Raw genomic sequence first — 115,343 nt, forward strand, 5'->3', positions numbered from 1 at the left:
GCCCCTTGAGCAGGTTGAAAAACAAGCTATCCTGGCCGCACTTGAGAAGACAGATGGCAATAAAACGGAAGCGGCGAAATGGTTGAAGATCACGCGGAAAACGTTATTAGCCAAATTGCAGAAAGGGTGACCTACACACCCGAAAATGGCGTTACAACGTGAGATAGATATGCCAGTGCTTCGCTGGCTATCGGTATTATCATTGCGTCTCGCCAGCGAAGCTATCTCACCTCGTTGGCTGAGCAATAGTGCAACTGTGTCATGGCCACGCCAAGATTGAATACTGAGGTTATCTTAGTGCAGCTAAAACTAAAGTTAATTACACATATGTAATTTCGAACACAGAATAAAAAAGGAAGATGAGCCCTTTATTTTTGTTCGTACTGGACTGGGGAGATCATTTCACTGGCCTTAGGGAAGACTGCCGGATGATCAATTCACCCTCAACTTTCATTTTCAACGACAGTAACGGTTGTCGCTGAGTTATTTTTAGCAGAGTGTGTAGAGCCATTTCTCCCATTTCACCATAAGGTAAATCTACTGAACTTAACTCTGGCGTGAGTTCAGAGGAAATACTTTGGTTATCATAACCAATCACAGCTATATCATCAGGAATATGCAATCCTTGTGACAAAATGGCTTGATAACATCCCAATGCAATATAATCACTACTACAAAAAATCGCCTCAGGTCGGGAAGGTAACGCCAGTAATTCCAGTGTCTTCTTATAAGCTTCTTTCAATGACCAGTTTGTTACCTGGATATAGCATTCATCTGGGCAAATATCATGGTTGATCAATGCCTGTCTGTAACCACTGATACGATCATTCGCAGCATCCATCCACAGCTCACCAGCCAGAATAGCAATCCGTTTATATCCCTGCTGCAATAAATGGCTAGTGGCCTTATAAGCACCGATTTTATCGGCCGGTAAAATACAGGGGATATCGGGTAACTCTGGGCAGTAACCATTTAGCATTACCATCGGAATAGACAGGTTCTGGAACATTGGAGCCAGTTGACTGGTCATGCAGGACGCATAAATCACCCCATGATAACTTCCCCCACGGATCTCTTCTTCGAGGGCGGCACAATGTTCTGGTTCATTTTCTTGATCAAAAATTGCCAATAATTTGTTATGTTGCCAGGCGGCCTGTTGAACAGCACTAATAGCTTCAATAAAGGGATCATGATTTATTAGCCCATTGATAATTAATGCTATTTTCTCTCTAACGATCAGGCGTTCCACCGCCTTATGCACATAACCCATCTCCTGAGCAATGCGGAGCACTTTTTCTCTGGTGTCATCGGCTAATTTGATGCTGTAAGACCCGTTTAGCACTAAGGAAACCGTCGATTGCGAAACACCAGCTTGGGCAGCTATGTGGCTCATAGTGACTTTAGTTTTTTTACTCATATTTTACTCATACTGGCTATGCTTCATCTCTTTTTATACTAACAGATTTTAGCCTAACAAAATTGGAGACCTAGCCGCCTACCAGACTAATACCTCAATGAGGTACTCCACGCTTAACATCTCAGTCGCCACGCATAGAATAAACACTAATAAATACAATTAGATATAACTATTTTTATTTTTTATCAAAAAATAATTTCGTGATGCACATCGCTTTTAATGATACGGTCGTTTGAGATTAACTCATTAGCTAATATATTAGCTAATGAGTTAATTAATTATTAGGTGAAAAGTAATGATGAACAAATGGTCTGAAGAAAAATCATGGGAATGGCACAAAGCGCAGGGATGGCTACGTGGCTTTAACTACTTACCGCGTACTGCGATCAATTGGACAGAAATGTGGCAACAAGACACTTTCGATCCCGCATGCATTGCTCAAGAGCTGCAATGGGCTACCGAGGTCGGGTACAACACGTTACGAACCAATTTACCCTTTGTTGTTTGGCAGCATGATCGTGATGGATTAATGGCTCGAATTGAAGATTTCCTCAATATTTGTCAACGTGCGGGTATCAAAGTGATGTTAACCCTAATGGATGACTGTGGATTTTCGGGTGACCATCCATTTATTGGGCAACAAAAACAACCTATTGCTGGTTTACATAATAGCCAGGCAGCGGCCAGTCCCGGTCGCAATATCGTTATGCAGCCTTATTTATGGGGGCAAGTTGAACATTATATCAAAGATATTATCGGTCATTTCGCCCACGATGAACGAATCGTTATCTGGGATCTTTACAACGAACCTACCAATCGTATGATTTTCACCTTAACCGGGGAATATGCTTTTGACTCGGCGCTGGAAGAATACAGCCACCAACTAATGGAAAAAGCATTTATATGGGCAAGGGAAATCAACCCGGTACAGCCATTAACGGTAGGGGCTTGGCATATCGCCAATATTTTGGATCTCAGCGCGCCTATTTATCAGCATCCGACCGATCAACGGGCATTGGAATTATCAGATATCATCTCATTTCATGCTTACGTGCCATTAGATTTAATGAAAAAAACGATCAGTATCCTAAAAGAATATAACCGCCCAATGCTGTGTACGGAATGGTTGGCACGTCATGCCGAATCGAAAATGCATGAGCAACTACCTTTATTTAAAGCTGAAGGAATCGGTTGTTACCAATGGGGATTAGTCAAAGGGAAAACCCAAACTTATATTCCGTGGCCTGAAATTAAACGCATCGATAATAACTATGCAGCCCGTTGGTTCCATGATGTTTTTAATGAGAATGGCATTGCTTACGACCCATCTGAAATGGAACTTATTAAAACATTAACGAACAAATAAATACGGCACATTAGGATATGGCACAACATATTATACATAGCCATAGCTTAAATTAAAAAATCTATATCCTACAAAATATAAAAGGCTAAGAATGGACATAAATCATTCAAGTACAAAAATCCCGATGAAAGAACTCGCTTCTTATTTCGGGTATGGCATGGGCCAGTGTTTTAGTTTCGGGCTAGTGGGTAGTTTTATTCTCTTTTTCTATACTGACATTATGGGAATCTCACCGGTAGCAGCAAGTATGATTTTCTTGATCGCCAGAGTGTGGGATGCGGTACATGACCCATTAATTGCTGGCATAATGGATACGATTAACATGCGGCGTGGAAAATTTCGCCCATACTTACTGTTTACACCCTTTTTGATTTTCATCGTCACCGTAGCAGCGTTTTATAATATTGAAGCCAGTCTGATGACCAAAACAATATATGCAGGTGTCACCTATATATTGTGGGGGACATTATATGCCCTTTCTGATATTCCGTTCTGGTCAATGAGTACAGTAATGACGGATGAACCACAAGAACGTGCCAAGACAGCGACCTGTGCGATGTTAGGTGTGAATGCAGGTATTGGTGCCACAATGGTTTTATTTCCTTATATTAGTGGATTATTTGCTGAAAACAGCGCAGATCGTGGCTATCTGGCAGGCGTTATCATTCTTATGGTTTTAGGGGTGATACTGATGCTGAATGGATTTTTTCATACCAAAGAACGTGTCAAAGTCACTATTGTTGAAAAAGTAACTTTAAAGCAGACATTTATTGTCGTTTGGCAAAATAAACCACTATTTTTTATACTTAGTGCCTTTTTTATGAACGTTTTTTCGAACATTATTAATGCATTTTATATTTTCTTTTTTACTTACAATATGAAAGATGCTGAACTTGTTTCTGTTATAGGTTTAATTACTTTCATCTGTGCTTTAGCTTGCCTGGGAACGCCATTTTTAACTCGTCATTTTAAAAAGAGAGACTTATTCATTGCACTCTGTGCATTGGAAATAATAGCGCGTATTGGTTTCTGGTTCACTGGGTATAATAACGTGATGGCAGTCATGGTGTGGTTAACCATAATCACTGCAATTTTCATGATGACCAACCCACTTATTTCCGCAATGATTGCTGATACTGTAGAGTATTCCTACTATCACACCGGTAAACGTTGTGCGGCCATCACCTTCTCTGGACAGACTTTTGTCGGTAAATTATCAGTTGCCGTTGCGGGTGGCGCCTCAGGTTTGATCCTGTCAATATTAGGCTACATACCTAATGTGACTCAGTCAGAATGGACATTAAACGGTTTATTCTTCTGTATTTCTCTGCTGCCCGCATTGGGTGCAGTAATCCGTATTCTTATTATGAGAAAATATAAATTCACCGAAGATAAGCACGCAATAATTAGAGATGAATTAAAGCAAGGAAGATTTCACCCTTCGCTGAATAAATAAAGAGAACCTAACTTAATAGATTAAGGGGGGACATTAAATTAATTAGAACTGTTTTCCCTACATTACACCAGATGAGCCAACTTTAGAAAAGCAGACGTCCACAGGCGCCTGCTTTTGGCATTTAAAACAATAGTATCTTACATTGTGCCAATGCATGTCTGTTAAAAATCAATCGAAGCCACACCGTTTTGTGAGTAACGATACGGCCAGTAGCCCTCTCAGATCCCCCTAACAGCGCTCTGGTTAAGCATTCACGTTAACATGGCAAATCATCACTATTTACGATTAAGGATACGAAGAAAATCTTGCTTATTTGAGATTAATGAAAGTGCATTGGCAATGATTTCATCACTAAAGATCGACGCTATGTCCTTTAGCACATCAATATGTTCTTTTTCTTTAGCAATAACTCCAATGGCAATAAACATTACATTGCTTCTATCCCAGATAACTCCATCTGGGAATTGAAAAATCTCAACACCCGTTTTGACAATAATATTTGTGGCCGACTTAGGCAAATGAGGCAAGGTAATACCATTTCCCAAGAACGTGGAGACTTGCTGCTCTCTTTCAGCAAGAAATGAGATACAGTCTTGGTTAATATAACCTTTCAATTTAAACTCTTTTCCTATCATGGCTAAAACTTCAGCCTTATTTTTTGCATGACATCCTAGATGTAGATTATCAGCAGTAATATTATCAATCATTGCCTGTCTCCTTTTAGATATGACTTATTTTTTCTCATATAAAACACTATATTACTAATTACCGACAGACAGTTCTTCTTCAAGTTGTTCTAATGATTTATTGGATGTTTCTGGTAAAGCGGTAACCACAAAGATAATCGCCAAATAGTTGATGAGAGCAAAAATCAAGAAGACCGGGCCCAAGCCAAGTTTCGCCTGAAGCACGGGGAACAAGTAACTCACAATAGCATTCATGATCCACATGAAAAACACTGAGATCCCCATAGATAAACCGCGAATCTTTAATGGGAACAGTTCGGCTAATACTACCCAAGTCAAAAAGCCCATCGTACCCTGCATAACCCCAACAAACAGTGCACCCAGCAGCCAAATAACGGTGGCCTTTATTTCACCGACTAGATAATAATCCGCCCCAGCGATAATCAGGTGTAGCGTTGCCATCAGGGCAAAACCATACACAATCAGCGTTTTTCGTTTAAAACGATCAACCAGGAACATAACCCCAATAACCATTCCCCCTACAGAAAAGACGCCATTTAACACGTTACAGATTAGCGACATTCTTTCTGAGAATCCGGCAGTTTTTAGTATTTCGGTACCGTAATACATAATGACATTGACCCCAGTGGTTTGCTGTAATGCTGCCCAGGCAATACCCACCAAGATTAATTTTAAGATCCACGGCGTTTGGAAAATAATGGCCAGATCGTTTTTCGCGTACAACCGCTTTTCATTTTCGATATCAATTAACGTTACGATATCGTTGAACTCTTTAATCGCCCGTGGCTCAGGACGAATCTGTTTTAAAATCGCTAATGCCTCTTCCCGCCGATTTTTACTGATCAACCAACGAGGGCTTTCTGGCGAACGCCACATTCCGACTAACAAGCAAATAGCGGGAATGGTTTGAACCAGTAACATATAGCGCCAGACCTCAGGCAGATGGCCCCAAACAATGCCAATGATCGCATTTACTGCAAATGCCGCCAATTGACCGATAACAATGGCGACTTCATTCAACCCCGTAAGTTTGCCCCGCATTTCTGTCGGTGCAACCTCGGATATAAATGTAGGTGCAGTAACCGATGCCCCACCCACTGCATAACCAAGTAAAAATCTGGCAATCAAAAGAGTGGTGATATTAGGCGATAATGCACACAATAACGCACCAAAGAAGAAAACAAAGGAGAGATAGAGTAGGTATTTTCTGCGGCCAAAGAAATCAGCCAGTTTTCCGCCAAAAACACTACCAATAGCGGCACCGACCAACAACACACTCATTACCAGACCTACGGTTGTCGGCGTCAGGGCCATATTTTCTTTCAATGAAGAAAAGGCACCATTAATAACACCCGTATCATAACCAAAGAGCAAGCCACCAAACGTAGCGACTAATGTTATTTGATGTAATCGTTTTCTCTGTTGTGCATTGAGATTCATCATTAACGACATATCGTTACCTTTTTATTTGATTATCCATTTAATGTCAAAAAGGGGTTTAAAAAACAAAAACGACTCCTTCTCCACCGTGAAAAATGGAGGTGATGAAGAACTTTTTGACACTCTGATTTATTAATTAGATAAATACAGTTATTGAAGCCAAATAAATTTCATTCCAGAGTGCGATATTATATGACTCTTGCCAGTTTTTTATTTTGCATGATCCTTTTATGCTCCCGATTTTTAAAAAGTACTGACTACCGTTGTCGTACTGGCAATACGTTATATTTCGCTACCCCCTCAGCCGAAGTATCCGTCATTTATCTTGCCGACAGCGGAAACGAGGGTTGCGGCCTGAACCCAGCCGATGGCTTGACTGTAATGAGTAACGCCAATCAATCCAAAACTGACTTCTTTCATCTATATCCTCCTGACGAGACAAAATAGAATATCAATGAATGCTCGCTAGCTGTTTCTGGCGATCCTGAACTAGCGTTATCACTGATAATTATGTTAACTCACTGTGACACAACATATCACTTCAATTGAAATTAAAATTCCATATTGATCACAATATGGTATTTAGATTTCATTGAAAGATAAAGGTGTTTTGGATGCTTGGTGTATTCAACCACCAAATTACAATATAACTCACTGATATATAATTAAATTAAATGTAAAGCAGGAGTGAGACAAACGAGTTATTCACGTTGTGATTACAAAAAAAATTTACACTTTTGTGACTTAGATAACTCTTTTATTTCAAAATAAATCATTAATAGAATAAAATATTTCATTGGGATTTTGACAGTTTCATGGATGACTTTCTGGTGAACTGTTTGTCTGAGTCTAGATTTGCGGCGGAGTACATGCGTTAAAAAATAAAAGTGAGCTGGGGTACCGCCCCCTCTTCGTTGGGAGCAGTGGCTGAACTCATTAAATTGCACCCCAGCCAGTATTTGATTAGAATTTCCAACTTGAAACATTATTACAAAAAGTGGATAGGCCCAACTTAGTAAGCAATAAATGTTTGAATATCACTGTCATTAACAGTGAAACATCCCGTAAAAATGCGGCCTGCGGGGAAGTCACTGCTCAGATCCCGCAATAACTGCAATTCAAAACGCCCAGACGCCATGGAATAACTCAGGAAACGGGCCTCCAGGAAGTCAAAATAACGCCCGAGCTGTGGATACACCGCTTTAAATAAACTCTCTTTGGCTGAAAAAGCCAATGTCAGTAAATGGTTGAATGCTAATGGGCCTTCCTGAAGATTGCGGTACTCCTCCTCACTAAGGATACCAGGCCATAAATCATTCGCCCTTTCAACTGCAATCAGGCTTTCTATATCTAGCCCGACGCCATGGACATAGCCGCTTTCATCAGAATGCTCTATAGCAGGCGTTATAATTTGCGCAGTGCACAGAGCACGTTGGTTGTTATGACTGATACTGCCAATCAAACCGGCGGGCCATAGAGGTGCGCGATCTAGCCCATTTGCCAACGGATAATCACGTACTTCTAGCATGTTCAGCACTTGTCGGGCGACAAAACGGCCCGCCAGGTATTCCGCACGCCGTTTTGCCACTGCTTTTTGTAAACTGCCAGGAAAGGCAATACCATAAACGGCAAACAACTCATCCCGATATTCATTGACATCAAAATCACATTTTGCCAACAGGCCGTGAAACAATGGCTGGGCATTTAAACCGCTGGCTGGCAGTGCGGCAAAGGTAAAGTTACGAATAAATACCGACGTCACGCGTTATCCTAATCATCTGGATTCATAGGCCTTTATAATAGTAGTTAACCCACACCACCACAATATCAGAACCTCTTCCTTCGTCTAAAACCCCCTTCGTGAAAGCACAGTTACAGCTAAAAGCCAAAACACCAATACCTTTGGCGGATAACGCAGGCTAGCGTAATTCATTATAAAATGTCACTTCACAATTATTGAAACGCAGTTCCTAATATTTCTTTTTCTGTGACAATGGTCAATTTAAAAGCAAAAGTAAAACGCTAGGTTAATTGTCAGGGGGATAAATGAATAACCTCTCTTTATATATTGATATATCCGTCACTTTCAGATTACAGGTGTGTACCTGCTTCCTGCATCTTGAAATCTTTTGAGCATATAACTATCCCATTATTAAGAATAATCCATTTTATCTTTTGTATAGCGACTTCTGGAGATCACTGAATGAAATTCCCAAAGCCTTTGCCAACACTGTGCCTGGCTATTTCTGCCATATTATTTAGTCAAATGGCCTCTGCTCAACAAATTAAAGCTGCCGATGTTCATCCCAAAGATTATCCCAATGTGGTTGCTGTTAAAAATATGGGCGAAAAACTAAAGATCGCAACGGATGGCCGCCTGGAAATTAAAACATTCCCAGGGGGCGTGTTAGGTGATGAAAAGCAAATGATAGAACAGGCACAAATGGGAGCAATTGATATTATCCGTGTTTCTATGACCCCTGTTGCCTCTATTTTGCCAGAGATAAGTGTCTTTACTCTGCCCTATATGTTCCGTGATGAAGATCATTTACATAAAGTTCTTGATGGTAAAATCGGCCAAGAAATCGGTGATAAAATCACTAACAATAAGAACTCAAAATTGGTATTTCTCGGTTGGATGGATGCCGGTACCCGTAACTTGATAACCAAAGAACCGGTGATTAAACCAGAAGATCTCAAAGGTATGAAAATCCGTGTTCAGGGCAGTCCAATTGCACTGGCAACCCTTAAAGCTATGGGTGCTAACTCACTCAGCATGGGGGTAAGCGAAGTATTCAGTGGTATGCAAACCGGGGTTATTGACGGTACCGAAAATAATGAACCGACCTTTGTTGCCCACAATTACCTGCCGGTTGTCAAAAACTATACCTTGAGTGGCCATTTTATTATTCCTGAGCTGTTCCTTTATTCAAAAGCCAAATGGGATAAATTATCTGCTGAAGATCAACAAACCATTCTGAAACTGGCAAAAGAAACACAAGCTGAGCAACGCGTATTATGGCAAGCCTATGTACAGCAGTCTCATGACAAAATGAAAGCCGGTGGCGTGCAATATCATGAAATGGATCATGACTATTATTATAAAGCCACTCAACCCGTTCGTGATGAATTCGGCAAGGATCATCAAGAACTGATCCAGCAGATTGCCGCCGTGCAATAACATCTTTCTGACAGTATTAAATATTTTAATACTACTGATATTTGCCCAAGGTCATGGGTGTTGCAACCAATGACCTTGGGTACACAGAGGTCTCCGCTATGGCTCGCTATTATCTATCAACGATGGATGCGTTATATCGCCTGTCAATCTGGGTAGCCGGTATTGCTTTAATCATCATGGTTGCCGTTATCCCTATGGGGATATTTGCCCGTTATGTCCAAAACGATGGTTTATCTTGGCCAGAACCCGTCGCCATATTATGTATGGTGACATTTACTTTTATTGGTGCCGCCGCCAGTTATCGGTCTGGTTCACATATTGCAGTCAGTATGGTCACAGATCGACTCTCTGGGGCCGGTAAAAAAGGATGCCTGTTACTGGTTGATTTGCTGATGGTACTGATAAGTCTTTTTATTTTGGTCTACAGCTACATTCTGTGTAGCGAGCTTTGGACGCAACCGGTGGCTGAGTTCCCATTACTGACAGCCGGGCAGACCTATATTCCGCTGCCAATAGGCTCCGCGATTACTCTGATGTTTATCATCGAGCGGCTATTTTTTGGCCCGCAGACCCACCGCCCGGTAGTGATGATCGGCAATTCATAATTTAGGGAACTTTGCCTTATGGACGCATTTATTTTAGTTTTTACTCTGGCAATTTTGCTGGCTATTGGTGTCCCGGTGGCTTATGCCGTCGGTTTAAGTGCCATCGCCGGTGCATTTTGGATTGATCTGCCGCTGGAAGCGGTAATGATTCAAATCACCAGTGGTGTCAACAAATTCTCCTTACTGGCCATTCCATTCTTTATTTTGGCGGGAGCCATTATGGCCGAAGGTGGCATTGCACGCCGCCTGGTGAGCTTCGCTTATATTTTCGTTGGTTTCATCCGTGGTGGTCTTTCGCTGGTTAACATTGTTGCTTCAACATTCTTCGGCGCTATTTCAGGATCATCAGTGGCAGATACCGCCTCTATCGGCTCGGTGATGATCCCGGAAATGGATAAAAAAGGCTATCCGCGTGACTTTGCTGCCGCAGTCACCGCCAGTGGTTCAGTGCAGGCGATATTGACCCCACCCAGCCATAATTCGGTGATTTATTCACTGGCAACTGGCGGCACCGTCTCCATCGCAGCACTGTTTATTGCCGGGATTTTGCCCGGTTTGCTGCTGAGCTTTACCTTGATGTTAATGTGTGTCGGTTTTGCCTATAAACGGGGTTACCCTAAAGGTGAACGGGTGCCATTCCGTCAGGCGTTCAAAATCTTTGTCGACACCCTTTGGGGGCTGATGACGGTTGTCATCATCATGGGGGGAATTCTTTCCGGGATATTTACCGCCACAGAATCTGCCGCGATAGCCTGTTTGTGGTCGTTCTTCGTCACTATGTTTATCTATCGCGACTATAAATGGTCCGAATTACCTAAGCTGATGTACCGCACAGTAAAAACCGTCACTATTGTGATGATTTTGATCGGTTTTGCTGCCAGTTTCGGTGCCATCATGACCTACATGCAGTTGCCAGAACGTATCACTGAATTTTTCACCTCGGTCTCTGATAACAAGTATGTGATTCTGATGTGTATCAACATCATGCTGCTGCTGATTGGCACGCTGATGGATATGGCACCGTTGATTCTGATCCTAACGCCGGTACTGATGCCAGTGACCAATTCATTAGGTATTGATCCAGTCCATTTCGGTATGATTATGTTGATTAATCTGGGAATTGGTCTGATCACGCCACCGGTAGGTTCGGTACTGTTTGTGGCCAGTGCGGTGAGTAAACAGAAGATTGAACAAGTGGTAAAAGCGATGTTGCCGTTCTATGGTGCATTGCTGCTAGTGCTGATGTTGGTCACTTATATTCCTGAGATATCACTGTGGCTACCAAGGGTATTTGGTGTTTACACCGGCTGATAAACCGATAATTATGAGTCGGGCCGCTGACCGGCCCTTCTCATGGTTAGCTCGTCATTAATACCACAGGCTCATGATTGGCCAACCCACCAGCAGTAACATCGTGATGTAGAACACCCCCATGATGCCACCCAGCCGCCAGTAATCTTTCGATTTCACATAACCGCAGCCATAGATAATCACACCAGGGCCAGTCGCATATGGCGTCAGAACCCCCATAATCCCAATGGATAACACCAACAGCATGGATAAGTGCTCCATCGGCACACCACTTAGGCCTTTACCGACCGCCAAAATAACCGGCAGCATAGTTGCCGTATGGGCAGACAAACTGGCAAACAGATAATGGGAGAAATAGAACACCAGTACCAGCGCCACCACTGTCATATTCGGCGAGTAACCATCCAGATGGGTACTCATGGTATTGGCGAACCAATCAATGAAGCCCGACCGCGTCAGGCCATTGGCCATCACTACCAGTGTGGCCAGATTCACCAGCGTGTTCCAGGCACTTGAGTATTTGGTAATGTCCCTCCATGACACCACATGCAGTGCCAACATCAGAGATACTGCCAGCAAGCCTACCGCCGTCGCATCAATAAATTTACCGCCAAACACCCATAAGCACAGGCTCAGCAGTACTAAACCAATCAGAATTGCTTCTTTGCGCGTCAACGCGCCCATCTCAGCCAGTGCTGTTTGCGCCCAAGCGGCTACTTCGTCACTCTTGGTCACGCCGGGTTTATACAACACATAAGAGAGCCAGGGAGCCACGATCAGTAAAATTAACCCGACAGGCAGAAACGCCAGGAACCACTGCATCCAACCGATATGAACACCGGCAATTTTATTCACAAACTCAATACCCAGCACGTTAGGCGCTGCACCAGTAACAAACATCGAAGAGCTGATGCTGGTACCGATCACCATCATCCACATCAGGTAACCACCGATACGCCGGGACGACGGATCATTGGGGAATGAGTCAAACAAGGGTGGCAGGTTTTTTACTACCGGGAATACCGTACCCCCGGTACGAGCCGTATTCGATGGCGTAAACGGTGCCAACAGAATATCTATAATAACAATGGCATAACCCAATGTCAGTGTGCGTTTGCCCATGAATTTCACCATGAACAAGGCGATACGGCGGCCAAGTCCGGTGGCTTCATAACCCAGCGCAAAGATAAATGCCCCGAAGACCAGCCAGACGGTGGTACTGGAGAATCCAGCCAGCCCCCATTTTAAAGACTCTTTGCCACCGTTAAAGCTGGGATCGGCCACTTCAGCCGCACTAAACAGCACCCAGTCTGAACTCAGTACACATATCGTCACGGCGATAAAACTTATCGCGGTAGCGGGAATCGGTTCTAAAATCATCCCAACAATCATGGCGACAAAAATCGCAAAATAGCGCCAGGCTTGAGGTGGCATACCTTCTGGGGTGGGAATCAACAGCAGAACAGCCAGCACCACAAAAGGCGCGAGTGCTTTCCATAATTTCTCTTGCGACTTCAACATAGAGCTACTCCTATAGCTGTTACTGGTTCAATAGCAACGCTATTATTTTTGTGAGGGAGATGATGAGGGAACTGCGCCAGAAACCAGGTTAGGATCAGCAGGTCAGCACTGCCGCCGGGGCTAAGGTTGCGGGCGATACATTGGGCATCAAACATTCGCACTCGCATCTGGCTGAGAGGAGAACCCATCCCTGCCGATGAGAGTGAAGCCAGAATCTCTGTCGCCTGTTGTTGCAGCCATTGCAGCCCGGCCATACCGCCACGGGATACCACATTGGTATCGCGATTGACGGACATCAAAATCAGCAAGGTGTGCAATAAGGCATGGTCGGGCTCCGCCCCGTCAGCTAATAAGCGTTGGTAAGCGGGTAAGGCATGATTCAACACCGTCGCGAAGCCAGATTCTGCCTCGCCGCGTGCGCCGGTCAGTCCATAGTGATAGAACAACCGTTGGCCAGCTGTTTGTTGTGAATTCGATTGGCGCAACTCACGCTCTGTCAACCCACAACACAAGCGTGCCGCCTCCTGGCAAATGGTGTCAGCACTAATCCATTCACCTCGCGCTTTCAGCCGGCCCAACGCACAGCAAATTAACCCCAGCGAAAAAACGCTACCTTTATGGGTATTCACCCCCCCGGTGGCGTGGAACATGCTGTTCTCACACGCCAATCCCAGCGGTCGCAGGCTATTCAGTGCAGCCTGCCCACCAAGCTGAGCGTGGTTGATACCCTGTTCGATAAAGCGCGGGAGCCACGGCGCAATGGCATCAGCACTGTGATAAAAATCGATCAGCGCCATATCCTTATGTGCCCCACAATTGAAACGGTCCACCAGGCCCGGTTTTGGTGTCAGATTCACCTCCGCCAGCATGGCGCGATACGCCAGTGCGCCATATTTTTTGGCAAAATCAGACGACACAGCGGGCGATTGAGCCGCCCTGTTGTCAGTGCGTTGCAGTTGTGGCATTGAGCATCAACTCCATCTGAACCAATAATTGGTCAATACTGTGGGTTTGCGCGCGGGCACAGACATTGGCTGGGCGGTGACATAGCAGGCAGCGGCGCGGCGCTAACCCCACATCACGGCGCGACAAGATCTGACCCGATGCATCAAGCACATCGATATCCCATAACCGGCCTTGTGGGTGCTTTAACTCCAGTAATAACGCCGCGTCCTTCACCTGTTCCGCAGGTAAATCCACCGCAATTAAACCTTCACAGCCGGTCGGCAGTGGAAAAATTTCTTGCTGCAACACGGGCCAGCACTGCTGTTGGCTTAGCGAAGTTATTGCCTGCCATGCCAGTGCAAATAATTTGCGCGTTAAGGGGTTATCTTTCACCGCACCGGGTGCCACCAGCGTAAGTGAAATCAGCGTCACCTGATGGCGTGCCAGCCACGCCTGTTGCCTGCTCTGGCGGGACTCACGGCTGGTAAGCAACTCCGGTAAGCTGATGGGCCGATTGGCCGCTAACGCAGGAGAGAGTGTGTTCATCGCCTACTCCTGTATCTGATGAACAACATCAATCACTGAGCCGTCGCGGTAGCGCACCACCGCTACGACGCGATCAGTAAATGCGATTGGTTGTGGCACGCCAGTCAGCAGCAACGCGCGCTGATGCAGCCATTCAATGGTGACGACAGGTAAACCGGCTTGTTGCAAGCGTTCCGCCAATTCGGGCCGGGCTGGATTAACCGCAATACCGTGATCGGTCACTAAAATATCGACACTGGAACCGGGGGTCACACAGGTGGTGACTTCATTGACCAACGTCGGGATCCGGCCACGAACCAAAGGAGCGACGATGATAGACAGCCGTGCGGCCACCGCCGTATCACAATGACCGCCAGAGGCACCGCGTAACACTCCATCGGAGCCGGTCAGTACATTGACGTTAAAACCGGTATCAATCTCCAGTGCACTGAGCACCACCACATCCAGTCGGTCGACTGACGCCCCTTTCGAACTAAAATTGGCGTATTGATTGGCACTGATTTCGATATGACGTGGGTTACGAGCCAGTGAGGCAGCGGCCTGCCGATCAAAGCTTTGCACATCCAACAACTTGGTAATCAGCCCTTTTTCGTGCAGTTCTACCATCGTTGACGTAATGCCACCGAGGGCAAAAGCGGCAGTAATGTTGCGCCGCAGCATTTTATCCTCAAGGAAACGTGTCACCGCCAGCGACGCCCCGCCAGTCCCGGTCTGCAAAGAAAATCCATCGACAAAATAGCCGGAACCGGCAATCACCTCGGCGGCTCGGCGGGCAATCAGTAATTCACGGGGATTAGAGGTCATTCGGGTGGTATCAGCACCGATCTTGTCGGCATCACCGACCTTTTCAACCTGCACAATCAGGTCAACTTGATCTTGGGTAATACTGGCCGGATGATGGGGATAGGTCTCCACCGCTTCTGTCAGCAACACCACACAGTGTGCATATTCTGCATCGACCCTGGCATAGCCCAACGAGCCACAACAGGCATTGCCACTAAAGCCATTAGCGTTGCCAAATTCATCACAGGCCGGTACGCCGATAAAGGCGATATCGATAGTCAGTTCGCCGGATTCAATCAGATTAACCCGACCACCGTGGGAGTGGATCTGTACGGGTTTAGCCAGTAACCCACGTGAAACCTCCTCTGCCAACGGCCCACGCAGGCCGGAGGTATATATCTCACTGACCACGCCATTGCGAATATGATCCACCAGCGGCGAATGGCAGTCGCTCAGCGAGCTGGAGGCCAGGCGCAGGTTTTTGAATCCCATGGCGGCAATGGTATCCATCACCAGATTCAGGGTTAAGTCACCGGCACGGAAAGCGTGGTGAAAGGAGATAGTCATGCCATCCTGCAACCCGGAACGGCGGATAACTGTCTCCAGCGAGTCACATATTTTAATATCGCGCGGCTTCTGTGCCTGTAAATTGGCTTTTGACGTGTTTTGATACAGGTGATACATCGGGCCGTTATCCTGACTGTGACTTAAACTTTCTACTCGTTGTTGCCTATTCATCTTTTATTCCTCACGCAGGCCACTGACTGCACGTTGCAAAACCAACCGCGCCCGTTCAATCACCGGGCTATCTACCATCTTGCCGTTCAGGGAGACCACGCCACGTCCTTCGGCTTCGGCAGCCGCCGCCGCATCCACCACTCGTTGCGCGTGGTGGACTTCTTTCTCGGTTGGGGCGTAAAGGTTGTGTAGCAGTTCAATTTGACGTGGGTTAATCAGCGATTTGCCATCAAAGCCCAGTTGTTTGATCAATGCAGCTTCCTGCAAGAAACCGGCTTCGTTATTGGCATCGGAATAGACGGTATCAAACGCCTGAATCCCAACAGCACGGGCCGCCTGCAAAATTGAACAGCGCGCAAATAGCAACTCAATACCTTCTGGAGAGCGCTCGGTACGCAAGTTACGAACATAATCCTCCGCACCTAATGCAATACCCATCAGGCGAGGAGATGCCTGTGCGATAGCCAGTGCCTGAGTAATACCCTGAGCCGATTCAATCGCGGCCAGCAGACCCGTACTGCCAACTTCGCGGCCGCATTCTGACTCGATCCGACTGATTTCCCGCGCCATATCGGTCACATCTTGCGCACTGTCAGTTTTAGGCAGGCGCACAATATCGGCCCCCCCTCGAACCACTGCTTCCAAATCGGCCAAGCCGTAGGCTGAGTCCAACGCATTGACTCGCACAATGGTTTCTACATCTTGATAAAGCGGGTGTTGCAAAGCGTGATAGACCAAACGTCGGGCGGCATCTTTTTCGCGCAGAATAACGGAGTCTTCCAGATCGAACATCAACGCATCAGCCTGATAAATAAAGGCATTGCTTACCATTGCCGCATTGGCACCGGGAACAAATAACATGCTGCGACGCATTCTGTGTTTCATTTCAGGTTTCATCACGATGCTCTCCATGGCAGAATTTTTTCGTCACTTGCCCTGAGCAGCGCGGTTTCCAACCGTGCCTGCAAAACGCAATCCAGTGCGCCTTTATCGTCAATAATCAGTTGCACTCCGCTTACCCGATACTGTTCCAACAACGCCAAAACGCTGTAACGAATAGCTTCACCAAACTGCTTATCCACACTGCTATGAATTTGCAGGTCTATTTCGGGTGGATTTAGTGGTGCAATGCGCACCATCACGTCGCTCGACTCCAGTGTTCCGGCGACGGCCTCTCTGATAATTTTCATTTTTCACCTGATTAACTTGTCATCAAATTCGAGGTTTCTGATCTACGTATCTGTACCTATCTTTGCGCCCTGCTTTATCAGCTAAAACAGAGCTGGATCCTTTGCTGAGGTTATGCTTTCGCTACCGACTACCTTTTTCGCACGCTGCGCCAGCAGGCGTTGTAGGTAGTGGCAGGTGGCGGGGGGGACCAATTTGCGAATGGTTTCGCCGTCCCCCTGAGCCAGTAATTTGCGTACCCAAGAAGCAGAAATGGCGGTGTTGTGATATTTAAGGCGCTCAATTTCTACCAGTGAGATGGGGGGATAGGCTAATAACGGGGTTTCCAACCAGTAGCCCATGTCATGGTTATATTTGGCGGTCACGGTACAAAACGGCTCGGTACCAACAAAGCGATGAGTAACGCCCAATGCTGGGGCCAAATATTGGCGGAATATTTTCAGATCGATTTCGGTATAACAGTCATCTGCCACACCTTGATCTTTAATGAAATAACACGGGAAGGTGGCACGAGAGATCATATATTCCGAGCCGGGATGCACGGTGAGATTGGCAATATCCTCAGTACCACTGAGCACTAATTGCAGTCGGTCTTCATAAGGGAAACGCGAGTTATCTTCTTTCACCAAAAACAGGTGCAACCAATCACACTGTGCCGCTGCCTGGCGGACTAGATATTGATGTCCACGGGTAAAAGGGTTGGCATTCATTACGATGCTGCCAATTTTTTGCCCCGGTTGGCGTAACTGGCTTAATTGTTTGGCATATCGCTGCAAGCGGCAGGCGCTATTTTCCATCAGCACCACAATCCCCGGAGCACTGGCTATCGGATAAAAGCCACAGGCTTTAAATAAGTCTTCATTCTTGGTCTTGGTATAAATAAACAGATGGCTGTGGTGACGTTCATAGGCCAAATTGACCAGTTCTGTCGCCAGGGTCAGCGCCAATCCCTCCCCCCTAACCTGCTCACTGATTGCCACACATTTGATAATATTGCCTGCAATCCCACCACAGGCCACGAGTTTTTCATTACGGCTTACGGTAATAAATACGTCAACAGTGGTATCTATATTCAGATCGTTAGCACGCAAGAAACGTGTTATTTCTGCAATTTGCTGATGCTCTGAACGATTAATTTGACTAAATACCGTATCCATAATTCACTCTCTAGCATAACGTTTACATAACAAATAAAGCACAAATTGAATTCCTGATGTTCAGGCAAGCCAAAGCGTGCGATTTAAATTAAAAATTCACATAAAAACAACAATATAAAATAAAGACTAAAAAACTAATTTTTAATTTTAATTAATTTACGACCACATGCTAAACATAAAAATAGCGTGGTTAATTGACCTATTTCACATATAAGAGAGTAAATATAAGTTATTTAATGGTTTTAATTTCTTTAATTATTAATATGGTTTTTTATTTCTCTTAGCTATTTAATTATTGCTTAAATTCACTTATGTTAATGCCTGTGCTAATGGTTCATATGTTAATTAAGGTGAGTAGCGTGCCCAGTTCCTCTTCAGGTTTTTCCCCATTACGCAAATTTAAATGGCGCGGCCTAAAATGGAATCGCTTGAAGAATATTGCCTTCCCGCTGCGCATCTTTTTGCTGCTATTAGCCGTCTCGATCATTTTAGTCGGTGCACTTGATCGTTTTCTGAGTCACAGTTTTGAACAATATTTACTGGATCAGGTTAGTAAAACCGCGATGAATCAGGCCAAAATTATCGCGGCGATGGATTCGGTGGTGGATGCAGTAAAACGCCGTGATAAAGCTCAGTTAGCAGAAATTGTGGGTCGGCTGGGTGATACCTCAGATCTTGATTACTTGGTGATTGGCGATACTAAATCAATTCGCCTGTATCACCCTAATCCGAAAATGATTGGTTATCCGATGCAATGGACTAAACCCGGCGCACTGGAACGAGGTGAAAGCTATATCATTTTCGGTAAAGGCTCGATGGGGGAAGCGATGCGGGCTAAAACCCCGATCCGCGACGAACACGGGCAAATCATCGGGATAGTTTCTCTGGGCTACCTGATAAGTAAGATAGACCATTGGCGGCTCGTTTATCTGCTACCCCTTACGCGCTCGTTTATCATAGTGCTGATCGTACTGCTGCTACTGTCATGGCTGTTTGCGCACCACATCCGCCGCCAAATGATGGGGATGGAGCCGAAAGAGATAGCGCGGGTTTTGCGCCAACAAGAGGCTTTGTTCGGTGCCGTATTTGAAGGGCTACTGGCCGTTGATCCTGAGGGAAGGATCACTGCAATCAATCAAAATGCGCGTAAAATGCTGCACATCTCAGCCACGCCACAACAGTTAATTGGTTGCAACGTCAGTGAAGTGGTCTCACCTGACCATTTCTTCCTCGATCAAACCGGCGATAACCGACAGGATGAGCTGTGTACCTTTAATGGCTTGAACACTATTGCCAATCGCGCGGGTATCTGGTCTGAGGAAGGGGTGTTTCAAGGTTGGGTGGTCAGCTTTCGTAGCCAGGACGATATCCATACTCTCAGTGCTCAACTGAGCCAGATTAAACAATATGTCGAGAATCTGCGCACCGTGCGCCACGAGCACCTGAACTGGATGTCAACCATGAGCGGGTTATTGCAGATGAAAGAGTTTGATCGGGCTCTTGAAATGGTCAAAACCGAGTCTTCATCCCATCAGGCGCTGATCGATATGTTACGCACTGCGTTCAGTAACCGGCAAATTGCCGCTTTACTCTTCGGTAAATACCACCGTGCCAAGGAGTTAGGGCTGAGCTTGAACTTTATTCCTGGTTGTCAGTTAGGCATACTGCCGCCCACCATCGGGGAGAACGAGTTAGCCGCCATCATGGGGAATTTACTTGATAACGCTTTTGAGGCTAGCTTGAAGAACCCAGAGTGCGATAAACAGATTGAGATTTATCTATCTGATGAAGGTAATAGCTTGATTTTGGAGGTTGCCGACCACGGTTGCGGTATCGATCCACAACTGCAAGATAACTTATTCGAACGCGGTATCAGTTCTAAAAACTCGGACGAACACGGGATTGGCCTGTATCTGGTTGCCACCTATGTTCAGCAAAGTGGTGGCACCATTACGATAGAAGAAAATCCGCCGCGCGGCACCTTATTTACGGTCTTTATTCCGAAGACGCGTTGATCTCAAAGACGAGGAGATCCCATGGAATGGCTTAATATTTTAGTGGTAGAAGACGAAACACCGCTGGCAGAGATGCATGCAGAATTTATCAAGCAAAGCAGCTATTGCCATGAAGTCTGGCTCGCAGGTAACTTGCAACAAGCCCGCAGCATGGTGACACGCTTCAAACCTGATTTGATTTTGCTGGATAACTATCTGCCTGATGGTAGTGGCCTGGAATTACTGCGTGAAATGACCTTACAGGGCTTCTCTGGCGGCATTATTTTTGTCACCGCTGCCAGCGACAGTGAGACGGTATCTGAAGCAATCCGTTATGGTGTTTTTGATTACCTGATTAAGCCGGTAGCCTATGAGCGGTTGGAGCAGTCATTAGCCCGTTACAGCCACCGCCATCAGGTATTACAAGATGGCACCAAGGTCAATCAGCGCCAGATCGATGAGATGTACAATACCTATGCCCGTGGCGAACAGAAAGTGACGCTACCCTTGGGCATAGACCAGATGACACTGGACAAAATACAAACCCTATTCAGTAATAACACGGCGGAATACACCGCAGAAAACGTCGCCCAGATTCTGGGATTAAGCCGTACCACAGCGCGCCGTTATCTAGAGTTCTGTGCCACTAATCAAACCTTACAGGCAGAAATTATTTATGGCAAGGTGGGCCGGCCACAGCGGATTTATCGCAGTAAAAAATCAATGTAGTCGGCGCGGTACTGCACTCGACAGCAAATGCGTTCCACAGTCAATCTCGTGGAACGCTTTATTGCTCAGATAAAAACTGTCTACTTAATCGTCAGTTCTTTCCTACATGTGTTAAGCCTCTAACATTTTTGATAACAATTATTGCTACAACAAAGATTGATGAGCATCATGCAGGTTAGGTTCCGTAATACAGAAAAATCATGATTAATGTTGCATTGATAGATGACCATGTCGTCGTCCGCTCTGGTTTTGCCCAACTGCTCTCGCTGGAAAAAGATATTCGCATTATTGGTGAATATGGCTCGGCGGCGCAGGCGTGGGCCGAGCTACCGACTATCGATGTACATGTTGCCGTTATGGATATTTCGATGCCGGATGAAAGTGGGCTAAGTCTGCTCAAACGCCTGCGTCAAACTATGCCGAATTTCCGCGCGATTATTCTAAGTATTTATGACACCACCGCCTTTGTGCAAAGTGCAATGGATGCCGGTGCCAGCGGCTATCTGACTAAGCGCTGTGGCCCGGATGAATTGGTTCAAGCGCTGCGGACGGTCAGTGGCGGCGGTTTATATCTGTGTGCTGACGCATTGCGAGCGCTGCGCTATATGCCACAACATCCGCCACAACTGGCGATATTAACACCGCGCGAAAAAGAGGTTTTCCAGTTATTGATCAACGGGGTAAGTGTTAAATCCATTGCCGATCAATTGTCACTCAGCCACAAAACCGTCCACGTCCATCGCGCCAATATTCTGGGCAAACTCCACTGTGAAACCACTGTCGAACTGGTGCATTTTGCCCTACAGCATCAGTTGTTGGTAGGTAACTAAGGATGTTGCAGCTACGGTCGGTGGGGCTGTCGTTGTTTCTGACTATCTTCTATTCTCTGAGTTGGCTCGCCCTGTGGACCATCAGTTTTTATCTCAGTAATGACGGCTTACACGCTGTTTTACTGCTGCCGCAAGGGCTACGGCTGGCCTTAATGATTCTGCTACCCCGCCGTTATTGGCCGGTACTGCTGCTGGCCGAGTGCGGGGTATTGTGGTGGCTGCATAGCGAAGAGTTGCAAGCTACTGCCTTAATTATACTTTCTCCAGCATTGAGTTTACTGCCCGCCTGGCTGACTCAACGCTTCTGGCATCACTACACGCTTTACTGGCAACGGCTATTACTGCTGTTAACCGCAGTGACGGGTAACAGCTTGCTGCACGGCATCCTTCTGGGCTTGTGGTTACCTTTGCCGCTAACGCAAACCCTGCTCGCCACCTTTACCGGCGGTATTTTGTTAGTCCCCTTTACCTATCTTATCTACGAATACCTCAAGCAGCAGCACATCCGCAATCTGTTTTCCCAACAGATGCCTGATCCGCCGCTGCGCACTTCGCTGCTGATTTGGTGCTCGCTGATTTTTGCCATTGGCGTGTGTATACAGGTCGCTATTACGCCAAATATGGAGCGACTGTTACTGATTTTTGTTTTTCTGCCCAATGTGTTTATGGCCTACAAATTCGGTTGGCAAGGAGGGGTATTGGCTGCGGTATTAGGCAGTCTGATGATAACCGTCACCCGCCAGGCCAGTGGTGCATTTCATGATCTGGCGGAACTGGAGCTGTTTCTCTCGACCCAAGCCTTACTGGGAATGACATTGGGTATCGCCATCAGCCGCCAACAGCAATTGACCCAACATCTGCACCGTTACCGCAATCAGTTAGAACAAGAACTGCAAACCCGCCGTAAGCTGATGGAGCGGTTGGTGCATACCGAGGAAGATGTTCGCAAAGAGATCGCGCGCGAATTGCATGATGAAATTGGCCAGAATATCACCGCAATTCAAATCCAGGCGATGTTAGTCAACCGCAGCGCCCCCTCTGCGGCAGCGCAATGCGCAGCGAATCAGATAAGCACCCTGTCACAGCGCATTCATCAAACCACGCGTCAACTGTTGCGGCAGTTACGCCCACCCGTATTGGATGAAATGCCGCTGGATCAGGCGCTGCACCATCTGGCTGAAGAGTTTGCCTTTGCCGAGCAAGGTATCAACTTCCAACTGGATTATGCACTGCCACCTGAGCCTGGTGAAGATGCGGTGGTATTTACCCTGTATCGGCTGGTGCAGGAATTACTGAACAATATTAATAAACATGCTAAGGCACGCAATATTCACGTCAGCTTGCGCATGGGTAACAACATTATCACCCTGGACGTGCGCGATGATGGCATGGGCATTCCGGTGCAACCCCCCGGCGGCGGATTTGGCTTGCGCGGTATTGAAGAACGGGTACGCGCACTGGGCGGTGACTGGTTACTGCAACGGCGATTAGGTACTCGGGTGGTGGTCAATCTGCCCACACATGTCCGCAACAATGACACTGTGAACCTGCCCACAAAATTGGATCAAACATCCTCATAAATAAGCATTATTCCTAGCCATCTACAACCTTGTCTCATTTCTTTCACTTGCGCCTTCCCTACACTCAACTCACTTACTGGAGGAATCCATGCCTGCATCACACATGTCATCAAAGACTTTACCCCCTGAGCCTTTGACGCCAGAACAGGTAAACGCGCGTTATCGCTATTGGCGACCGCGCCTGATGGCCGCCATGGTGATGGGCTACGCCGCCTTTTATTTAACGCGCAAAAGTGTCAATTACGCCATGCCAGTGATGCAACTGGAGCTGGGGTTGGATAAAGGGGATATCGGTTTACTGGGTACCCTGTTTTACCTGGCGTACGGCGGTTCTAAATTTGTCTCCGGTATCGTCAGCGACCGTACTCAAGCCCGTTGGATTATGGGTATCGGCCTGATGATGACAGGGGTGCTGAATGTAGTGTTCACCCTGTGCCATACCCTACCCGCACTGTTAATTGTGTGGACATTGAATGGCTTCTTTCAGGGGTGGGGCTGGCCGCCATGCGCCAAATTACTCAGCACATGGTATTCACGCAGTGAACGCGGTAGCTGGTGGGGATGCTGGAATACCTCGATCAGCATCGGTGGTGCGGCAGTGCCTCTGCTGTCTGCCTTTCTGGCCTCGCACTATGGCTGGCAAGCCGCACTACTGGTACCGGGTGCGATAGGCATCGTATTAGGGATTTGGCTGTGCTGGCAGTTGTGCGATAAGCCGCAACAGCAAGGTTTACCGACTATCGGCCAATGGCGGCGCGATCCACAGGATCAATGGCAGGAGCAACAAAGCCCGCCCATGCCGATGGGGCGTATTTTTCGTGATGCCATTTTACGTAACCGCACCATCTGGTTGCTGGGGGTCTCTTATGTGCTGGTCTATCTGATCCGCATTGCCCTCAACGACTGGGGCAATATCTGGCTGGCGGAGAGCCATGGGGTCAATTTGCTCAGTGCCAACGCCACGTTATCACTATTTGAGTTAGGTGGATTATTTGGCGCGTTGTTTGCTGGCTGGGGATCAGATTTGTTATTTCGCGGTCAGCGTGCGCCGATGATTTTGTTATTTGCACTGGGGTTATTTTTGACGATGACCGCTCTGTGGCTGGCACCGGTACATAACTATCCGCTGCTGTCAGTGACGTTTTTCAGTATCGGTTTTTTTGTTTTCGGACCGCAAATGCTTATTGGACTGGCGGCAACGGAATATACCCATAAAGACGCCGCCGGTACCGTCACTGGATTTCTCGGATTATTTGCCTATCTCGGTGCAGCGCTGGCGGGATGGCCACTGGCACAAGTGTTGCAACATTATGGCTGGCAAGGCTTTTTTGCCTTGTTGACACTGGCTTCAGCCTGCGTCGGGTTGTTACTGATGCCGTTATTGATGACCGGTATGAATTTGTTGGGGTTTGAGCCTGCCGAGAAGAGATTCGCCCCAAGAGACAACAATAATCTTTAGCCCGCAATGGATCGCAGGTTAGTAGCACCAAAAAAGAAAATAAAACAATACGTTAAGTAAATATCAACAATACCTCAACCCTACAATATCAACCCCGTATGTCACTCGGTTTCGGGTTCAGAAGGGGATAAAAGGATAATGTTATGAAACTTACACCACTCTCAGCTCTGATTGCCGCCGGCCTCGCCCTGAGCGCCTTCACTACCGTGGCTAAAGCCGAAGGCCGCCTGGTGATTTATTGCAGTGCCACCAATGCGATGTGTGAAGAAGAAGCCAAAGCCTTTGGGGCAAAATACGATGTAAAAACCAGTTTTATTCGTAATGGTTCTGGCAGCACGTTGGCTAAAGTGGATGCGGAGAAAAAGAACCCGCAGGCCGATATTTGGTATGGCGGTACGCTGGATCCGCAGTCTCAAGCGGGTGAAATGGACCTGCTCTATCCTTACCAATCGCCTAATCTGGCGCAAATCATGCCGCAATTCCGTGATCCGGCAAAACGCAAAGGTAACTACTCCTCAGCAGTTTACATCGGTATTTTGGGGATGGGGGTGAATACCGACCGCTTGAAAGAAAAGGGTCTGCCAGAGCCAAAATGTTGGAAAGACCTGACCAACCCGGTCTACAAAGGTGAAATCCAGATTGCTGACCCACAAAGTTCCGGTACCGCCTACACCGCATTGGCAACTTTTTCACAATTATGGGGTGAAGATGCTGCCTTCGACTACCTGAAAAAACTGAATGCCAACGTATCGCAATACACCAAATCCGGTATTGCCCCAGCCCGTAATGCTGCCCGTGGCGAAACCACGATTGGTATTGGCTTCCTGCATGACTACTCACTGGAAAAAGAGAAAGGCGCACCACTGAAATTGATCTCGCCGTGCGAGGGTTCAGGTTATGAAATTGGCGGAGTAAGCATTCTGAAGGGCGCACGCAATCTGGATAATGCCAAGTTATTCGTTGATTGGGTGTTATCAAAAGAAGCACAGGAACTGGCATGGCAGAAAGGCCAGTCCTACCAGATTCTGACCAATACCACGGCGGCAACCTCGCCTAACTCGCTCAAGTTGGATGATCTGAAGCTGATTAACTACGACATGGACACTTATGGTGCCACTGATATGCGTAAGAAGCTGATCACCAAGTGGGTCAACGACGTCAAGATGGGCCAATAAAAGCCCACAAAGCACTCCGACTCATATAAATAATTTATTTCTATAACCAAGTCATTGGCGTTGCAGCAAGGCAGCAAGTGAATAACAGATCGGTCGGGGGGCCGGTTTGAATAGCATTTATGCTCGCACGCAAGCTAAGCGAACATCGCTGCAACGCCAGGGACAAAGGGTATCTAGGGAACACCATGACACATACACATGCTCTGCGGCTTGCGCAGACACGGGATGCCATTTTCTATTGGCTGGCTTTCGCCGTGGCTGCTTTTGCCCTATTACCCGCTTTTAGCCTGGATTACGGCCTGCTTGAAGCCAGCCGTTCCGAGCTACTGGCGTCTTATGGCTGGTCCGGTCTTAATATCAGTATGCTGTGGTTTGGTCTGCCGTTACTGCTGCTTTTCAGGCCATTGTCACCCGGTGGTCGTGAACACCGTTACCGCCACCTGTTTGATGCAGGTTATGCCCTCTTCTGCGCACTGCTGGTAGTGGTCACCTCGGCCTGGCTCGGGCGCGGACTAGGATTTGCCACTATCGCGCTGTTTATCGCCTTGGGGGCAATAATTACCCTGGCGCTGGCACGCCTTGAATGGCTCGGCGGTGACCGTTTTGTGCTCGGATCACTGGTCACCATTATTGCGCTGATCACTGTTTTTATTCTGTTCCCCAGTATTGCCATTTTTGTCCCAATATTTACCGATGAGAGTGGTGCTTTTGCCCCATGGCAGTTTATGGCAATCCTCGGACAAGCGCATATCCTGCAAGTTATCTGGAATTCGTTCCTGCTGTCAGTGGCGGTTGGCATAGGTTGTACCTTCTTCGGCATGGTACTGGCTATCTACACCACGCGGATTGCCAAACGTTCCGCGTTGCTAGGGCGCATCTTCTCAATTCTGCCCATTGTTACCCCACCTTTTGTCGTCGGGCTGGGCGTAACCTTGATGATGGGCCGCTCCGGCTATGTAACAGAACTGATGGTCACCTGGTTCGGGCTAACCAACACTAACTGGTTATATGGTTTCACTGGCATCTGGCTGGCACAAGTTCTGGCCTTTACGCCAATGTCATTTATGATCCTCGATGGCGCAATCAAAACTATTCACCCGTCGTTGGAAGAAGCGTCTTATACCTTGCGCGCCAGCCGTTGGCAGACCTTTATGCAGGTATTTTTACCGTTGCTAAAACCTGCGCTGGCCAACTCATTCCTGATAGTCATTGTGCAATCGCTGGCGGACTTCAGTAACCCATTAGTATTGGGTGGTAACTTTGACGTGCTGGCCACGCAAATCTACTTCTATATTACCGGCGCACAGCTTGACTATCCGGCGGCATCCACACTGGGTGTTATCTTGCTGATGTTTTCACTGTTTATCTTCTGTATTCAGTATATGTGGATAGGCAAACGCTCTTACGTCACCATTTCCGGCAAATCTTCTCGGGGCGATGTTCAGCCATTACCGGAATCACTGGTGTGGGGGACCACCGCCATGCTGTATGTGTGGATTGCCTTTAACGTTTTATTGTATGGCAGCATTTTCTACGGCAGTTTCACCGTCAACTGGGGGGTCGATTACACCCTGACGTTAAATAACTTTAATCAGCTATTTGGCCAAGGTTTCAGTGATGGCGCATGGCCTTCTCTGCTTGATACGCTGCTCTATGCGGGTATTGCTGCCCCTATCACCGCCGCCTTTGGTCTGCTGATTGCCTATATCGTGGTACGCCAACAGTTCCGTGGTAAAAAAACCATCGAATTCAGCACCATGTTGTGCTTCGCGGTACCGGGAACGGTCGCAGGGGTTTCCTACATTTTGGCCTTTAACAGTGCGCCGGTATACCTGACCGGTACTGCCGCCATCGTTATTATCTCTATGGTGATGCGTAATGTGCCGGTAGGGATACGCGCCGGGATTGCCGGGCTGGGGCAACTGGACAAGTCATTGGATGAGGCATCGCTTAGTCTGCGGGCAGGTTCGCTGCGTACTGTGATTTATATTCTGCTGCCGTTGCTACGCCCGGCGATTCTGTCGGCGCTGATTTACAGTTTTGTACGCGCCATGACGACCGTCAGTGCCATCGTCTTCCTGGTAACACCCGATACCCGGGTCGCCACCTCTTACATCCTTAACCGGGTGGAAGATGGCGAATATGGCATTGCCATCGCTTATGGTTCGATCCTGATAGTGGTCATGCTCGCCATCATCTTCCTGTTTGATTATCTGGTCGGCGAAGCACGAACTGCCCGCTCGAAAGCCAGTAATGCTGAATAATGACGTACTGATAAGGCTGAATGTTATGTCTACTATAAATACAGTGTCTACTCAAAATAACCTGTCAGATCAACAGACAGTGACTACCGATAAGAAACATTTCGTCGAGCTAAAGCACGTTACCAAGCGCTTTGGCAGCAATATCGTGATTGACAGTCTCAACCTGGCTATCCCTAAAGGGGAAATGGTTACCCTGCTGGGGCCATCGGGCTGTGGTAAAACCACGGTATTACGGTTGGTTGCCGGGCTAGAGAAGCCTTCCGGTGGACAAATCTTTATCGATGGTGAAGATGTGACTGACCGATCTATCCAGCAGCGGGATATCTGCATGGTGTTCCAGTCCTATGCCTTGTTCCCGCATATGTCGCTGGGTGAGAATATTGGTTATGGCCTGAAAATGCTGGGCCGACCAAAAAATGAGATTCGCGATCGTGTGCAGGAAGCGTTAGCGTTAGTGGATTTAGACGGCTTTGCCGATCGTTTCGTGGATCAAATATCCGGTGGGCAGCAGCAACGTGTTGCGCTGGCAAGGGCGCTAATCCTCAAACCTAAAGTACTACTGTTTGATGAACCACTCAGTAATCTGGATGCTAACTTGCGCCGCAGCATGCGTGATAAAATTCGTGAATTACAGCAACAGTTTAATATTACCTCACTGTATGTCACCCACGACCAAAGTGAAGCCTTTGCCGTTTCTGATACCGTGCTGGTGATGAATAAAGGCAAAATAATGCAAATTGGTGCGCCACAAGAACTGTACCGTCAACCCGCCTCACATTTCATGGCCAGTTTCATGGGGGATGCCAATGTCTTCCCAGCTACTATTCACAGCAGCAGTGTTGAAATCTTTGGTTATCATATTCCTAAACCACAGGGATTCGCAGCCCAACGGCAACAGTCAACCGTGGGTGTGCGGCCAGAGGCTATCACGCTGAGTCAGCAAGGTGAACCAAGCCAGCGCTGCACCATTAATAAAGTAGCTTATATGGGGCCGCAGTATGAAGTTCTGGTGGATTGGCAAGGCCAATCTTTGCTCTTGCAGGTAAATGCCACGCAACTGCAACCCGCCCCAGGTGACAGCTACTATCTGCAAATCCACCCCTATGGCATGTTTGTACTGGCTGATACACCGCAGTAAACTCATTGGTGGGCGGCGCGCAAATGCGCTGCCCCCTTACGTTGAATGGCCTACATTTTTTTGCGCAAGCATTGAGCTAAAAGCCAAAAATCTCAATAAGTTGCGCAAACTGTAAGCAAACAATCCAAATTTGCTGTTTCCCCTTTGACATGTTCCTCATACCTCGCTATTATTCGCCCCGTTCACACGATTCCTCTGTAGTTCAGTCGGTAGAACGGCGGACTGTTAATCCGTATGTCACTGGTTCGAGTCCAGTCAGAGGAGCCAAATTTAGAGAAACCCGCTTAGGAAACTAAGCGGGTTTCTTGTTTTAATTCTGTTTTTCACGCTCTACCGCAATTTTAAGATACGTAATGTATTATCATTAATTACATTACGTTACTGCCTGAAAAACCATTATCAGATAGGACCTATCTCCCTGATATTCATACCAGAATAATCCATGCGATGGATTATAGAAGTTTCCTACACACAGAGCTGAAAAATCGTATATATTTACATTTAGAATTATAAATTAACTATTTCTTCTCTATTTTTCTGAATAAGCCATTTTAAAATTAATAAAAAAAATCCTAATTCGTTTATAATCAATTCACTAGGTAGAATAAGCTTGCTGAGCTGAGTTGGCTTAAGTGATCTAAACATGAACAAGAATCTTTTCTTGATAATCTATAATTAGAGATTAGAATCACCGAAATAGTACTTTGGGCATCGGCAGCAGTGGTTCTTGTTTATCTCGTCTTGGGTAATCATTTGGAGTCGATCGGTGCAAGCGAGTAGCAGTGAATTAACTCTGCGAATCCCAAGATATAACGGTTTACGGAGAGAACATGACAAAATCAGTGATGATAGTTGATGACCACCCGGCTATTCGAGTCGCCATTCGGGCATTACTATCACAAAGTGAAGACTTTTCAACTATTTATGAATCAGTTGACGGTAGTGAAGCCTTAGAAATATTAAAAAATAACCCTGTAGACTTGGTTATTATTGATATTGAGTTACCTAACTTTGATGGTTTCTCGTTGTTGAAAAAACTGCAGCAACGTGGATTTACCGGTAAATCATTATTCTTGTCCGCCAAGAATGAGCAAGTGTTTGCAGTGCGGGCATTACAGGCAGGCGCTAACGGTTTTATCAGTAAAAATAAAGATATTAGCGAAATTCTTTTTGCTGCGCAGAACGTATTACGCGGCTATTCATTCTTCCCCTCTGAAACGTTGACCCAATTAGCCGGGCAACCTTCCAACCATGACCCTGTCAATCGGGCGAGGTTGTTGTCAGAGCGAGAAATTAATGTTTTGCGTTATCTGGTGAATGGTTTGTCAAATAAACAGATTGCTGACGAAATGTTTATCAGTAACAAAACCGTCAGTACCTATAAAACCCGTATCCTGACCAAATTAGGGCTAAGTTCTGTAATTGAACTGGCAGATTATGCACATACCCATAATTTGGTATAATTCAGGCTGGTCTGCTTTAGCGCTGACAACGCTATCTTTACGTAGTAGGTTCTCTTGGCGAATTCTTCTTTACTGTTTGCTGTTGCTTAGCGGGCAGCTTAATGCTGCCATGATGACCGGTCGTCAGGGGTGTGATACTGGACAACCATTGACGATACACAGTATCGCTAATAGCTACAGTGAAGACCTATTACTTACGCCTTCCACAGACACTCGCCAATCAAGCCGGCGTACGGTGAAAGTGGGGGTGGTCATTGATGCCAATACTCCTTTTGTGGTTAACCGTGATGATAATGCTATTGAAGGCATTGTTGCGGACTACCTGAAAATAATCAGTGATGCCAGCCAATTATCTTTCCAGATGATCGGTTATTGCGATTACGGGTTAGTGTTGAATGCGCTGGAAAATGGCCAAATTGACTTAATGGCAGGAACGCCAATGCCCGCTCAGCCGGGGCTGATAGCGTCTCATGCCTTCTTTACTAACCGGCATGTCGAAGTTCGCAGCAAGAATTGGGATCCGACCAAACGTACCCACCCAGAGACGGTGGCTATCGTCAATAATGAGCCATTATCACCTGAGTTTCTGTTTAATTATCATGCCGATAAAATTGTTGCCTACCCTAACCAATTACAAGGGTTACTGGCTGTCGCCTATGGTAATGCCGATGTCTTTGTCGCTAATGCCACAACGGCTAACTATCTTATCGATCAGTTGCAATTGCTAACGTTGCAAATTCGCAACTTTACACCTTACCACCCTGCCCCCTACACCTTTCTGGCAAAGGAAAGTAATCAAAAGCTGATTAACTACATTAATCAGATTTTAGAATTATTACCTACCCGTGCGACGGGTGATATTCAGCAGCGCTGGTTTGGTAGCAAGCATCATTACAACATTGATGCCAAGTTGCTGTTGACCGAACAAGAGGTAAGCTGGATTCAGAGCCATCCGGTAGTGACCTATGTCGCCCCATTTGATCTGGCCCCACTGATATTTCGTGATCGTCAAACGGGGAGAATGGCTGGTTTCTCAATCGATCTTATCGATATTATTGCGCGCCGAACTGGGATTAAATTTGAGCCAGTTTATACCAAAGATACCGGGGAAGGGGTGCGTGATTTTATTGCCGGTAAAATTGATTTACTGCCAATTGTGGCCGTTCGCAACGGCATGTATGGCAACAGCCTTTATTCTTCACCGGTAGCTCAATCATTATGGGGCATAATGACGCGCGAAGACCGCCTGGATATCAATAATGTGGCAGATCTGGCAGGAAAGCGGGTGGGGATACAATCGGGTAGTGCTTCTGGCGGAATTATTGGTAACCCCCTGTTAGCCCAGAAAATCACCTTTGTTCAAGCCCCGGATACCATGACACTGGTACGTTGGTTGCAGCAAGGCAAAGTGGATGCTGTCGTCAAAAATATGATGACAGCCAACTATCTGTCAGCCCAGAACTTTACCCCAGATATAAAAACGGTCGCCGTGGCAGGCGAAGAACCACTGATGATGGCATTCGCCATCCGCCCAGACCTGCCTGAATTAAAAGCCATCATTGATAAAGTAATTGAATCTATTCCACCGGAAGAGTTAGACAACTTAATCAGCGAATGGAGTACCTTCAAACCTAAGCCAACAAGCTTTGATGAGGACTCATTAGATAATGAATGGCTGATGTTGGCGTTGAAAATAAGCTCAGGGATATTATTGGTCTTCGGTTTATACTTGTGCTACTTGGTATTCAATAAACGTCGTCAGGCCAAGTTGTTACATGCCCGCTTGCTACAGCAAGAATCGGTTATCAATGCATTGCCCTTCGCGGTATTTATTCGTACCACCACTGGCGAGCTGGCGGTTTATAACAACCACTTTGCAGCAGCCCACCACGATAAGCTTCACGACTTGCTCAATCAGAACGTTGAACAAGCTAACTGGCCAATGACCAGCCCACTTGATCGCGAAATAGATAAATACTGCCGTTATGTCTTGAAGGACAGAAAACCACAAATGGTAGATTTATCTCTGGAGATCAATGGTGATCTGCGGGATATCTTCCTGTGGATTATCCCATTGGATAATGCTGAGCGCAGTTTGCTGGGCGGCTGGCTGGATATTAGTCAACGTAAAACCGTGGAGCGGGAGTTGGAAGCCGCACGCCTCGAAGCGGAAAGCGCCAACCGGACCAAAAGCACTTTCCTGGCCACCATCTGTCACGAACTACGCACACCAATGTACGCCATTATGGGCTTACTGGAGTTGGAGATACGTAGTGCCCAGCCGGTCGATAAAAATACGCTGGTTACCGTGTCCAAATCAGCTCAATCGCTGATGTTACTGCTTGATGACATCATCGATTCTGCCAAAATTGAAGCCGGGCAACTGAGTGTTCATCCCGCCGCAGTAGATTTCCGCCAAGAAATGGAGCGGATGCTCACTATCTATCAACCTATCGCAGATGAACGTGGACTTCGCTTCTCTGGCTGGTTGGATGACCAAATCCCGCACTTACTGATGGCAGATATGCTCAGAGTGAGGCAGGTCATGGGGAATCTATTGGGTAATGCACTGAAATTTACCGAACAGGGTGGTGTTTCAGTGGATGTCACTTGGGAGCCGACGGATGACAAACAGGGTGTCATGAATATCGATATTACCGATACGGGTATTGGTATTTCGCCAGCGGCACAGGCAACGCTGTTCCAACCCTTCAGCCAGGCTAACGAAGGTAAATCACCTCGTTTCGGTGGGTCGGGGCTGGGACTTTGGATTTGTCATCAATTGATTCATAAAATGGGTGGGCAAGTCGCTATGGAAAGCCAGCTTGGTAAAGGCACCAGTTTGTTTATTACGTTGCCATTGACGATTGCCACTACAGACGATTTACCGCCTGATGCGACCATTATCCATGCCGATGAAAAGCAGTTGGGCCAATTGAAGAACCTGCGGGTTCTGGTGGTGGATGACCTTCCCGCCAACCGCCAGTTGCTTCAACAACAATTGGCTTTTATCGGCATCGAGCAAGTGATGAGCGCCGAAAATGGCGCTGAAGCCTGGCAAATATTGCAACATTACAGCTTTGATATCGTCATCACCGATTACAACATGCCACTGATGAATGGTTATGAACTTGCCGCCCATATCCGCAATAGCCCGGCAATAAAAGATATGATCATCATTGGTTGCACTGCGGATGCACGGCAAGAGAGCACCGAACGTTGTTCTGATGCGGGTATGAATGATTGTATGGTTAAACCAGTGACTATTGACACCTTACGTACCGTTCTGTTGCGCCAAGAGGTTGCCGATATCAATCTGGAGGCAAATTATCATCACACCAATGATGACTATCGCGTAAATCCATTGGAGATGAGCCAACGGGAAAACACACACTCAGCGGCAGACAACAGTGAAAACCAAAAAGTACCACAGACTTCCTTCGCCGCAGCCCAAGATAAATTAAGGTCGCTCTCAGGTGGACGAACTGAGGTAGAGGTGCAGTTATTGCAATCGTTGCTGGAAAGCAATGTGCAGGATGCGGCGGCACTAACGGCACTGTACAGCCAGCTAAAGGCAGATGAGAGCAGTACGGTGGCTACCGATACTTATAAAGAAATGGCAAGCTTAGTGCACCGGATCAAAGGTGCGGTACAACTGATCGATGCACAAGATCTGGTAGAATATTGTATCAAATTCGAATCCATGATCCTCGCTAATGATAAACCAGCAGTCATTTCATTCGGGGCTGATTATCTTGAACTGTTAACGGGCACTAATCAGTTATTAGCTAAGTTAGTTACTGCATACGCAGAAATTGATAGCGCTAGCCCGATTAAATAAATATTAAAATTGCCCTTTCATCTAAAGCCCACCCGTATAACTTGGTGGGCTTTCTTATTTAGATAATCACTATTCTTGCCCATCTGCAAAAAAAACATCTCACCGCCAATGACGTAAAAAACCCCAAGTCTTTGGAATAGAAGTAATTTATTATTTTCACTTTCTTAAGGAATGGATTTCCTACATCTATAGTGGGAAATTTCACATATAAAACAAGGACGCATCTCATTTTACCCGACTCTATTTCCCCCTACACTGGCCTCGGCCCAGATATCGAATAGCGCAACTCAATAACAACGGCTGACTTTATTCAACTTAATGATCGCTCATTTTGATGAATGCTGAGGGTCTCCGTTCACCAAAATATAAATTATAAAATTAAGTAGGAATTAAATGGGAAAAACTCTAATAACGTTGGTGCTGCTTACCCTACCGGGCATAGCGTTGGCTGCAACGTCAAATAACACGATCAAATTTCAAGGAGAGGTGGCCGAACAAACTTGCATGGTGGATATCAATGGTACAGCCAACACCCCTGTCGTTTTGCTACCCACCGTTTCGACCAGCAACCTGAATCAGGTTAATTCAGTTGCCGGTAAAACCAATTTTACGATTAACCTAACCGGCTGCAACATTGCCATTCAAGACACTAAAATCAGTTCGGTTTTTCAAGGCATGAATGTCACTCCAGCGGGTAATTTAGGCAATGTGGGTACAGCACAAAATGTTGCTATTCAGTTGCTTGACACCAATGGTGCACCGATTCGCATGTCAGGTGGTAGCGTTGAAGTCCCTGGAATTACCTTAGCCACCGGTGCAACCTCAGCATCCCAAGATCTGGCTGCGCAATATATTACGGAAGAAGGCCGCGCAACTGCCGGGAGCGTTATTGCTTCTGCACAATACGCGATCACCTACCCCTGACTATTCATGAGATCCAAGCCGTTTCATGAATACGTTGCCAACCGGTAACGGAGCCTAAACAAAACCAGAATAATCAAGGATAAGTAAGCGCTATGACACTGATTGCCCACAGAATGATCGCCTGCTCGTTGCTGCTGCTCAGCGGCGTACCCTTATGGACGCAAGCCAGTGTTGTCATGACCGGTACCCGAATCATTTATCCTGAAGGTACGCGGGAAAAAGTAATACAACTAAGCAATAAAGATGAACACCCAAATTTGGTCCAATTATGGATGGATGATGGTGACAACCAGTCTTCACCTTCAAAAAGTGACGTCCCGTTTACACTGACACCACAGATATTTCGTATGGAAGCCCAAAGTGGGCAAGTCGTTCGGTTGTCATACATTGAGCGCCATTTACCCAAAGATCGTGAGTCAGTTTTCTATCTTAACTTTTTGCAGATCCCCGCATTAAAAGCAGACAAGCAGACTGAAAACAAACTGGTTTTGATCGTGAATAACCGGATAAAAGTTTTTTACCGCCCTGCTGCATTAAAAGAAAACGTCGATACATTAGGTGAAAAAATACGCGTTACGCTAGACGACACTCGTGGAGATAAAATCAAGATAAGTAACCCTACGGGTTACTATATCAGCCTGCGTGATGCCAAATTCGTCAGCGATGGGAAAACGATTTCGTTCGCCACCAGTGAGATGTTTCCACCCAATTCGACCACTGATTTAGTCTTACCCGCAGGGGTGAAAGCTAAAAAAGGCGAATTACTGACACTGAATGTGGTTAATGATTACGGCACCACTATTCCCACTGATTATCATTTGTAATTCAACCGTGATGATAATTCAGTTCGTGCCCAGCTATAGAGATAACCAGTGAGGTTTGCTCCCTGGTTATCCTATTTGCTAACGCACGGCATACTGGCCAGCCATTTCGTGTCAGCAGCAGATCAGAGTAATCAAGACGAATATGTGTTTGAGGATGCGCTAGTCCGCGGTTCGTCACTCGGCTTAGGTTCTATCTCTCGCTTTAATAAAAAAAACGCCTATCAAGAAGGCAAGTATCAGGTTGATCTCTACATTAACAACAAGTTTGTTGATCGTGTCGAAATAGAATTTATTGCAAAAAATAATGATGTTATTCCCTGTTTGTCAGGCGCGCAGCTACTACAAGCCGGTGTCACTGAAGAGGCGCTGAAAAACAGCGACCCCAAAGACAACTGTCTGGATTTTAGAACTATTTTGCCAGCCAGTGACTACCGTTTCGATTACGCCAAATTACGTTTTGATTTATCGGTGCCGCATCTGTTCGTTAAGAAAGTGCCGCGCGGTTATGTTGATCCTCTGAACTTAACCTCAGGGGATACCATTGGTTTCAGCAATTACAACTTAAACCAATATCACGTGGGCTATAACAAAGATGGGATTAAGCGTTCGACCAACTCAACCTATCTCAGCCTGACCAATGGTATCAATGCTGGCATGTGGCGTTTGCGGCAACAAGGTTCATTGCGCTACGACCCGACCCGAGGAACCAACTGGACTTCCAACCGACTGTATAGCCAACGCGCACTGCCCACGATGGGCAGTGAAGTGACCTTGGGCCAAACCTTCAGCTCTGGTCAGTTTTTCTCCAGCTTGGGGTTTAACGGCATTGCACTGGCAACTGATGACCGCATGTTGCCTGAATCACAACGCGGCTATGCCCCTATTGTGCGCGGGATTGCCAGAACCAATGCCAAAGTGACGGTTTATCAAAACAATCGGCCTATTTACCAAACTACGGTGTCGCCAGGGCCATTTGAATTTAATGATTTATCTGCCACCAATTTCGGTGGTGACCTGACGATTGAAATTCAGGAAGCGGATGGCAGTGTCAGCACCTTCCAGGTGCCGTTCTCCTCAGTACCAGAATCCTTGCGCCCCGGTTACTCCCGCTATAGTTTCGCCGCCGGGCAGGTGCGTGACCTGAACAGTAGTGAAGTGTTCAGTGAGCTGACCTATCAACGTGGGATCAGTAACGCCATTACCGCTAATACCGGGCTACGCATGGCCTCTGGTTATCAGGCCATCATGTTGGGTGGTGTGTTTACCCACTATATTGGTGCTTTAGGGCTGGATGCCACCTATTCGAATGCCAGGCTATCTGATAGCAACGATTCCGCGAGTGAACGACAGAGTGGCTGGATGGCGCGAGTCTCCTTCAGCCGCATGTTTGAAACAACCAATACCACGCTATCCGTGGCGGGTTACCGTTATTCCACGGAAGGTTATCGTGATTTAAGTGATGTATTAGGAGTACGGGCAGCCAACAATGGCAAAGTCTGGAACTCAGATACTTATCGGCAACGCAGCCGAGCAGAAATATCGCTGAATCAAAATCTTAACAGCTACGGTTCACTGTATTTAACCGCCTCATCGCAGGATTATCGTAATGACCGCAAGCGGGATTCGCAGTTACAACTAGGCTATGCCAATACCCTGTGGCGCGATACCAGTTTGAATATTGCCGTTTCGCGACAAAAAACCGGGGGGGTCAGCAACGAAACTTACTTTGTCGACCCCGGCAGTGGCATGCCTGCGGCCAATGGCGCAAATATTCTTGGTACCAGTGAAACTGTAGTGCAAATGTCCGTCTCATTCCCACTGGGGGGTAGTGCGCATGCACCCTATATCTCGGCCGGTGCCGTCAACAGTAAGATTAGTGGTGCCAGCTATCAAACCTCATTATCCGGTGTGATGGGTGAGGAGCAGTCTGCCAGTTACAGTATGGATTTTGCCCGCAGTGAACAAACTAAAGAAAATACCTTTAGTGGCAGCTTACAAAAACGGCTCCCCTCAACCAGTTTGAGTGGCAGCGCGTCCAGCAGCCCCGGTTATTGGCAAGGTTCAGCCAGTGCCCGTGGTGCGGTGGCCTTTCATAGCGGCGGTGTCACGTTGGGGCCCTATCTAAGCGATACTTTTGCCTTGATCGAGGCCAAAGGAGCCAGTGGAGCCAAAGTGATGTATGGGCAAGGTTCAAGTATTGACCGATTTGGCTATGCACTGGTGCCAACACTCACCCCGTATCGCTACAACACCATCACGCTCAGCCCTGATGGTATGGATTTCAATACTGAGCTTCAAGATGGTGAACGGCAAATTGCCCCCTACGCCGGATCATCCGTCAAAGTCATTTTTCGCACCCTCAGTGGATATCCACTGCTTATTACTGTCCGGCTGGCGGATGGTAGCCAACTGCCTCTGGGCGCAGTGGTGTATAGCACCACCACCGAGAGCGGCAAAGCTGCTCAACAGCAGAATGAGGTTGGCATGGTCGGTCAAGCCAGCCAGGCCTATGTTCGAGCTGAAGGAGCGAGTGGCACGCTCATTCTCGTATGGGGAGATGCAGCCAATGAACGCTGCCAGTTGGATTACGACTTAGGCACGCCCAATAACGATAAACAGTTATATAAACTCGATGCCTTGTGTGTCGTTACCCAGCATTGAATCAGAGAAACAGTATGAAACCTATAACGACTCACCACACCAGATTGTACCAATACAAGCCCCTATTTCGTCGCTATATGGGGTTGTTGTTTTCACTCACGTTGCTAAGTATCAGCTTACCCAGTTATGCACAATGTGTTTGGAAAGGCGCCAATATCGGTGGTGATAACTACGGTGCGTCCTTGCAATTAGGCAATATCAATATAACCAGTAATTACATTCAGCCTGTCGATTCAATGCTGGCCTCCAGTATTATCAGCCTGGTACCCGCCCGTTTCTGGTCAGACCCAGAAGCGGTTATCTATGAATGTGATGTGGCCGATAAAGACAGTTTATTTGAAGTTTTTGCGACTAATGGCGACAGTAATGTCGGCGGCTACAGCAATATGGGTGATAACTATTTTCAGACTTTCTTCCCCTATACTGCATTGAAATTGATTCATGTTGATACTGGCGTCGAATTCACCCGCATCTGGCAGCAGGTCCCGTTGAGAAAGTACGACGTAGTGGGGAATAAAATTCAAATTAAGGGTAAACATTTCAGCCAAATTCGTGCTGAGCTAAAAAAAGTAGGTTCTGTAGACCGCACGCCCGGCCCTTCCAGTTGGGGATGTTCTGGTCCTGCGGCTGATAACTATTCGGGTAGCTATTCCTGCAATCAACCCAATGGGTATGTGGTATTCAAAGGGCCTGGTATGCCAGTACCTGAAACCGGCTATGACTCAGCAACCAATTACCAAACATGGGGAAGTGGCCGCTATATGGCATTTGGCATGAATACCGCGCCGGTTTCAGTCCTGACACGCAAAAATACCTGTGTGGTGCGTAACGTCACACCTTATGTGGTTTTCCCCATTATTACCGTGAATGAACTTAACGATAACCAATCACGTAGCGCAGATATCACCGTCGATATCGAATGCCAGTCCGGTACTGAGTCTGGTATTAATAGTGGGCAAACTGCACTGGGCATCCAAACATCATTACCGGGTTATCTGAAGGCGCAAGGGCTCGGATTGGTGAACACAGCCGGCGGCGTGAGTTATCTACTATCAGACAACTATGGCACTGACAAAAATATTGCCACGGGAGTGGGTATCAGCCTGAGTGATAGCAGTGGAGCGGCGATGAATTTTGTTGGTTGGGGCGGATGTGCCAGCAATTGCAGCGCCAGTACTGGCGCAGGTTGGTATCCGGTTCTTACCGGGGCCAGTTCTAATGGCAGCAATGGCGCAGGTTACAATAATTATTTACATCACTTTACCGCTACATTAAAAAAACTGCCTAACGGCACCCCTACTGCGGGTAAGGTCGATGCGACGGCTTACGTTTTGGTGAAGATACAATGAGGCTCCTCTGTCTGTTTTTGCTGATATTGAGTATCAGCCCACACACCATGGCTGGTTTAGTGGCAGGTTCAACACGCATAATTTATCAGCCCGAATCGCGCGAACGCACCTTGATGTTGGCTAATACCAATGACTACCCGGTGGTGGTACAGACCTGGATTGATGATGGCGATGTGGACAGCACGCCAGATCAAAGCAAAGCACCCTTTATTGTCTTACCTGCCGTTTTCAAAATGCAGGCAGGAGCGGCACAGGGTCTGCGCATTATCAATAAAGGTGATGATCTGCCAACGGATCGAGAGTCTGTTTATTGGCTAAACTTGTATGAAATCCCACCTAAATCGCGACAAAATACCAATGCCCAGGCCCAGGTTGCTATGGCGATGAACACCCAAATGAAGATATTCTATCGCCCTGATGGGTTAACGCCAAAACCGGCTGACGCCATGAAAAAAGTCAGTTTTACCCTTCAGAAGAAAAATAGAGAATACATTCTAACCGCCCATAACCCTACTCCATACTATGTCTCTTTTGGCCAGATTCAGCTAGAAAACCGACAGCAACGTTTTCTGATAGCACAAGAGATGGACATGATGGTCGCCCCATTTGCCGAGCGCCAATATCATTTTGAACAGCAGCCTATCTCACTCACTGGCGCAGTAACTTTGAACTATAGTTATTTCGATGATGCTGGCAATCAGCTAAAAAACAGTCAGTTAGTTAAAGTTACACCGTAACATTTGCTGGCTTTTTTAAATCGTTCTCGCCTCAAAACAGCGCGGCATCGAGATATTCGGTTACGTCACCACCATCGGCGAGTTGGTCAATGCTCTGTTAATGTTCTGCGCACCGTGGATTATTAACCGTATCGGCAGCAAGAATGCCTTGCTGATGGCGGGCAAAAGCCTGACAGCCCCCACCACCCTAACGGATGTGGGCCTCTAACTTAATTAAAAAATCATCATTTCGCGGTAAAACTCACGATAAAACAAACAAGTTTGCTGAAAAACAAGCCAATAAGCTCATTCTCTCAGCAAACGCACATTTTTAGTGTTTTTCTACTTTGACAAACGTCACCACCCTCGCTATTATTCGCCTCGTTCACACGATTCCTCTGTAGTTCAGTCGGTAGAACGGCGGACTGTTAATCCGTATGTCACTGGTTCGAGTCCAGTCAGAGGAGCCAAATTAAAGAAAGCAGACGTTTACAAACGTCTGCTTTTTTGCATTTTATCAATTGGTTATCTCTTTCTTCAGCTTACCCTCGTTCACGAAAAACCACTCAAAACTATACCCTTTTGCGAATAAAGCGGATTCGATTTCGTTTTTACCAATAATCGTATGGTTTTCGCACGCCGATGTGTTGTGCATTAATTGAGTCTGGATACTCACTGGGATGGGATAGTTTTACATCCGCCAATGGCTATACTCCACCGCATCCAGATGCGAAAAAACAACCGAATACCTGTCTAGCAAAGAAAGTTGTTCTGAGAGGATATTCTTTCCATTCACCAGGCTATCTTCCCTAATAAATGAAGGTTTACTGAGTGTTAGAGGATGAGACCAGCAACGCATATCGATTTAGCAGTTGGGTAAACCGGCTGTCTATCTGTTGGCGCAGTACCGAAGACGGGGTTTGCCCTGACTCGGACTGCACCTGATACTGACGCAACAACTCTTCCAGAGGTAATGACTGTGTCAGTGGTTGCTGAATCGCAAAAACTACCGATTTAAGCTCCGATACCGTCATATAACGCCCCTTCTTTTCATCCAATCCATTCAGTCGGTCTGCCAGTTGCCGCAAACGCTCTTGTGCCAAGGCATAGTGTTTTAACTCCACCAGCGGGGCCGCCCCGGCTTCTCGCTGTTGTTGCCACAAGCGACTCAACCGTTTGACTTCTTGACTGGCGGGCCACAGTTGTTGCGCCTGAGATAGCAAGGCATCCCCCTGAACCTGCATCCATAACGGCGGTAACTGTGTCAGTTGTTCCAACTGTGTGCCACTGCCTTGCAATACCGGGCCAGCCAATCGTGCCAACTCAGCATCTGAAGTCTGTTTTCTCAGTTCATCGATTGATTTGGCTGCCAGTGGCGCAGGTAATGGCGCGACACTGGTTAGCAATGCCTCGCGCAATGGATTAGATGACAGCGACTGCCAGATAAAGAAACTCCCTGCCATCAGCACGGCCATCAGTGATAACCCGGCGACAAAACCGTGGCCCGCCTTCCAACGTGGTGGCGGTGGCAAAGGCGGCGACAATTCAACCTGAACACGCGTTGGGGCGGGTTCGTTGACAATATAAACCAGTGGTTCACTGACCGCAGCCGACGCGAATGCCGCTTGTGGCAGGGGTTCAGAGAGAGTGGTGTGCCGTAGCGGAATACTTAATCGGTCTGGCGTATCGGTAGCGGCCTCGGCACTTTCCAGCCGCAATGCGGCGTTATGCAACATCAGGCGCACTCCGTCCAATTTACTTAGATGCTTAAGTTCCAACGTTTGCAACTGCGTACACAGTTGTTCCAACGCACGCTCTGCCCGATACACCATAGCCAGGTCACCGTAGCACAGCGTCATAGTACGCCAAACTTGCTGCAACCGGTCACTCAACCAGGCCAATAACGCCACCCGGGCATGCGTTTGCGGCGGCCATAATGCACTCCACTGATGGGAGAGTAACCCCGCCAGCAGCTCCAGCCCTTCACACAGCCCGGCAAGACCGGCAATGTGCGTCCGTGCCAGCGTAAAATCAACCGTGGTCTGCAACTCAACCCCATTCTGGCGAAACAGCGCCAAACAAAGCTGCTCGACCCGCCCCCAGTCAACATCCGGGCGGGCGGGATGATGTAATTTGCCGATTTCGTCACGTAAGGCGCTAAATTCAGCAAAATGGCGGGGATCTCCGCCGGTTTTAACCGTACGCTCGGTATTCGATATCATGTGTTTGTCTTCCCTGAATAGGCGTTAAAATGAGTCGCCCGGATTGAGATAATGTTGTTGTTTAAGATGGCGAATCAGTACCCTGCCTTCCGGCATAAATGCGGTGCCAAAGTGCACCAGCCCGAACTCTTTCAGCTCGGCATCAATTCCATATTCCAGATGTCCTGGTGTGGTTTGTGGCAGCAGAACCACGTTGAGACTTTTCAGCCGTGGCTCATATTTCAGCAGCGTGGCAGAGAGCGTGGTCAGCAGTGAATGTGCCGTGCCGGGCATCCCTTGCAGGATTTTGCTCATGTCCGGTAGACCGTAATCGGGCAGATGGCTAAGCGTACCGGCGCGGCAGTTAAGAATGCGCTGCATATTGTCGAGCACCGACAGAACACCTTGATTGGCTTCGCTCACCTGATGGATGTCGAGGCCACCCGCGACGTTACCGAACAGCATTTCATAGAGAGAAGGCTGGGGCATATTACTTATCCTTCAAGGGTAAAAGTGTCATCCCATGATTATTCAGTTCAATCCGACGAGCCTTATCAGGGTCGAGGTCGTCACGGTTCAACACCACTCGCCAGGTGTTGTTAGCGATATCGGGTGCCAGAAACATAGCTGCAACCGCTACATACTGCGCTTTTTCGTCCAGCGGCATATCAACGGACACCGCAGCCCCCGGGCGAATGCGGATATCTTTTTCAGCAAGCAGATCGGCTTTGATGGCCTGGCTGTCCTCGGCAAATAATGAGGGATAATCGGTACCGTCAAACGTTTTGCGATCCTGTAGCTGATAGATGCGCACTACCGTAGCCAATGGGGCACCTGCCGCATTGTTGTTTACCGCGTCCCGCGCCTGTATATCCAGATGCAGTATTTTCACCTGCTTATAAAAAATGGATTTTGTTACCGCAACGGTGCCATCACTCACTTTCTGGGTCAGTCCGCATCCGCTCAGGGTGGATATCATGATCAGCATCAGTAATGAAAAGCGTGTCTTACCAGCGATAATCGCCATGTTCATCGGTCTCCCTTCGGTGAAGATTTTCCTGAACACGCTGATAGCGGCCCAGATTAATTGTGATCATTTCAGTGTTGGCTGGTGCGGTTGATGCGACGCGCTGTGTCCGCATTACGGCGGTTCTGCCTAACAGAATACCGGTGCTTTTGGGCTGGCAGGAGAGTTGCGCATCAGGCAGTAGCGCGCGTAACACCGACAGTTGTAAACGCACATGCAACCGCGGTCCCAGATACACATGCAATAACGCCATCAAATCCGTGTGTAATTGCCCGCCGGGCAACCACTCGCGGGCTTCATCGGGGTTATCCGTCTTCAATTGCAGTAATACCTGACTGTTAACATCCACCGCGTGACTGCCCATTACCGGGCTGTTACTCATGCTGACGGGATAACGTGCGCTCAGAGCCAGTGGATTGCGCAAGGGGATACGGCAGCGGTCATGGGCTATCACACGGGCATCGGTTTCCGGTGCCAGCAACTGAACCAACGCAATAATGCCTTCACTGGTCCGCGTGGGCAGGCGCATCATGCCGGTTAGCGCCAGAAAGCGGGATACCGGCGTGGCGATATTCTGTGCACATCCCTCAATACCCAGACCACAAAGGCTCAACAGGTACTTAGACGTTTTATCCATACCGCCGGGAGAAAAGCTGGCCGGATAAGAGTACTTACGCCAGATGCGGTAGTACTGCGTGATCAGTCGGTGATTGAAGATATCCAGAAAGTCGCTTACCGCCTCATACCCCTCCCTGCGCTGGGTAATATCGTCGATATACGCGGTAGGCAGCGGCGACTCCACACCATACAGCCCCATAAAGGTGGTGCGGATGGTCGGCGGGAGGTGTGCATGCTCGGGTATTTCCACCCGTTTAAATTCACTGGCCGGAAACCCCATCCCCGGATGGGGGCGAAAACGCACCGGATCGTGCCTGACCTGCCAATGACTGCCCAACGGGGGGGCATCTGGCTGGCTTTGCTCCAGTAACTGACAGAAGCGATAAAACTGGGTATACGGCAGTTTATCCCACAGTTGTTCGATTAGCCGGGCAGGCGCTGATTGTGATTCTCTTTCCATCGGATACATTTCCCGGCAGGCTGAACGATAAGGGTGAGCTGATTGAACAAATGGATGTCAGCGTAAAGGGCAAAGAAACGGTTAAGCATCTCTCCGAACAGGTGAATGTCGCCTTCACCGGTAAAACCGTTGCCATCTAACGTCACTTCAATGTCGATACCCCGCAACAGGAACCCCTTTTCAAAACGCTGAGTCTGGTGGTGCTGCACCTGTTGAATGGCGTCAAGACGCCGGTTATTGAGCTCATCCCCCTGCCAGTTGTACAGCTCCAGCGTCCCACGCAGCACTTGTGCGCTGCTCATCAGGTTGAGATAGCTTGAACCCAGATGGCTCAATACGCGCCACTGGAAGTGATCCTCCGCCGGGGGATAAGAGGGTAGCGTAGGCTTACAGAGATTACGCACTTTCAGCGGCGTCTGTAACACCGCTTCGCAGCGGTCCAACAACGTGCTCTGTAACGCTTTGCGCGGTAGCTGGCCATTGGTGCCAGTGATTTTCAGCGACACCGCCTCACGGGTAAACAGTCGGTCCGCTTCCCACTGCTGACCCCCAAGGATAAGCCAGGTATCATGCAGTCCGGTCACACCTCGTTTTACACGGGTATGGTAATAGCGTTCCGGTGCATGACGTCGCTGCATTCCGCCGCGATGGCGAAAACTGGTAAAAGGAACATAGGTGGCATCGGATGTTCGCTGCGAACCGGTCACGGCGTCCACGGAGTAAATTTCGGTGTGCCCATCCTGCAAGCGGCGCGGGCGCAGCATATACTCACTTTCCAGCCCATTGATGGTTAGCGGGTCAGCTTCCAGCGAGAACAGATTAATCACCGGTACACAATGCAGGTTAAGCGCGTCATCCCTGACCGGCAGATCACTTTGCCACTGGCAATCAAACACCACGTCGATATCAAACCAGGCAATGCCCGCTGGCAGCGTCACGGTTTCCAGCCCGTTCAGATGCACGAACATAAACTTCTCGCGGAAGGTGAAATATTCCAGCAATAGCTGATAGCCGCTAAATGCGCTGTCGCCTTTGGGCCACAGCAGATCGTGGTCTGCAAAGCCACCGGGAGAAAACCAGCCATCCAGTTTTATCCGCTCAGCCTGATTGGGCAGACGCAAGTAGAGCGCAGCCTGACGCCGAGTCAGTGCCAGATGTAACGCACTACTGACCGCCGCCTCTCCCGCCAGATAAAAACACAAGCGACGTAAATCCACTTGCGACCAGTCAGCTTGCGGGCTGCATGCCAGGCGCAGGCGCAGCACCGAACGGCCGTCTGGTTCGGTTGCCATCACCACGGTTGAGACGGCGAGCGGGTTGAGTACCATATCGCGGGTAGTTCGGTACTGGCAGACGGTATTCTTCGGCCCTATGGGGCGGGAATAGATTTCCATTCCTGCGGGCACGGTTTCAGCCATTTTCATCGCCGGGACATCGGGGGTCAGCGCCACCACCGACAGCGAGGGAATGGTGCGCAGATAGTGCGGCCACAACATGCTCACCAGCCCTTCAGTGAACTCCGGCAGGTCGTCATCAATTTTTTCGCGCAATCGCCCCATGGAGAAGGCAAAACCTTCAAACAGGCGTTCAACATAAGGGTCAGGCGTACCGGGTTTATCCAGATCTAACATGGCTGCCCGGTCAGGGTGAGTTTGGGCAAACTCTTTCGCCGCATCACGCAAATAGCGCATTTCGGCGTCGTAATAACGCAGGGTAAGGTCTTTCATCGTTTTCTTTTTATCAGGATAGGGTTATCGATTAACCACACAGCACCGCAGCCCGTGCCGGGTCGAGGGCAACTAATCCAGCGAGCAGGTTTTCCATCTCGCTATGCAGGCGTGATTTGTCCGACTCTGTCCGGCTGGCTTTCATGCGCAGCAATTTCAGGCGACGGGCTTTCACTTCAAACAGCAATTCCGGTTCCCATTGGGTCAGCGTCATCCGGGCGGCATTCCCCTCCAGTTCACCCAGTAAATGCAGCGCCATGTCATTTTTGCCATACTGCTCGGCGACCCGCGCCATCAGCAGCCGGATCAGCCACTGATGGCGTGGCGTGCGGGCACCTGGACGGTTCTGCAACCAGTTCAGCGCCGCTTCCACACCTTCGCTATCCGCCTGCGCCAGTGCTTCCGGCTCCAGTTGCAAAATATCGTCATCACCCGCCGTGCTGGCAGAGGCGGCAGATTCACTGCCCCAACTTTCGGCGGCCATGACGTGCTGGTTTATCCAGTGCAAGGACACCTCATCAGCAAAAGGCGTACCATCACTGAATGCCAGACCTTCGAGCCCCGGCAAGCGGGTCAGTAGGCCATTCAAATCCTGCTTAATGATGTCAGCCCAGCGTTCGTGCGGCCCACCTATTTTGATCAGTGCCTGATGGGTATACCACTGGAGATCCAGCCACAAGTGATTGACGCCCTGAGCAAACAGGATGTCAGTTTGCTCAAGCAGCTCCAGCCAGCTTTGTTGCAGATAAAGGCGTTTCAGCAGTGCGCGGTTCTCCAGCTTCGGCGGAGCCAGACGGGTACATCCGTCAGCGGCCAGCGGCGGCAGTTCATGCAAGGTGTCCAGACGAATGCTTTTCATCAGATGATGGCCCGACAGCCAGCCGTTCGGCTGGTCGCGCAAAAAACCCGCCAGCAGTTTTGCCTGATCGAGCAAATCACGCCCGGAGGTGACGGCCTTCAACGCCGGAGTATTAGGTGCAGCGTGACGAGGGAGACTGCTGTTTTGGGGGATAACGGCATCAGGGCCGCCGGACTGCATTAGCCGGTTTTCCAATGCCGCGTAAAGGGCTGCGAGCTGAGGGCGGGTGGATTCATCCCAACCACCAACACTTTCCTCGGTTAACACCAATGCACCCACAATGCGTTCAAAGTCAGCTTTTGTAACTTCTGGGTACAGTGACAGGCTATCCAGCACCCGACTCCCCGCCAACCATTCCAGTGCCAGTTTGCGGCTGTTGCCACGTTGCGGATGCAGTGCATCACCAAAACGTTGGATCAACCCAGCTAGCAGGGCCAGACCATCCGCTAACCCGCTTTCGCCATCGATGTGCAGCCGCGCCCAGATATAGTAGGTCGCGATGCGCACATCCTTGCTCACCCCGGTCAGCAGCTTCTCTGCCAGTGCACAGACCAAACCGGTGTCTGCGCCGGACAGTTTGTTCACCTCTTCACGCATCTGCTGAAAGTCATCGTCATAACCGGGGTCATCACCTACCGGTAAGTCCGGGGCAATGGGAACCAACCATTTTTCCCAGAGCAAGATCTGCTGCTGTACCGGTTGCGAAAGCGCCTGCTGTTCGGCATGGCAGGCGCTGAGTAAGGTGTGCAACGTAGCCATCAGTATCCCTCTTCTGTTGCGGTATCCATTTTCTGAGCGCCACCGGTGGCGTCCACGCTGAATATTTGCGTCGGTAAAACAAAATTACGCAGTTTCAGTAACGCCAGCGGACCTTCTCCGGCCTCGGTTCGTAGGGTGTAATTCAGCGGCCTGCCATCTGGCGCTTTCCAGGTAAGATTAAAGCTGCTGTTGACCCCCTGATACGGTGTGACCTGAGCCTTGTCCAGTAAACGGATCCACCCCCAGGCCCCAGAGAGATCAGCAAACTGTCGGGTACCGGCCTGAGTACTTATCCAGCTCAGGCTGGCACCAGGCGCTTCGGTATCATGGGGCCAGGTGAGACGTTTCCAAACTGGCAACTGGTTGTAATAGCTGAGCTTCTGGCTGTCGATCACCAGATCAGTTTGCATCACATCTTTAGCGGTTCCGGGGCGCAGTTCAAAGCGGATGCCCGCTTCACCATCGGCAAACACCACATCAGACAAATAACTCAACTGATCTACGGCTTTCAGGAACGCCGGGTTAAATGTCAACCCCTGAGCATTGATGCTGTCCGGTACCCAATGGCTGCCCTCTTTGTGCAGCACGCCATTCAACCGAGTTTGCAGGAAGCGGGCGATACGGCCACTGTCGCTGTTGAGATAACGTGCCAGCAGCGGAAGTGATACTTCACTGCTGGTATCTTTTAAGGGATAACGCCCGCCGAAGGTACTGTTCCAGTCATCGACAATAGATGCCTGCCACTGGGCATTCAGGCTCTGGGCCGCAGGCGTTAATACCTGCTGCCACGCCTGTTCCATCGGCTGGACAAATACCGTCTGGCCAAATCCACTCCACTCCTGACCGAGGCTGGCGGCAACCAGGCTGCCGTAATCGCGGGTTTCGGTCAGATCGACCGCTTTACCCTGAAATACCGTCTGCGCCAGAGTCTGAGTCATGGCCTGAGGATCGGCGGCATTCACCACCTGCTGAAGTTTAAGCCGTACCTGAGTAACGCGGGTCAGGAAGGTTTGTAGGCTGAGGTGGGTATTGCCCTGTCCGCCGGCCTTGACATCCATCAGCGCCAATACCGGGCCGAAAGTGGCATCCAGCGGCCCCTGTGCCCCCGCTTGCTGATCAATGGCGGGCTGCCCATCGCGGTTTAACAGATTTTTGGCCGATTTCACCAACGAGTCAGACAACGCCTCACCGGTTTGCCCGGTTTTCCCCTGTACGCTCAGGGTGTTCATTAACGCCACCAGAGGGGACTGACGCACGTCGGCCATCAGGGTGAGCTGGTCGATGGAGTCCGATAGCGTCTGTGCCTGCTGCCAGTGCAGACTGTTGAGAAAATCCAGCCAACGGGTGGAAAAGTCAGCGAAATAGCGCGCCTTCAAACGTGCCTGAAGAGCTTCGGGAGAATCCTGCTGCAACGCGGTATTTTTACTGTCACTCAGCACCCAGTCCATCTCTTCCCGACGCTCACTGGCCACTTTTTCAATCGCCGGTTTTACCGCATCATCCCAGGCTTTACGGGTGAACATGCCTGGCACGACGGCATCGGTGGTAAAGATCCGTTCAGCATCGGTATCGCCCGTCATATCAGACAGGCGCAGATCAGCATACTGATTCGCCACCTGAGCTAGCATTTTCTGATAGAGCGAAGATTCACTGTTACGCGCCCCCATCTGACGGATCAGCCGGGTACGTACCTGACTGACCAGGTTTTCATCCAACTTCAGACGCCAGGCTGGGTGCAGGGAAAGATTACGGGCATAAAAATCCAGCAGCGCCGGACCACTGCCCTGCCAGAGATTATCCGGCACACCACTGCGCTGTGGCCAGTCATGAAGCAGCGCGGAGCTAAACCATGGCGCATCCATTTTCTCCGGACGCGCCAGCATCAAATAGAGTTTTAACTGCTCATACGCGGGTTTCACCAGCGTGTCGCGCAGCGGAGAGTCAGGGGGAAGCTGCGCCATGGTGATGAGTTGTTTTTCCAGGTGACGAGCGGCGGCATCACGCAGCAGAGGGGTGGCGCTGGCCCAATAATGTGGCCAGAGTGCGGCCAGCAAAGCATCATTCTGGCTCAGACCAAACCGGCTGTACCACGGTGCGCCCTGTTGCTGGCGATACTGCAATCTGCCTAATGTGTGTTGCAGATCCAGTTGCGCTTGCAGACGCGCCGGAAGAGGCTGCTGTACGTTAGCTGCTCGTTTGACCTGAGATTCACTGGCATTAATCGTGTCTCGGTTGACCAGGAATGACATCACCATACCCGCGCCCCACAATACCATGATGCCAGCCATCGCCATCGCCAGCGTTTTACGCCAGGCAAACCCCAGCTTTTTCGCGGCTAAGCCTGCGGGCAATAATGGCAGTGAATCAATCAACACATCCCAGCGGTTATCCTTGCCCCAGTGGTGCTTCACGCTGCGTTTTGCATCGACAGATGCCGGGCTGAAGATAACCCCCGCCAACGGTGAAGGGCGATAGGGATTCAGCAGTGTAGCAAGGGGGCCTGCGACAGAATCTGGCTGACGCGCTAACTGATCGGCCAGTTGCAACAAGAATGGATGCTGCGTGTTGCGGCTAATCTGTTGTGTACCCTGCTCAATCAGCGACGGCAACAGCCCGGCAAGTTGCGTACTCAGTTCGTCCGGTTTACACCCTACTGGCAGCAAACACCCCACGGATTGCGTGATGCGATCAGCCCCGTCATCGGCATGCAATGACCAGACATACAGCGGTAGCCGCCAGCCGAGGAGTTCATAGCGTGAAGCGAACGCCTGCGCCACGCTGTCCATCATATCGGTGGAAAGTGTTGTTTTAGATTCTTTCTGACCTAGCGCAGTGCGTTGAGCCAAGGCTGAGGTCACCCAGACCACGCCATCCAGCGGCCGGCGGCGCAATTTACGCAAAGCACTCAGCCAGGCACTATCGGCCTGCGCCCCCAGATCGCCGCCCCACAACAGCACGGTGCCACTGTCTTCCTGCCAGTATTGCGACGTCAGGCCTGGAGTCAGTTGCTCCACATCCGCCGCACTGCCGGTGAGTAAGAGAATGCGCACTTTACGAGGCCAGAAGCGGCCGTATAGCTTCTGGAGAGCCTGTTGCAGTTCACGGATCCAGGCACTACTAACAGCCAGATGTTTTAACTGTACTTTCTGAACAGCTACGTTCTTTTGCTCATTATCTACTTTCCGAAAGAATCTCAGCCTAGAACCTACAGCAATTAATGAACGCCGACTGGCAAGCGCTAAGGAGAGAAAAAAGGAAACTGATAGAATGGCGCCTCCAACCAGTAACTTATCTTTCGCGGAGGTCCATCCCAACTCATTCCCCCAAAAATAAAAAAGCAAAAACAAAAAAGCCATGAAAACAATAACAAAAAACACACCAGAAAATTTAATAATAAAAGCTTTCATTTTATAGCCCACCCTTATCATCGGCGGCTAAAGTGAGAAAATAGGACACAATTAAAGAATCATGGTATTTATTTATAAGCAAGTAACGTCCTGGTTCAAGAAACTCCTTCACGTACTTAATCTGTAAAACCTCAGTTACCGGCTCACATAAACATAGGTAATCAGCAGTATTAATATAATTAAATGACATCAATGCACTCTCAGACATGAAATCAGATGTTTTTATCACAATGTCATTTTTTTCTTTGTCACTTAGACCAGAATATAAAACACCTGACAACTGATTATTGCAGGATACTTCGCCCCAAATAATTGATTTGTCTATACCATCCCACCCAATTTCAGGTCGATAGAGAGAGTCAAAGGATAATCCTTTATTTTCAATGCTCTCGCTATTTTTTCCAAATAATAAAATAATTGTCTCAGATTGATTGTCAATACTGTCACTGATCAGTTCATTTCCATGCAAATGAGCAGCAATGAGAATAATATATTCACTTTGTCCCTCATCTAACCATGAATCTAACGATTCATATACACTATTACCAAACAGAATATTTGAAAAAGGGAAAATGAGATTAAAGCGCTTATCCCACAATTTTTCCAACTGCAGTTTCAGATCATCAGAAAAGACAGATATGATAGTCAACATAGCACCTGGCGGTAACAGAGTTATATGTGTATAGATATCTTCTAGCAACTCAGGCATCATTTTATTAAAAAGGGACTGCATCCTTTCTTCATACTGTTTTTTCTCATTAATGTTATGTACAAGTGAAGAAAAGGCGAGATACCGTGACATATGCGTAAATTTAGGTGTATATCTAACCGGTAAGAGATAGTTATTCATTGCATCAGTAGCGTTCCCACTAATATCAGGAAACTTAACCTTTATATCAATAAGTTTAAGATGAACTCTTCCTTTTTGCAGTAACGCTTGATAATAATCAGTGCGTGTTGCATTCCAGTATTCCTCCTCTAAGTTACTGCCATTCCATAATAATAACCTAAAAGTAAAAATCCCGCCCCAAAGTAACAAAGGTATTAACAACAGTTCTGACCATAAAATATAAGGGTTTTTAGACAGATATTGTGAAAAGAAACCCAGAAAAATGCATAGATAAACTATGGTTATCAATAATAAGATACAGCCCCATAGCCATAAAGATGGTGTCCTAGTAGTTGTTTTTATCTCAGCAGGTATATCGAAAATGTTTACTGGCATGCCCTTATTCCTTGAGTACACGCGAACCAGAGGAGATAAGCGTAGCGCCACAAGCACAATAATGCCCCTCTAACGCAACGGGGAGCCCATTATCGCAATGGTTTTCGTCACCTTCAATGATGCTATTTATGCCATGTTTTGGGCAAGAAACTCTATCTAATTTACGAGTAACAAGCCTGCCATCAATAGAGACTTGAGCTGAGCCAGTTAACACCACACCACCATGAGATGTTTTATCTCCAACACAAATGGTTTTCCTCATAAAATAACACCTCTTCCAAAAACAAATATACTAATTATTAACAACAACTTCCGGTAATCTTTTCAGCAGGTCAGGTTTAAACTGTTCAGGATCATCAACCATTATCCACTGGCCACTAGAATTTCTTTCTTGTATTTTTTCAGGTTTTTTGTAGGTTCCAGTTTTAGGGTCTACCTCAACGACCTGATCTTTCCCTATAAATTTAAATGCAACTTCAATATTAGAGTCCATATAGTAATCTTTTATTTTTCTAAAACCCTTAGCATAGTAATCAACATCTCCACCACTAGCTGAATAAGGAAAACCATTCAATCTAATTAATGTATCGTAAGTTTTACTATAGAATAAAATATCATAATAGCCTTCATGCTGTTGCGAATTTAGCTGTAAACCTTCAAATGTACAAGCTGAGTAAAAAAGTAAATAATCCGGTGAGTCTTTTAAAATAGAGTCCAATTTCCCTATGCAAAGCAGAGGATATTCGACTCCGTTTTGTGTTAAATTAGTTAGCAAAAATTGAGATATTCTATTATGTCTTTTAACCCGAATTACCTGCTGATACTGAGAGGTTTTCTCAAGGAGACCATCATAGATACCACCCGGCACTACCACCTGTTTACCATCAAAGATACCAAGCCATAGATCCTGTTTTTTATTTACAAGCCAATACTGGTTTTTAGATAACCTCTTTTCTCTTTTATCATCGGGTAATTTATTTTGTTCATCTTTATATTGGGTATTTTTTTGCTTCTGCTCATTATCGAATATACTTTGCATAAGTTCACTTGAATTATTTCCCCAAGTTTCCTTGCTGATTACAGGAAATTTATCATTTGACCAACAAACATGTGTTACTAATATAAAAAAAATAGCCATTAAGTATTTCATTATTAACCCTCAGGGATAATTGAAACCATCAATAAAAGGAACGGGATCTATACGATCAAGCATACCAGCCCTTGAAGGGTTACGTGTTCTCACCTCAAAATGCAGATGAGCTCCCCTAGCAATGCTGGTCATCCGGCTAGCGTTTCCAGTACTGCCAGTTTTACCAATGCAGTCACCGCTATTTATCGGACTGTGAAGCGATAGATTAAGGCTGACTTCAGAAAGATGCGCATAGAAGAAATAAACCTCCCTCAAATTATGACAAAGGGATTTCTTTGATAGCGGCAAATCATCAGCCTGAACAACAATACATAATTGTTGTCCATAATCACCCCTATTAGTGATAAAAGCTACACGCCCATCCGCCACGGCATAAATAGGTGTTCCAGGTTCCGCAGCAATATCAACTCCTTGATGGGCTCTCGGTGCCCCATTGGCACCAATCCTGACAGAACTTCCAAAACTTGCGCTTCTTGCACTACGTAATCCATGGGTTCTTATACGACATATAGCCAGTGGGTTACGCCATTGTATTATAGCACTAGAATCAGCTCTAGCAGGGGTATTAGATGTTGTTACGGTACTACTACTTGTGCTTGTGTTTGCTGGAGTGCCAGTGTTTGCGGACTGGTTAACTCTAGCATTACTACTAGAAGTCTGCGTCCTTAATGCTGGCAAATCAGTTTTAACATTAAAGTCCGGATTTAGTTTCTTTATGATATCTTTAATAGAATAAGTTTTACCTGTTGGTTTTAACCTGAAATGCTCTGGAACAACAGTGGCATTATAAAAATTCACCATCCATGCAATAAAAGCTGTTCTGTATGTTTCATCAATAGAAAGGTATCTCTTTTCCTTTTCTCGATTATTTACATTACTCTGAAGTCGAGTTTGAAAAGAACTCTCAGAATAAATTTTATACTTTTCCCCCGTGATTTTTTTATTCATTATAATATCATATGCACCACTTTCACCATTCATGTGGATCAAGTAGGCTAGTTTTACTAACTCGTCAGGACATAACGATGATACACTTGATAATCTCTTGCTAAGATTATCAATACCCTGTCTATCATATAAGCCTATCATGTCAATATTATACTCTTCATTGCTACGCAAACTTAATACCACTTCTTTATTAATTTCCTCTTCTTTTACCTCACCAGTAGGAGAAATCACAGTACCGTAGAGCCCCTCGTTCTTATATATGATTGTCTGATAAGCGTATTTTTTGGTCAAATATTTGTATACTTTAGATTGTGCGTTTGTACTCATAACTAACCAAGTAACTGGCTTAAACTGCCCTAGGCCTACTGCACCCGAACCTATTGTATTAGTTGCGTTGGCCTTCCACCTAGATTCAGCATAAATAAGTGCAGCTAGACCTTCCGGCAGGAAATCATATTTTTTTGCTGTTTCAATAATATAACTGCGATACTTCTCCGCCAGTGGAGGTAGGAGCAGCCCCTCACTGACATTACCTATATTACTGACACTGGTGGGTATTCCACCTTCAGTGCGGGTAGTCTGATTGATCGGTAGCGTCTGGCTCGCTGGAAGCTTATTGGGTGTAGACTTTGAGGGAGTAGCCGGTGTGGTTAGGGGGGTATTATTGTTTTTGGCTTTTTCTTTTTCCTGCTGCTTGGTAGATTGCTGAGTACCTGTTTTCACCAAGGTACTTCCCTTGACCACCATCTCTCTTGAGCTTATTCTCAGGGTTTTATTACCTAATGGTGCTTTGGGATGGTTAGCAATAACTATAAATTGTTTTTTATCTAGGTGCTGTAATTCGACCTTAATACCTTTGGTACTGTCCTCAATAAGGATCCCGGCCACGGAACCGTTGCCATCGGTAATATAGTCGCGAGTTTTACCATCAAAAGTCAGTTTGAGCTTGGTATCTTTAAGTGGCCGCCACCTGAGATCACAAATATTTAAATTAAGCTGTGTATCATATGTTTTTTCCTTTGAAGGTAGCACCAACATCTGCCCTGGATGAATAATGTGTTGTTTTGCCTTGGTGTTAAGACCGTTAATGCTATTAAGATCGTTAATTTCAACACCAAAGCGACGGCTAATCTTCCATAAACTGTCACCCGGTTGAACAGTATATTGCTCCATTATCACTCCTCCTTCAAAGTATTAAACTCTTCATCGTATTGCGGGCCATGATCATCATCAAACGACTCATCATCAGTTTCTTCATCAGGTGCCTCGTCATCATCAGTGAAGAGACTAGTCCATACATCATCACCAATAATGGCATGAAAACTTTTGTTATCCTGCAACTCGAAAACCCCAGTTTCACCATCACCAAATGTGGATGACCACAGGTTTTCTTTATTATCACTGTCAAATAGCCTGACCTTCATGACTGACGGTGCTGCATTACCCTGCGCATCTAATAACATAAACTTGATTGCCTGAGGGCCACTGCCTGGTAACTCTGGTAGAGTCGACTCTATAGATGCGGGGCCACTGTATAAAAGTTTGCTTTGCTTCATGGTGATATCACCAGGGCAACCCAATTCAATATTGCCACCTGAAAGGCGAATATAAGCCCCACCGGCACAGTTCAACGTCACCGTATTCGCTGCTGTCAAGGTGATATTATCAGTGGTACTGGTTAGTGAAATATTATGCTTAGCAACGATATCAATATTTCCTGACTGTGCCTGAGAAATAAGATCGCCTTTTGACGCAATCGTCTCGACGCCCTCACTTTCTGTAAAGAGAGATATCTTCTTAACCGCCGCTAAAGAGATATTTTGCATCGCTCCCAGTTCGGCACTTTGACCTGACGTCATATAGATATTGTCACTGGCGGCCACTTGAAAATGACCACCGCTCGCCAATGCAACCCCTTCAGGGGCACTTGCAAGTAACACAGCCTGTTTAAGTTCAAGCAGCTTTTCCTCCATTAATTTCTGTTGCTGCTCGTAATGTAAGACTTGAGCCTTTGCCACTTGTGCCGATTGAGAAAGCGACTCCATCCGGCTAAGAGCTTGAGACAGCAATGCCTGCATAGCCGCCATATCCAGCATCTCCCCCCCCGCAGATGGCTGTTTATCCGCACTGATAAACACCCCTTTGCCCCCACGTACCGCTACCCAATCATCGGTACGCAGCTCGGCACCTTCGCCCCGTAGATTGCGCTGGGCATCTACATTGTGCCCGAGGTTCAATTGGGTCTTGCCGCCGTACTCGGTGCTGAGCTTGATATGCTCTTCGCCGCGTTTGTCTTCCATGCGCAGCTTGTTGAACGCAGGAGTACGGATCACGTTGCGGGTGTTATTTTTTTCGGTCACATGGTCGGTATGACGCGAGTCGTGCAGGGCATGAGCGATATACGGGCGGTCCGGGTCACCGTCATGGAAGGCTATCGCTACCTCGGTGCCCTGTATCAGCGGGAAGTGAATGCCGTACACATCGCCACCGTAAGGTTTGGCAAGTCGCAGCGGCATACTCTCCTGCCCCTGTGCTTTATCATCCTGATCTGCATCAAATTTCACCCGATACAAACCGGAGGTGTCCTGCCAGGCATAAATATCGTTGGCCTTCGCGCTGGTCACCCGCGCCATCATGGTGCCGCTGACTTTTGGACGGGGAAGCAATGCCGGGCGCCAGCACAGAGTTTCACTATACGGAACCGCGGCGAGTGTCACTTTCAGTGCATCTTTACGGCTGGCGCTAAACCCAGTGCGAACCACGACCATCGGTTGTGTCAACAACTCCGGCAGGGTAGATGGGATTGATGCGTCGGTTACCGTCAGTACCTGGGCAGGATGTAATGTTGGATCGGTGCTAAGACCGGTGATCAGCGTTTGTGCTGATAAAAAACGCTCATGATCGAGGCGGGCAAGGAAGTTGGCGGTTTCCGCTGTAGGGTCTATTTTATCGCCGGTATCCAGATGGCGCGGTTTGTAGTGATACACTTCACCATAAGTGACCCCTTCACCGTCGCCGCGCGTCATGTCTGCTCGGGTGGACTGCAACACCTTCTGCGCTTCACGGTAGTTGTAATCTTTCGCAGTAACGCTGGCCTCAACGACATTGTGATGTACATTCAGTCCCCAGACTGACTCTACTCCGCTGTCACTCATGCCTGACGGGCTATTCAGCGGCAGAGATTTACCAAACTCATAGGCACTCTGCTTATCAGCAAAATGCACCACTTCAGTCTGGGTGTCTGGCTGCAAAGTGAAGAAATAAAATATCCCCATCTCTGAGAGCAACCGCTCAATAAATTTAAGGTCTGTCTCTTGATACTGGTTTATTTGCTCACGTTTTGGGTAGGTCTGTTTCAGCGTGAACTCATATTCCCAGTCCTTCAGGCCATGTTCTTGAAGTATCTGCTCGACAACTTCGGGTACCGATTTATTAACAAAGAAACGGTGTGTTCGGTACTGGTTATCCAATAATACGATGAAAGGTTCTAGCGTGATCTGATAATTAACCTGGTCGGCTGAACCCGATATCCGGCGAAAATCGGTGATAACACCGTGTACCACTTTCTGTTCCATCAAACTCTGCAACAAGCCAGTTCCCATCGTCAGCGTTGCTGGTTTGCGCAGTAATTGGTCCGCATCAATATTTTTGTCTGTGCTGGTGAACAGTATATTGTAGTGATATGTATTGCTGAGCCCCTCATTGCCGCTGAAATCTTCGACGTCCAATGGTGACAGGCAGGAAGGAATATCAAGGCGGTAGCGATTCAGAGTAGTTCCGGTGAGTTTTGATAATGTGTTCTGTAGCGTATTAGTAAGATTCATGGGTTTTACTCCGTGGTAATAACCTGCTTATTTCAAGTACAAAACAGGCAAAACCTACCTTTATCGTTAAATTTTGCTGGCGACGGATGGCTCATCATATTCGCGTTTAGTTAGCGGCACGTCATAAGCCCTTCTATTGAGCATTTCAAATCCCAATACAAAATGTCTTGGATGGTTACCCTTATCTTTGGACTCAATAACGAGTTGAACAATAAAAGGTCCGGTGGAGGTATCAGGAAGATGATAAAACGAAGGTGGGATACAAAGTTTCCCATCTATAATTGTTAGATTAGGTTCATCTGTGAATGTCCCTTCTTTAGGGGGGGCACTCCTGAGATTAATAGATATAAAAACAGGCTGATAATCTTGTGCATTAGGAATAAAGAAGCATACCGAATCACCATTCATGTAGGTGCTGGCCGTCTCAGAGGGGTAATACTTCATTTTTCCCCATGGACATCCTGTTAACATCAATAAGCAAAATAAAGACAACATCGTGAAAAATAGGAAACGCAGTTTGTTTCTTATCACCAAGGAAACCCTCGCAGTACATTTCGGTATGATTTTCTTATTACAATTTCAGAAATATCGCCATCTAGAGTAATAATATTATTTCTTCTCAATCGCCTCCAGGCACTATAATCACGCGCCTGCAATGTAAAGTTATCCGCAATAATTTGCGCTTGTTGCTCCATGGGATATTCGCTTAACAGCCGTCCATCGAGTTTATATCTGTAACTGACCAGCCAACTAACCAGCCCTCTCGCAATGACATTCATTCCTTTGGCTCGCTGCCATACATGGCTCATTTCATGAATGAACAAATGTTGTAAATTATCTGTTGTCTGCGAGAAATCATCCCGGTACTCATTACGGAAATAAATCTCACCATTCGGCGTCATTGCTGTATGTTCATCTTGCAGATTAAAAGGCAGGTAACTACCATGATGGATCCAGACAGTGTGGTACTCGATAGTTGATCCGAAAACTGACCTCGCCAGCTCCGTCTCTCCCGAGGTCAGCAACCGGATACCCCCTTCCTTTAATGTGTCCTTATTTTCCTCAGTCATCACCAAACTCCAACGTGATCCCTTCGGCTTCATCCCAGCCCAACGTCAACGAGGTAGTGCGCTGTTGCTCGCTCATACGGCTTAACAGTTGTTGGCTCAGCACCGGCAAGATTTGCTGATTCAGCAGGCTGTCGATGTTGCGCGCGCCGGTGTCGGGCAGCAGGCAGGCAGCGACCAGCGTGTCGTACAGGCTTTCTTCAATAGTGCATTGCAGGCCGTAATGTTTGTTCAGGCGTTTAGCGACCTGTGCCAGTTTCATTTCAACGATGGTACGCAGCGCGGTGGCATCCAGTGGGCGGTAGATCAGGGTCTGGAAGCGGGCCAGCAAGGCAGGCTGGAAGTGGTCGCGCAGGATCGGGCACAGCAGTTCGTGCAAATCACTGTGAGTCGCTTCCGGTTGTTCATCGAGCAATTGCATAAGATGATCACTGCCCAGATTGGCAGTCATCAGGATCACGGTGTTACGAAAATCAATTTCGCGCCCTTCACCGTCGCGCATAAAGCCACGGTCAAACACCTGATAGAACAGGTTGATGACATCGGCGTGCGCTTTCTCAACTTCATCGAGCAGCACCACGCTGTACGGGCGCTTACGCACTGCTTCGGTCAGAATGCCACCCTGACCGTAACCGACATAGCCCGGTGGCGAGCCTTTGAGCTGGGAAACGGTGTGCGCCTCCTGATATTCGGACATGTTGATGGTGATCAGCGATTTCTCGCCACCGAACAGTGTGTCGGCCAGTGCCAGCGCGGTTTCGGTTTTACCCACCCCACTTGGCCCGACCAGCAGGAACACCCCCAGCGGGCCATTTTCGGACGTCAGACCGGTTTTGGCGGCGCGCAGGCGTTGCGCCATCTCAACCAGCGCTGCATCCTGACCGACCACGCGGGTCGCGAGATGGTTTTCCAGTTGCAACAAATCGGTCTGTTCGTCTTTCAGCAGGCTACTCAGCGGCACGCCGGTCCAGTCGGCGATAACCGTTGCCACAGTACGCACATCAACATCCAGCGACAGCAGCGGCGCATTGCCCTGAATCTGGCTGAGTTCTGCCTGCAACGTGGCCAGATGTGCCGCGTTGGCGATATCCTGACGCGCGTCGATAATCAGGGTGGTGAGGCGTTGCTCTGCTTCATATTGCTGTGCAAGCTGCTGCTGTCCAACCAGCAGTGCTGTGCGACGTTGATCAATCTCAGATAAGCGCGTTGAACCGATGTTCGGCAGCAGGAGTAAATCCTGTTCAATGGCCTGTTGCTCCATCGCCAATGCAGCCAGTTCGGCGTTAATTTCCATCAGCGCTTCTGGCAGGGTGTCGATGCTCATCCGCACGCGGGCACCGGCAGTGTCGAGCAGGTCCACCGCTTTATCCGGCAGTTGGCGGCCCGTCAGGAAGCGCCGCGATAAGGTAACCGCAGCGGTAATAGCAGAATCCAGAATGTGCACGCCGTGGTGCTGGGCGTAACGGCCTTTTAAGCCGCGCAGCATCAGGCTGGCTTTGGCATCGTCCGGCTCGTCAACTTTCACCATCTGGAAGCGGCGTTCCAGAGCGGCATCCCGTTCAAAATACTGTTTGTATTCCGACCAAGTGGTAGCAGCGATGGTGCGCAGTTCACCACGCGCCAGTGCTGGTTTCAGCAGGTTGGCGGCATCTGCGCCACCGGCCTGATTACCGGCACCGATGATGGTATGGGCTTCGTCGATAAACAGCAGCACTGGCGTCGGTGATTGTTGTACCGCCTCGATAACATTTTTCAGGCGCTGTTCGAACTCGCCTTTGACCCCAGCCCCGGCTTGCAACAGGCCCAAGTCCAGGGTGCGCAGGCTGACGGTTTTCAGGCTATCCGGTACGTTACCTTCGGCAATTCGCAGCGCCAGCCCTTCAACCAGCGCGGTTTTACCCACACCCGGTTCACCGACCAGAATCGGGTTGTTTTTACGGCGGCGCGACAGGATATCGACCATCTGGCGGATCTCGGTATCGCGACCAAAAATTGGGTCAATCTGCCCGGTTTTCGCTTTGGCGGTGACGTCCAACGTAAATTTATCCAGCGCCGCTTGCAGGGCGTCATTGAGTTGCTGCTGGCCGCTGGTAGAGGGAGTAGTCGCTGCCTCATTGGTCAGATTGACCGGGTTGTCTGCCAGTGCCGCAGCCTGCTGAACTTCAGGGCGCTCGTCGGATTGGCTGTCCAGCAACGGTAACAGGCGGTGTAACTGGGTGGTGCTCAGGCTGAGCAACGGCCATCCCGCCTCTGCGGTCAATAATGATGGCGAATTTATCAGGGCAGATAACAGATGAACGGAACGCACCGCATCAGCATTTTCCTGCAACGAGGCATCCAGCCAGGCACTTTTGATCAGTTGCTGTAACGCGGCTGACAACTGAGGTTTGCCCTGCACCGTGCGCGGCAACGTATCCAGATGGGCCAGCAACCCCTGCCACAGGCTGTCCATGTCCCACTCATAACGCCGGGCAATCACCGTGATATCGCCTTCACCCTGTTCCAGCAATTTCAATAACCAGTGTTCAACGGTTATCTCGGCATGGGCGCGGGTCTGACACAGGGTTGCAGCACCGGCCAGTGCCTGCGCGCAATAGGGATTTAACCGACGTAATAAGTGTGCTGAATGCGTTGTCATAAATTTTCTTCCTTGTATGCGAAACCTAGTACGTTAGCCGGTTTCAACTGGCGTTATTGTCGCCGTCAGTTTGTACACGGACAGCGCGCAAGGCCCGGAGCGTACACGCAGTACGTGACGGCGCCGAGCACTGCCCAGGTGCAAAATGGCAAGTAAAATAGCCAGATGAAGCTGGCTTCGGGCACGCTACCGCCCATAGCCATAAACCAAGGCCCATAAGGTCATCTGATAAAATGTCAGTGCGTTTAGCGAAATACCGAGGCGCCGATGCTCAGCTAAAAACACAAAAAGCAGACGGCGAACCGCCTGCTGCTGCGGGTTACCCTAAATAATTCGTGTTGCAGGCAGGCGGCAAGTGAACGAATCCCTGGGAGCATAGATAACTATGTGACCAGGGTGAGCGAACGTCGCCAACGCACCTGCGGCGCGAAGAATGACGGGTAATTACGCGGTAGTACGCTCGTTCCAAGAATCGGAATGAATGATGTTGCCGTCTTTGTAAGTCCAGGTGATTTTTTCGTAACGCAACTCAATGGCTTCGAGGTGATTGTGTTTCTCTTTGGCCGGATCCTTGATGTCGTGCATCTTCGGTGCCACTTTCACCAGCTTCACGTTCTCAAGCTTGGTATTGAAATATTCCACTTCCTGGCCCGCATCGTTAATGCGATACCATTTGAACTCAGCGGATTTCAGGGTCTGGCCGGTGGTTACCGCTTTGTACAGGTACGGGCTGGATGAGTCGATTTCCTTGGTGAACAGGAACGGGGTATGGATACGGGTGCCGGTCAGCTTGCCCGTGTTGTTGTCTGTCGGGATATACAGGTTATGTTCCTGTGCTACGATCTCAATGCTGCCTTCGCGATCTTTAACATCTACGGAACCTTTAATGTCCGCACCGCCATCATCTTTCAGCCACAGATATACTGGAATTGCCATGGTTTACTTCTCCATTTCTTGAGTTGAGACGTCACTTTCATCCTGTGACGCTGTTTTTACGCCTGGCAGGCGACAGGCATCGGCCTGCGGTACCAGACTGATTTCGACACGGCGGTTGAGCGCACGGCCCGCTTCCGTATCGTTAGATTTCAGAGGACGACTCTGGCCATAGCCCTGGACGGCAAAGCAGCTTTCTGGAATATCCCCGGTATCGCGCATCCAGTTGCGTACCGATTCCGCCCGCTTAAGCGACAGAGCCTGATTCGACTTATCATCACCCGTAATATCGGTGTGCCCCGCCACCACGATCAACCAGCCCGGCTTGGCTTTAATCCCAACCAGCGCATTGATAAGCACTTTGGTGGAGCCAGATTTGAGCATTGATTGACCCACGTCAAAGAGCGACAGGCTATCCAGACGGAGGGTTTGGGATCCCTGAACGATTTGATTGATCACCGGTGGTGGTGGCAGTGGCGGAGTCCAGCTATTGATAGCGATATCCAGCGGAGCCCTAAGCCGCAGCCCTTGATACAAACCCAGTGACAAACGCATGGGTGCACCACGGCGTAACCAGTCATCCAGCAAGTGTGCATCCGCACGCAGTTGCTGCTGAGCCAGAGCCTTAGGGGCAGGAGGTGTACCCGTAAGCCGGTTGTATAACGACAAATGATCGCTGACGCTCTGCACCAGACGCTGGTTATTGATAAAGGATGCCAGCAGGGCAAAGAGTAAAAATACACCGCACAGCACACCGGCCATCTGACAGGTCAGCATCAGACGTGAGACGCCGCGGCGGCGAGGCAGATAAGGTAGTAACACCTCTGGCAACGGCAGGTTATCTTCTGGGGTGGCAACCCTCGGCGTCAGCGTGGTTACCTCACTAATGTGTGCCTGCCACAGGTTATTCTGACGCCCTGCAACCGGTGTAAAGCAGCAGCCCCATGTGCACGGGGTAAGCGCAGGTACATCCCCTTGCCGCTGTGTCAGGATGCTCAGAACATGTTCATCAAGCCAGGACAGAAGACTCTCCATCCAGAGTACGGAGCTCAACCTTTCCTGAACGTTGCAGGACTCTTGATACTGACTCCATTGAACCAGCGGCATGATGCCTGCCCCCGCTTCTTGAACCTGAATGCCTTTCTGCCCCGGAGTGACCGTATACCACCGTTCGGCCTGCGCAGATGAAGCCACAGGTGGTGAAAGCCAGGTGCCTAACCAGACCGGAGGGATCCCCCCAAGCCATCCTTTGCACTGCACGATAGCCCGTTGCCAGGCACGCAGGGATTGTGAAAAATCATCCAGGCTCTGATGTTGCTCTGGCACGATAGCCAGTAATACCGAGATCTGCGCAATCAGCGCCGGGCGTTCAGCCGCCAGATGTTGCGCGAGTATTGGCAGTTGTTCTGGTAGCTTCACTGCCAGATACCAACCCTGACGCGTTTCACGAAAAGATGCCGAGGTGGAAAACAGGGCATCGCTGTCACCACAAACCAGTATTACCGCGCCCTGAAAATCTTCAGGTGGCAGTGTTGAATCGGCAATGGATTGGTGAGCCACTTTATTGCCGTTGTACTTGCGCCACTGAAAGTAACCGACCGCAGCACAGAGGATGACAACCAACATGCTCAGTGCCACACGACTGCCCATTCCCAACGGCCAGAAACCCAGGATAAGCCACAGTGCCAGGCATGCCCCCAGCAGTAGCAGGAGTAACTGTGTTAATCCGCGCATCCGCTAGTGCATCCCTGTCAGTTGAGACACCATGTGCGTCAACCGAGTGGACAACGTGAACCACAGAGCAACCAGTATGACGACGCCCGCCCCCCAAAAGAGCCAATAGGTCTTGCGCCCAGAGCGCAAACGCAATGAGCGTGAGACCACTGGTGTTTCCTGTGAAGAGGCAAACGGCGGTACCAGCAAACTCAGCTTACGCACCACATCTTCTCTGCGCTCGTCACCCTGTTCGCGGTAACGACCGGCAAATCCCAAGGTTAGCGCACGGTAAAAGCAGGTCAGTACCGCCGTGTCCGGTGCCGGTTCCTGCAACACCGTGCGGATCCGCTCCCACAACTCTTCACCCGCGTTCAATGTATTGAAGTAGCGGGCCTGAAGCGGGTCTTTCAGCCATTTGGTATAACCGCTGTCCTGTTTCTGACGGTTCAGGACGCTTTCATCCAGTAACGCACATTGGGTGTACAGCATATGGTCGCAACTGATTTCGCTGAAACCGGCACGCGACAGCGTATCGCGTGCGCTGTCAATCCACGCACAGGCACGGCGGTACAAGGCTTCTCCGTCCTCAACCTCCTGACCGTTACGCAACTGGCTGACCATCAGCCAGCAGGGATAAAAGACTGCATCAACCACAGACGTATTTATTTTGCTCATGAGCGTAGCACCGCAAACAGTTCGAGTTTGACATCACCCAGCGAACCTGGGGTGTAGAAAGCACAGTTCCCCGCATCCAGCATGGCCTGCGCGGCTGGCCCCTTGAGGTCAAGGGCAAAGTACTGATTTTCCAGACGCAGCGGGATAGCAGCCGGAACATGAGACAGCGGTTTCATCGCCACACCGTTGAGTGCCACGTTAACCACATCTGACACATCCTCAACGCTGCCAGCCTTACACAACAGCGGGAACTGAGTTTGCAACAGATGGTTGGGGATCGAAGAGCGAACCGAGAGATAGAAATCAGCCCCTTCACGCAGACGAGCATCATGCAATGAACCGGTCCAGAATTGCCCCTCGAGAGCCAGTTCAATCGCCACCATTCGGGACGGCAAGCTGGCCTCGAGCAGGGCATCAAGCAAGGTGAACAACGGCGGGAAAACCTGCTCAGGTGCGTCATGCTGATACAGCGGAATGTCTTCAGCTTTATGTTCAAGGGAAAATGTCAGCAGACTACCAGCGAGGCGGACCAGTTCGCGATAAAACAGTTCGGGATGGCGGGAAGGTGTCTGATACAGTTCCATCAGTACCGGCTCGGCACTGTTTAACGCATTCAGCAACCAGAACAGCGACACATCAGCCACCGCAAAATCTGCCATCCGTTCGTTACTTTCACGCCGCATGGCCATCAGGCGACGTCGACGCGCCTGTAGACGGTGGATTAAATCCCCCAGTTCAGTCAGCACCACCTGACTTGCCGCCAGCGACAGCATCGGTGGAATGAAATTCTCATCCTGCATCCACTGCCCCTGGGCATTGCGCATCAAGCGCACCACTGGGCAGGTCAGATAAGCACTGTTTTCCTGATGAGCAAAACGCAGCGTGACCCCGTGGCGCATTATCGCCAGCTCAGTACGCTCATGACCGGCAAGCTCCTGTACCGTGACCCACTCTTGCTGCCAGCGGCGAGGGCGCGCGCTGTCCTGACCATCATCCAGATTGCCGCCGTTGGCCGACAGTAACGGCAATGCCAGCACCACATCGACCACGTCACGGTCTGAAATTACAGACAAATCGCAGGCGGGAGGCAGGTTATCCGCCCGTTCAGAATCAATCAGCGTGCCATCAGGGAAGCGAACCACCAGTCGAAGTGCATTCAGACGGGAAAGCGCCAACGATCCACTGTCGAATGCCGCATCAATGACACCCCATGGGGATGCCAATGTCATATGTGCCACTCCGTCTGCCACGTAGGCGTCCCAGCGGGCCTGTTGCTGGAATTGTTGCGGGGCTAAAAAGGCTCCGTCATTCCATAGCGGACGATAAATCTTCATCGGTACTTCCTTGCGTACAATCATGCCCAACGTCATTGGTGTTGCAGCTAGATGGCAACTAAACGAATCCCCCAGACGTTGACTAACGCCAATGACTGGGGAGAGAAGGCAGCCAACAACGCTGCAACTTCAAGGACAAAGGGCAATCAGGCTTTCGCCTTCGGCATCTGCGAAACCAATGACAGATTCACGTCCATGCCTTCAACCTGGAAGTGCGGTACGGCATACAGCTTCACGCGGAAGAAACCTGGGTTGTCTTCGATATCTTCTACCGTGACTTTCGCATCACGCAGTGGATGGGAAGCCTGCAAATCGTCGCCCGGATCAGTCATTTCCGTCACCAGCGTGCGGATCCAGTTATTCAGCTCCAACTCCAACAGACGGCGGTCTTTGGTAGTACCGATGTTCTCGCGCTGGATCAACTTCAGATAATGCGCAATGCGTGACAACAGGAAGATATACGGTAGACGGGCATTAATACGGCTGTTGGCAGTCGCGTCAGCGGTGTCATACAGCGCGGGCTTCTGCGTAGAGTTGGCCGAGAAGAAGCAGGAGTAATCACGGTTTTTGTAGTACGACAGTGGAATAAAGCCCAGATTAGCAAACTCAAATTCGCGCGTTTCCGGGATCATCACTTCTGACGGGATTTTGACCTGATTACCGGTACCTAGATCGTACAAGTGGATAGGCAGGTTGGTCACCGCGCCACCGGCCTGCGGGCCACGGATCTGCACACACCAGCCGTTTTTGATGAAGCTTTTCACCATATTGGCGGCAAAAGCAAACGAGGCATTGGTCCACAGATAACGGTCGTGGTCCGGCCCTTTCACCTGCTCTACGTAGTTAAAGCTGCGTACTGGCACCGTGTCCGGGCCGTAAGGCAAGCGCCCCAACACGCGCGGCATGGTCAAGCCGATATAACGTGAATCATCCGAGTCGCGGAAAGCTTTCCACTTGATGTATTCGGCACGGTCAAAGTAGTTACCGATATCTTTGATAGCCGCCACGTCTTCCATGTTCTCTTTACCAAAGAACTCTGGGCCAACTGAGCCGATAAACGGCATATGGGCCGCTGCGGCCACCTTGGAGATATTGCGCAATAAGGCGATATCTTGCGGGCTACGGTCAAACTCGTAGTTGGAGATAGCTGCTGCAATCGGCTCGCCACCGGGGGTGTCGTATTCCTGAATGTAAGTCTGGGTGTAGAGACCGCTTTGCACGATTTCAGGGGCGTCTTCAAAATCCTGCACCAGATGATCTTTACTGATGTCCAGCAGTTCGATACGCACGTTTTGACGGAAATCGGTTTGATCGATAAGGGATTTTACGCCGCGCCAGGTCGATTCCACCCGTTGGAAATCAGGGTGATGCATCACCGCATCCAACTGGCGACTGATTTGATCATCCAGCGCCGCAATGTGGCCATCCAGCAGGGTTTTATCCAGCTTTTCCACTTTTTTCGACGATCGCTTCAGCAGGTCTAAAAAGACACTGACGGCGGCGGTGACACGCTCATCAGTGGTCGCTTCCGCCATGGTATCGTTATTCTGGAAAGCATCCAGACCCGTCAATGAGGAGACTGGACTCAGATTGATTTTTTCAAACAAAGAGGCATAAACGCCTTGAACTACGGGGTTATTCTTTTCTAATACGGTCGTCGCAGTACCCTGCGCACTGTTTTCCTGTACAGACATCAGCATGTTCCTTTTCTTCTTTCTACAAGCAGCCAATCTGGCGATTAACAGTCTTTGGGGGCCAATGCCGCCAGTTCAGCACGCAGCTCATCGCTCAGTGCCTCGTCTTTGAGGATGTTTTCCAGCTCACGGCGGAAAGTGGCGTTGTCCAGCAGATTGGATTTGAGGTCACGCAGCAGATTGCGCATTGCCAGCAAGGCACGCAGTTGTGGAATTTGGCGAGCCACGCTTTCCGGTTCGAAATCTTTCATGTCGTTGAAGGTCAGGGATACTGCGGTATCGGATTCATCCCCAGCCAGGGTATCAGGCACCGTTAATTTCAGGCTCGGTTGGAGCTCGGCCAACACACTGTTGAAATTGTTTTTGTTAATATTGAGTTTCTCACGCTCAGACAGTGGGCGCTGTTCCTGGCCGTTGCTGTAATCGCCCATCACCAGAAGTTTTAAAGGTAACTCGACTTTCTTCTGGGCACCGCCGGTATGGAGGTCTAATTTAATATTAATACGCGCTTTGGGTATCTCATTTTGGAAGCTTGACGAGGCCATTGACTTTCCTTGTTAGAGGACGAGAATTTAGGAAATCCATTCCTGAAAAGCTGCGTAAAATAATCTACATTACCTGACACAATAGCTATCACTCACCAATGATTCGGGTGCAATGAAATAAGAAAACAATTGTTCGTAGATAACCTTCGCATTCGCAGGATGGTATAATACGGTATCTGACAGGTATTTTTCACACACATAAACGCATCTATTAAATACCCAGTGGCGGCAGTGTAAAAACATTAGCTAGGCAACACCAATGGGTTAAATGTTACAAAGTGTAACCGGCTTTGTTTCAGAAAAAATGCAACATCGCATTGAAGAACAAGAACTTTCTTGTATGTCAGGGAAAAAACCTTGTGTCTTAGCATGTTAAAAATCATCATTAAAGTTAAACTAAGAATTAGCGAAATACACTGTAGGCCAGGTCCTACAATTAATTTATTTAAGAGTGTGATCTGGATCAAAAATATTTTATAACAAGAAAGGATCGAGAGAGAGCCAACTATTACTGCCATGAATCAGTTAACCGTTAATAACGTAATAATGGCTTATCGATATATAATATCATTGTACATTGCTATTACAGTCAATCCACCAAGAGAGGTGAGCGGTAAATTTATGTAGATGAACCCATTCACGTTGAGAAACGGAATCTCCAATATTTAATGAATGCAGGCAGAATATTATGTTTGAATATAGCCCTGTCTGCGCAGAACTTACTGTTCCCAGTGTCAGCACCCGTAAAAATACGGTCATAAAATGAGTCTGTGAAATCGATTATGTGGATCAATAAATCGGACGGGGTTTAGAAAAAATGACGAATGTCAGGATCAAGTATCATGCTAATGAACATAGCATTTTGTTGGGGGAACAGGCGCTCGAATATCAGGCCAGCCATTAAGTTTGCCGAGAATAATAAGGTTCGGCAAACTATCTCTAGGGTTGCCAATAGTCGATTCTGCTAATCGATAGTGTGATGAAGCAAAAGACTCACATCATCAAATAAGGGTCCTGCTGACAAAAGTCGGCCAGATGATCAATCAGCGCCCGGACTCTGGCCGGAACGTACCGTTGCTGCGACCATACCGCATAAATTTCCCGAGGGGCCCCCTGCCACTCAGGTAATACCCTGACCAGTTCGCCGCGCTGAAGTGGGTTATGGCACAAACTCAATGGACAAAACAGGATCCCTAATCCGGCCAGCGCCGCCTGTAGCGCCAGATGAATACCGTTAACACAGAATTTCCCTTGGGGTTGCCAACGTATGGTTTCCCCATTCTGACTGTGTTGTATCACCCAGGTTGATAGTGGCGCACTGATCACTAAGTCACGTAGCCTCAGCGCATCCATAGATTCAGGAACACCGTTTTTCGCCAGATAATCAGGCGAGGCAACGAGCAGTATTTCCTTGCTGTGTCCCAGCTTTTTCATATTGAGTAATGAATCCGGCTGAGCCCCCACGCGGATCGCCACATCAGCGCCGCTACCAATCAGATCCTGGGTGTAATTGTTCAGTTCTAGCTCAAGCCTAACTTCGGGGTATCGTGTCAAAAACGACACCCACGCGGGAGCCAGATTATCATTGGCTAAATCCGCCGGAGCCAGTATTCGGATCAGGCCACTGATCTGATTCAATGTAACGTCAAGCTTCGCCGTTGCTTGCTGTAAAGAATGTACTAGCGGGCGACACTGTTCGTAATATTGCCAACCTTCACTCGTCGGTGTCATGCGCCGGGCGCTGCGGTGCAGCAAGCGGCAACCTAAATGTTGCTCTAACTTCTGTAAACGTCGCGTCAACGTAGAAGCTGGAATCGAGGCTTTTTCCGCTGCCGCCCGCAAACTTCCCGTTTCTACAATACTTACAAATAGGGCTAATTCGTCCAACATGATTTCATATTCGGAATTTAAGATTGAATTTATCAATCTAGTTTCATTAATCAACCTTGTCTAGAATTTCTCACTGGTTGTCCTGAACCTATTTATCTAAGGCCATGTATCTGATCGAGATTTAAATTTCGTCTGATTATAAACATCACGTTTATCTTAATAGGAAATACCCATATGCAAAGTTATCGTTTCAGCCAGTTTGGCAATCTTGAACACTTAGAACTTCATCAGGAAGATATGCCAGTACCAGAGGCCAGAGAAGTACTCATTCGGGTGCGCGCCACGTCGCTGAATTATCGTGATCTGGCCATTATGAATGGTGAATACACCTTACCTTCCAGCTCGGGGCATATTCCACTCTCCGATGCCGCCGGTGAAGTGATTCAAATTGGCAAGCGGGTCGAACGTTTTAAGGTCGGCGATCGGGTGGTGAATACCTTTATGCCACGCTGGGTTGGCGGTGCTTTTCAGGCTTCAGCACGCGATGAACTTTATGGTAGTGATCGCGACGGCTGGCTGACTGAATATAAAGTGGTTAGTGAGGAATCACTATTATCATTACCCGACTACCTTAACTTCGAACAAGGCGCAACGCTTCCCTGTGCAGCAGTGACCGCGTGGGCAGCACTTAACGGCGATAGACCCGTTAAAGCCGGTGAGACGGTTTTAACTTTAGGCTCAGGTGGCGTTTCCTTGTTTGCTATCCAGCTAGCAAAAGCAATGGGTGCGAGGATTATCGCCACCACGTCGAGTGAAGCCAAAAGCGCGCAGTTGAAAGCACTGGGTGCTGATGAAGTCATCAATTATGTTCAACACCCTGAATGGAGTGAGGAAGTTCTGCGCTTAACCTCTGGGCAAGGGGTTAATAGAGTGGTCGAGGTCGGTGGCCCTGGAACGCTGAATCAGTCCATTCGCTCCATTTGCATTGGTGGTGAACTGGCGCTGATCGGATTTATCGCTCGGGATGCGGTGGCAATAGATTTCTTCAGCCTGTTTAAAAGTGCCGCGCGTTTTCGGGTGATCAGTGTGGGCTCACGTGAAGATTTCGAACAAATGAACCGAGCGTTGGTGCAGCATAAAATCATACCCGTCATTGATAGCGTTTTTCCTTTTGCCGAAGCTAAACAGGCCTGGTTGCGTTTTGATTCACGCCAAAACGTGGGAAAAATAGTTATCAGTCATTAACGCTATCACCTTAGGTAGACTGAATCTGCGGGTAGATAATTTTCTATAATTCAATTAATTAGAATTAACTGCCGAGTATTATTTTCGCATAATAAAGATGTAAAAAAGTCACCACAAAGTGGCTTTTTTAGCTCTCGTTCTGCAAAAACGTTCGCCTATCGGTTAAGTGGCTATTTGCCCGCAAATAGCCTGTTACGAAGAAAATCGATAAATACCCGAAATTTAGGCATAATATCGTGCATAAAGGGCCATACCATATTAATTGGCATAAATGATTTTATCTGAATAGATAGCTTCAATTGCTTGTTTATGAATATTCTTCTTTTTATCAGTGACAATAATATCAATATCATTAATGTCACTTATTTTCATTAACCCACTTTGGCCAAATTTACTGGTGTCACATAAAATAACTTTCTGCCTGCCCATCGCCAACATTTTCTTGGCAATACGCCCTTCATCCAGATTTTTTACCATCACGCCAAAATCACTGTCTATTCCGCCGACCCCGACAAAAGTGAAATCAGTATGAATATCGTTCATTTGCTCAATGGTCTGAATGCCTAAGTTAGCTTTATAGGTATGATTATATTCACCCCCTAATACATGCACGACAGCCATATTATTTTTACTTTTAATTTGATCAGCAATTAATGATGAGTTGGTAAAAACAGTAAACTTCACTAATGGCAAGAATGAAGCAAAAATAAGTGTGGTGGTACAAGAATCAATAAATAAAGTATCGTTTTCAGTCACCAGAGATGCAGCATATTGACCAATTAGTATTTTTTCCTGGCGATTTAAATCCATTCGTTGGGCAAAACTACCCTCTTGTATATTCTGAACTTTTATCGCACCGCCATGGACTTTAGTAACCTCACCGCTTTTTTCCAAATAGGAAAGATCCCGGCGGATGGTTTCAGACGTCACACCCAACTCCTCGGAAAGACCAATAACAGAAACCTCACCAAGACTATCCAGCTTTTCTAAAATAAACTGTTTACGTTTGATCTGATTCATAAGAATAGCTGCCCGAAGCTGTGCGATACATAGTGTCATTCTACGCAATAATTTTATGAAACAAAAGGCGATTCCATCACACCGGCCAGAGTTGATTAATGGCAAAAGCAACTCCGTGTTGGTTATTATCCTGACTTACCCTATCCGCACAAGATTTGACATAATCACTGGCATTACCCATTGCCACACCCACAGCAGAAAACTGAAACATGCTGATATCATTCTCCTGATCGCCAATACTGACCACGGCTTGAGCACTGATATTTAAGTGTTGAGATAAGTAATGTAATGCATCCCCCTTATTGATGCCATGTTTCATTATTTCATAATAATGGTTGCTGGTTTTACTGAGTGAGTATTGAAGATGAAACTGCTCATCTATTTTATTGGCGATATTATCAATAAAATCGGTTGAGCCAACCATAGAGATTTTAACAATATCATCTCTCTGAGCAATATAAGCCGGCTCAGCAAACACTATTTCCATAGCAAAAATATCAGATTCATAGCGAGTATAGTAGCTGATATTCGGTGAACAAATCATCATGTTAGTGCGAGTAAAAAAGTGATGTGGAAATTGATTTTCTGCCAGCATGGCAATGGCAGTTTGTACCTCTTTGCGGCTGAGTGGTGTAAAGCGAATATCTGCCCTCTCAACAGCGTCATATATCCATGCGCCATTAAATGAAATAAAGTAACGAATAAGATGTTCTAATTCAGTATTGTAAATGACGGCCGCAATAGCCTTAACCGGCCTGGCTGAACATAAAACAACCATGCAGTGCTGCTGAATAATACGTTTTATCGCGTTAATATTCTGAGCTGATATTTGGTTTTCCTTATCGAGTAAAGTGCCATCAAGATCAAGCGCTAATAACTTATACATACGTTGACTCCAATAAAAAAGGGAGAATAGATTATTGCTAATACACTCTCCCTCCTTACTCACATCATACTATCAGTGGGTAATAAAGCGTGACACCACATCCTTTGCCGCATTGCAGACAACATTATCAATGGCAGTGCCCACCACCAGAATATTTACACCGGTATCTTTAAATGCTTTGGCATTTTCCAGATTGATCCCCCCTTCTGCTAATGTTGGTACCGAAACCGCACCAACTAACGCCAGAAGCCGCTGTTTGATAGCATCAGGAATATCACCCGCGCTGACACCCTCGTAGCTCATGCCAGTCATTAAACCAATCATATCAACACCCAGCATTTCCATCGTTTTAGCCACTTGTGCAACATCAGCGGGGGTTTCAGCCGCAATGCCGAAGGTATGTAAATCACTTGGGTGGCCAATATAAGCATCTACCGTCAAACCATACTTATGGGCTAAATCCACCAGTTCCTTTAAATCTTCAAAACTGGACTTATGGGTATGTAAACCATCAGCACCTGATTGAGCTATCAATAAAATATCTTGTTCCGTCACGGGCGTAGGTACAGTTTCAGTAAAGCCTCCGGCGATCCCGACGGTAATAAAAATATCGTCAGCCACCACATTACGCACCCCCCGCACAGCTTGTGCCATTTGGTCGATGGTTATCTCATGACGAATACGCTCCGCAGCATGCATATTCGTCACACCATTATGGCCGCGAGCCAACGCCAACGCGGGGTGATTAGGTTCCAATAATTTAACACCTGAATCGCATACTGCTTTCGCTAAGCGAGCATCATCTCCGGTTATTCCAGTACTGAGAATAGTTTGACCGCCATGTAACGAAATTGCATTTCGTACTTTATCCATAGCGACGGAACGTTTCTTACTCATATCAGCGTTGAACATATTTACCTCTACTTGATTTATATAAAACGGCTTTTTTAATTGTTAACTCTTAGCCCGATATCCCTGGTGTTGGTGATTCGGGTACTGCTTTTTTAATTGCTACAAACTTGTTGGCTAATAGGGTGATTACACAGGTCAACACCAATGTTACCGCCATGACTATCGCCATATAAAAAGCGTTATTCGACAAGAATGGAGAGGCGAATGCAGGTACATATGCCACGCCTTTAATATTTAATAATCCCAGCAACATGCCGCCAACGCCGGCGGAGAATATTGCACCAGCAAAGACGACTTTATTAGAAAACATGAACGGGTAAGCAGATTCGACGAACGTCCCAAAGCCGAGGTTAATTAACAACCCTGGGGCGGCTACCGCAGCTTCACTTTTTTCTCGCGGAGCAATCACGTTAGCCAGATTAATACCGGCTGCCACCATCACCAGCCCGACCATATCGACCGCACCGAGGAAGCTGACACCGGATTTTTCCATTTCCAGTAATACCAGTGGCAATATAACTGCGTGATAGACCCCACCCAGTATGGCTGGCCAAATAACCAGACCGGCCAGTAATCCTGCTAAAATCGGGCTAAAGGCCAGAGTGGCTTCAATGGCTAATTTAATATAGTCACCTGCGGCTAATGCCAATGGGCTAAGCAGGTAGTACATCACCAAACCGGAGAATAAACCGGACAAACCGCCCGCCACAATATTGATGGTGGTCATTGGGAATTGCCATCTCAGGCAAAGCCCAAACAAATAACGCACCATAATACCGGCACCGATCCCACCCAAAATACCGCCAATTAAGCCACCTTCTACCGATAGCACCCCGGCAACAACCCCCGCCACAATTGACACTTCATCTAGTTCAGAAACCTGTTTAGCCGCAATAACCGCGACAATAACCGGCAACCCCTTCAATAGCAGTTCAAAAATGGCATTCAGTGATTGCAACCCTGGGATATGGCTTAGCGCCAGCACAATGGCCATGGCGATAAAACCAGGCAATGCCGGGATCATGATGCTACGGATATTGATTCTTTTTAGCAGGCTCTTGTCACTGCCTGGCATGTTGGCCTCGCTACTGCCCAGCACTGGGGTATATTTTATTTGCCAGTGTTTACATAGCGAGGCGGTAAAAGAGATGGCCCGTGTGCGGCTATTGGTGCCAGTGGTGCCAGAAGTGGCAATCACATTGGCACCTTTGGAAGTGATAATCGCCATCGAGGTACCGCCAGTGCCTACAATGGGGATTTTCTTTTCTATCGCCGCCAAGATAGCGTCTTTATTACTGCGTTCGGGGTCTGCACTCATGATAATGATGCCATCAATATCACCAGCTCGGATTTGTGCCGCAATGGCCGCATCCGATGATTTTACCGCGTCATTCACCTCAGAGAGTTTCCCCTGGAAGCTAATCCGTGGTTTATCCCCTTCCTCCGCGGTTATTGAATAAACAGCAGCGGCGGTGGTCGGCTTTGCCACATCCATCGATTCTTCCGCAGCAATAAATTGCACCGCACTGACACCTAACCCAGCGGAGTGGAGTTGGGTATAGATTTCTTGTAGAAGTCTTTCGGGGTAGGCACCACCGAGATTGAACAGATTTCCCCCGCTGCTTCCGAGTATTGCTACATTTTTCATGTCGGGCCTCAAAAGATAAGAAATGTTAGAAAGTGTTATTATGTTTTTAACTGCAATTCACCATCACAGAAATAACAATTCAAAGCAACATTAAACAACATAAAACCATCCATTAACCCCACTAACATGATAGTGATTAATGCTGGTAATTTAATTAAATAATCATAAAGTTAAACTAATATTCCTTTAAACTAAGATACTGAGTGATTAAATTTTGCAAATTGGTATTTTGTTGTTTTTGTTTGTTTTGTTGTTTTCGTGATGAAGTTCAAACTATTGCCATTGGCTATTTCTGGCGAGAAAAGAAACGTGAGGAAAACGATGGGTGCGGATCGGATCTTCTCCGCACCGGATTATGCCAAGGGAGCGCTGAATATCGAGATGGGTCTGCGTTTTACCGATGAAACCCACGCGATTCAAGCCGCCATCGCCGGGCAAGGTGTGGCCATTGTCAGCAGTTTGCTGGCGAAAGATTTTATCGATAAACAGATCTTTACCGCCCCGTTTAACATGGCACTACCGGGTGGGAAATATTTCTTCGTCACCACGCAGGAAAAAGCGCAACAGGAAGATGTGCGAGAGTTAAAATTGTCGATCGAGGAGAGTATCGCGGGTTGCTAAATAGCGCTATGCCATCACGTTTTTAGGCAAGCGTGATCAGTCGGCCTGTTCCTGCTCATGTAAGCATGCAGGAACAGGCCGCAAGAATAATCGCGGTTACGCGTTTATCGCTTTCTTTGAATCCAGAGCGCTGTGAATAGCGGCTTCTAATTCATTGACTTCAAATTTTGCCACATAAGCATCTGCCCCTACCTTGCGGACATGGTCTTCATTGGCACTACCCGATAATGACGAATGGATTATCACCGGAATATTTTTCAAAAACTCATCGCGTTTTATATTCAGCGTCAAGGTAAAACCGTCCATCTCCGGCATTTCTAAATCGGTTAAGACAAAGGCGATTTTATCCGAGATAGGTACCCCTTCGGCTCGTGCCTCATCGGCCATTTTCTTGATCTTATTCCACGCTTCCAGACCAGTGATATGCATCACGGCAGGGATATTCATCATATTCAGGCCCTGTTCAAGCATCGAACGCGCCACCTTAGAATCCTCAGCCACAATCGCGACTGAACCTGGCTTAAGTTGAAATGCCTTGGTTTTCTCAGTGTCGATTTGAACATTGCGATTCGCGGGAATAATGTCATATAGAATCTGTTCGACATCCAGTACCAGCGCCAGTCGGTTGCTCGCAGAGTCGTTATCCAAACGCGCGATACTGGTAATATTGCGGCTTTTAACACCTGCGTCGGCGGCCAGTACCTGGCTCCATTCAAGGCGCACGATATCGTCAACGGACTCCACGGCGAAAGCCTGTGTACTCCGCGCGTACTCAGTCACCAGCAGGATATTTAATCCGGTTTTTGGCACGCAACCGACGATAGACGGGAGATCAATCACTGGGATGATTTCTCCGCGAATATTCGCGATACCCATCATTGGCGATGCCATACCCGCTGCTTTGGTCAACGTAGGCATAGGTACAATTTCACGCAATTTGAACACGTTGATGCCGAATAATTCGGATTTCTCTTCTTCTTCTTGAGATACCCCCAGTCGGAACAGCAAAAGTTCAAATCGGTTTGATGAGGTGAGATTTGTTCTCTCTTCAATCTCTTTTTGAAAATTATCCATACTTTCCCCAATGCAAATAATTGTTGATGTGCAGTAACAAGGCGATATCAGCCATTCGGAAAATAAGGAATAACATTCTGCTCAGCGGCAACTAATGCTTCACCCTTTCATTCGGGAACAGGAAAGTACAGTACGCACGGTGCCCTCTCGTCCCACGCCTGTCCATTGCCTTTTCTCATTCTCACCATGGTGGAACTTATAGTGTTATCGGCACGCGGGAGAAAATGCTTAATAATTCGACTTAAGATAAAAGTGCGTTACCGAGCGCTGCCTGGCATCGCTATTGCACATCATTTACCGGCCACCTCCGGCCACTAAAAAACGATAATAGTCGCCGTGCCTTGGCCCGCAAGCGGGCGCAGATGAACCTTAGTGGTCAGGCTGTGGGCCGATAACGCCATAGCCAGCGGCCAGAGGACATTCGCCGATAAAACAGCACGCCGCGCACTATCCAGTCGAGGAACATGCCCATCCACACGCCAATAACGCCAAATCCCAGCGTCACCCCCAAAATGTAACCGGCGATAATCCGGCAACCCCACATCCCGGCCAGTGCCACCCACATGGTGTAACTGGCATCCTTCGCCCCTTTTAGGCCGGACGGTAACACCCAAGAGGCGGCCCAAATCGGCATAAATAGTGCATTTATCCAGATGAGATGCTTAACAACAGTAATGACACCCGGCTCGTTGGTATACAACGAAGCCAGAAAACCTGCGCTGGGGATCGATAACAGCGCGATAAAACACACTCCAACCGTCGATAACCAGAAGATATGCTTGAGTTGGCGGATCGGTTGTAAAATCTGCCCTTTCCCTAACCGCGTACCAATAATAATCGTCGAGGTATAGCCCAATGCATTGCCCGGCAAGTTAATCAGCCCGACAATTGAAAATGCGATGAAATTACCGGCGATCACTTCAGTCCCCATCCCCGCCACAAAACGCTGAGTAATCAGTTTGCCAATGCTAAACATCACTGACTCAACACTCGCGGGAATACCAATACTCAAAACCTCAAACATAATCGCCGAGGTAAACGGCATAAAATACGCTTTGAACGGGATGCGCAGGGTGTGATTGGCACCAAAAATCAGCATTAGTACCACCACCAGCGCGCCAATATAGCGAGAAAGCGTGATACCGATACCGGCACCAATAAAGCCTAAGCCCTGCCAGCTAAATAGGCCGTAAATCAATACACTGCTGATAGCAATATTGAGAATGTTCATCATAATATTGATGAACATCGGTAATCGGGTATTACCGGCTCCGCGCAGTGCACCACAACCCACCAAGGTGATGGCCATTGCGGGATAATTCCAGACGGTCAGGTGCAGATAGGTTAGCGCCATCGCCTTAACGGAGGGATCGGCTTGACTGGCCATCAGATTAATAATCGTCTCACCGGTAAAATGCACCAGCAACACTAAAAATAATGAGATGAGCACCAGTAGAGAGATCGATTGACGTGCTGCCGTTTGTGCTTGTTTGCGTTTGCGCTGACCGAGGCTAAATGACACCACGACCGATGTTCCCAGCGCAACAGAGGCAAAAAAGGCCACAATCAACATATTGAAGCTATCCGCCAGCCCCACCGCCGCCATGGCCTCTTTACCTAACCAACTCACCAGCAGTGTGCTAAACACCCCCATCAGCAGCACACAAAGTCCTTCAATAAACAGTGGGATAGCCAGTGGCGTTATCTCACGCCAAAACAGCACCCGATAGGATTTTCGCTTTTTATACCACGCGTTTGCGTGAAAGATTTTCAACTTAACTGCCCCTGGAATCACGTCCATTTGCATACATCAGCGCTTTCCACCACTATGGTGAAACATCCCGATGCGCTGATTTACAATGGTGATTGCCCGCGTTAAATTTTAACGTTTTGTCCTCGGTAAAAAACCCTTGCAGATCTCATAATAGAACATGCGATAAATTTTAGTGAAACGTCATTTCACCAAAGTGGTGATGAAATACTTATGCAATGAAACATACATAAATATGCAAAATGTCTTTGACTAGAATAGGGGTTTTGCGATATCAATGTAGGCATTGAAACCTTTGCCAGACAGACCTAATTCATACAGGATTTAATTGATGACAACTATTCTCAAACACCTCCCTATTAATCAGCGTGTTGGTATTGCTTTTTCTGGTGGCCTGGACACCAGTGCAGCACTGTTGTGGATGCAGAAAAAAGGCGCAATTCCTTATGCATATACCGCCAATTTGGGGCAGCCTGACGAAGAGGATTACGATGCAATTCCGCGTAAAGCAATGGAGTATGGTGCAGAGAAAGCCCGTCTGATTGATTGCCGGAAACAACTGGTTGCTGAGGGTATCGCAGCCATTCAATGTGGTGCATTCCATAACACCACCGCTGGTGTGACCTACTTTAATACCACGCCGCTGGGCCGTGCTGTCACCGGTACCATGCTGGTTGCCGCCATGAAAGAAGATGGTGTCAATATCTGGGGTGATGGCAGTACCTATAAAGGTAACGATATCGAGCGTTTCTATCGTTACGGTCTGTTGACCAATGCTGAGTTGAAAATTTACAAACCGTGGCTGGATACTGATTTCATTGATGAATTGGGCGGTCGTCATGAAATGTCTGAGTTTATGATTCAGTCTGGTTTCGACTATAAAATGTCGACTGAGAAAGCCTATTCCACTGACTCCAATATGCTTGGTGCCACTCACGAAGCCAAAGACCTCGAATTCCTTAATTCCAGTGTCAAAATCGTTAACCCGATTATGGGCGTGAAGTTCTGGGATGAAAACGTAGTAGTGAAAGCGGAAGAAGTCTCTATCCGTTTTGAACGTGGGTATCCGGTTGCTCTAAATGGCGTGGTGTTTGACGACAGTGTTGAGCTGATGATGGAAGCCAACCGTATTGGTGGCCGTCACGGTTTGGGGATGAGCGACCAGATTGAGAACCGTATTATCGAAGCCAAGAGCCGTGGCATTTATGAAGCCCCAGGGATGGCGTTGCTGCATATCGCTTATGAGCGTCTGCTGACCGGTATTCATAACGAAGATACTATCGAGCAATATCATGCCAATGGCCGGGTGTTGGGTCGTCTGCTGTATCAGGGCCGTTGGTTTGATCCACAAGCATTGATGCTGCGCGATTCTGCGCAACGTTGGGTTGCGAGCGAAATTACCGGTGAAGTGACACTGGAACTGCGCCGTGGCAATGACTATTCGATTCTCAATACTGTATCTGACAATCTGACCTACAAACCAGAGCGCCTGACCATGGAGAAAGGGGATTCCGTATTCTCACCTGACGATCGTATCGGTCAGTTGACTATGCGTAACCTGGATATCACCGACACCCGTGAAAAGCTGTTTAACTATGTTGAAACCGGTTTATTATCCTCTTCAGCAACCACTGGTTTGCCACAAGTTGATAATAACAACTTAGGTGCACGCGGGATTCAGAACAAGAGTAAGTAATTATTCTCTTGAACTAAAATTGACAGTGAGTGGTAATCAGACAAAATATCGACACTAGATTGCGCTTGCGTTACGTTGCTAACAAAGCCCTGCTGGAAAGGCCGCTTACCTGACCAGCACAAAAAAACCGCCTACCTGGCGGTTTTTTTGTTTCTATGCCACACCCCTCAATCAGAGCCAGGAATAGTTAAAATATAATATATAATCAATGAGATAATTGGCGTTCTTTCAGCTCGGTCGGGTCATGTTTATAGTGAAATGCGAAGACAAAAACAATCGCCAGCACGACAGTATACGCAGCAAAGGATAACCAAATACTATTCCAATCTTTTACGCCATCGACTGTAAAGTAATCAACCACATGCCCGCTGCTTATCGCGCCAACATACGCCCCGACGCCGTTTACCATCGTCATAAACAAGCCTTGTGCGCTACCTCTGATATTGTGGTCGACTTCTTTCTCGACATAAATCGCCCCTGAAATATTAAAGAAATCAAAGGCGCAGCCATAGACCACCATGGATAATAGCAATAAAACAATGCCGCTGGCGGACGGGTCACCATAGGCAAACAAGGTGAAACGCAGAGTCCAGGCAATCATACTGATCATCATCACACGCTTAATACCAAAGCGAGATAAGAAGAAGGGAATGGTCAGAATGAAAAAGACTTCGGCAATTTGCGCCATCGATAACAAGAGCGACGGGTACTGCACCACGAGGCTATCCTGATAAAGTGGATTCTTGGCAAAATCGTGCAGGAATGGGCTGCTAAACGTATGACTAATCTGTAATGAAGCACCCAGTAACATGGCGAATAAGAAGAAAATAGCCATCTTCTTTTGTTTAAACAAAACAAAAGCATCAAGCCCTAAAAGGTTAACCCATGAGCGATCTTTCTTAGCATTAGAGGTGGGGCAACTGGGTAATGAAAGTGCATACATAGCCAATACCAGCGCCGCACCTGAAGCAATATAGAGTTGAATATTGCTCAATTCAAAACCGGATAAACTGATAGCCCACATGGCAAAAATAAACCCCACCGTGCCAAAAACGCGTACCGGAGGGAAATCTTTAATCGTATCCAGCCCGGCCTTTTCCAGACAGATATAAGAAATCGTATTCGCTAATGCAATTGTCGGCATATAAACCATCGCATTAAACAGCATCACTAAGAACATAACAGTAGGGTCGGAAACATTGGCCGCAATTAACAGCGCAACAGCACCCAATAGGTGGCAACAGGCATAGAGAATATTGGCTTTAATCCAGCGGTCAGCAATGATACCGATAATACTTGGCATTAAAATACAGGCAATTCCCTTCGCACCATAGACTAGCCCCACCTGCGCACCGGTAAAATGGAGGGTATTCATCATATAGGCACCCAAGGTCACCAGCCAGGCACCCCAGATAAAGAACTGGAGGAAGAACATAACTTTAAGCCGTTTTTTTATTATCATTTTTATTCTCCGTGATACAAAGGTGTCGAGGGAATATTATTTGCTTATTGAGTCTGTAGGGTACTTCCCTCTTCAGCGGTATCCCCTACTGCCCGCGAGCCGCAATGACGCCAGTAGGGGACTGACCAAAAGGTTGATAGTTTATTTATCGAGCGGCTGAGGCTTTGCTTTTCAAGAAAACTTCAATCAGTTTGGTGAAATTAACCGAGGCCAATTTGGCGCATTTTAAGGTTTGTTCGTGAGACAGAACCACATCAGACAAGCCTTCTGCCAGATTGGTAATTGCGGTTAACGCAATCACTTTTAAGCCGCAATGGGCCGCAGACAGAACCTCTGGCACCACCGACATCCCCACCACATCACCCCCTATGATTTGCATCATGCGGATTTCGGCTGGCGTTTCAAAGCAAGGACCAGGATAGGAGACAAACACACCTTCGGTCAGAGGGATATCAAGCTGTTGGGCAATCTTAGCCATATCGGCGCGCAAGCCTTTATCATAGGCATTCGCCAGGCTAAAGAAACGTGGACCAAAGCGATCATCATTAGGACCAACCAGCGGTGTTCCCGGCATGGTATTAATGTGATCTTTAAGCATCACCACCGAACCCGGTAAGACTTCTGGCCGTAGTGAACCAGCGGCGTTAGTACAGAATAAAAACTCGCATCCCATCAGTTTAAATGTGCGTACCGGATTGGTCATGATGCTCATGCCTTGCCCTTCATAGAAGTGGCCACGGCCTTTCATACACATCACAGGGACACCAAACAGATCACCAAGAACCAGCTCCCCCGCATGCCCATGCACTGAACTGACCGGGAAACCGGGAATATCGGCGTAGCTGAGGGTGGTTTCATTGGTAATTTGTGCCACCAAATCGCCCAAGCCTGAGCCTAAAATAAACGCCGCCTGAGGCTTAAATCCGGGCTTTATTTTCTGAATATACGCGGCAGCCTGAAAGGGTAATTCACTGAAACCAGCATTACTGTTTGAATTTACTGTCGTCATAATAAAACCCCTTAATTATTTTTTATTTATCAAGTAACCGGGTTATTCAATAAATCGGCTAAATAATAAATAGGTAGAGAGATAGATATTCTTCTCCATCATATGTAGTGGGTTATGACACAACCAATACTAAAATCCCGCTTATCCATACTGAAAAGGTAATGGTTCACGGTGCATTTCCACGCAATTATCGTCGATCACAAGAGGGTAATAGGTATGCACATGACAACAAAAATAGTTAAAGCACATTTGCAAATGCTGGGGTTTACCGCCCTGCTAGGAGGCTCTTTTATTGCCAGCGCCACCATCAGCAATGCCTTGCCTCCCATGGTTATCACCTGGTTAAGATATGCCATTGCCAGCCTGCTTTTTATGGTGTTACTGGTAAGCCAGGGGTTATTGAAATTACCTAAACTGCGTGATTTAGGCCGCTACACGCTAATTAGTTTGCCGCCATTACTCTATTTTGCTTGCATGATATTTTCACTTCAAACCACCAGCGCATTAAATTCGAGTGCGTTATACACCACAGTGCCTTTAATGAGCCTGATAATGAGCATGCTGTTACTTAAATCGAAATCGACATGGTCAGTGCTGGCGGCTTTATTAATGGGGATTTTAGGTGCGTTGCTCATTATATTTAAGGGCGATTTGTCTCAACTTTTACATTTGTCGCTTATGCCGTCTGATTATTTATTCCTGTTCGGCTGCTTAGGAATGGCGCTTAATCCCATCGTGGTGAAAAAGTTGCATCGTGGCGAACTGGCGTTGGTTCTCACTGGCTGGAGTTTGATCTGTGCCACACTATTATTAACCGCAGTTGTCGCCTATCAACTGCCAGAAATTGAATGGCGAAATATTAGCGTTATAACCTGGAGTGGGGTTTTCTATCTCGCTACCTTTGCCACCGCGTTAAGTTTCTTCCTGTTCCAAAAAGCTTGCGTTGTGCTCTCTCCGGCCAAAGTATCAGGTTATGTGTATCTGATACCGCTGTCGGTGATTGCGACCAATGTGGTGCTAGGGCAGGCAATAAATTGGCAGGAGATCGCCGTAGGGGCCACTTTAGTGGTTATTGCCATGGTCATGTTGGTTAAGGCTAAGTGACAGCGGCATTAAAATAACGCAAGCAACCGCTCCAGTGGCCGCGTCATGCTGCCGGGATGATAAACGGCAAACAGATCGGCAGAGAGATTATCTATCAGCGGGATGAACTTAATATTAGGCCATGGGATTTCCTGCATGCTTTCAGGCACCAGAGCGATACCAAGATTACTGTTTACGAAAGCCAATTGGGTTTGCGGCTCATCAAATTGATAAATAGTCAGCGGCTTACAACCTGCGGCGAGGCAACTATTATATAAATTCTTGGAGTAGCCAGAATTAGCAAAAGTGAGGAATATTAGATTCTGGCCGGAGAGTTCTTTCAACGAGAGCATTTTTTTATCAGCCAACGCACTCTCATTAGACACCGCAACCGCAACCCGCTGCTTCTCAACGCACTGATAGACCAGCGCCGGGCTCTGCTCCAGGGAAGCACAACGCCAGAAGCCGATATCAAGCTTCTTACTTAATAGCGCTTCATACTGTTTGCTGGGCGGAAACTCATGCAAAGACCACGTGGTGTTAGGGTTAAGCGTTTTAAAAAGTTTGAATTTCTCTAATAACTGGTGCCAAAGCGCCGAACCAATAATGCCTATATTGAGGTGGCTTTGCTCATGGCGGGCAATATAAGACACGCGGCTTAGTGAGTTTTCTATATTCTCAAAGACTTCTTTCATCTCAGCCTGCATCATCTCACCCGCCAGAGTTAATACCACATTACGGCTGTCCCGGATAAATAAAGGGAAACCCAAAGCATCTTCCAGCTCTTTAATTTGCAGGCTTAACGGTGGTTGCGAGATATGAAGGCGTTCAGCGGCTTTTCCAAAGTGCAGTTCTTCTGATACGGCTAAGAAATAGCGGATCATTTTCAAATTGATACGACCGGAAAAAAGAAGCTTCTGCATGTCACTATCCAATTATGTTAATGCGTAACCTAACTTATTTTTTGATAATAACACTATCTGATTATTCAACGACTAAAAACCCCCTTAACAATTCAAAGCCATTCGAGTTGCAGGTAGATATAGCGAATCCCCTGCAACTTCGAGGACGAAGGGAACACCCCCTGTAATTTCAAGGACTAAGGCCCCCCAAAGTCATTGGAATTACAGGTAGGCAGCAAGAGAATGAACCCCGATGAGCTTACTCATGTAAGTGATTCGGGTGACAAATCGGTCAGGAACCGATTTGAACGCCGCTTGCGGCGGCCTCAACGAGACGAGGCCCAAGGATGGGCCGAGTAATGAGCGTAGCTAACACCCCTGTAATTTCAAGGACGAAGGCCCCCCCAAAGTCATTGGAATTACAGGTAGGCAGCAAGAGAATGAACCCCGATGAGCTTACTCATGTAAGTGATTCGGGTGAATGAACGTAGCTAACACCCCTGTAATTTCAAGGACGAAGGGGGATGGGTAATTCAATATTACTTTCAGCCAACAACCCCATATTGTTATACATAGCACAGGCGGCATCCACTAAATGCATGGCAATTGCGGCACCACTGCCCTCACCTAACCGCATGCCCATTTGCAAGTATGGCTCGAGTTGCAGATGACTTAGAGCAATGACTGCACCTTTTTCTGCTGATAGATGAGATGGGATCAAATAGTCACGGACTCCCGGTGCGATACGGCAAGCCGCTAACGCAGAGGCATATGAGAGAAAACCATCCAACACCACCGGTAACCCCGCCGCCGCCGCACCAAGCATCACGCCGGTCATACCTACCAAATCAAACCCCCCCACTTTCGCCAACACATCAATACCATCACTGGCATCTGGATGATTGGTTTCGATAGCTCGGCGCACTACCGCCACTTTATGATGCAACTGCGCGCTAGGAAAATTCGCCCCAATCCCTACCACCAACTCGGGATCGCTGTCAGTAAACACGCTGACCATCGCCGCTGCGGGTGTAGTATTCGCCATACCCAACTCACCAACGCCAAACACTTTCACGCCTTCAGCCGCCTGCCGTAATGTCAACAGTGCACTGGCACAAAGTAGATCCTCCGCCTGTTGGCGCGTCATTGCCGCTTCACGGGCGATATTGCCGCTGCCTCGCGCCACTTTCATATCCACCACACCGGGTAGCGTATCGCTATCAATACCCACATCGACAATTTTCACTTCAACACCGGCATTAGCCGCTAGCACGCAAACACCCGTTACGCCTTTCACCATGTTCAACGCCTGAACCAGAGTGACTACTCGAGGTGAAATAGCCACGCCTTCATCGTAGACGCCATGATCTGCTGCCATCACAATAATTTGTTTGCGCTCAACCTGATGCCCATATAACCCCCGCATACCGGCCAGTTGAACCGCCAGTTGCTCCAGGCGGCCTAAGCTACCCGGTGGTTTCAGTAAGCCATCCAACCGCACTTGTGCTCGGGCCATTGCCTTGCTATCCAGCGGCGCAATCGTGCGCAGAATCGATGAAAGTGTTTGCATGTACTTAACCTCGTGTTGCAGGCTGCCAAACAGCCCGACTGTTAAACGCACGCAGCGTGACAAATCCATCATGGATCTCTAGTACGCTGTATGCCCCCTGATCAAAATGAAAGTGCCACATAGCCGCCGCTGGCATGGCCAGCAAACGAGCCAACATCAGGCTTAATACCCCCTGATGGGCAACCAGTAGCCGATTGTTATCACTACTTTGTGGTGAAGTGCCTGATGCTAACAACAGTGGCTGGATAACCTCTTCAACCCGGGCAGAGAACTGAGGGAATGACTCCCCTCCGGTGGGGCTTGCCAGTTGCCAGTCGGCTACCCATTGTGCCCATGCATCTGGGTCTTCCCGTTGTAAATCATGATGATGGCGCATTTCCCAGTCGCCAAAATTCATTTCATTTAATTGCCCGTCGCTATCGGCGCTCACCCGATGCCCAGCGAGTATGATATCGGCGGTATGGCGCGCGCGCAGCAACTGGCTACTGACGCCCTGACTAAAATCCACATCCGCCAACCAACCTGCCACCCATCCGGCCTGCTCCACCCCCTGTGGTGTCAGCGCCAAATCGGTCAGTCCGCAAAAAACACCACGCAAATTGGCCTCGGTTTGCCCGTGGCGTACCAGAAAAAGTCGCATAGAATGGCTCAATATTGAGGTTATTCAGGAAATAACGCCGTCATTGCAAAGCAACTACAACAGCGCCAGCAAAAACACTAACTCACCTATTTCGGCCGCCGCACCCAATGTATCACCGGTTTGCCCACCTAAACGGCTACGCAGATAGGTTGCCAACAGCAGCACTACCGCCATGGTAATCACCAGTGCCAGCAGCGCAGTCCCTTTTCCCAGTAACAGGGTAAGTATTGCGCCCCCCACTAATGTGACGGCAGTTTGCCGGCCGGTAACTTTACCGATGTAAATATTACCCAAGCCGTTGCCTGCACGGGCATAACGCTGGCGGTACATCAACAACACAATCACCGTGCGCCCGGCCACTGATGCTGCCATTAGCATCGCCAGCATCGGCACATCGCGCAGTGCCAGTTCACTTACAACCAGCACTTTCGCTACCACGATAAAGATCAAGGCTAAACCGCCGTTAGTACCAAGGCGGCTATCACGCATGATCTCCAACATCTGCTCGCGTTTACGAGCGGAAAACACGCCATCGCAGGTATCTGCCAAGCCATCAAGGTGGAAAGCGCCAGTAACCAGCGCCAGTGCCAACACATAACCCAGTGCCGCCAACGGAATGCCACACCAAGGGGCCAGCAGGGTAAAAACCAGCGCGCCGATGATACCGACAATCAGCCCGATCAGCGGGAAACCGATAATGCCGCGTTCGTACTGATCCATCGACAATCCTTGCGTCCAGCGCTCCGGCACCGGAATCCGGGTCATAAACTGCAAGGTGGCGAGAAATAGACGCAAGCTCATTTAATTTTTACCTCAATGCCGGAAACCACCAGAAACACTTGGTCAGCAGCAGCGGCCAGGCGCTGGTTGACCCGACCGGCGATATCACGAAAATGCCGCGCTAAACGATTTTCCGGCACAATGCCCATCCCCAGTTCATTCGTCACCAAATAAATCGGTGCTGAACTTCGAGCACAAGCGGCCAGCAGATCGGTAATCTGTTGCTGAATCCCCACTTCAAGTAACGTGAAATCCATCTGCTCCGGTGGCGTATCACCCGCCTGTTCAAACAGCAGATTAGTGATAAGGGTGGTAATACACTCCAACATCACCGCTTCGCCGGGTTCCACTTGCTGATCTAACACCGCCCCCAGATCCCGATAACCTTCCCAGGTACGCCAGTGTGCCGGGCGACTGGCACGATGTAACTCAACCCGCGCGGCCATTTCCACATCCGTCACCACTGAGGTCGCAATATAAAACACCCGCTCAGCCGCCTGTGCCGCTAACCGCTCAGCCAGCGAACTTTTGCCGCTGCGCGCACCTCCGGTAATCAAAATCACTGTGCGCTCTCCTGTCGATGTGTTTTCATTATTTTATAAATACTTTCAATATCAATATGTTGCCGCATACTTTCTGCCAGAATATCAAACTGTTGCTGCTTATGTTCAGCGTAATTAACCGCCATACCGTCAAATGCCACCAGCCCTTTACGTTGGCGCAAATTGTCCAGCAGTGTGCGCGTGAAGTTGTGGCTGTCAAACAGGCCATGAATATAGCTGCCCAGCACACTGCCGTCGGCATTCACCGCCCCTTCCCGCCATTGCTCCACTTGCCCGTTACGCAATGTCAATTGTGCGAAAGGCTTGGCTGCCGCCCCGAGTAGGGATGCACCCATATGGATTTCATAGCCTTCCAGTTGCTGCTCGCCGCAGCTTTCCAGCATCCCCGGCAGGCCCGCCAGACAATAGCCACTGACCCGCGTTGTCACTTTGTCCTGTGCAAACTGCGTTTCCACATCCAGCAAACCCAGGCCATCCATCTGTTCCAGGCCTGACTCCACACCATCAATAATACGTTTTCCCAACATCTGATAACCGCCACAGATACCCAGTACCGGTACCTGATGTTGATGTTGTGCCAATAACGCGGCGGCCAACCCACTGTGATGCAACCACTGTAAATCGCCCAAGGTATTTTTGCTGCCGGGCAGAATAATCAGATCCGGTTGACCCAAGGCTGAAGGCTGCGAAACATAGCGCAGGCGCACATCTGGCTGAGCCGCCAACGCATTAAAATCGGTAAAGTTAGCAATGTGTGGCAAGTGAATGACGGCAATATCCAGCGCTTTTTCCGCCGCATGCTGATATTTGCCATTTTGTAACGCCACACCATCTTCATCTTCCAGATCAATATCCAACCACGGCATTACCCCTAATACCGGCACATTCGTCAGCGCTTCAATCTGTTCCAACCCAGGTTTAAGCAGCGCAATGTCACCCCGAAACTTATTGATTATCACCCCTTTGACCCGCGCTTTTTCATGCGGATGCAACAGGGCCAAGGTGCCATAAATAGCCGCAAACACCCCACCGCGATCGATATCAGCCACCAATATCACCGGTGCATCGGCCATTGCCGCCATCCCCATATTGACGATATCGCGGTCACGCAGGTTAATTTCTGCCGGGCTACCCGCCCCTTCCAGCACCATGACGTCATATTCACTGGCTAAACTGTGGTAAACCTCGCTGATTTGTTGCTGCAATTGCGGCTTATATTGATGGTATTCCACCGCATCCATATTGCAGGCAACTTTGCCCATCAGTACCACCTGCGCCTTACGGTCACTGGTGGGTTTGAGTAGTACCGGATTCATGCGCACATCAGGGGCGATACCTGCGGCTTCAGCCTGAAAAATCTGTGCCCGCCCCATTTCCTCACCCTGCGGCGTAATACCTGAGTTGAGCGCCATGTTCTGCGATTTAAACGGTGCACAACGATAGCCATCCTGCATAAAAATACGGCATAGCCCAGCCACCAATACGCTCTTACCTACATCAGATGCGGTACCTTGCACCATCACCGATAAACTCATTGCGCCTCCTCGGTTTCACGCTGACGCATCAACGCAAAAAGTTGTTCTTCCGTTTTGCACAGCGGTAACCCTAGCTCGCAGTGCATTTTGACCAACCATGGCTGGATAAGCCCGGCAGCACGCAGTTTATCCTGTTGCAGAAACACCTCGGTCGTTTCACCGGCCATCATCAGGCGACCATGAGATAAGACATACAGATAGTCACAAACCTTATAGACCAAATCGATATCATGGCTGGAGAGAATAACCCGTTTCCCTTCCGCCACAATGCGTTCAATGATGGTAATCATGTGCTGACGCCCCGCCGGATCCAGCCCGGCAGTCGGCTCATCGAGTAACAGATACTCCGCTTCCATCACCAGTGCACCGGCAATCGCCACCCGCTTTTTCTGACCGTGACTGAGGTGCTGAATAGATTTATGGCGAAAACCCTGCGCATCAACCAGTGTCAGCGCCCGATCCACTCGTGCGGCGATCACCGCTTCCTCTACGCCGAGATTGCGCAGGCTAAACGCGATGTCACTGTCGATGTCGGTATAAAAAATCTGCTGTTCTGGGTCTTGAAATACCGTTGTCACCCGTTGGCGTAACTCACGCAGGCTGGCCTTTTTATAACTCAGCGGCTCGCCTTGCCACAGCACGCTGCCATGCTGGGGTTGCAAAATACCGGTCAGATTCATAAACAAGGTGGATTTGCCACAACCATTGGCACCCAAGACACCGGTGACCGCGTGCTGACTGAAATCCAGCGTCAGATCGTGCAATACCTGCTCATCCTGATAGCTGAAACCTAACTGCCTGGTGGCTAACATCAAATCCTGCCTTACAGGTGGAAATCACCCTGATAAAGTTTCATATCCAGCGAGATAACCATCTGTTGATAGCGGATCATCACGCGGGTAAATAGCATACTCACCAACATAGCCAGCGAATGGTAGCCAGTACGCAATGAGATATAACCAAACCGCAGGGACTGCGCATGATGGATAGCGGCAGCCTCTTCAGCCAAAATAAAAATAAAGCGCCAGGTCAGCAAAATTTGCTCGGTCAGCAAACGGGGAGCATGGCAACGTTTAAGTATCTGAATAAGTTGTGGGAATGGCGTGTTCAACACAAACCAAAAGGTAGCAGCCAACGCAGCCAGACTGCGCCACAAGGTTTGATTGGCGGTGGTTAGGCCAACTTTATCGATACCGAACCACCAATTACCGATTTGTATACTCCACCACATGCTCTCCGGTTGACGAGAAAGGGATAACACAATGGTCACCAGCCCCACCAACAGGAATGACAGCGGAATAGCCAGCCAGCGCAGATAACGGCGCGGGCCAACGCGTAACAAGTAGCAGGTCAGCGCGGCGATAAATATCAGCAATAACGCCTGATAGAGCGGCGGGCTGAGCATCGCCAGCAGCAGGAAAACCCCATACAGCACCAGTTTCCCTATTGGGTCAACCTGCCGCCAGCGGCTTTGATAGCTTAGTTTATCAATCCCCAGCATGCTCACCGCGTTTCCCCCGGTAGTAGCCCAAGATATAGAAAATCACCGCCGCGCCAATGGAGCCTTGCAGCGTGAACAACAGGCTCTCAATTTCACCACTGGCAGGTTCATATAATGGCTGGAACCAAGGCTCATAGTGCGGTGCCGTTTGTTGGATCAGCGCTTCAGCCTCACCATCCGAGCCACCGTATTCGCCGCCGTGATTAATAAAGAACGGCATAATAACCAGTGCAATCACCATTGCCAGCAGGATCAGGGTCTTTTTCATGTTAGTGGCTCTCCGCGTGAATTAAGCGCCGTTTGGTCAATTGGTCGTAAATCATGACCGTCAACAACCCTTCAGCAATCGCAATCGGGATCTGGGTAATACAGAACACCCCCATAAACTTGATAACTGAACCGCTGATACCAAATTGTGGATCGGGGAACGCCAAGCCAAGTTGTACTGAGGTGACAAAATAAGTGGTTAAATCCGCCAACATGGCACAGAGGAAAACCCCAACATCACGGCGTAATCCTGCTTTACAGGCCAATTTCCACACCAAATAACCCACTACCGGCCCGATCACCGCCATCGACATACCGTTAGCACCGAGCGTTGTCAGCCCGCCGTGTGCCAGTAATAGCGCCTGGAACAGCAGTACAATCGCCCCCAACACCGCCACCACCACCGGCCCAAACAAGATGACTGCCAGCCCTACCCCTGTAGGGTGCGAGCAACTGCCGGTCACCGACGGGATTTTCAGTGCTGAGAGCACGAAAATAAACGCACCACACAGAGCCAGTAACACTTTCTGATTGCTGTCTTCTGCCACAATCTGCTTTAAGCGCACCAATCCCATAAATAGGCATGGCAGAAACAGCACCCACCAAGCCAGCGCCCACATCGGCGGCAGAAAACCTTCCATAATGTGCATGGCAAAAACGTCATTCGGTGCCAACGTAAGCAGGATTGCCATTGCCACGCCGCTATACGAGAGTTTCTTTAACTCTTTTTCCATTTCCATTAGTTGCTCCAATCACTTTGGATATCGGTTAAAAAACTTAACGATCCGTTATTGATTAAATCACTGTTATTCATTAACTAATTGCTGTTTATTCACTAAAATGGTCGAGAAATAGGGCAATGGCTGGTCAGCGGCGATGCTATCAAGCTGACGCCAGCACACTTCGCCGGGTAATGAGGCTTCCGACATCAACAGCGCATGTGGGAACAGCTCCAACCGTGCCAGCAGCGCCTGGATCCGGGCAAAGCGGCCGTAGACCTTCATGAGCACCACACAGTCGTGATCCCGCAGTGCGCGCTCCAATTCGGCTTCCGGTGCGGTACAGGACATGATGGCCAGTGACTGCTGCTCCATCGCCAGCGGTAACGCAGCACGCGAGGCAATGGCGGCAAATGAGGTTACGCCCGGTACAATTTCCAACCAATCAGGCCGCCCAATGCGTTCCAATAAAAACACCCATGTGCTGAATAACATGGCATCGCCGAGGGTGATAAATCCCACCTGGCGGCCATTGGTCACTTCCGATTGCAACTGCTGCGCCACCTCATCCCATACCGCTTGCTTCTCGCTGTCATCAGCGCTCATAGGGAAGTGACAGGTGCGGATTTCGGTATGTGGTGAAAGGTATTCACGCACAATAGAGAGCGCCAGACTGTCGCCGCCTTTGCGCCCGGCAGGCGCATACAGCACATCGAGTTTGGCTATCAGCCGTGCTGCGCGTACCGTAATCAAATCACTGGCACCAGGGCCAACACCTAACGCATAAAGTCTGCCGCTCATTACGCTGCCTCCTGCTGTTTTTGTTGTAAGGCTTGGTCCAGATGTTCGACAAACATTTGACGTATCAATGGGTTCTCGCCCAATCCTTGTAACCAGGAGTGAGCACAGATACCGGCGGCCTCCAATTGCGATTGCCATGAGTCCGGTTCATCAGAGGCCATATCGTTGATGGCATGATCACCGGCCACCAACATCAGCGGCATTAAGTGCACTTTACGCACCCCCTGCTGTTGCAATCGGGTGATGATATGGCTGATTTCTGGATAACTTTCTACCGCGCCCACCAATGCCGGGAAGTGCAGCGAGGTCATGAGATGATCCAGACAGGCATAGGCTGAAAAAGCATAATGACTGGCACCGTGGCCCATAAAGACCACCCGCTCATCGGCAGCCAGCACCGGCATTTGAGCCTGTAACGCCACCAGCAATTGTTGGTAATCGGCAAAACTGCTTAATAACGGCGTACCCAATACCAGACGATGGAAACAGTCGCTAAAGGTGCGCACTTCATTGGCAATTTTTTCGTATTCATCGCCGTTTATCACATGCAGCGATTGGATGGCGACATCCTGATAGCCCTGTTCAACCAGTTGTTTTAGCGCTTCCCGTGGGTTGTTGATCAGCAAACCATCGCGTTTGCACAATTTGCGGATAATCATCTCCGAGGTAAACGCGCGAAAGACATCACGATCGCTGTAAGCTGCCGCCAGTTGCTGTTCGCAAGCATCAATATTCTTTTGGCGGGTTTGTTCATAACTGGTGCCGAAACTGATCACCAACAGTGCCTTTTTCATTTTATTGTCCTCGTTGTTGCTGCCAGTGGGTCAGATGTTGGCTAAATTCATCCAATGACGTCACTTGTTGACCGATACCGCCCAATACCACGCTGGCGGGGCGACACACCACAATGCAGGGGATATTCAGTGCCAGACAGGGGGCGACTTTTTCCTGATATCCCCCCTGGGCACCAGACTCTTTAGTGATAACCACATCCGGCTGGCAAAACTCATACAGTGCCTGATTGAACGACGCACTGAATGGCCCACGCAGCGCAATAATGTGGTCAACCCCCAATCCCAGCGCTTCACATTGGTTCAGCACTTGCGCCGTGGGCAGCACCCGAACCAGTAAAGTTTTGCCCGCCAACCCACGTTGATATTCAGCCAACTGCTTGCTGCCGGTTGTGAGTAACACCCGCGGCCCCAACTGTTGTGCCACCTCACAGGCCGCCGCAACGCTATCGACCTTGTGCAGCAGAGGGTGGCTTAGAACATCAATTTCACTTGGTCGTTGGTAACGGGTTAGCGTGACATGCGACTGTTCGCAGGCCGCCACCACATTGTCACTGAGCATGCAGGCATAAGGATGCGAGGCATCAATCACCCACTGGACCTGTCTGGTCGCCAAAAAATCAGCCATCTCCCCTGCATCCATCCGCCCAACCATGACCTCACCCCCAATATCCCCCGCCAGTTGTTTACCGGCATCGGTGGCAACCGACAGGCTATAGCGTTGCTCTGCGGCATCCAGCAATTGGCAAATCAACCGTGCATCGCTGGTACCGCCAAAGACATGAATCGGTGGATAAGGGTGATGGCTCATCACAATGAATAGCCCCGTGGCGTGATCATCAACCCATCACGGCAATAGGTCGCCTGATTACCGACGATCACCAGACTGGTCATATCCACCGGTTCGAAATCCATCTCACCCAGCGTAGTGATCCATTTTTCCTGTTTTTTACGCCCGGCGGCTTTCACTACCCCGACCGGCGTTTCCGGCCGCTTCCACGGCTGCATTAACTCAAATGCGCGGGCCAGATGCCCTTCACGGCCACGGCTGCGGGGGTTATAGAAACAGATAACAAAATCAGCCTGCGCTGCCGCGACAATGCGTTTTTCGATCACCGCCCACGGCGTCATCAAATCACTCAGGCTGATATGACAAAAATCATGCATTAGTGGCGCACCGAGTAACGAGGCAGCAGCAATACTGGCGGTGATCCCAGCCACCAACCGCACCTCTAACTCCAATTTTTGTTGCGTTACCAGCTCCAGCACCAACCCCGCCATACCATAGATTCCGGCATCACCACTGCTGATAAGCGCCACGTTATGGCCCGCCAGCGCCAGATCAATGGCAGTTTGGCAGCGCTCTATCTCTTTACACATGCCGGTTTTGATCACCTGCTTATCCCCAGTCAAGGGTTTCACCAGATGGGTATAGGTTTTATAACCGACGATAATTTCCGCGTCGCGGATTGCAGCGATAGCTTCCTGCGTCATCATCGATTCACTGCCCGGCCCGATGCCAATTACGGTTAACATTAATGCGATACTCCCAGAGTGATGGTGACGCCCTGCTGACGCAGAGTATTGCCAACCAATTTACCGTCGCTCATCAGCCAGGCGACCGGTTGTGAAACGCTGCCGACACCCACCGTTTGGCGGACAAAATCAGAAGCAGGGAAACGTTGCTCATGGCGGCTCAGTTCGCCGACACTGAACAGTTCGAACGGTACTCGCCAGCACTGAGCCAATTGATGTAGCGCGGGTTCATCTTTTTTGATAGTGACACTGCCAATAGCCCGCAGCGCCATGACGTCAAAGTGATTCTCGGCCATTTGCTGTTGTAACAATTCAACCAAGGTTTGCAGCGAGGTGGCCCGGCGGCAACCGATACCCGCGACCACCCGGCGTGGCACCAGTTTGTACACCGGTAACGGTAATAGAGGCAGACTGTCGCGCAACGTGACACAAACTATCGCATCCAGTTTTGGCAATTGATCCAGCGAATCAACCGGTACAAAACCACGAGTGTCACAGCGTTCACGCTCAGCCAGCAGAGGCGTATCCCACCACAAACCCACGTTTTGTTCGCTGACCAACATTTGATTGACCACTTTGACGGCGTGACGAAAATCCTGCATTTCGCCATCCAGTTGGGTCGCCAGCGTATCCAATGCCGCCATCTGGTTAACGTCGGTTGCCGTGGTTATCACCGGATCGGCCCCGAGAATGCCCGCCAAATAACGGGTTAACGTATTGCCGCCCCCCACGTGACCAGACAACAGACTAATGACATGTTGCCCACGCTCATCAATCACCACCACCGCCGGATCGCTCATTTTGTCATTCACCAACGGTGCGATAACCCGCACTGTCAGGCCGATAGCCCCGACCACCACCAGTGCCGAATACTGTTTAAATGCCTCACGGAGGGTGTCGCCAAAACTGCCATTGAACGGCAGAAAACCCGGTTCCAACAGTTTTTCACTGGTAAAGCAGGTCAGCGGCAAGTGGGTCTGCAAACGCCGCGCCAACCGCACCCCGCCCGGAGTCAGGCAAAACACCGCTATGGATTCAGGCTTGACGATATTCATGGCTAAACCCCGCATCATAGAGTTTGGAATAGTGGTATTCATCACCGAGGAACGCCCCCACCAAAATCAGTGCAGTTTTATGAATAGCAGCGGCGCGAACCAATTCGGCGATATCAGCCAGCGTACCGCGCACAGTGCGGCTTTCAGCCCATGTCGCTTTGTACACCACCGCAACAGGAGTCGTCGCTGGGTATCCGCCAGCAATCAAACGTTCAGCCACGCGGTCCATCTCTTGTACTGACAAGAAAATCGCCATCGATGTTTGGTGCGCGGCAAACGCCTCCAGTTGCTCCAGCGGCGGCATCGGGGTTCGCCCTTCGATTCGGGTAATAATCAAGCTCTGCGCCACTTCCGGCACGGTGTATTCCACCCCCAGTTGCGCCGCTGCGCCAAGAAAAGCACTGACACCCGGTACCGACACAAAACCAATACCGTGCTCACTCAGCACTTCCCCCTGCTCACGGATCGAACCATACAAAGAGAGGTCACCGGTTTGTAACCGCACGACTAACTTGCCAGCACGTACACCATCAACCATCAGTGTGATGATCTGTTCCAAATTCAAACCCGCGCTATCGTGGCATTGTGCCTCGGGCGAACAATATTCCAGCAGTTCGGTATTGATCAGCGAACCGGCGTAGATAACCACCTCTGCTTGCTGTAACAAACGGTAGCCTTTCAGGGTGATCAACTCTTTGTCGCCTGGCCCTGCGCCGACAAACCAGATTTTTTGTGTATCCCAGGATGGTATTACCGCTGTTGATGCAGCATCAGGATGCTCAGACATTGCGCGCCTCCTTGTGGCAGGAAATAAGATAAGTAGGATTATTAGGTTTAAAATAGTGCCCGCTGCCCAAAGGGGTCAGGGTGGAGAGTTGCAATTGCACGCAATCTAACTGACTGACAGCGCAGCGCTGTAAGTGAGCCAACGCGTCATTAAGGTTATTGAGCAAAATAAAGGTCAGTACCAAACGGCCATCGGGCTTTAGCGTCATCAGCGCCCAATCAATCAGATCGGTTAAATGGCCGCCGCTGCCACCAATAAAAATGGCATCGGCTGCGGCAGTATTAGCTAGCGGGGCAACGCCTGCGATAATCGCCACGTTGTGGCAACCCAGCCGCTGGCGGTTTTCGCTAATCAACGCCAGTGCTGCCGGATTGCGCTCAATCGCGGTGACCTGCAAATCGGGGAAGCGCAGTGCCGCCTCCAACGCCACACTGCCCGTTCCGGCCCCCACATCAATCAGATGGCCGTAACAAGGTAACTCCAGCCGTTCCAATGCCAATGCGCGCACCGCTTCTTTGGTCATCGGGACTTTTTGCCCGCGTAAGAACAGATCATCTCTCATTGAGGATCACCACCACATTCATGTCATAACGTGCCGCTACCTGTTGTTGCGACAGACGGTGAATACGTTCATTGGGTTGTGACAGGTTTTCACCGATAATCAAGGTGCGGGACAGACCACGCTGATGTAATGCATCAGCGATGGCGCGTGGGCCGATAACACTGTCAGTCACCATCGCCACCTTGTCATGCTGGAAAATCCAGTCAAAATCGGGCACCCGCCCGTGGCTGCTGGTAAGAAAAAGGTCATTCATATCCAGCGCCACTTTGGCACACAGATATTGAATGGCACTGATGCCGGGCACGATATGTAGCTCGTCAGTGCCGAAGTTCGCCGCCAGCAGTTTGCCAATGCCATACAGCAGAGGATCACCGGAAGCCAATACCACAATGGCGCGTGCCTTGTTGCTATCCAGCCACTCCAGTAACCCCAGCAGATCGGCATCTAACAAGCGGGACTCTCGGAGATTGCTGCTAAATGTTGCCAGATGGCGCTTCCCGCCCACCAACACTTCAGCCTGGCTGATAGCCCGCCGGGCTTCAGGGGTCAGATAGTCGATATCACCTGGGCCGATGCCGACAACAGTAATCATCGCAATGCCTCCACAATCTCATCCAGGGGCCGGCTGCTGCCTAACACCTGATTATCGAAAGAGAATAAAATCGCATCGCACTGCGGCGGATTAACGGAGAAACGCATCATTTCAGCAATGCGCTCACAGATACGCTCGGCAATACGGCTGTAGACCGCCTGCCACCCCTGCTCAGTAATCAACTCCATCGCCGCTTCAGTGGTGTCGCACTGGTTTACTTCAAGCAATAGCGCATGCGGCGCCCCCATCAGCGCCAAATGGGCAACCAGTGTTTCCATGCGGCCATCCGCGATATGGCTGTGGGTATGGAAGATACCGGCGGCCACTTTCACTAATTTGCCGGGATGACCTACCAGCAGCACCTGGCGAAAACCCAGTCGCACAGTTTCCTGCAACATATAGCCGACGAAATTACTCATGGTCACCACCCGCTGACTGTCGAGGCCCAGATGGTCGCGGACAAAGCGCTCGCCATGATTGCCCGGTACCAGAATGACGCGATCTTCACCCGCCGCGCGCTTCATCTCCAATTCCAGAGCCAGCGAGCGTTTCCAACTCTCTTCCGACATCGGTGTCACAATGCCGGTAGTACCGATGATGGAAATGCCACCGAGGATCCCTAACCGCCCGTTGTAGGTTTTTTTCGCCCGCTCTTGCCCTTCGGGAGCAAAAATCTCTATTTCAGCGCCGCGTAACGGGCCAATAACCTCACGCACCGCCGCCTCGATGGTCTGGCGCGGTGTACGATTAATGGCTGAACTACCGACGGGGAGGCCAATACCTTTACGTGTCACTGTCCCGACCCCTTCACCACCGCGCAGAGTAATTTCCGTCTGTTCACACAGCGTGACGCGAGCAAAAATCAGCATGCCGTGGGTGGCATCAACATCATCACCACCATCTTTGCGGATGGCCGCCGTAGCTTGCTGGCCCTCAATGAGGGGTTGTTCTACATTCAGGCATAACGTGACACCGGAAGGCGTCACAATTGAAATCTGGTCAATCACTTGCTGGCGCAACACCATTAGCGCCGCCACTTTAGCCGCCGCGGTCGCACAAGAGCCGGTGGTGTAGCCTTTGCGATATTGTTTGCCGTTATGCCAAATACTGTCTAATTGCTGGTTTTGCAGCATCTGACTGTCATTGACAGTAGCCTCACTCATAGCGCCCCCCGCAACTGATAGAGGATGGCATTGATGATGGCTGCCGCCACATTACTGCCCCCTTTGCGCCCAAGTGCTGCAATGCACGGCAGATCACTGGCAACCAAGGCATCTTTGGATTCAGCCGCCCCGACAAACCCCACCGGCACGCCAATGACCGCGATCGGTGTGGCGTGGCGTTCCAACAAGCGGAACAACGCAGTCGGAGCATTACCAAACACAAATAGCTTTTCACCTGACTCTGCCAGAGCGACATCCACTGCGGCCATCGAGCGAGTAATACCCTGTCGCGGCGCACTCTCCACCACCCGAGGGTCACTGATGTAACAACGGCATTCGCATCCCATCTGCTTTAACAGCACCTTGTTGATACCGGACATCGCCATCGTAGTATCGGTATAAAGAGTGCAACCCCGGCGGATACCCTCGGCAATATGGGTCAGTACCTGCGGTGAGAAATGCAGAATATCCAGCCAATCAAAATCCGCCGTGGTATGGATAACCCGCTTGATCACCGCTTCTTGCATCTCACTGACAAAGCGATAGTCCGGGCGCTCATCGGCAATAATGTCACCGATGATGGCAAAACTGTTTTGCTCTATTTCCTGCGGGTTCTTTATATAGTTCATCAGGTTATCCTTGTTAAATGCCGACCAGCAGCAGACGAATCAGGGCAAAAAGTAACAGTGCTAATAACGACGCCATCAGCATCAAATGGATAGTGCGCGGGATATCATCCAGCGCCACCTCGCGCCGTTCATCACCGATCCAGGGTTTTTCAACCCGCACGCCAAAGTAATTATTCGGCCCCCCCAGCCGCACGCCAAGCGCACCGGCAACCGTGGCTTCAGACCAGGCGCAGTTAGGACTGGCGTGCTGATAACGATCACGCCAACCGATGCACAATGCCTGACGGTAATCGGCTCGTAGTAACCACGCGGCGGCGCTGAGTAATAGCCAGCTCAGACGGGCTGGGAGCCAGTTCGCCAGATCATCCATCCGTGCCGATACATAACCAATCGCGCGGTATTTTGGCGTTTTGTAACCCACCATCGAATCAAGGGTATTGACTGCTTTGTAAGCCATTGCCAGCGGGGCACCGCCTAACATCAGAAAGAACAGCGGCGCAATCACGCCATCAACGCTGTTTTCGGCCACCGTTTCGACCACCGCACGGGTGATTTGTGGCTTCTCCAGTTGTGAGGTGTCACGCCCGACAATCCATGACAGCTTCTCGCGGCTCTGTGCCAGCGAACCATGCTGCAGGGCATCAAATACCAGCAGCGCCGCATCACTCAGGCAACGTCCGGCTAAGAGGGTGTAAATCATCCACACTTGCGCCAACCAGCCGAGCCACGGATTGAAGTGTGTCATCAGTGATAAGAACCCCCAACTCAGCAGCCATGTCACGCCGACCACCACCAACCACAGCGCTGCTCCCCCCCACTTCAGTGCCCGTTCGCTATGGCAAACCGCACGGATAGCACGTTGCATGACAGAGATCAGGTTACCCATCCAGCGCACCGGGTGCGGCCAGTGCGGCGGGTCGCCGAGCCAGCTATCAAGCAAGAAAGCAATAAACCATGCGCTCAGGGTCATAGCACGCTCCGAGCAGCCGTCAGCCAGCCATTCAGTAAACCGGGGCGCTGGGCAAAATGGATATGCAGATAGCTGGCCTGAGTGCGCTGAAGTTGATAGCCACTGTGCCAGCGCTGAATAGCGACGCCATCACGCCATTTGCTACTATCAAATACCGGCGGCAATGGGCTGGTAAAATCGGAATAATGGAATTCATGACCACGCAGAATTTCACCTTGTGCAGCCAATAAAGTGTCACTGCGGGCCTGTGCCTGACAGTAACCAAAGCGAGTCAGCCGTTTCCCCATCCGGCTCTCACCGGCCAAAATGCCAACCATCGGGTGGCGCTGACCACTCTCATCCGTTAAGCCATCACCGAGATACATCAGGCCACCGCATTCGGCATACAGCGGGATCTGTTGGCGGTGCGCTTGCTGTAACGCTGCATGCATCGCTGTATTCGCTGCTAAGCGGCTCGCGTGAATTTCGGGATAACCGCCCCCGAGATAAATCATCTGGCAATCGGGTAACCGGTGGTCATGGAGTGGGCTGAAACGTTGGATGCGCACGCCTGCCTGCTCAAGCAGGTCAAGGTTATCGGGGTAATAAAAATTGAAGGCTTCATCTTCGGCCAAGGCCAGTGTCAGGCCGTTAGCCAGTGTAGACGGAGGTAAGGAAGGCGGGGTGCCGGCAGGCTGTGCCGCACAATGCGTCAATGCCAGTAATCGGTCGAGATCGATAAAGGCTTCAACCTGCTGTGCCAGCCGTTGCCAGCGGGGCGAGCTGTCGGGCTGCTGGGTTTTACCCGCCACGCCCTCACGCTGCTCTTGCACCGGTATCAACCCTAAATGGCGTGATGGCAGTGCGACATCGTCCATCACCGGCAAGCGACCCAGCACGGGAATACCGCAGTAATGCTCGATGGCGTGGCGGATTAGCTGATAATGGTTTTCTGAATTAACACGGTTAACAATCACGCCTGCGATGGTGAGATTTGGGTCAAACTGGCAGAACCCCAGCACGGTAGCCGCAACCGAGGTGGATACCGCCTTGCCATCCACCAGTAAGATAACTGGGCAGCCCAGTTGCTTGGCCATCGCCGCACTACTGCAATAATCGGGATCAGTGCCGTAGCCGTCATACAAGCCCATCACACCTTCGATCACCGCCACATCAGCATGGCGCATGTGCTGGTTATATAACCCATTCAAGGTCGCAGGCGGCAGCATAAAAGCATCAAGATTACGCGAGGTAACACCACTGACGGCGCTATGCCAACCGGTATCCAGGTAATCTGGCCCGACCTTAAACGGCTGCACAGACAACCCGCGCGCCATCAGCGCCCGCAGAATACCCAACGTCACGGTTGTTTTACCGCATCCACTGCCGGTACCTGCGATAATAAATGCTTGTTTGCCAGACCGTTGCATAAAAAATCCCGCCATTTCGAGCGGGATATGCAGTGTCAAAAAGGTGCGTCTGCGCAACGTCACCGCAGCGCGCATCTGATGACAACCCACTTCCCACCGAAGGAGTTGAATATATTTTACCGATTTGGCTGGTCTTCTGGCTTAGCGTCATCCTCCCCCGCACCTTCCCAATCCGATGGATCAGTGGTTTCAGCGGGTTCGTCGGCATCACAGCAGCGGGGGCTGCGGGGGATTGTCACCCCCTTCCCTGTCGTGTATTAAGTGCCAATGCGTACACGACATAACCATTTCAGTAACTTCCCCATCGTATTGGCAGCTACAGCGGTGTTAGCAGCTATCACGCACCTGCATTACTGACCTTAGTCAGCCGGCGGGGTTTACTCGTTTGCTGCCTTGCTGCGACGCCAACTAGATTGGGGTATGTATTTATCTAATACAGTAGATTATTTTATTTCTATTTCGTTATAGAATTTATCTCTTTATTTACACAGTTGTAACGTCAACTGGTTTATTAAATCCAGTTAACGTTAATATACTCTTTTCCACAAATAAAAAATGGTTAATTTCATTTTTTGGCGGTTATTTTTTAGTGTCACCACAACAAAAAATTGCCGCCATTAGATTTAAATCCAAACAAAAACAATGAGTTAAGATATAAATCATATATAAAAACATAACAAAAAATTGTCATTATTTATTTTATACATTAATAGCTGGCACAGTTTTTAAATATATAAACGTGAACATAGAACATGACTAATTGTTATTAGATCAATAACTGTCATTTCATTTCACTGCGTTCAGAAGAAAGTGAACGAAATACCTGCGGTGTCACATTATAGGTCTGGCGGAACACCTTGCAAAAGTAGCTGGTTTGGGAAAAACCAAGATTTTTGGCAATGCTGGCAATGCTCCAATCACTGTGCTGCAACATCTCTCTGGCATTAGCCATACGTTGTTGGTTGACCCAGGCATTGAAGCCGATCCCCTGATATTTTTTAAATAACTTACTGAAATAGTAAGGGCTGAGATACACCTTGCCAGCCACCTCTTCCAACCGTAGCTCTTCTGATAAATGCGTGTCTATATAGCGTAGTGCTTTCTTCATTTTGCTGTCATGCGGATGAACCGGCCGTACCCTGCCTGGATCTTTGCTCCCCATATTGTCATTGATCACAACAAAATTGAGGTGTTTTTTCAGGCAGTTCTCAACAATCAGCTTCAGTAAATCAGCCGAGGCTATTACCCGCGAAAAATCCATTATCGGCACATTATGGAACTCATCCATTAGCGCCGGATTCTGCTGCCAGTGGTTATCGATATTCAGAATATCAATAAGGTAAACATCTGCATGCAGCCGGACCTGACCACATAACACAAAACCCACCAGATGGCCGGCAATCACCAAAGGAATAGAAAAATCCGTTAATCCAGCATGACAGCGGTAGATACATGGCTCATTGGATTTGGATGCTTCAAGACCACCACAACGATCACTCATCCGACAACGTAGATGGTTAACCGGATCTTGACGCATTAATTGACAAAATGGAGTGAAATTAAACAGGTCAGAGATTTCCTCACCGTGAATATTCACCACTACCACCGCCAACCCGGTGGCTTGGGCAAAATCCTGGGCGATTTTATTTATGAGCTCTGAGTTAAGAGAACTGGCAGAAATCATGATAAAACCTCTCAGTTAATTTATTGTTATTAAATTTTATTTTATTGTTATAACGCGTCCCTGTAATAAGTAATATGTTAGAGCATTGTTATTTAATTATTCCCATTCATCAGGTTAAAATCTATTTCCCTGAAAAGGCAAAGTAACAATTTACTCTACCAGAGTCATAAACATCAGGGGACAATTAATGATCCATTAACCAGAATGGATCACGAAATTTCCTCACCCAGTATCAGATGAGGAAATCCACGTTGCTTTATAAATTGACTTTCTCATCCTCTAACTTACAGGTATTACAAGGTAGATTTTTGCCAATGAGGAAGCGGTAGACTGCGGCTCCGAGGCAAGCACCAATAATCGGTGCCACAATCGGAACAATGAAATACGGTATATCACGGCCACCGGTCATTGAGATTTTTCCCCAGCCGGCAAAGAAGGTGAATAATTTAGGGCCAAAATCACGTGCCGGGTTCATGGCAAAACCGGTTAACGGAGCGGTAGATGCACCAATAACCGCCACCAGAATACCGATCAATAGTGGGCCTAACGCACCACGCGGTACGCCGTTACCATCATCAGTTAGCGCCATAATCAGCCCCATAAGAATCGAGGTGATAATAATTTCAACAAATGCAGCCTGCCATACGCTGATTGCTGGCGATGGGAAGGTGCTGAAAATACTGGCTAATTGCAGGCTTTCCATGCTACCACGCACCATCTGGTGTGCGGCTTCGAAGTCAGTAAATAAATTATGGTAGAGCATGTAGGCCAGTGCCGCGCCACCAAAAGCACCGGCGACTTGAGCAATACTGTACGGGATGACTTTCCGGCCAGGGAAGCAGGCAAATAACCATAACGCGATGGTAATAGCCGGATTGAGGTGAGCACCGGAAATTCCTGCCGTCAGGTAGACCGCCAGTGAAATACCCAACCCCCACACAATACAGATTTCCCACAAACCAAAACTGGCACCTGCTACTTTCAATGCAGCCAAACAACTAATACCAAAAAACAGAAACAGCCCGGTACCGAGGAATTCCGCAATACACTGCGCTTTTAGTGAGTCGTTCATAGGGTTACCCTGCTTGTTATTAAATTAATACGTTATATACCCTAAATAATTCGAGTTTCAGGAAGGCAGCCAACGCACATGCAGCTCGAAGTATGACGGGTATGGAAATGCACGGCCCATGACCCAGCCACTATAAAGAGAGCAAAAATGAAAGTGTTGTCGTGATGTGCCATTAATTAAACAAAAAGTAGACCTTCAATAACAAATTATTGTCATTTCCGCAGAAAAGTTAGCGCCAACACCGTGTTAACAGGCACTTTTATGCTTTATTCAGCCATATGACTTTCTTGCCATTTATTCTTTCCGTTATTGTTATCAAGCTCGCACTTTTGTGGCAACTTCACCCTCACGGATATCATTATATTTATGCGCGCGATCACGCGACCTATTAAACGGGCAGGCGCGCAATTAACAAATTTAATTATTATTGTCACCTAATAAATTGTAATTCTGAATATGCAATAGCCAGTTATTACCACCATGTTTTCGATAAATTCCATTATAAAACAAGTCATTAAGTTATAATCATGGCAATATTTTGTTATTTATTCACTAACCATTCCCATCAGTAAATTCAATACAGCCATTCTTTTTCATTGCTTGTTTGTATATTCGTTCTCAGCACGAACCTGACAACTTTATTTTTAAAATTACTGACTTTACTTTTTTAAATTTACTGAATGGCCCCAACACGACAGTTTTTATTTTAGAACCTGAGCGCGTTCGAAACCGAAATAGCTGTATTTCCAACGCACAAACATCAGGTTCCTGACATCCCCGTCGAGGTATTTATGCAACAAGAAGCACTAGGAATGGTGGAAACCAAAGGGTTGACTGCAGCCATTGAGGCTGCGGACACCATGGTGAAATCGGCCAATGTGACATTAGTCGGCTATGAAAAAATTGGCTCTGGTCTGGTCACTGTCATCGTACGTGGTGACGTGGGGGCGGTTAAAGCTGCCACTGATGCTGGCGCAAGTGCGGCCGCGAAAGTGGGTGAAGTGAAATCGACCCATGTCATCCCACGCCCACATACCGATGTCGAGAAGTTCTTGCCAAAGGGAAATAGCTAATGGAAAGCAATGACCTGGTCGACCAAATCATGGCGCAGGTGATAGCAAAAGTCAGCGAACACGCTCCGGCGTCTTCTAAACAACCCTCCTATAAACAACGAGATACGGCTATGGCTGAGAAGACTTGCAGTTTAACGGAATTTGTTGGTACCGCGATCGGTGACACGGTCGGACTGGTGATCGCCAACGTCGACAGCGCCCTACTGGACGCAATGAAGCTGGAAAAACGCTATCGCTCCATCGGTATTCTGGGCGCACGTACTGGCGCCGGCCCGCACATCATGGCAGCCGATGAAGCCGTTAAGGCCACCAATACCGAAGTGGTCAGTATTGAGTTACCCCGCGATACCAAGGGCGGTGCCGGTCATGGCTCGCTGATTATCTTCGGTGGTGATGATGTTTCTGATGTGAAACGTGCTGTTGAAGTGGCGCTGAAAGAGCTGGATCGGACCTTCGGCGACGTTTACGCCAATGAAGCCGGTCACATTGAATTGCAGTACAGCGCACGTGCCAGCCACGCATTGGAAAAGGCATTTGGCGCACCATTGGGCCGTTCTTGCGGTGTGATAGTCGGTGCACCGGCGTCGATTGGTGTTTTGATGGCAGATACCGCCGTGAAATCCGCCAACGTTGACGTGGTGGCTTACAGCTCCCCCGCACATGGCACCAGCTTCAGTAACGAAGTGATTCTGGTTATCTCCGGTGATTCTGGCGCAGTTCGTCAGGCCGTCATTTCTGCTCGTGAGATCGGCAAAACGGTATTAGCGACCTTGGGTTCTGAACCGAAAAACGACCGCCCTTCTTATATCTGACGCCACAGTGAGGCTGTTTCATGAAATCGAAAAGATTTGAAGCGTTGGCGAAACGCCCAGTTAATCAGGACGGCTTTGTCAAAGAGTGGATCGAGGAAGGCTTTATTGCCATGGAAAGCCCGAATGATCCAAAACCTTCCATCAAGATTGTTAACGGTGTGGTGACCGAATTAGACGGTAAGCCACAAAGCAGTTTCGACCTGATAGACCACTTTATCGCCCGCTACGGTATCAATTTAGCGCATGCGGAAGAAGTGATGAAGATGGACTCCATCAAGTTGGCCAACATGCTGTGTGATCCTAACGTATCACGCCGCACCATTGTGCCACTCACCACAGCGATGACCCCGGCCAAAATTGTCGAGGTGGTTTCTCATATGAACGTGGTGGAAATGATGATGTCGATGCAGAAAATGCGCGCACGTCGTACCCCATCACAACAGGCTCACGTCACTAACGTTAAAGATAATCCGGTGCAGATTGCCGCCGATGCCGCCGAAGGCGCATACCGTGGCTTTGATGAGCAGGAAACTACCGTGGCCGTGGCCCGTTATGCGCCATTCAATGCCATCGCACTGTTGGTCGGTTCGCAAGTGGGTCGCCCTGGTGTGCTGACACAATGTTCACTGGAAGAAGCCACCGAGTTGAAGCTGGGGATGCTGGGCCATACCTGTTATGCCGAAACCATTTCGGTTTACGGTACTGAGCCGGTATTTACCGACGGTGATGACACGCCATGGTCCAAAGGCTTCCTTGCCTCGTCCTATGCGTCACGCGGTTTGAAAATGCGTTTTACCTCAGGTTCAGGCTCCGAGGTGCAAATGGGTTATGCCGAAGGCAAATCCATGCTGTATCTGGAAGCTCGCTGTATCTATATCACCAAGGCTGCCGGGGTTCAGGGGCTGCAAAATGGTTCAGTGAGTTGTGTTGGCGTGCCGTCCGCTGTGCCATCGGGCATCCGGGCCATTCTGGCAGAAAACCTGATTTGCTCTGCACTGGATTTGGAATGCGCCTCCAGTAACGACCAGACCTTTACCCACTCCGATATGCGCCGTACCGCGCGTCTGCTGATGCAGTTCCTGCCGGGTACTGACTTTATCTCATCTGGTTTTTCTGCGGTGCCGAACTACGACAACATGTTCGCCGGTTCCAACGAAGATGCCGAAGACTTTGACGATTACAACGTATTGCAGCGCGACTTGAAAGTTGATGGTGGCTTGCGTCCGGTACTGGAAGCTGACGTGGTGGCAATTCGTAATAAAGCTGCCCGTGCACTGCAAGCGGTATTTGCCGGTATGGGTCTGCCACCCATTACTGACGAAGAAGTGATTGCGGCGACATATGCACACGGCTCGAAAGATATGCCGGAACGTAACATCGTTGAAGACATCAAGTTCGCTCAGGAAATCATCAGCAAAAACCGCACCGGTTTGGAAGTGGTTAAAGCATTGGCACAAGGCGGTTTCGAAGATGTGGCGCAAGACATGCTCAACATCCAGAAAGCCAAAATTGCCGGTGACTACCTGCATACCTCGGCGATCATCAAAGGTGACAACCAAGTGCTGTCAGCGGTGAATGACGTCAATGACTACGCGGGTCCAGCTACCGGTTACCGGCTGGAAGGTGCACGTTGGGAAGAGATCAAAAACATTCCAAACGCGCTTGATCCGAATGAGCTTGGCTAAGGGGTTCACGAGATGGTGGATATTAACGAAAAACTGTTACGCCAAATTATCGAAGGCGTATTGCAGGAAATGCAGGGAGACAAAAATACCGTCTCCTTTAAGCAGGATACCCAACCCGCAGCGGCTGCGGCCACTGTTGCTGAAGGGAATTTCCTCACCGAAGTGGGTGAAGCCCGCCCTGGCAGCAATCAGGATGAAGTAATCATTGCCGTCGGCCCGGCATTTGGCCTGTCACAAACGGCTAACATCGTCGGTATCCCGCACAAAAATATTCTGCGCGAACTGATCGCCGGTATTGAAGAAGAAGGCATTAAAGCACGCGTTATCCGCTGCTTTAAATCCTCCGACGTGGCGTTTGTTGCCGTCGAGGGTAACCGCCTGAGTGGTTCCGGTATCTCTATCGGCATTCAATCCAAAGGCACTACGGTGATTCATCAGCAAGGCTTACCGCCGCTCTCCAATCTGGAGTTATTCCCGCAGGCCCCGCTGCTGACGCTGGAAACTTATCGCCAGATTGGCAAAAACGCCGCGCGTTATGCCAAACGGGAATCACCACAACCGGTTCCTACCCTGAACGACCAAATGGCACGGCCAAAATATCAGGCTAAATCAGCGATTCTGCATATTAAAGAAACCAAATATGTGGTGACCGGCAAGAATCCTCAGGAACTCCGGGTGGCGCTTTAACAAAGGAAAACACAATGAATTCCGAAGCTATTGAATCCATGGTTCGCGATGTGCTGAGCAAGATGAACAGCTTGCAAAGCCAGACCCCTGCGGCTGCTTGTGCAGCACCAGCAACCAGTTCGCGCAATGATGCCAAAGTCTCTGATTATCCGCTGGCAAATAAACACCCTGACTGGGTCAAAACGGCCACGAACAAAACGCTGGATGACCTCACGCTGGCTAACGTTTTGAACGGCAGTGTCACTTCGCAAGATTTGCGGATTACACCGGAAATCCTGCGTATTCAGGCATCTATTGCCCGTGATGCTGGTCGTCCACTGTTAGCAATTAACTTCGAGCGTGCAGCCGAGCTGACGGCAGTACCGGATGACAAGGTACTGGATATCTATAACGCCCTACGTCCATTCCGCTCCAGCAAAGAGGAGCTGAACGCTATCGCCGACGACTTGGAACAGACCTACAAAGCGACTATCTGTGCGGCATTCGTCCGTGAAGCTGCCGTTTTGTATGTTCAGCGTAAGAAGCTAAAAGGCGACGATTAACGCAGTGATATCAATCAAGGGGAAGCGTGCCGTGGGGGTCGTAGCGGCGTAAACCGCCGGAGCGCCCCTAGGTACGATAGCCCCGTTGATCACGACATCCAGTTATTAGTCATTTAAGGATCGGATATGGATTACATCGTCGGTGTGGATATTGGTAACTCGTCAACAGAAGTGGCATTAGCACAATGCACGGCTGGTGGTCAGTTGCACTTTATTACCAGTACCCTGACCGAGACGACGGGTATCAAAGGGACTCAACGCAATATTTTCGGCATTAACAAGGCGCTGAATATGTTGGTGGAAAAGTCCGGTATTGCACTAAGCGATATCAGCCTGATCCGCATTAACGAGGCCACACCGGTGATTGGTGATGTGGCGATGGAGACAATTACCGAAACCATCATCACCGAATCCACCATGATCGGTCATAACCCGAAAACCCCCGGTGGACTGGGGTTGGGGGTGGGGCTGACCATTACTATTGACGAGTTGGTCACCCGTGACCCTGCCCAACCTTACATTCTGGTGGTGCCATCAGCGGTGGATTTCGCCGATGTCGCGGCGGTGGTCAATGCTGCCAACGGCGCTGGCTATCGCATCACGGCGGTTATCTTGCAACGGGACGATGGCGTGCTGGTCAGTAATCGGCTGGCGCACCCGCTACCGATCGTTGATGAGGTGCTACATATCGACCGCATCCCGATGGGCATGCTGGCGGCGGTAGAAGTTGCTATGCCGGGTCAAGTGATTGAAACCCTCTCTAACCCCTATGGTATTGCCACCGTATTTGAACTGACTGCCGAAGAAACCAAAAACATTGTGCCGGTGGCGCGAGCGTTGATTGGTACCCGCTCGGCGGTGGTAGTGAAAACACCAGAAGGGGATGTTAAAGCACGCTCGATACCGGCCGGTCATCTGGAATTATTCGCTGACGGCCGCACGGTACGAGTTGATGTGGCGACCGGAAGTGAAGCCATTATGACGGCGGTCAACAGCTTCCGTCATTTGGACAATGTCAGTGGTGAAGCGGGAACCAATATCGGCGGCATGCTCGAACACGTTCGCCAAACCATGGCGGAACTGACCAACAAACCCACCAATGAGATCTTCATTCAAGACTTGCTGGCAGTAGACACTGCCGTGCCGGTCAATGTCACCGGCGGTCTGGCGGGCGAATTCTCGCTTGAACAAGCGGTGGGCATCGCCTCCATGGTGAAGTCTGATCGCTTGCAAATGGCGCATATCGCCAGAGAAATCGAAAAGACACTGAATATTGATGTTCAGGTTGGGGGGGCAGAAGCCGAAGCGGCGATACTCGGCGCGCTGACCACACCAGGGACGCAACGGCCACTCGCCATCCTCGATTTGGGGGCGGGATCTACCGACGCCTCCATCATCAATGCTCAGGGCCAGATCGTTGCCACCCATCTGGCGGGAGCTGGCGATATGGTCACGATGATCATCGCCTCTGAATTAGATTTACAAGACCGCTATCTGGCAGAGGACATCAAAAAGTACCCGCTGGCAAAAGTGGAAAGCTTGTTCCACTTGCGCCATGAAGATGGCAGCGTTCAGTTCTTCCCACAACCGCTGCCGCCAGAGGTTTTTGCCCGACTGGTGGTGGTCAAGCCGGAAGGTTTAGTGCCACTGCCGGGGGATTACGCGCTGGAAAAAGTGCGCAATATCCGCCGCTCCGCCAAAGAGCGGGTGTTTGTTACCAATGCGCTTCGCGCCCTGCGTCAAGTCAGCCCAACCGGCAATATCCGCGATATCCCCTTCGTGGTGTTGGTTGGCGGCTCGTCGCTGGACTTTGAAATTCCGCAATTGGTCACCGACGCGCTCTCTCACTACAAATTGGTGGCGGGGCGCGGCAACATTCGCGCCAGCGAGGGGCCACGTAATGCGGTAGCCACCGGGCTGATTCTGGCCTATCAACGGGAGAATCACGGATGAATTTCACCCATGACGCTCCTGCAATAGTGATCAGTCTGACGACACCGACACCCGAAGCCGTCTGGCATCAGGTGCTGCTGGGTATTGAGGAGGAAGGCATTCCCTGGCGTTGGCAACAAGACGACGACGGTGATGTAGCACAACGCGCCTGGCAGGCCGCCACCCGCTCTCCGTTATTGGTCGGGCTGGCCTGTTCCGGCGACGAAGTAGTCGTGCATTTTCGTAATTTACCGCCCGCCAACCCGCTATTTCGACAGCGGCGCGGGCAGAACGAGGACCAACTACGGCAGCTTGGCAATAACGCGGCCCGGTTAGTCAAAGGCTTACCATTTAAGTAACCACACACAAATCGCAGGGCGTTGTCGGTGCAGGCAGTTTGGACTTGGCCAGCGCACAGCCACCGGAGCGTACACCTGGTGTTGTAAAAGCCAAGGTTCGTGAGAATGGCGAGCACTGCCCTGGTTCAAAATGGCAAACAAGATAGCCCTTACTTGATAACAAGGATAAATGAAACATGAATAACGCATTAGGTTTAGTCGAAACCAAAGGTCTGGTCGCTGCTATCGAAGCGGCTGATGCCATGGTCAAATCCGCCAACGTACAACTGGTGGGCTACGAAAAAATCGGCTCCGGTCTGGTCACCGTGATGGTCCGTGGCGATGTCGGCGCAGTAAAAGCCGCTGTTGATGCC

The 115,343-nt window shown here is 48.9% G+C and carries 98 protein-coding genes, 2 tRNA genes, 1 pseudogene and 1 riboswitch (2 of these 102 running past the window's edge); of the genes and pseudogenes, 36 read left to right on the forward strand and 65 right to left on the reverse strand.

All coding sequences use genetic code 11. The features are described 5' to 3' along the window. Positions 1–130, forward strand: partial view of a sigma-54-dependent Fis family transcriptional regulator gene (locus EL015_RS12940; RefSeq protein WP_032906457.1) — the 3' portion only. It extends 1,220 nt beyond the left edge of the window; 130 of the gene's 1,350 nt are visible here — the last part of the coding sequence; the start codon falls outside the window, past its left edge; it ends in the stop codon at positions 128–130. A gap of 267 nt (positions 131–397) precedes the next feature. Here the strand turns inward: EL015_RS12940 and EL015_RS12945 are convergent, their stop codons facing one another. Then, on the reverse strand, positions 398–1,417 hold the full coding sequence (locus tag EL015_RS12945) for a LacI family DNA-binding transcriptional regulator (protein WP_032906454.1): 1,020 nt from the start codon (positions 1,415–1,417) through the stop codon (positions 398–400). Between the two features lie 298 nt (positions 1,418–1,715). Between EL015_RS12945 and EL015_RS12950 the strand changes: the two genes are divergently transcribed. Both EL015_RS12950 and EL015_RS12955 read left to right on the forward strand, forming a co-directional pair. Further along, entirely contained in the window at positions 1,716–2,783 is a 1,068-nt protein-coding gene (locus EL015_RS12950; protein ID WP_032906483.1) for a cellulase family glycosylhydrolase, read from the forward strand. 91 nt (positions 2,784–2,874) lie between these two features. After that, a complete protein-coding gene (locus EL015_RS12955) occupies positions 2,875–4,239 on the forward strand; it encodes an MFS transporter (RefSeq protein ID WP_050413745.1) in 1,365 nt (454 codons plus the stop codon). Between the two features lie 275 nt (positions 4,240–4,514). Here the strand turns inward: EL015_RS12955 and EL015_RS12960 are convergent, their stop codons facing one another. The 3 genes from EL015_RS12960 to EL015_RS12970 all read right to left on the reverse strand — a co-directional run bounded on the left by EL015_RS12960 (position 4,515) and on the right by EL015_RS12970 (position 8,148). Then, positions 4,515–4,946 (reverse strand): PTS mannitol transporter subunit IIA, encoded by a 432-nt coding sequence (locus EL015_RS12960; protein WP_005185561.1) that lies wholly within the window; start codon positions 4,944–4,946, stop codon positions 4,515–4,517. Positions 4,947–5,000: 54 nt separating this feature from the next. Beyond that, a complete protein-coding gene (locus EL015_RS12965) occupies positions 5,001–6,398 on the reverse strand; it encodes a sugar porter family MFS transporter (RefSeq protein ID WP_005185558.1) in 1,398 nt (465 codons plus the stop codon). A 1,000-nt stretch (positions 6,399–7,398) separates the two neighbouring features. Then, positions 7,399–8,148 (reverse strand): 4'-phosphopantetheinyl transferase family protein, encoded by a 750-nt coding sequence (locus tag EL015_RS12970; protein WP_005185553.1) that lies wholly within the window; start codon positions 8,146–8,148, stop codon positions 7,399–7,401. A 441-nt stretch (positions 8,149–8,589) separates the two neighbouring features. Between EL015_RS12970 and EL015_RS12975 the strand changes: the two genes are divergently transcribed. The 3 genes from EL015_RS12975 (at position 8,590) to EL015_RS12985 (ending at position 11,483) form a co-directional block, all read left to right on the forward strand. Further along, the gene (locus tag EL015_RS12975; protein ID WP_005185550.1) at positions 8,590–9,567 is read left to right on the forward strand and encodes a TRAP transporter substrate-binding protein; all 978 of its coding nucleotides are present in this window, start codon (positions 8,590–8,592) and stop codon (positions 9,565–9,567) included. Between the two features lie 98 nt (positions 9,568–9,665). Beyond that, the gene (locus EL015_RS12980; RefSeq protein WP_005185547.1) at positions 9,666–10,172 is read left to right on the forward strand and encodes a TRAP transporter small permease; all 507 of its coding nucleotides are present in this window, start codon (positions 9,666–9,668) and stop codon (positions 10,170–10,172) included. An 18-nt stretch (positions 10,173–10,190) separates the two neighbouring features. Next, positions 10,191–11,483 carry a TRAP transporter large permease gene (locus tag EL015_RS12985; protein ID WP_005185544.1) on the forward strand — a complete coding sequence of 431 codons (1,293 nt, stop codon included), beginning with the start codon at positions 10,191–10,193 and terminating at the stop codon, positions 11,481–11,483. 57 nt (positions 11,484–11,540) lie between these two features. Here the strand turns inward: EL015_RS12985 and EL015_RS12990 are convergent, their stop codons facing one another. The 7 genes from EL015_RS12990 to citC all read right to left on the reverse strand — a co-directional run bounded on the left by EL015_RS12990 (position 11,541) and on the right by citC (position 18,361). After that, positions 11,541–13,004: an anion permease gene (locus EL015_RS12990; protein ID WP_032906449.1), complete on the reverse strand. Its 1,464-nt coding sequence runs from the start codon at positions 13,002–13,004 to the stop codon at positions 11,541–11,543. Beyond that, complete coding sequence (gene citG, locus EL015_RS12995) at positions 12,998–13,969, reverse strand: triphosphoribosyl-dephospho-CoA synthase CitG (protein ID WP_032906447.1); 972 nt, start codon at positions 13,967–13,969, stop codon at positions 12,998–13,000. Before citG ends, EL015_RS12990 begins: the two co-directional genes overlap by 7 nt. After that, positions 13,947–14,495 carry a citrate lyase holo-[acyl-carrier protein] synthase gene (gene citX, locus EL015_RS13000; RefSeq protein WP_005185535.1) on the reverse strand — a complete coding sequence of 183 codons (549 nt, stop codon included), beginning with the start codon at positions 14,493–14,495 and terminating at the stop codon, positions 13,947–13,949. The genes citG and citX overlap by 23 nt, the downstream gene beginning before the upstream one ends. A 3-nt stretch (positions 14,496–14,498) precedes the next feature. Continuing rightward, positions 14,499–16,016 carry a citrate lyase subunit alpha gene (gene citF / locus EL015_RS13005; RefSeq protein WP_005185532.1) on the reverse strand — a complete coding sequence of 506 codons (1,518 nt, stop codon included), beginning with the start codon at positions 16,014–16,016 and terminating at the stop codon, positions 14,499–14,501. Between the two features lie 3 nt (positions 16,017–16,019). Then, a complete protein-coding gene (citE, locus tag EL015_RS13010; protein WP_005185530.1) occupies positions 16,020–16,913 on the reverse strand; it encodes a citrate (pro-3S)-lyase subunit beta in 894 nt (297 codons plus the stop codon). Beyond that, complete coding sequence (gene citD, locus EL015_RS13015) at positions 16,913–17,206, reverse strand: citrate lyase acyl carrier protein (protein ID WP_032906444.1); 294 nt, start codon at positions 17,204–17,206, stop codon at positions 16,913–16,915. The genes citE and citD overlap by 1 nt, the downstream gene beginning before the upstream one ends. Positions 17,207–17,287: 81 nt before the next feature. Further along, complete coding sequence (citC, locus tag EL015_RS13020) at positions 17,288–18,361, reverse strand: [citrate (pro-3S)-lyase] ligase (RefSeq protein WP_042569534.1); 1,074 nt, start codon at positions 18,359–18,361, stop codon at positions 17,288–17,290. Between the two features lie 338 nt (positions 18,362–18,699). Here citC and dpiB point away from each other — a divergent pair, with 338 nt between their 5' ends. The 18 genes and pseudogenes from dpiB (at position 18,700) to EL015_RS13110 (ending at position 41,778) form a co-directional block, all read left to right on the forward strand. Continuing rightward, on the forward strand, positions 18,700–20,376 hold the full coding sequence (gene dpiB, locus EL015_RS13025; RefSeq protein ID WP_005185525.1) for a sensor histidine kinase DpiB: 1,677 nt from the start codon (positions 18,700–18,702) through the stop codon (positions 20,374–20,376). 21 nt (positions 20,377–20,397) lie between these two features. Further along, a complete protein-coding gene (gene dpiA, locus EL015_RS13030; RefSeq protein WP_005185524.1) occupies positions 20,398–21,084 on the forward strand; it encodes a two-component response regulator DpiA in 687 nt (228 codons plus the stop codon). A 200-nt stretch (positions 21,085–21,284) separates the two neighbouring features. Next, the gene (locus EL015_RS13035; RefSeq protein ID WP_005185521.1) at positions 21,285–21,914 is read left to right on the forward strand and encodes a response regulator transcription factor; all 630 of its coding nucleotides are present in this window, start codon (positions 21,285–21,287) and stop codon (positions 21,912–21,914) included. Between the two features lie 2 nt (positions 21,915–21,916). Further along, entirely contained in the window at positions 21,917–23,494 is a 1,578-nt protein-coding gene (locus EL015_RS13040; RefSeq protein WP_032906440.1) for an MASE1 domain-containing sensor histidine kinase, read from the forward strand. An 88-nt stretch (positions 23,495–23,582) separates the two neighbouring features. Beyond that, the gene (uhpC, locus tag EL015_RS13045) at positions 23,583–24,953 is read left to right on the forward strand and encodes an MFS transporter family glucose-6-phosphate receptor UhpC (RefSeq protein ID WP_072089623.1); all 1,371 of its coding nucleotides are present in this window, start codon (positions 23,583–23,585) and stop codon (positions 24,951–24,953) included. A 143-nt stretch (positions 24,954–25,096) separates the two neighbouring features. Beyond that, the gene (locus tag EL015_RS13050; protein ID WP_005185514.1) at positions 25,097–26,128 is read left to right on the forward strand and encodes an ABC transporter substrate-binding protein; all 1,032 of its coding nucleotides are present in this window, start codon (positions 25,097–25,099) and stop codon (positions 26,126–26,128) included. 185 nt (positions 26,129–26,313) lie between these two features. Further along, positions 26,314–28,392 (forward strand): ABC transporter permease, encoded by a 2,079-nt coding sequence (locus EL015_RS13055; RefSeq protein ID WP_005185512.1) that lies wholly within the window; start codon positions 26,314–26,316, stop codon positions 28,390–28,392. A gap of 25 nt (positions 28,393–28,417) precedes the next feature. Further along, positions 28,418–29,530 carry a ferric ABC transporter ATP-binding protein gene (gene fbpC / locus EL015_RS13060; protein WP_042569531.1) on the forward strand — a complete coding sequence of 371 codons (1,113 nt, stop codon included), beginning with the start codon at positions 28,418–28,420 and terminating at the stop codon, positions 29,528–29,530. Positions 29,531–29,721: 191 nt separating this feature from the next. Further along, positions 29,722–29,797 (forward strand) — tRNA-Asn (locus EL015_RS13065). 563 nt (positions 29,798–30,360) lie between these two features. Beyond that, positions 30,361–30,993 (forward strand): response regulator transcription factor, encoded by a 633-nt coding sequence (locus tag EL015_RS13070; RefSeq protein ID WP_005185509.1) that lies wholly within the window; start codon positions 30,361–30,363, stop codon positions 30,991–30,993. Positions 30,994–31,072: 79 nt separating this feature from the next. Next, on the forward strand, positions 31,073–34,834 hold the full coding sequence (locus EL015_RS13075) for an ATP-binding protein (protein WP_164711365.1): 3,762 nt from the start codon (positions 31,073–31,075) through the stop codon (positions 34,832–34,834). A 393-nt stretch (positions 34,835–35,227) separates the two neighbouring features. Then, the gene (locus tag EL015_RS13080; protein WP_032906438.1) at positions 35,228–35,758 is read left to right on the forward strand and encodes a fimbrial protein; all 531 of its coding nucleotides are present in this window, start codon (positions 35,228–35,230) and stop codon (positions 35,756–35,758) included. 92 nt (positions 35,759–35,850) lie between these two features. Further along, the gene (locus EL015_RS13085; RefSeq protein ID WP_005185501.1) at positions 35,851–36,582 is read left to right on the forward strand and encodes a fimbrial biogenesis chaperone; all 732 of its coding nucleotides are present in this window, start codon (positions 35,851–35,853) and stop codon (positions 36,580–36,582) included. Between the two features lie 48 nt (positions 36,583–36,630). Continuing rightward, positions 36,631–39,243, forward strand: coding sequence for a fimbria/pilus outer membrane usher protein (locus EL015_RS13090; RefSeq protein ID WP_032906436.1), 2,613 nt, complete (start codon positions 36,631–36,633; stop codon positions 39,241–39,243). Between the two features lie 14 nt (positions 39,244–39,257). After that, a complete protein-coding gene (locus EL015_RS13095) occupies positions 39,258–40,592 on the forward strand; it encodes a fimbrial protein (protein ID WP_032906432.1) in 1,335 nt (444 codons plus the stop codon). Next, entirely contained in the window at positions 40,589–41,329 is a 741-nt protein-coding gene (locus tag EL015_RS13100; RefSeq protein ID WP_032906430.1) for a fimbrial biogenesis chaperone, read from the forward strand. Before EL015_RS13095 ends, EL015_RS13100 begins: the two co-directional genes overlap by 4 nt. 2 nt (positions 41,330–41,331) lie before the next feature. Next, positions 41,332–41,492 (forward strand): annotated as a pseudogene (locus EL015_RS13105) (MFS transporter); the annotation flags it as partial. 210 nt (positions 41,493–41,702) lie between these two features. Beyond that, positions 41,703–41,778, forward strand: a tRNA-Asn gene (locus EL015_RS13110). A gap of 354 nt (positions 41,779–42,132) precedes the next feature. Here the strand turns inward: EL015_RS13110 and EL015_RS13115 are convergent. The 22 genes from EL015_RS13115 to EL015_RS13220 form a co-directional block, all read right to left on the reverse strand. After that, positions 42,133–43,530, reverse strand: a complete 1,398-nt coding sequence (locus EL015_RS13115; protein ID WP_005185466.1) for a VasL domain-containing protein — start codon at positions 43,528–43,530, stop codon at positions 42,133–42,135. 24 nt (positions 43,531–43,554) lie between these two features. After that, positions 43,555–43,998 (reverse strand): type VI secretion system baseplate subunit TssE, encoded by a 444-nt coding sequence (gene tssE, locus EL015_RS13120; protein WP_032906429.1) that lies wholly within the window; start codon positions 43,996–43,998, stop codon positions 43,555–43,557. A 1-nt stretch (position 43,999) separates the two neighbouring features. Next, entirely contained in the window at positions 44,000–44,536 is a 537-nt protein-coding gene (tssJ, locus tag EL015_RS13125) for a type VI secretion system lipoprotein TssJ (protein ID WP_277871570.1), read from the reverse strand. Beyond that, complete coding sequence (gene tssG / locus EL015_RS13130; protein ID WP_032906424.1) at positions 44,517–45,623, reverse strand: type VI secretion system baseplate subunit TssG; 1,107 nt, start codon at positions 45,621–45,623, stop codon at positions 44,517–44,519. Before tssG ends, tssJ begins: the two co-directional genes overlap by 20 nt. Continuing rightward, positions 45,578–47,341, reverse strand: a complete 1,764-nt coding sequence (tssF, locus tag EL015_RS13135) for a type VI secretion system baseplate subunit TssF (protein ID WP_005185457.1) — start codon at positions 47,339–47,341, stop codon at positions 45,578–45,580. Before tssF ends, tssG begins: the two co-directional genes overlap by 46 nt. 31 nt (positions 47,342–47,372) lie before the next feature. Further along, the gene (gene tssA, locus EL015_RS13140) at positions 47,373–48,959 is read right to left on the reverse strand and encodes a type VI secretion system protein TssA (RefSeq protein ID WP_032906423.1); all 1,587 of its coding nucleotides are present in this window, start codon (positions 48,957–48,959) and stop codon (positions 47,373–47,375) included. Beyond that, a complete protein-coding gene (locus EL015_RS13145; protein WP_005185454.1) occupies positions 48,959–52,366 on the reverse strand; it encodes an ImcF-related family protein in 3,408 nt (1,135 codons plus the stop codon). Before EL015_RS13145 ends, tssA begins: the two co-directional genes overlap by 1 nt. A 1-nt stretch (position 52,367) precedes the next feature. Further along, positions 52,368–53,591 (reverse strand): hypothetical protein, encoded by a 1,224-nt coding sequence (locus EL015_RS13150; RefSeq protein ID WP_032906421.1) that lies wholly within the window; start codon positions 53,589–53,591, stop codon positions 52,368–52,370. A gap of 4 nt (positions 53,592–53,595) precedes the next feature. Next, positions 53,596–53,853 carry a PAAR domain-containing protein gene (locus EL015_RS13155; protein WP_071984982.1) on the reverse strand — a complete coding sequence of 86 codons (258 nt, stop codon included), beginning with the start codon at positions 53,851–53,853 and terminating at the stop codon, positions 53,596–53,598. A gap of 30 nt (positions 53,854–53,883) precedes the next feature. Continuing rightward, entirely contained in the window at positions 53,884–54,741 is an 858-nt protein-coding gene (locus tag EL015_RS13160; protein ID WP_005185450.1) for a hypothetical protein, read from the reverse strand. A gap of 9 nt (positions 54,742–54,750) precedes the next feature. After that, complete coding sequence (locus EL015_RS13165) at positions 54,751–56,862, reverse strand: peptidoglycan DD-metalloendopeptidase family protein (protein WP_005185441.1); 2,112 nt, start codon at positions 56,860–56,862, stop codon at positions 54,751–54,753. 2 nt (positions 56,863–56,864) lie between these two features. Continuing rightward, positions 56,865–59,513, reverse strand: a complete 2,649-nt coding sequence (locus EL015_RS13170; protein ID WP_005185437.1) for a type VI secretion system Vgr family protein — start codon at positions 59,511–59,513, stop codon at positions 56,865–56,867. A gap of 66 nt (positions 59,514–59,579) precedes the next feature. Continuing rightward, complete coding sequence (locus EL015_RS13175) at positions 59,580–60,044, reverse strand: putative T6SS immunity periplasmic lipoprotein (protein ID WP_226718878.1); 465 nt, start codon at positions 60,042–60,044, stop codon at positions 59,580–59,582. Further along, positions 60,041–60,583, reverse strand: coding sequence for a hypothetical protein (locus tag EL015_RS13180; RefSeq protein WP_032906419.1), 543 nt, complete (start codon positions 60,581–60,583; stop codon positions 60,041–60,043). The genes EL015_RS13175 and EL015_RS13180 overlap by 4 nt, the downstream gene beginning before the upstream one ends. After that, positions 60,576–63,218, reverse strand: coding sequence for a type VI secretion system ATPase TssH (tssH, locus tag EL015_RS13185; protein WP_005185428.1), 2,643 nt, complete (start codon positions 63,216–63,218; stop codon positions 60,576–60,578). Before tssH ends, EL015_RS13180 begins: the two co-directional genes overlap by 8 nt. A gap of 444 nt (positions 63,219–63,662) precedes the next feature. Continuing rightward, positions 63,663–64,154, reverse strand: coding sequence for a type VI secretion system effector Hcp (gene hcp / locus EL015_RS13190; RefSeq protein WP_004711812.1), 492 nt, complete (start codon positions 64,152–64,154; stop codon positions 63,663–63,665). 3 nt (positions 64,155–64,157) lie between these two features. Further along, on the reverse strand, positions 64,158–65,885 hold the full coding sequence (locus EL015_RS13195; protein ID WP_005185424.1) for an OmpA family protein: 1,728 nt from the start codon (positions 65,883–65,885) through the stop codon (positions 64,158–64,160). Positions 65,886–65,888: 3 nt separating this feature from the next. Then, positions 65,889–66,542, reverse strand: a complete 654-nt coding sequence (gene tssL, locus EL015_RS13200) for a type VI secretion system protein TssL, short form (protein ID WP_071984981.1) — start codon at positions 66,540–66,542, stop codon at positions 65,889–65,891. Beyond that, positions 66,539–67,876, reverse strand: coding sequence for a type VI secretion system baseplate subunit TssK (tssK, locus tag EL015_RS13205; RefSeq protein ID WP_032906416.1), 1,338 nt, complete (start codon positions 67,874–67,876; stop codon positions 66,539–66,541). The genes tssL and tssK overlap by 4 nt, the downstream gene beginning before the upstream one ends. A 146-nt stretch (positions 67,877–68,022) precedes the next feature. Continuing rightward, positions 68,023–69,576 (reverse strand): type VI secretion system contractile sheath large subunit, encoded by a 1,554-nt coding sequence (gene tssC, locus EL015_RS13210; RefSeq protein ID WP_005185420.1) that lies wholly within the window; start codon positions 69,574–69,576, stop codon positions 68,023–68,025. A 38-nt stretch (positions 69,577–69,614) separates the two neighbouring features. After that, positions 69,615–70,115, reverse strand: coding sequence for a type VI secretion system contractile sheath small subunit (tssB, locus tag EL015_RS13215; RefSeq protein WP_005185419.1), 501 nt, complete (start codon positions 70,113–70,115; stop codon positions 69,615–69,617). Positions 70,116–71,108: 993 nt separating this feature from the next. Further along, positions 71,109–72,005 (reverse strand): LysR family transcriptional regulator, encoded by an 897-nt coding sequence (locus tag EL015_RS13220; protein ID WP_005185417.1) that lies wholly within the window; start codon positions 72,003–72,005, stop codon positions 71,109–71,111. A gap of 174 nt (positions 72,006–72,179) precedes the next feature. On the opposite strand from EL015_RS13220, the gene EL015_RS13225 reads away from it, so the two are divergent. Further along, positions 72,180–73,190 (forward strand): zinc-dependent alcohol dehydrogenase family protein, encoded by a 1,011-nt coding sequence (locus EL015_RS13225; protein WP_005185416.1) that lies wholly within the window; start codon positions 72,180–72,182, stop codon positions 73,188–73,190. 258 nt (positions 73,191–73,448) lie between these two features. Here the strand turns inward: EL015_RS13225 and EL015_RS13230 are convergent, their stop codons facing one another. The 4 genes from EL015_RS13230 to EL015_RS13245 form a co-directional block, all read right to left on the reverse strand. Continuing rightward, positions 73,449–74,210: a DeoR/GlpR family DNA-binding transcription regulator gene (locus EL015_RS13230; RefSeq protein WP_005185414.1), complete on the reverse strand. Its 762-nt coding sequence runs from the start codon at positions 74,208–74,210 to the stop codon at positions 73,449–73,451. A 76-nt stretch (positions 74,211–74,286) separates the two neighbouring features. After that, positions 74,287–75,096 (reverse strand): Cof-type HAD-IIB family hydrolase, encoded by an 810-nt coding sequence (locus EL015_RS13235; RefSeq protein WP_005185412.1) that lies wholly within the window; start codon positions 75,094–75,096, stop codon positions 74,287–74,289. A gap of 72 nt (positions 75,097–75,168) precedes the next feature. Continuing rightward, positions 75,169–76,008 carry a hypothetical protein gene (locus EL015_RS13240; RefSeq protein WP_005185409.1) on the reverse strand — a complete coding sequence of 280 codons (840 nt, stop codon included), beginning with the start codon at positions 76,006–76,008 and terminating at the stop codon, positions 75,169–75,171. 49 nt (positions 76,009–76,057) lie between these two features. Then, positions 76,058–77,656 carry a PTS sugar transporter gene (locus tag EL015_RS13245; RefSeq protein ID WP_005185406.1) on the reverse strand — a complete coding sequence of 533 codons (1,599 nt, stop codon included), beginning with the start codon at positions 77,654–77,656 and terminating at the stop codon, positions 76,058–76,060. A gap of 261 nt (positions 77,657–77,917) precedes the next feature. Between EL015_RS13245 and EL015_RS13250 the strand changes: the two genes are divergently transcribed. Continuing rightward, a complete protein-coding gene (locus tag EL015_RS13250; protein ID WP_005185402.1) occupies positions 77,918–78,277 on the forward strand; it encodes a LysR family transcriptional regulator in 360 nt (119 codons plus the stop codon). Positions 78,278–78,373: 96 nt separating this feature from the next. On the opposite strand, the gene EL015_RS13255 is transcribed toward EL015_RS13250, so the two are convergent. After that, entirely contained in the window at positions 78,374–79,351 is a 978-nt protein-coding gene (locus EL015_RS13255) for a chemotaxis protein (RefSeq protein WP_005185399.1), read from the reverse strand. Positions 79,352–79,727: 376 nt separating this feature from the next. Further along, positions 79,728–81,125 (reverse strand): EmmdR/YeeO family multidrug/toxin efflux MATE transporter, encoded by a 1,398-nt coding sequence (locus tag EL015_RS13260; protein WP_042570132.1) that lies wholly within the window; start codon positions 81,123–81,125, stop codon positions 79,728–79,730. A 328-nt stretch (positions 81,126–81,453) separates the two neighbouring features. Here EL015_RS13260 and argG point away from each other — a divergent pair, with 328 nt between their 5' ends. Next, positions 81,454–82,818 (forward strand): argininosuccinate synthase, encoded by a 1,365-nt coding sequence (gene argG, locus EL015_RS13265; protein WP_005185395.1) that lies wholly within the window; start codon positions 81,454–81,456, stop codon positions 82,816–82,818. 205 nt (positions 82,819–83,023) lie between these two features. On the opposite strand, the gene EL015_RS13270 is transcribed toward argG, so the two are convergent. Together EL015_RS13270 and xapA are read right to left on the reverse strand one after the other, a co-directional pair. Further along, complete coding sequence (locus tag EL015_RS13270) at positions 83,024–84,280, reverse strand: nucleoside permease (protein WP_005185393.1); 1,257 nt, start codon at positions 84,278–84,280, stop codon at positions 83,024–83,026. A gap of 145 nt (positions 84,281–84,425) precedes the next feature. Then, a complete protein-coding gene (gene xapA, locus EL015_RS13275) occupies positions 84,426–85,289 on the reverse strand; it encodes a xanthosine phosphorylase (RefSeq protein ID WP_005185391.1) in 864 nt (287 codons plus the stop codon). A gap of 255 nt (positions 85,290–85,544) precedes the next feature. Here xapA and EL015_RS13280 point away from each other — a divergent pair, with 255 nt between their 5' ends. Next, positions 85,545–86,393 (forward strand): DMT family transporter, encoded by an 849-nt coding sequence (locus EL015_RS13280; protein ID WP_032906471.1) that lies wholly within the window; start codon positions 85,545–85,547, stop codon positions 86,391–86,393. Positions 86,394–86,401: 8 nt separating this feature from the next. On the opposite strand, the gene EL015_RS13285 is transcribed toward EL015_RS13280, so the two are convergent. The 24 genes from EL015_RS13285 to pduF form a co-directional block, all read right to left on the reverse strand. Then, the gene (locus EL015_RS13285; protein ID WP_005185386.1) at positions 86,402–87,295 is read right to left on the reverse strand and encodes a LysR family transcriptional regulator; all 894 of its coding nucleotides are present in this window, start codon (positions 87,293–87,295) and stop codon (positions 86,402–86,404) included. Positions 87,296–87,782: 487 nt separating this feature from the next. Next, entirely contained in the window at positions 87,783–88,844 is a 1,062-nt protein-coding gene (cobT, locus tag EL015_RS13290) for a nicotinate-nucleotide--dimethylbenzimidazole phosphoribosyltransferase (protein WP_050072918.1), read from the reverse strand. A 4-nt stretch (positions 88,845–88,848) separates the two neighbouring features. Continuing rightward, positions 88,849–89,484 carry an adenosylcobalamin/alpha-ribazole phosphatase gene (locus EL015_RS13295; protein ID WP_005185380.1) on the reverse strand — a complete coding sequence of 212 codons (636 nt, stop codon included), beginning with the start codon at positions 89,482–89,484 and terminating at the stop codon, positions 88,849–88,851. 54 nt (positions 89,485–89,538) lie between these two features. Next, positions 89,539–90,285, reverse strand: coding sequence for an adenosylcobinamide-GDP ribazoletransferase (gene cobS / locus EL015_RS13300; RefSeq protein ID WP_032906404.1), 747 nt, complete (start codon positions 90,283–90,285; stop codon positions 89,539–89,541). Then, positions 90,282–90,827 (reverse strand): bifunctional adenosylcobinamide kinase/adenosylcobinamide-phosphate guanylyltransferase, encoded by a 546-nt coding sequence (gene cobU, locus EL015_RS13305; RefSeq protein ID WP_032906402.1) that lies wholly within the window; start codon positions 90,825–90,827, stop codon positions 90,282–90,284. Before cobU ends, cobS begins: the two co-directional genes overlap by 4 nt. Continuing rightward, entirely contained in the window at positions 90,824–92,362 is a 1,539-nt protein-coding gene (locus EL015_RS13310) for a cobyric acid synthase (RefSeq protein WP_032906400.1), read from the reverse strand. The genes cobU and EL015_RS13310 overlap by 4 nt, the downstream gene beginning before the upstream one ends. Further along, complete coding sequence (locus tag EL015_RS13315; RefSeq protein ID WP_005185369.1) at positions 92,359–93,174, reverse strand: ATP-binding cassette domain-containing protein; 816 nt, start codon at positions 93,172–93,174, stop codon at positions 92,359–92,361. Before EL015_RS13315 ends, EL015_RS13310 begins: the two co-directional genes overlap by 4 nt. An 11-nt stretch (positions 93,175–93,185) precedes the next feature. Continuing rightward, positions 93,186–93,863, reverse strand: a complete 678-nt coding sequence (locus tag EL015_RS13320) for an energy-coupling factor ABC transporter transmembrane protein (RefSeq protein WP_032906397.1) — start codon at positions 93,861–93,863, stop codon at positions 93,186–93,188. Then, on the reverse strand, positions 93,850–94,131 hold the full coding sequence (locus EL015_RS13325) for an energy-coupling factor ABC transporter substrate-binding protein (protein WP_005185363.1): 282 nt from the start codon (positions 94,129–94,131) through the stop codon (positions 93,850–93,852). Before EL015_RS13325 ends, EL015_RS13320 begins: the two co-directional genes overlap by 14 nt. A 1-nt stretch (position 94,132) precedes the next feature. After that, entirely contained in the window at positions 94,133–94,870 is a 738-nt protein-coding gene (gene cbiM, locus EL015_RS13330) for a cobalt ECF transporter S component CbiM (protein WP_005185360.1), read from the reverse strand. Between the two features lie 66 nt (positions 94,871–94,936). Then, positions 94,937–95,650 (reverse strand): cobalt-factor II C(20)-methyltransferase, encoded by a 714-nt coding sequence (locus EL015_RS13335; protein WP_032906395.1) that lies wholly within the window; start codon positions 95,648–95,650, stop codon positions 94,937–94,939. Next, positions 95,650–96,444 (reverse strand): sirohydrochlorin cobaltochelatase, encoded by a 795-nt coding sequence (cbiK, locus tag EL015_RS13340; protein WP_005185358.1) that lies wholly within the window; start codon positions 96,442–96,444, stop codon positions 95,650–95,652. The genes EL015_RS13335 and cbiK overlap by 1 nt, the downstream gene beginning before the upstream one ends. A gap of 1 nt (position 96,445) precedes the next feature. Next, on the reverse strand, positions 96,446–97,252 hold the full coding sequence (locus EL015_RS13345) for a cobalt-precorrin-6A reductase (RefSeq protein WP_005185354.1): 807 nt from the start codon (positions 97,250–97,252) through the stop codon (positions 96,446–96,448). After that, positions 97,252–97,977: a precorrin-3B C(17)-methyltransferase gene (locus tag EL015_RS13350; RefSeq protein ID WP_032906393.1), complete on the reverse strand. Its 726-nt coding sequence runs from the start codon at positions 97,975–97,977 to the stop codon at positions 97,252–97,254. The genes EL015_RS13345 and EL015_RS13350 overlap by 1 nt, the downstream gene beginning before the upstream one ends. After that, a complete protein-coding gene (gene cbiG, locus EL015_RS13355; protein ID WP_032906392.1) occupies positions 97,977–99,032 on the reverse strand; it encodes a cobalt-precorrin 5A hydrolase in 1,056 nt (351 codons plus the stop codon). Before cbiG ends, EL015_RS13350 begins: the two co-directional genes overlap by 1 nt. Continuing rightward, positions 99,013–99,819 (reverse strand): cobalt-precorrin-4 methyltransferase, encoded by an 807-nt coding sequence (locus EL015_RS13360; protein ID WP_032906390.1) that lies wholly within the window; start codon positions 99,817–99,819, stop codon positions 99,013–99,015. The genes cbiG and EL015_RS13360 overlap by 20 nt, the downstream gene beginning before the upstream one ends. After that, entirely contained in the window at positions 99,812–100,381 is a 570-nt protein-coding gene (locus EL015_RS13365) for a decarboxylating cobalt-precorrin-6B (C(15))-methyltransferase (protein ID WP_032906388.1), read from the reverse strand. The genes EL015_RS13360 and EL015_RS13365 overlap by 8 nt, the downstream gene beginning before the upstream one ends. Then, positions 100,371–100,973 (reverse strand): cobalt-precorrin-7 (C(5))-methyltransferase, encoded by a 603-nt coding sequence (locus tag EL015_RS13370; protein WP_032906387.1) that lies wholly within the window; start codon positions 100,971–100,973, stop codon positions 100,371–100,373. The genes EL015_RS13365 and EL015_RS13370 overlap by 11 nt, the downstream gene beginning before the upstream one ends. Continuing rightward, a complete protein-coding gene (gene cbiD / locus EL015_RS13375; RefSeq protein ID WP_032906385.1) occupies positions 100,970–102,136 on the reverse strand; it encodes a cobalt-precorrin-5B (C(1))-methyltransferase CbiD in 1,167 nt (388 codons plus the stop codon). The genes EL015_RS13370 and cbiD overlap by 4 nt, the downstream gene beginning before the upstream one ends. Continuing rightward, positions 102,133–102,765: a cobalt-precorrin-8 methylmutase gene (locus EL015_RS13380; protein WP_005185322.1), complete on the reverse strand. Its 633-nt coding sequence runs from the start codon at positions 102,763–102,765 to the stop codon at positions 102,133–102,135. The genes cbiD and EL015_RS13380 overlap by 4 nt, the downstream gene beginning before the upstream one ends. Positions 102,766–102,778: 13 nt before the next feature. Next, positions 102,779–103,735 (reverse strand): adenosylcobinamide-phosphate synthase CbiB, encoded by a 957-nt coding sequence (cbiB, locus tag EL015_RS13385; protein WP_032906382.1) that lies wholly within the window; start codon positions 103,733–103,735, stop codon positions 102,779–102,781. Then, positions 103,732–105,144 carry a cobyrinic acid a,c-diamide synthase CobB gene (locus EL015_RS13390; RefSeq protein WP_032906470.1) on the reverse strand — a complete coding sequence of 471 codons (1,413 nt, stop codon included), beginning with the start codon at positions 105,142–105,144 and terminating at the stop codon, positions 103,732–103,734. Before EL015_RS13390 ends, cbiB begins: the two co-directional genes overlap by 4 nt. A 109-nt stretch (positions 105,145–105,253) precedes the next feature. Then, positions 105,254–105,448, reverse strand: a riboswitch (cobalamin riboswitch). A 477-nt stretch (positions 105,449–105,925) separates the two neighbouring features. Then, positions 105,926–106,828 carry a transcriptional regulator PocR gene (gene pocR, locus EL015_RS13395; protein ID WP_005185316.1) on the reverse strand — a complete coding sequence of 301 codons (903 nt, stop codon included), beginning with the start codon at positions 106,826–106,828 and terminating at the stop codon, positions 105,926–105,928. A 256-nt stretch (positions 106,829–107,084) separates the two neighbouring features. Further along, positions 107,085–107,900, reverse strand: coding sequence for a propanediol diffusion facilitator PduF (gene pduF, locus EL015_RS13400; protein ID WP_005185315.1), 816 nt, complete (start codon positions 107,898–107,900; stop codon positions 107,085–107,087). Positions 107,901–108,691: 791 nt separating this feature from the next. Here pduF and pduA point away from each other — a divergent pair. The 8 genes from pduA to pduJ all read left to right on the forward strand — a co-directional run. Beyond that, positions 108,692–108,973 carry a propanediol utilization microcompartment protein PduA gene (gene pduA / locus EL015_RS13405; protein WP_032906380.1) on the forward strand — a complete coding sequence of 94 codons (282 nt, stop codon included), beginning with the start codon at positions 108,692–108,694 and terminating at the stop codon, positions 108,971–108,973. Continuing rightward, entirely contained in the window at positions 108,973–109,785 is an 813-nt protein-coding gene (gene pduB, locus EL015_RS13410) for a propanediol utilization microcompartment protein PduB (RefSeq protein ID WP_005185312.1), read from the forward strand. Before pduA ends, pduB begins: the two co-directional genes overlap by 1 nt. Before the next feature lie 20 nt (positions 109,786–109,805). Beyond that, complete coding sequence (gene pduC, locus EL015_RS13415) at positions 109,806–111,470, forward strand: propanediol dehydratase large subunit PduC (protein WP_005185311.1); 1,665 nt, start codon at positions 109,806–109,808, stop codon at positions 111,468–111,470. 15 nt (positions 111,471–111,485) lie between these two features. Next, positions 111,486–112,157 carry a propanediol/glycerol family dehydratase medium subunit gene (locus EL015_RS13420; RefSeq protein ID WP_161597806.1) on the forward strand — a complete coding sequence of 224 codons (672 nt, stop codon included), beginning with the start codon at positions 111,486–111,488 and terminating at the stop codon, positions 112,155–112,157. A gap of 14 nt (positions 112,158–112,171) precedes the next feature. Continuing rightward, positions 112,172–112,699 carry a propanediol dehydratase small subunit PduE gene (gene pduE, locus EL015_RS13425; protein ID WP_005185308.1) on the forward strand — a complete coding sequence of 176 codons (528 nt, stop codon included), beginning with the start codon at positions 112,172–112,174 and terminating at the stop codon, positions 112,697–112,699. Between the two features lie 126 nt (positions 112,700–112,825). After that, a complete protein-coding gene (locus EL015_RS13430) occupies positions 112,826–114,652 on the forward strand; it encodes a diol dehydratase reactivase subunit alpha (protein ID WP_005185305.1) in 1,827 nt (608 codons plus the stop codon). After that, a complete protein-coding gene (locus EL015_RS13435; RefSeq protein WP_032906379.1) occupies positions 114,649–114,990 on the forward strand; it encodes a glycerol dehydratase reactivase beta/small subunit family protein in 342 nt (113 codons plus the stop codon). Before EL015_RS13430 ends, EL015_RS13435 begins: the two co-directional genes overlap by 4 nt. 176 nt (positions 114,991–115,166) lie before the next feature. Beyond that, a protein-coding gene (gene pduJ / locus EL015_RS13440; RefSeq protein WP_004090424.1) for a propanediol utilization microcompartment protein PduJ crosses the window boundary here: on the forward strand, positions 115,167–115,343 show its 5' portion. It continues 99 nt past the right edge of the window; the window shows 177 of its 276 coding nt (coding positions 1–177); its start codon is at positions 115,167–115,169; its stop codon lies beyond the right edge, outside the window.

The sequence above is a fragment of the Yersinia intermedia genome (genome assembly GCF_900635455.1).
Lineage (GTDB): Bacteria > Pseudomonadota > Gammaproteobacteria > Enterobacterales > Enterobacteriaceae > Yersinia > Yersinia intermedia.

Excerpts from the sequence above, each read along its gene's own strand:
- EL015_RS12945 (WP_032906454.1), bottom strand. The coding sequence starts at position 1,417 with ATGAGTAAAAAAACTAAAGTCACTATGAGCCACATAGCTGCCCAAGCT.
- EL015_RS12950 (WP_032906483.1), top strand. The coding sequence starts at position 1,716 with ATGAACAAATGGTCTGAAGAAAAATCATGGGAATGGCACAAAGCGCAG.
- EL015_RS12955 (WP_050413745.1), top strand. The coding sequence starts at position 2,875 with ATGGACATAAATCATTCAAGTACAAAAATCCCGATGAAAGAACTCGCT.
- EL015_RS12960 (WP_005185561.1), bottom strand. The coding sequence starts at position 4,946 with ATGATTGATAATATTACTGCTGATAATCTACATCTAGGATGTCATGCA.
- EL015_RS12965 (WP_005185558.1), bottom strand. The coding sequence starts at position 6,398 with ATGTCGTTAATGATGAATCTCAATGCACAACAGAGAAAACGATTACAT.
- EL015_RS12975 (WP_005185550.1), top strand. The coding sequence starts at position 8,590 with ATGAAATTCCCAAAGCCTTTGCCAACACTGTGCCTGGCTATTTCTGCC.
- EL015_RS12980 (WP_005185547.1), top strand. The coding sequence starts at position 9,666 with ATGGCTCGCTATTATCTATCAACGATGGATGCGTTATATCGCCTGTCA.
- EL015_RS12985 (WP_005185544.1), top strand. The coding sequence starts at position 10,191 with ATGGACGCATTTATTTTAGTTTTTACTCTGGCAATTTTGCTGGCTATT.
- EL015_RS12990 (WP_032906449.1), bottom strand. The coding sequence starts at position 13,004 with ATGTTGAAGTCGCAAGAGAAATTATGGAAAGCACTCGCGCCTTTTGTG.
- citG (WP_032906447.1), bottom strand. The coding sequence starts at position 13,969 with ATGCCACAACTGCAACGCACTGACAACAGGGCGGCTCAATCGCCCGCT.
- citX (WP_005185535.1), bottom strand. The coding sequence starts at position 14,495 with ATGAACACACTCTCTCCTGCGTTAGCGGCCAATCGGCCCATCAGCTTA.
- citF (WP_005185532.1), bottom strand. The coding sequence starts at position 16,016 with ATGAATAGGCAACAACGAGTAGAAAGTTTAAGTCACAGTCAGGATAAC.
- citE (WP_005185530.1), bottom strand. The coding sequence starts at position 16,913 with ATGAAACCTGAAATGAAACACAGAATGCGTCGCAGCATGTTATTTGTT.
- citD (WP_032906444.1), bottom strand. The coding sequence starts at position 17,206 with ATGAAAATTATCAGAGAGGCCGTCGCCGGAACACTGGAGTCGAGCGAC.
- citC (WP_042569534.1), bottom strand. The coding sequence starts at position 18,361 with ATGGATACGGTATTTAGTCAAATTAATCGTTCAGAGCATCAGCAAATT.
- dpiB (WP_005185525.1), top strand. The coding sequence starts at position 18,700 with ATGTTAATTAAGGTGAGTAGCGTGCCCAGTTCCTCTTCAGGTTTTTCC.
- dpiA (WP_005185524.1), top strand. The coding sequence starts at position 20,398 with ATGGAATGGCTTAATATTTTAGTGGTAGAAGACGAAACACCGCTGGCA.
- EL015_RS13035 (WP_005185521.1), top strand. The coding sequence starts at position 21,285 with ATGATTAATGTTGCATTGATAGATGACCATGTCGTCGTCCGCTCTGGT.
- EL015_RS13040 (WP_032906440.1), top strand. The coding sequence starts at position 21,917 with ATGTTGCAGCTACGGTCGGTGGGGCTGTCGTTGTTTCTGACTATCTTC.
- uhpC (WP_072089623.1), top strand. The coding sequence starts at position 23,583 with ATGCCTGCATCACACATGTCATCAAAGACTTTACCCCCTGAGCCTTTG.
- EL015_RS13050 (WP_005185514.1), top strand. The coding sequence starts at position 25,097 with ATGAAACTTACACCACTCTCAGCTCTGATTGCCGCCGGCCTCGCCCTG.
- EL015_RS13055 (WP_005185512.1), top strand. The coding sequence starts at position 26,314 with ATGACACATACACATGCTCTGCGGCTTGCGCAGACACGGGATGCCATT.
- fbpC (WP_042569531.1), top strand. The coding sequence starts at position 28,418 with ATGTCTACTATAAATACAGTGTCTACTCAAAATAACCTGTCAGATCAA.
- EL015_RS13070 (WP_005185509.1), top strand. The coding sequence starts at position 30,361 with ATGACAAAATCAGTGATGATAGTTGATGACCACCCGGCTATTCGAGTC.
- EL015_RS13080 (WP_032906438.1), top strand. The coding sequence starts at position 35,228 with ATGGGAAAAACTCTAATAACGTTGGTGCTGCTTACCCTACCGGGCATA.
- EL015_RS13085 (WP_005185501.1), top strand. The coding sequence starts at position 35,851 with ATGACACTGATTGCCCACAGAATGATCGCCTGCTCGTTGCTGCTGCTC.
- EL015_RS13095 (WP_032906432.1), top strand. The coding sequence starts at position 39,258 with ATGAAACCTATAACGACTCACCACACCAGATTGTACCAATACAAGCCC.
- EL015_RS13100 (WP_032906430.1), top strand. The coding sequence starts at position 40,589 with ATGAGGCTCCTCTGTCTGTTTTTGCTGATATTGAGTATCAGCCCACAC.
- EL015_RS13115 (WP_005185466.1), bottom strand. The coding sequence starts at position 43,530 with ATGATATCGAATACCGAGCGTACGGTTAAAACCGGCGGAGATCCCCGC.
- tssE (WP_032906429.1), bottom strand. The coding sequence starts at position 43,998 with ATGCCCCAGCCTTCTCTCTATGAAATGCTGTTCGGTAACGTCGCGGGT.
- tssJ (WP_277871570.1), bottom strand. The coding sequence starts at position 44,536 with ATGGCGATTATCGCTGGTAAGACACGCTTTTCATTACTGATGCTGATC.
- tssG (WP_032906424.1), bottom strand. The coding sequence starts at position 45,623 with ATGTATCCGATGGAAAGAGAATCACAATCAGCGCCTGCCCGGCTAATC.
- tssF (WP_005185457.1), bottom strand. The coding sequence starts at position 47,341 with ATGAAAGACCTTACCCTGCGTTATTACGACGCCGAAATGCGCTATTTG.
- tssA (WP_032906423.1), bottom strand. The coding sequence starts at position 48,959 with ATGGCTACGTTGCACACCTTACTCAGCGCCTGCCATGCCGAACAGCAG.
- EL015_RS13145 (WP_005185454.1), bottom strand. The coding sequence starts at position 52,366 with ATGAAAGCTTTTATTATTAAATTTTCTGGTGTGTTTTTTGTTATTGTT.
- EL015_RS13150 (WP_032906421.1), bottom strand. The coding sequence starts at position 53,591 with ATGCCAGTAAACATTTTCGATATACCTGCTGAGATAAAAACAACTACT.
- EL015_RS13155 (WP_071984982.1), bottom strand. The coding sequence starts at position 53,853 with ATGAGGAAAACCATTTGTGTTGGAGATAAAACATCTCATGGTGGTGTG.
- EL015_RS13160 (WP_005185450.1), bottom strand. The coding sequence starts at position 54,741 with ATGAAATACTTAATGGCTATTTTTTTTATATTAGTAACACATGTTTGT.
- EL015_RS13165 (WP_005185441.1), bottom strand. The coding sequence starts at position 56,862 with ATGGAGCAATATACTGTTCAACCGGGTGACAGTTTATGGAAGATTAGC.
- EL015_RS13170 (WP_005185437.1), bottom strand. The coding sequence starts at position 59,513 with ATGAATCTTACTAATACGCTACAGAACACATTATCAAAACTCACCGGA.
- EL015_RS13180 (WP_032906419.1), bottom strand. The coding sequence starts at position 60,583 with ATGACTGAGGAAAATAAGGACACATTAAAGGAAGGGGGTATCCGGTTG.
- tssH (WP_005185428.1), bottom strand. The coding sequence starts at position 63,218 with ATGACAACGCATTCAGCACACTTATTACGTCGGTTAAATCCCTATTGC.
- hcp (WP_004711812.1), bottom strand. The coding sequence starts at position 64,154 with ATGGCAATTCCAGTATATCTGTGGCTGAAAGATGATGGCGGTGCGGAC.
- EL015_RS13195 (WP_005185424.1), bottom strand. The coding sequence starts at position 65,885 with ATGCGCGGATTAACACAGTTACTCCTGCTACTGCTGGGGGCATGCCTG.
- tssL (WP_071984981.1), bottom strand. The coding sequence starts at position 66,542 with ATGAGCAAAATAAATACGTCTGTGGTTGATGCAGTCTTTTATCCCTGC.
- tssK (WP_032906416.1), bottom strand. The coding sequence starts at position 67,876 with ATGAAGATTTATCGTCCGCTATGGAATGACGGAGCCTTTTTAGCCCCG.
- tssC (WP_005185420.1), bottom strand. The coding sequence starts at position 69,576 with ATGCTGATGTCTGTACAGGAAAACAGTGCGCAGGGTACTGCGACGACC.
- tssB (WP_005185419.1), bottom strand. The coding sequence starts at position 70,115 with ATGGCCTCGTCAAGCTTCCAAAATGAGATACCCAAAGCGCGTATTAAT.
- EL015_RS13220 (WP_005185417.1), bottom strand. The coding sequence starts at position 72,005 with ATGTTGGACGAATTAGCCCTATTTGTAAGTATTGTAGAAACGGGAAGT.
- EL015_RS13225 (WP_005185416.1), top strand. The coding sequence starts at position 72,180 with ATGCAAAGTTATCGTTTCAGCCAGTTTGGCAATCTTGAACACTTAGAA.
- EL015_RS13230 (WP_005185414.1), bottom strand. The coding sequence starts at position 74,210 with ATGAATCAGATCAAACGTAAACAGTTTATTTTAGAAAAGCTGGATAGT.
- EL015_RS13235 (WP_005185412.1), bottom strand. The coding sequence starts at position 75,096 with ATGTATAAGTTATTAGCGCTTGATCTTGATGGCACTTTACTCGATAAG.
- EL015_RS13240 (WP_005185409.1), bottom strand. The coding sequence starts at position 76,008 with ATGTTCAACGCTGATATGAGTAAGAAACGTTCCGTCGCTATGGATAAA.
- EL015_RS13245 (WP_005185406.1), bottom strand. The coding sequence starts at position 77,656 with ATGAAAAATGTAGCAATACTCGGAAGCAGCGGGGGAAATCTGTTCAAT.
- EL015_RS13250 (WP_005185402.1), top strand. The coding sequence starts at position 77,918 with ATGAAGTTCAAACTATTGCCATTGGCTATTTCTGGCGAGAAAAGAAAC.
- EL015_RS13255 (WP_005185399.1), bottom strand. The coding sequence starts at position 79,351 with ATGGATAATTTTCAAAAAGAGATTGAAGAGAGAACAAATCTCACCTCA.
- argG (WP_005185395.1), top strand. The coding sequence starts at position 81,454 with ATGACAACTATTCTCAAACACCTCCCTATTAATCAGCGTGTTGGTATT.
- EL015_RS13270 (WP_005185393.1), bottom strand. The coding sequence starts at position 84,280 with ATGATAATAAAAAAACGGCTTAAAGTTATGTTCTTCCTCCAGTTCTTT.
- xapA (WP_005185391.1), bottom strand. The coding sequence starts at position 85,289 with ATGACGACAGTAAATTCAAACAGTAATGCTGGTTTCAGTGAATTACCC.
- EL015_RS13280 (WP_032906471.1), top strand. The coding sequence starts at position 85,545 with ATGCTGGGGTTTACCGCCCTGCTAGGAGGCTCTTTTATTGCCAGCGCC.
- EL015_RS13285 (WP_005185386.1), bottom strand. The coding sequence starts at position 87,295 with ATGCAGAAGCTTCTTTTTTCCGGTCGTATCAATTTGAAAATGATCCGC.
- cobT (WP_050072918.1), bottom strand. The coding sequence starts at position 88,844 with ATGCAAACACTTTCATCGATTCTGCGCACGATTGCGCCGCTGGATAGC.
- EL015_RS13295 (WP_005185380.1), bottom strand. The coding sequence starts at position 89,484 with ATGCGACTTTTTCTGGTACGCCACGGGCAAACCGAGGCCAATTTGCGT.
- cobS (WP_032906404.1), bottom strand. The coding sequence starts at position 90,285 with ATGAGCTTGCGTCTATTTCTCGCCACCTTGCAGTTTATGACCCGGATT.
- EL015_RS13310 (WP_032906400.1), bottom strand. The coding sequence starts at position 92,362 with ATGAGTTTATCGGTGATGGTGCAAGGTACCGCATCTGATGTAGGTAAG.
- EL015_RS13315 (WP_005185369.1), bottom strand. The coding sequence starts at position 93,174 with ATGTTAGCCACCAGGCAGTTAGGTTTCAGCTATCAGGATGAGCAGGTA.
- EL015_RS13320 (WP_032906397.1), bottom strand. The coding sequence starts at position 93,863 with ATGCTGGGGATTGATAAACTAAGCTATCAAAGCCGCTGGCGGCAGGTT.
- EL015_RS13325 (WP_005185363.1), bottom strand. The coding sequence starts at position 94,131 with ATGAAAAAGACCCTGATCCTGCTGGCAATGGTGATTGCACTGGTTATT.
- cbiM (WP_005185360.1), bottom strand. The coding sequence starts at position 94,870 with ATGGAAATGGAAAAAGAGTTAAAGAAACTCTCGTATAGCGGCGTGGCA.
- EL015_RS13335 (WP_032906395.1), bottom strand. The coding sequence starts at position 95,650 with ATGAGCGGCAGACTTTATGCGTTAGGTGTTGGCCCTGGTGCCAGTGAT.
- cbiK (WP_005185358.1), bottom strand. The coding sequence starts at position 96,444 with ATGAAAAAGGCACTGTTGGTGATCAGTTTCGGCACCAGTTATGAACAA.
- EL015_RS13345 (WP_005185354.1), bottom strand. The coding sequence starts at position 97,252 with ATGAGCCATCACCCTTATCCACCGATTCATGTCTTTGGCGGTACCAGC.
- EL015_RS13350 (WP_032906393.1), bottom strand. The coding sequence starts at position 97,977 with ATGTTAACCGTAATTGGCATCGGGCCGGGCAGTGAATCGATGATGACG.
- cbiG (WP_032906392.1), bottom strand. The coding sequence starts at position 99,032 with ATGAATATCGTCAAGCCTGAATCCATAGCGGTGTTTTGCCTGACTCCG.
- EL015_RS13360 (WP_032906390.1), bottom strand. The coding sequence starts at position 99,819 with ATGTCTGAGCATCCTGATGCTGCATCAACAGCGGTAATACCATCCTGG.
- EL015_RS13365 (WP_032906388.1), bottom strand. The coding sequence starts at position 100,381 with ATGAGAGATGATCTGTTCTTACGCGGGCAAAAAGTCCCGATGACCAAA.
- EL015_RS13370 (WP_032906387.1), bottom strand. The coding sequence starts at position 100,973 with ATGATTACTGTTGTCGGCATCGGCCCAGGTGATATCGACTATCTGACC.
- cbiD (WP_032906385.1), bottom strand. The coding sequence starts at position 102,136 with ATGAGTGAGGCTACTGTCAATGACAGTCAGATGCTGCAAAACCAGCAA.
- EL015_RS13380 (WP_005185322.1), bottom strand. The coding sequence starts at position 102,765 with ATGAACTATATAAAGAACCCGCAGGAAATAGAGCAAAACAGTTTTGCC.
- cbiB (WP_032906382.1), bottom strand. The coding sequence starts at position 103,735 with ATGACCCTGAGCGCATGGTTTATTGCTTTCTTGCTTGATAGCTGGCTC.
- EL015_RS13390 (WP_032906470.1), bottom strand. The coding sequence starts at position 105,144 with ATGCAACGGTCTGGCAAACAAGCATTTATTATCGCAGGTACCGGCAGT.
- pocR (WP_005185316.1), bottom strand. The coding sequence starts at position 106,828 with ATGATTTCTGCCAGTTCTCTTAACTCAGAGCTCATAAATAAAATCGCC.
- pduF (WP_005185315.1), bottom strand. The coding sequence starts at position 107,900 with ATGAACGACTCACTAAAAGCGCAGTGTATTGCGGAATTCCTCGGTACC.
- pduA (WP_032906380.1), top strand. The coding sequence starts at position 108,692 with ATGCAACAAGAAGCACTAGGAATGGTGGAAACCAAAGGGTTGACTGCA.
- pduB (WP_005185312.1), top strand. The coding sequence starts at position 108,973 with ATGGAAAGCAATGACCTGGTCGACCAAATCATGGCGCAGGTGATAGCA.
- pduC (WP_005185311.1), top strand. The coding sequence starts at position 109,806 with ATGAAATCGAAAAGATTTGAAGCGTTGGCGAAACGCCCAGTTAATCAG.
- pduE (WP_005185308.1), top strand. The coding sequence starts at position 112,172 with ATGAATTCCGAAGCTATTGAATCCATGGTTCGCGATGTGCTGAGCAAG.
- EL015_RS13430 (WP_005185305.1), top strand. The coding sequence starts at position 112,826 with ATGGATTACATCGTCGGTGTGGATATTGGTAACTCGTCAACAGAAGTG.
- EL015_RS13435 (WP_032906379.1), top strand. The coding sequence starts at position 114,649 with ATGAATTTCACCCATGACGCTCCTGCAATAGTGATCAGTCTGACGACA.